The organism is Marinomonas polaris DSM 16579 (assembly GCF_900129155.1).
GTDB classification, from domain to species: Bacteria; Pseudomonadota; Gammaproteobacteria; order Pseudomonadales; family Marinomonadaceae; genus Marinomonas; species Marinomonas polaris.
In genome coordinates this window covers 1-84,014 of record NZ_FQVF01000024.1, presented here as the reverse complement: position 1 = coordinate 84,014, position 84,014 = coordinate 1, and the positions used below count along the sequence as shown (strand labels likewise).

71 protein-coding genes, 2 tRNA genes, 1 rRNA gene and 3 pseudogenes are annotated in these 84,014 nt (G+C 41.5%); 45 read left to right on the top strand and 32 right to left on the bottom strand.

All coding sequences use genetic code 11. The annotated features are described in order from the left end of the window. Positions 1-103: ribosomal RNA gene (gene rrf / locus BUA59_RS20760) — 5S ribosomal RNA — on the top strand; the annotation flags it as partial. A gap of 263 nt (positions 104-366) precedes the next feature. Here the strand turns inward: rrf and BUA59_RS20755 are convergent. From BUA59_RS20755 to BUA59_RS20740, 4 genes are read right to left on the bottom strand one after another with little or no spacing between them, the layout of a single operon-like run. Continuing rightward, on the bottom strand, positions 367-1,326 hold the full coding sequence (locus BUA59_RS20755; protein ID WP_084122603.1) for an FAD:protein FMN transferase: 960 nt from the start codon (positions 1,324-1,326) through the stop codon (positions 367-369). A 53-nt stretch (positions 1,327-1,379) separates the two neighbouring features. Next, positions 1,380-2,687 (bottom strand): DUF3570 domain-containing protein, encoded by a 1,308-nt coding sequence (locus BUA59_RS20750; protein WP_245813214.1) that lies wholly within the window; start codon positions 2,685-2,687, stop codon positions 1,380-1,382. Then, a complete protein-coding gene (locus BUA59_RS20745; protein ID WP_072841769.1) occupies positions 2,674-2,898 on the bottom strand; it encodes a DUF4266 domain-containing protein in 225 nt (74 codons plus the stop codon). Before BUA59_RS20745 ends, BUA59_RS20750 begins: the two co-directional genes overlap by 14 nt. A gap of 3 nt (positions 2,899-2,901) precedes the next feature. Then, positions 2,902-3,450: a TlpA disulfide reductase family protein gene (locus tag BUA59_RS20740; protein ID WP_072841767.1), complete on the bottom strand. Its 549-nt coding sequence runs from the start codon at positions 3,448-3,450 to the stop codon at positions 2,902-2,904. A gap of 142 nt (positions 3,451-3,592) precedes the next feature. On the opposite strand from BUA59_RS20740, the gene dsbD reads away from it, so the two are divergent. The 10 genes from dsbD (at position 3,593) to BUA59_RS20690 (ending at position 13,474) form a co-directional block, all read left to right on the top strand. After that, positions 3,593-5,422 (top strand): protein-disulfide reductase DsbD, encoded by a 1,830-nt coding sequence (dsbD, locus tag BUA59_RS20735; protein ID WP_084122599.1) that lies wholly within the window; start codon positions 3,593-3,595, stop codon positions 5,420-5,422. Between the two features lie 14 nt (positions 5,423-5,436). Next, positions 5,437-6,102 (top strand): response regulator, encoded by a 666-nt coding sequence (locus BUA59_RS20730; RefSeq protein ID WP_072841776.1) that lies wholly within the window; start codon positions 5,437-5,439, stop codon positions 6,100-6,102. Continuing rightward, positions 6,077-7,480: an ATP-binding protein gene (locus BUA59_RS20725; RefSeq protein ID WP_072841763.1), complete on the top strand. Its 1,404-nt coding sequence runs from the start codon at positions 6,077-6,079 to the stop codon at positions 7,478-7,480. Before BUA59_RS20730 ends, BUA59_RS20725 begins: the two co-directional genes overlap by 26 nt. A gap of 303 nt (positions 7,481-7,783) precedes the next feature. Continuing rightward, the gene (gene ehuB, locus BUA59_RS20720; RefSeq protein ID WP_072841761.1) at positions 7,784-8,632 is read left to right on the top strand and encodes an ectoine/hydroxyectoine ABC transporter substrate-binding protein EhuB; all 849 of its coding nucleotides are present in this window, start codon (positions 7,784-7,786) and stop codon (positions 8,630-8,632) included. A gap of 18 nt (positions 8,633-8,650) precedes the next feature. After that, a complete protein-coding gene (ehuC, locus tag BUA59_RS20715) occupies positions 8,651-9,313 on the top strand; it encodes an ectoine/hydroxyectoine ABC transporter permease subunit EhuC (RefSeq protein ID WP_072841760.1) in 663 nt (220 codons plus the stop codon). Next, positions 9,310-9,987, top strand: coding sequence for an ectoine/hydroxyectoine ABC transporter permease subunit EhuD (ehuD, locus tag BUA59_RS20710; protein ID WP_072841758.1), 678 nt, complete (start codon positions 9,310-9,312; stop codon positions 9,985-9,987). Before ehuC ends, ehuD begins: the two co-directional genes overlap by 4 nt. Then, a complete protein-coding gene (gene ehuA, locus BUA59_RS20705; protein ID WP_072841756.1) occupies positions 9,984-10,757 on the top strand; it encodes an ectoine/hydroxyectoine ABC transporter ATP-binding protein EhuA in 774 nt (257 codons plus the stop codon). Before ehuD ends, ehuA begins: the two co-directional genes overlap by 4 nt. A 121-nt stretch (positions 10,758-10,878) precedes the next feature. Then, a complete protein-coding gene (locus tag BUA59_RS20700) occupies positions 10,879-11,592 on the top strand; it encodes a ZIP family metal transporter (protein ID WP_072841754.1) in 714 nt (237 codons plus the stop codon). A 73-nt stretch (positions 11,593-11,665) separates the two neighbouring features. Continuing rightward, a complete protein-coding gene (locus BUA59_RS20695) occupies positions 11,666-12,838 on the top strand; it encodes a benzoate/H(+) symporter BenE family transporter (RefSeq protein ID WP_072841752.1) in 1,173 nt (390 codons plus the stop codon). 12 nt (positions 12,839-12,850) lie between these two features. After that, complete coding sequence (locus tag BUA59_RS20690) at positions 12,851-13,474, top strand: GntR family transcriptional regulator (RefSeq protein ID WP_072841750.1); 624 nt, start codon at positions 12,851-12,853, stop codon at positions 13,472-13,474. 16 nt (positions 13,475-13,490) lie between these two features. Here the strand turns inward: BUA59_RS20690 and BUA59_RS20685 are convergent, their stop codons facing one another. From BUA59_RS20685 to nadC, 12 genes are all read right to left on the bottom strand, one after another. Next, positions 13,491-14,174: a sensor histidine kinase gene (locus BUA59_RS20685; protein ID WP_072841748.1), complete on the bottom strand. Its 684-nt coding sequence runs from the start codon at positions 14,172-14,174 to the stop codon at positions 13,491-13,493. Between the two features lie 2 nt (positions 14,175-14,176). After that, positions 14,177-15,388, bottom strand: a complete 1,212-nt coding sequence (locus BUA59_RS20680; protein ID WP_072841746.1) for a tetratricopeptide repeat-containing response regulator — start codon at positions 15,386-15,388, stop codon at positions 14,177-14,179. Positions 15,389-15,414: 26 nt separating this feature from the next. Then, positions 15,415-15,639, bottom strand: a complete 225-nt coding sequence (locus BUA59_RS20675; protein WP_072841744.1) for a DNA gyrase inhibitor YacG — start codon at positions 15,637-15,639, stop codon at positions 15,415-15,417. Next, positions 15,633-16,244, bottom strand: coding sequence for a dephospho-CoA kinase (gene coaE, locus BUA59_RS20670; protein ID WP_072841742.1), 612 nt, complete (start codon positions 16,242-16,244; stop codon positions 15,633-15,635). Before coaE ends, BUA59_RS20675 begins: the two co-directional genes overlap by 7 nt. A gap of 3 nt (positions 16,245-16,247) precedes the next feature. Then, positions 16,248-17,033: a prepilin peptidase gene (locus BUA59_RS20665; protein ID WP_072841740.1), complete on the bottom strand. Its 786-nt coding sequence runs from the start codon at positions 17,031-17,033 to the stop codon at positions 16,248-16,250. Beyond that, a complete protein-coding gene (locus tag BUA59_RS20660) occupies positions 17,034-18,098 on the bottom strand; it encodes a type II secretion system F family protein (protein WP_072841738.1) in 1,065 nt (354 codons plus the stop codon). Continuing rightward, positions 18,085-19,035, bottom strand: a complete 951-nt coding sequence (locus tag BUA59_RS20655) for a GspE/PulE family protein (RefSeq protein WP_072841736.1) — start codon at positions 19,033-19,035, stop codon at positions 18,085-18,087. Before BUA59_RS20655 ends, BUA59_RS20660 begins: the two co-directional genes overlap by 14 nt. After that, positions 19,032-19,484, bottom strand: a complete 453-nt coding sequence (locus BUA59_RS20650) for a pilin (RefSeq protein ID WP_072841734.1) — start codon at positions 19,482-19,484, stop codon at positions 19,032-19,034. The genes BUA59_RS20655 and BUA59_RS20650 overlap by 4 nt, the downstream gene beginning before the upstream one ends. 71 nt (positions 19,485-19,555) lie before the next feature. Further along, positions 19,556-19,930, bottom strand: coding sequence for a hypothetical protein (locus BUA59_RS20645; protein ID WP_072841732.1), 375 nt, complete (start codon positions 19,928-19,930; stop codon positions 19,556-19,558). Between the two features lie 162 nt (positions 19,931-20,092). Further along, positions 20,093-22,192, bottom strand: a complete 2,100-nt coding sequence (gene pta, locus BUA59_RS20640) for a phosphate acetyltransferase (protein WP_072841731.1) — start codon at positions 22,190-22,192, stop codon at positions 20,093-20,095. A 46-nt stretch (positions 22,193-22,238) separates the two neighbouring features. Then, positions 22,239-23,429, bottom strand: coding sequence for an acetate/propionate family kinase (locus tag BUA59_RS20635; protein WP_072841729.1), 1,191 nt, complete (start codon positions 23,427-23,429; stop codon positions 22,239-22,241). Positions 23,430-23,431: 2 nt separating this feature from the next. Continuing rightward, positions 23,432-24,280, bottom strand: a complete 849-nt coding sequence (gene nadC, locus BUA59_RS20630) for a carboxylating nicotinate-nucleotide diphosphorylase (RefSeq protein ID WP_072841727.1) — start codon at positions 24,278-24,280, stop codon at positions 23,432-23,434. Between the two features lie 979 nt (positions 24,281-25,259). On the opposite strand from nadC, the gene aceE reads away from it, so the two are divergent. Together aceE and aceF are read left to right on the top strand one after the other, a co-directional pair. Then, positions 25,260-27,926: a pyruvate dehydrogenase (acetyl-transferring), homodimeric type gene (gene aceE, locus BUA59_RS20625; protein ID WP_072841725.1), complete on the top strand. Its 2,667-nt coding sequence runs from the start codon at positions 25,260-25,262 to the stop codon at positions 27,924-27,926. A gap of 96 nt (positions 27,927-28,022) precedes the next feature. Next, on the top strand, positions 28,023-29,942 hold the full coding sequence (gene aceF / locus BUA59_RS20620) for a dihydrolipoyllysine-residue acetyltransferase (protein ID WP_072841724.1): 1,920 nt from the start codon (positions 28,023-28,025) through the stop codon (positions 29,940-29,942). A gap of 128 nt (positions 29,943-30,070) precedes the next feature. Here aceF and BUA59_RS20615 read toward each other — a convergent pair whose 3' ends face one another. The 3 genes from BUA59_RS20615 to rne form a co-directional block, all read right to left on the bottom strand. Next, a complete protein-coding gene (locus tag BUA59_RS20615; RefSeq protein WP_072841775.1) occupies positions 30,071-31,723 on the bottom strand; it encodes a SulP family inorganic anion transporter in 1,653 nt (550 codons plus the stop codon). A 126-nt stretch (positions 31,724-31,849) separates the two neighbouring features. Beyond that, a complete protein-coding gene (locus BUA59_RS23705; RefSeq protein WP_139248940.1) occupies positions 31,850-32,458 on the bottom strand; it encodes a hypothetical protein in 609 nt (202 codons plus the stop codon). Between the two features lie 74 nt (positions 32,459-32,532). Beyond that, entirely contained in the window at positions 32,533-35,022 is a 2,490-nt protein-coding gene (gene rne / locus BUA59_RS20610; RefSeq protein WP_139248938.1) for a ribonuclease E, read from the bottom strand. Positions 35,023-35,495: 473 nt separating this feature from the next. Between rne and rluC the strand changes: the two genes are divergently transcribed. Continuing rightward, entirely contained in the window at positions 35,496-36,467 is a 972-nt protein-coding gene (rluC, locus tag BUA59_RS20605) for a 23S rRNA pseudouridine(955/2504/2580) synthase RluC (protein WP_072841722.1), read from the top strand. Positions 36,468-36,661: 194 nt separating this feature from the next. After that, entirely contained in the window at positions 36,662-38,128 is a 1,467-nt protein-coding gene (locus tag BUA59_RS20600; protein ID WP_072841720.1) for an anion permease, read from the top strand. A gap of 90 nt (positions 38,129-38,218) precedes the next feature. Here the strand turns inward: BUA59_RS20600 and BUA59_RS20595 are convergent, their stop codons facing one another. Further along, positions 38,219-40,117 (bottom strand): HAMP domain-containing methyl-accepting chemotaxis protein, encoded by a 1,899-nt coding sequence (locus BUA59_RS20595; protein ID WP_072841719.1) that lies wholly within the window; start codon positions 40,115-40,117, stop codon positions 38,219-38,221. A gap of 203 nt (positions 40,118-40,320) precedes the next feature. Further along, positions 40,321-41,145 carry an AraC family transcriptional regulator gene (locus BUA59_RS20590; RefSeq protein WP_072841717.1) on the bottom strand — a complete coding sequence of 275 codons (825 nt, stop codon included), beginning with the start codon at positions 41,143-41,145 and terminating at the stop codon, positions 40,321-40,323. A 103-nt stretch (positions 41,146-41,248) separates the two neighbouring features. Between BUA59_RS20590 and BUA59_RS20585 the strand changes: the two genes are divergently transcribed. Then, positions 41,249-41,869, top strand: a complete 621-nt coding sequence (locus BUA59_RS20585; RefSeq protein WP_072841715.1) for a LysE family translocator — start codon at positions 41,249-41,251, stop codon at positions 41,867-41,869. Between the two features lie 59 nt (positions 41,870-41,928). After that, on the top strand, positions 41,929-42,567 hold the full coding sequence (locus BUA59_RS20580; RefSeq protein ID WP_072841713.1) for an alanine--tRNA ligase-related protein: 639 nt from the start codon (positions 41,929-41,931) through the stop codon (positions 42,565-42,567). A 104-nt stretch (positions 42,568-42,671) separates the two neighbouring features. On the opposite strand, the gene BUA59_RS20575 is transcribed toward BUA59_RS20580, so the two are convergent. After that, positions 42,672-44,567, bottom strand: coding sequence for a PhoX family protein (locus tag BUA59_RS20575; RefSeq protein ID WP_072841711.1), 1,896 nt, complete (start codon positions 44,565-44,567; stop codon positions 42,672-42,674). 366 nt (positions 44,568-44,933) lie between these two features. Between BUA59_RS20575 and BUA59_RS20570 the strand changes: the two genes are divergently transcribed. The 7 genes and pseudogenes from BUA59_RS20570 (at position 44,934) to BUA59_RS20540 (ending at position 52,649) form a co-directional block, all read left to right on the top strand. Beyond that, positions 44,934-45,530, top strand: a complete 597-nt coding sequence (locus tag BUA59_RS20570; RefSeq protein WP_072841709.1) for a DJ-1/PfpI family protein — start codon at positions 44,934-44,936, stop codon at positions 45,528-45,530. Between the two features lie 186 nt (positions 45,531-45,716). Continuing rightward, positions 45,717-46,181 (top strand): hypothetical protein, encoded by a 465-nt coding sequence (locus BUA59_RS20565; protein ID WP_072841707.1) that lies wholly within the window; start codon positions 45,717-45,719, stop codon positions 46,179-46,181. 44 nt (positions 46,182-46,225) lie between these two features. Further along, positions 46,226-46,534: pseudogene (locus tag BUA59_RS20560) on the top strand (CLCA_X family protein); the annotation flags it as partial. Positions 46,535-46,610: 76 nt separating this feature from the next. Next, positions 46,611-48,062, top strand: a complete 1,452-nt coding sequence (locus tag BUA59_RS20555) for a tyrosine-type recombinase/integrase (RefSeq protein ID WP_072841705.1) — start codon at positions 46,611-46,613, stop codon at positions 48,060-48,062. Beyond that, entirely contained in the window at positions 48,062-50,167 is a 2,106-nt protein-coding gene (locus tag BUA59_RS20550) for a hypothetical protein (protein WP_072841703.1), read from the top strand. The genes BUA59_RS20555 and BUA59_RS20550 overlap by 1 nt, the downstream gene beginning before the upstream one ends. Further along, the gene (locus BUA59_RS20545) at positions 50,164-52,230 is read left to right on the top strand and encodes a hypothetical protein (RefSeq protein ID WP_072841702.1); all 2,067 of its coding nucleotides are present in this window, start codon (positions 50,164-50,166) and stop codon (positions 52,228-52,230) included. Before BUA59_RS20550 ends, BUA59_RS20545 begins: the two co-directional genes overlap by 4 nt. Beyond that, a complete protein-coding gene (locus BUA59_RS20540) occupies positions 52,227-52,649 on the top strand; it encodes a hypothetical protein (RefSeq protein WP_072841700.1) in 423 nt (140 codons plus the stop codon). Before BUA59_RS20545 ends, BUA59_RS20540 begins: the two co-directional genes overlap by 4 nt. Positions 52,650-53,185: 536 nt before the next feature. On the opposite strand, the gene BUA59_RS24220 is transcribed toward BUA59_RS20540, so the two are convergent. Next, positions 53,186-53,692 (bottom strand): hypothetical protein, encoded by a 507-nt coding sequence (locus BUA59_RS24220; RefSeq protein ID WP_245813212.1) that lies wholly within the window; start codon positions 53,690-53,692, stop codon positions 53,186-53,188. 205 nt (positions 53,693-53,897) lie between these two features. Between BUA59_RS24220 and BUA59_RS20530 the strand changes: the two genes are divergently transcribed. The 7 genes and pseudogenes from BUA59_RS20530 (at position 53,898) to BUA59_RS20500 (ending at position 59,515) form a co-directional block, all read left to right on the top strand. Next, positions 53,898-54,245: an ArsR/SmtB family transcription factor gene (locus BUA59_RS20530; RefSeq protein WP_072841698.1), complete on the top strand. Its 348-nt coding sequence runs from the start codon at positions 53,898-53,900 to the stop codon at positions 54,243-54,245. A 16-nt stretch (positions 54,246-54,261) separates the two neighbouring features. Next, on the top strand, positions 54,262-54,726 hold the full coding sequence (locus tag BUA59_RS20525; RefSeq protein ID WP_072841696.1) for an arsenate reductase ArsC: 465 nt from the start codon (positions 54,262-54,264) through the stop codon (positions 54,724-54,726). A gap of 1 nt (position 54,727) precedes the next feature. Then, complete coding sequence (gene arsB, locus BUA59_RS20520; protein WP_072841694.1) at positions 54,728-55,744, top strand: ACR3 family arsenite efflux transporter; 1,017 nt, start codon at positions 54,728-54,730, stop codon at positions 55,742-55,744. Between the two features lie 37 nt (positions 55,745-55,781). Beyond that, positions 55,782-56,276, top strand: coding sequence for a phosphatase domain-containing protein (locus BUA59_RS20515; protein ID WP_072841692.1), 495 nt, complete (start codon positions 55,782-55,784; stop codon positions 56,274-56,276). A 7-nt stretch (positions 56,277-56,283) separates the two neighbouring features. Next, entirely contained in the window at positions 56,284-57,294 is a 1,011-nt protein-coding gene (locus tag BUA59_RS20510; RefSeq protein WP_072841690.1) for an ArsJ-associated glyceraldehyde-3-phosphate dehydrogenase, read from the top strand. Between the two features lie 6 nt (positions 57,295-57,300). Next, positions 57,301-58,521 carry an organoarsenical effux MFS transporter ArsJ gene (arsJ, locus tag BUA59_RS20505; RefSeq protein ID WP_072841688.1) on the top strand — a complete coding sequence of 407 codons (1,221 nt, stop codon included), beginning with the start codon at positions 57,301-57,303 and terminating at the stop codon, positions 58,519-58,521. 120 nt (positions 58,522-58,641) lie between these two features. Beyond that, positions 58,642-59,515 (top strand): annotated as a pseudogene (locus BUA59_RS20500) (IS30 family transposase). A gap of 34 nt (positions 59,516-59,549) precedes the next feature. On the opposite strand, the pseudogene BUA59_RS20495 reads toward BUA59_RS20500, so the two are convergent. Next, positions 59,550-59,918 (bottom strand): annotated as a pseudogene (locus tag BUA59_RS20495) (IS1595 family transposase); the annotation flags it as partial. A gap of 292 nt (positions 59,919-60,210) precedes the next feature. Here BUA59_RS20495 and BUA59_RS20490 point away from each other — a divergent pair. The 7 genes from BUA59_RS20490 (at position 60,211) to BUA59_RS20455 (ending at position 68,275) form a co-directional block, all read left to right on the top strand. Beyond that, positions 60,211-60,633: an LPD1 domain-containing protein gene (locus BUA59_RS20490; protein WP_245813210.1), complete on the top strand. Its 423-nt coding sequence runs from the start codon at positions 60,211-60,213 to the stop codon at positions 60,631-60,633. A 213-nt stretch (positions 60,634-60,846) separates the two neighbouring features. Then, entirely contained in the window at positions 60,847-61,803 is a 957-nt protein-coding gene (locus BUA59_RS20485; RefSeq protein WP_072841686.1) for a LysR family transcriptional regulator, read from the top strand. 603 nt (positions 61,804-62,406) lie between these two features. Continuing rightward, entirely contained in the window at positions 62,407-63,423 is a 1,017-nt protein-coding gene (locus BUA59_RS20475) for a TRAP transporter substrate-binding protein (RefSeq protein ID WP_072841682.1), read from the top strand. 184 nt (positions 63,424-63,607) lie between these two features. Further along, the gene (locus BUA59_RS20470; RefSeq protein WP_072841680.1) at positions 63,608-64,162 is read left to right on the top strand and encodes a TRAP transporter small permease; all 555 of its coding nucleotides are present in this window, start codon (positions 63,608-63,610) and stop codon (positions 64,160-64,162) included. Continuing rightward, complete coding sequence (locus BUA59_RS20465; protein ID WP_072841678.1) at positions 64,159-65,424, top strand: TRAP transporter large permease; 1,266 nt, start codon at positions 64,159-64,161, stop codon at positions 65,422-65,424. Before BUA59_RS20470 ends, BUA59_RS20465 begins: the two co-directional genes overlap by 4 nt. Positions 65,425-65,489: 65 nt before the next feature. Beyond that, positions 65,490-66,656, top strand: a complete 1,167-nt coding sequence (locus BUA59_RS20460; protein ID WP_072841677.1) for an iron-containing alcohol dehydrogenase — start codon at positions 65,490-65,492, stop codon at positions 66,654-66,656. 41 nt (positions 66,657-66,697) lie between these two features. Beyond that, positions 66,698-68,275 carry an aldehyde dehydrogenase (NADP(+)) gene (locus tag BUA59_RS20455; protein WP_072841675.1) on the top strand — a complete coding sequence of 526 codons (1,578 nt, stop codon included), beginning with the start codon at positions 66,698-66,700 and terminating at the stop codon, positions 68,273-68,275. A 90-nt stretch (positions 68,276-68,365) separates the two neighbouring features. On the opposite strand, the gene BUA59_RS20450 is transcribed toward BUA59_RS20455, so the two are convergent. Together BUA59_RS20450 and BUA59_RS20445 are read right to left on the bottom strand one after the other, a co-directional pair. Next, positions 68,366-69,427 (bottom strand): GGDEF domain-containing protein, encoded by a 1,062-nt coding sequence (locus tag BUA59_RS20450; RefSeq protein ID WP_175550801.1) that lies wholly within the window; start codon positions 69,425-69,427, stop codon positions 68,366-68,368. A gap of 154 nt (positions 69,428-69,581) precedes the next feature. Further along, positions 69,582-70,745 (bottom strand): MFS transporter, encoded by a 1,164-nt coding sequence (locus tag BUA59_RS20445; protein WP_072841671.1) that lies wholly within the window; start codon positions 70,743-70,745, stop codon positions 69,582-69,584. Between the two features lie 93 nt (positions 70,746-70,838). Between BUA59_RS20445 and BUA59_RS20440 the strand changes: the two genes are divergently transcribed. Beyond that, entirely contained in the window at positions 70,839-71,744 is a 906-nt protein-coding gene (locus BUA59_RS20440) for a LysR family transcriptional regulator (RefSeq protein WP_245813209.1), read from the top strand. Between the two features lie 167 nt (positions 71,745-71,911). Here the strand turns inward: BUA59_RS20440 and gcvP are convergent, their stop codons facing one another. The 3 genes from gcvP to glyA all read right to left on the bottom strand — a co-directional run bounded on the left by gcvP (position 71,912) and on the right by glyA (position 76,572). Further along, entirely contained in the window at positions 71,912-74,776 is a 2,865-nt protein-coding gene (gene gcvP / locus BUA59_RS20435) for an aminomethyl-transferring glycine dehydrogenase (RefSeq protein ID WP_072841667.1), read from the bottom strand. 77 nt (positions 74,777-74,853) lie between these two features. Next, positions 74,854-75,237 carry a glycine cleavage system protein GcvH gene (gene gcvH / locus BUA59_RS20430; RefSeq protein WP_072841665.1) on the bottom strand — a complete coding sequence of 128 codons (384 nt, stop codon included), beginning with the start codon at positions 75,235-75,237 and terminating at the stop codon, positions 74,854-74,856. Positions 75,238-75,294: 57 nt separating this feature from the next. Beyond that, the gene (gene glyA / locus BUA59_RS20425) at positions 75,295-76,572 is read right to left on the bottom strand and encodes a serine hydroxymethyltransferase (RefSeq protein ID WP_072841663.1); all 1,278 of its coding nucleotides are present in this window, start codon (positions 76,570-76,572) and stop codon (positions 75,295-75,297) included. 371 nt (positions 76,573-76,943) lie between these two features. Here glyA and gcvT point away from each other — a divergent pair, with 371 nt between their 5' ends. The 4 genes from gcvT (at position 76,944) to BUA59_RS20405 (ending at position 80,601) form a co-directional block, all read left to right on the top strand. Further along, positions 76,944-78,044 (top strand): glycine cleavage system aminomethyltransferase GcvT, encoded by a 1,101-nt coding sequence (gene gcvT / locus BUA59_RS20420; protein WP_072841662.1) that lies wholly within the window; start codon positions 76,944-76,946, stop codon positions 78,042-78,044. A gap of 140 nt (positions 78,045-78,184) precedes the next feature. Then, positions 78,185-78,724: an elongation factor P hydroxylase gene (locus BUA59_RS20415; protein WP_072841660.1), complete on the top strand. Its 540-nt coding sequence runs from the start codon at positions 78,185-78,187 to the stop codon at positions 78,722-78,724. Further along, positions 78,705-79,865 (top strand): 4-phosphoerythronate dehydrogenase, encoded by a 1,161-nt coding sequence (locus tag BUA59_RS20410; protein WP_072841658.1) that lies wholly within the window; start codon positions 78,705-78,707, stop codon positions 79,863-79,865. The genes BUA59_RS20415 and BUA59_RS20410 overlap by 20 nt, the downstream gene beginning before the upstream one ends. 13 nt (positions 79,866-79,878) lie before the next feature. After that, positions 79,879-80,601, top strand: a complete 723-nt coding sequence (locus BUA59_RS20405; RefSeq protein WP_072841656.1) for a flagellar brake protein — start codon at positions 79,879-79,881, stop codon at positions 80,599-80,601. 79 nt (positions 80,602-80,680) lie between these two features. Here the strand turns inward: BUA59_RS20405 and htpX are convergent, their stop codons facing one another. The 3 genes from htpX to BUA59_RS20390 form a co-directional block, all read right to left on the bottom strand. After that, positions 80,681-81,562 (bottom strand): protease HtpX, encoded by an 882-nt coding sequence (htpX, locus tag BUA59_RS20400; RefSeq protein ID WP_072841654.1) that lies wholly within the window; start codon positions 81,560-81,562, stop codon positions 80,681-80,683. A 63-nt stretch (positions 81,563-81,625) separates the two neighbouring features. Then, positions 81,626-82,843, bottom strand: coding sequence for a pyridoxal phosphate-dependent aminotransferase (locus tag BUA59_RS20395; RefSeq protein ID WP_084122593.1), 1,218 nt, complete (start codon positions 82,841-82,843; stop codon positions 81,626-81,628). 240 nt (positions 82,844-83,083) lie between these two features. Beyond that, a complete protein-coding gene (locus tag BUA59_RS20390) occupies positions 83,084-83,653 on the bottom strand; it encodes a YajG family lipoprotein (RefSeq protein WP_012069971.1) in 570 nt (189 codons plus the stop codon). A gap of 131 nt (positions 83,654-83,784) precedes the next feature. Here BUA59_RS20390 and BUA59_RS20385 point away from each other — a divergent pair. Next, positions 83,785-83,860, top strand: a tRNA-Glu gene (locus BUA59_RS20385). A gap of 60 nt (positions 83,861-83,920) precedes the next feature. Beyond that, positions 83,921-83,995: transfer RNA gene (locus BUA59_RS20380), tRNA-Gly, on the top strand. Positions 83,996-84,014 lie beyond the last annotated feature (19 nt).

The window sequence follows — 84,014 nt, the reverse complement described above, 5'->3', positions numbered from 1 at the left end:
AGAGGCGTTGAACCACCTGATCCCATCCCGAACTCAGAAGTGAAAAGCGCCATCGCCGATGGTAGTGTGGGAGATCCCATGTGAGAGTAGGTCGTTATCAAGATTTAATTAAGAAAGCCCTGATTACGTAAGTAGTCAGGGCTTTTTTTCGTTCAAATAAAATACATTTATATTATTGATAATAAGAAGACGGTCGTCCAAAAAAGGGATGAGCGTGTGGGGCTTTTTATAAAAGATAAGCATGTGCGAGTGTATAAGTCGTTATCAAGATTTAATTAAGAAAGCCCTGATTATGTAAGTAGTCAGGGCTTTATTACTCTCAAGGAAAAAGAATATAGTTTCATAATGGGTTATGAGACCTTTATGTCAATTAGATAGCCAATAGGGCATATCTAACGATGCTAGAAAGCTTTCTGCGTCTGACCCCTGTAACAAGGCTAGTGTAGATATTATTCCTGCATTGATACAGGTAGGGGCTGCTACCGTCACACTTCTAGGTGCGTCTATCATAGCCAATCCGGTGATCGGGTTTAAAACGTGAGAATAGCGAATACCGTCTTTGAACAGAAAGCGTCGGCTATCACCTGATGTGGCAAGGGCTCCTGATGAGAGGGCTACAATGTGTTTTGATTTTTCTTGATCGTTAATCGATTCGATACCTACCTTCCAGCTTTCGCCGTTTAATCTTCTACCATTGCAGGCAAGATCGCCGCCACAATTGATTAGAAAGGCTGCGGATGTTTTTGATAAAATTATTCGACAGATACTAAGCATTTTATCAACAGCATATTCTTTCCCAATACCTCCAAAATCTAGCTCCATGCCTGAAGGGAGCTTTAATTCTGTTGGGTTATTTGGGCTCCAACCTAACTTTGTCCAACCAACGTTGGTTAATAGTTCATTTATTACGCTTTGTTGAGGTAGGTTGTCGCTACCATCAAATTTCCAAGCTTTTCTTAGAATACCGGATGTTATGTCAAATAGCCCTTCTGACGCGTGGTAAGCGTGATTAGCGAAAACCATTAATTGAGCGGTTTCTTGGTCCAATATTTGAGTTATGTCTGTTTTTGAATGTATTTCGGAAAATGTATTGTTTGCTTGATAACGGCTAAATTTGTGTTCAATTCGCCATGCTTCGATAATGGCTTTTTTCGCTGCGTTCTTAGCGAGCTGTGTTTGTTCACATTCAATCAGTATTGAACAGTTGCTTGCCATGCATTCGAATTGGATTTTATAGCTGTGTTTATTTTCTTGCCACAAGCTAGGATTCGGGTGGTTCGATGGGTTAAACGATGAATCTATAATTAATGCTTCAATAAACTTCATGGCGCCCCTGTAGATGAAAATCCTCTACTGCTGAGAGTAGAGGATTTATGATTCTAAAACTTATATCCTACGATCAACATAGCTGCGTCTAAACCTGGATAAAGTTCCTGAGATGTCAACTTTCCATAGCCTTTATCACCAGAGCTTTCTTGATGATAAACAGAGAATCGAGTGTAGAACTCGGTTTCATCAGCAAATTTATAACCGTATTTTAATCCAAGGGTATAGGTATCTAGATCCCCTAAACGGTAATCAGCACTGGCAAAATCAGCATTTGTATAATCACTAGAGTTTAAATATCGATGATAAAAGTCTGCTTTGCTTTGAGTGTACCAACGAAGTTGTGGTTCTAAGTACTGGTTATCAAAATGAATGCGATATTTTGCGTCGATAGTATGTGAGTTAATGCCCCAATCATCAAACATATAACGATAACTTACATCGAGTATATCGTCGTTATCAAATTGATATTTTGTTTGCCAATAAATACTCTGTTTTAGGCGTGAATCAGGACGCTTTTCATAAAGGTATAAGTCTCGGCTACCACTTTGAAAATTGCCACCGAAATTAGTGCCGGCATTATCATCTATGACAGAAATAATCTTATACGGGTCTGTTAAGTAACCAGAGCTGGTACTCAACGAATAGTTGAACTGCATGATGGTTTTGCGGTTGATGATTTGTGTGATGCCAAAAACTGCATCTACAAGGCTTTTATTATCTGAATCTGTGCGTTGAGTAAACTCACTATCAGAGTTATTGAGCGGCACTTGAACTAAACCTGTGGGCACGCCACCTTCTGGATTAACTGTGTCACTAGATAGGTTTAAGCCCAAAGTAAGGGTTGTGTTCTTTTGGTTTAAATAACGTGATAGGCTGCCATTTACGCCAAGAGACTGGTAATCATGCTCTTTAGAAAGGTAACCACCAACACCATATGCCCAATCACGGTCTATTGGTGCAGACCAGTTGGTTGATAATGCAATGCGGGTATCTTTAAACGTATCGTCTAGAGGTTGTTCACCAGCTGCGGCGTCATAGGAACCTTTACCTGAAGGACTGGTAAATGTCTGAACATGGTCACTTGGCGTTGCGCCATTTGGAGATGCACCGGTTAAAGTGTCGGCTGCAATTTTAAAAGTGAGTTTCGTTTCCTCGTCATAATTCTTGGTAGCACTAATGACTGGCTCAGCGGCAGAAACTCGTCCGTCGCTTTCTGAGTAGAGTAAGAAAGCAGAGTCTACATCCCAGCTATCAGCGGCATTAACACTCGGAGAGATACCACCAATAAGCGCGCAGCTTGCAGCCGTTAATAATTGAGCCAAGTCACGATTTTTATGAGTGTTCTTAGTTACAGCCACAGCCACCACCTCCAAATCCTTGTCCGCCACTGCTGGCTTCTTTGCTGAAATAAATGTGATCATTTAAACTGTTTTCAATAGGGTCACTAATTAGGTTCATTTCCTGCTGGGCGAGAATATCTCGCTCCCAAGGTTTAACCCCTACATCACTGCATCCTGAAAGAATTATTGGCACGGCGAGCAAGCCAATAACACTGATTATTTTTTGCATAGGTTATTCCCCTTTTTCGGCTAATAGCTTGGCAATAGCAGATTCATATTCATTTATATTTTTCTGATGAAAACCAACATGCGTTGCTCTTATTTTTCCCTGACGATCAATTAAAAAACTCGTTGGCATGCCAATAACACCAAAGTCTTCGGGTAATTGCGCTTCAGTATCAAATAACACAGTAAAACCAGGTTTGAATTCTTTTAAGAAGTCTAATGCTTGTTCATTTTCTTGATCTAAATTTATCGCGATAACTTTAAGGCCCTGCTCTTTGTATTTTGCTTGAATGCTTGTCATCCAAGGAAACGACTCACGGCAAGGTCCACACCAGGAAGCCCAAAAATCCACGAGTACGACTTGTCCCTTTTCCATGTCTAGTGAAATTTTTTGGTTTGTTTGATATTCAGGTAGCATCACTGTTTGGTGTGGTGCTGCTTTTGCTGTGGCTTGTTGTGTTAAATTGGTTGCCCATAATGCTGAAGAAAAAAATGCGCAGCTAACAAATAGGCTAGATAGCGCTGTTAGAGAAAATCCCAGATGTACTTTGATCATGTATGCCACCTAATAAGAAATATGCCTTAATAATACGATGACATTCTTAAGGGAAAATTAAGCTTCAAAATCAGGAAGCGTAAGTTTTACTTAAGGTTTCTTATTTATAGTGGGTAAACCTCTGTAAATTAAGGAACATCAAGTGACGACTTCTTTCAGGCCTTTTAGGCAAATAAAATGGCTGGTAGCGTCGATGCTTGCTTTTTTGTTGGTATCGCAAGTGCTTGCTGCTGATGACTTCTTGAAGCCCTCGGAAGCATTTCAAGTAGAAATTGATAGCGCTAAGAAAGAGGTAACTTGGACTATTGCTGATGGTTACTACTTGTACGAGTCGCGCGTAAAAGTATTGTTGGCAGAAGATAAAACAGCATCGGTACCTTTTCATTTTTTAACCAAAGCTGAAGAAAAGGATGATCCTAATTTTGGTTTGGTTAATGTCTTTCATAACAGAATGGCGATTGCTATTGATGCTAATAATCAAAAGTTGGGTGATCTAAAAGTTACATATCAAGGCTGTGCGGCGGCGGGCTTGTGTTATCCACCACAAACTAAGATTGTGGCTTTTGGCGGCAGTGATAAAGCCGATGATACTAAGCAATTATCTGTTTCTGAGCCTTCCAAATCCGCCGGTGATACGGTGCAAGCTCTTCCTAAAGCATCTATTGAAGGTGAAGAAGGTCAGTTAGCTAAGTTGTTATTAAATGGTGATCGCTTCTGGGTGTTGATTACCTTTTTTGTTTTAGGTTTAGGTTTGACTTTTACGCCTTGTGTATTGCCGATGATTCCAATATTAGCTGGTATTATTGCTGGTCAAGCTGGAAACATTACAGCTAAAAAAGGCTTTTTCTTATCACTTTCGTATGTCTTGGGTATGTCTTTTTCTTATAGTATGGCGGGAGTTTTAGTTGGTATTTTTGGTGCACAACTTAATCTTCAAGCTTTGTTTCAAGCTCCCGGTGTATTAATTAGTTTTAGCGTGCTGTTTGTTCTTTTGTCTTTGGCGATGTTTGGCTTCTATGAATTACAGTTGCCTATGTTTCTGCGTGACAGGTTAGATAGGTTAAGCCAGAAAAGTGTCGGTGGACCATATCTTGGTGTTGGAATTATGGGAGCTATCTCTGCACTAATTGTTTCGCCTTGCGTCTCTGCGCCGTTAGCTGGTGCCCTAATTTATATCAGTACAACTGGTGATGCTGTACTTGGTGGCTGTGTGTTGTTTGTTATGAGTTTAGGGATGGGGGTTCCTTTGTTGTTAGTCGGCTTAGGTGGAGGTAAATATCTTCCAAAAGCGGGCATATGGATGATGCAGGTAAAGGCCGCATTCGGAGTAATTTTGTTGGGTGTTGCTGTTGCTTTGGTGTCTCGTATTGTATCTGACACTGTGAGTATTTATTTGTGGTCATTGCTTTGTATTATTTATGCTGTGCATCTATCTCCTTTTCAATCGGGTGGTAACGGGTGGGGAAAGACTCGACAAGGTTTTTCAATAATTCTCTTGATCTATGGGACCGCATTATTTACCTCTGGATTAGCGGGCAAACCTAGTTTAGACAAACCGTTAGGGTATTTTTCTGCAGTATCGAATGACGTGAGCTCTGCTGAGGTAAAGCCTTTGTTTGATCGCATGCAAGATGTTTTTCTTGTTGAAAATGCGATGCAACAGGCCAAAACTAATGGAAAGGCAGTGGTTTTAGATATGTACGCTGATTGGTGTACAGCTTGCTTGGAAATGGAAAAAAATGTCTTTAGTAGCAGTAATCTAAAAATATATTCAAATAACATTTCATTTCTGCAGCTTGATCTCACTGAAAATATGCCCGCTCAACAAGCATTTTTATCAAAATATGGCGTATTTGGTCCGCCAACTCTGTTATTCTTTTCTTCTCATGGTGATTTGATCAACGTTCGCCAAGGTGAAATGGATTTAGCGCAATTTAATAGCATGCTGCAATCAACCTTGGCGAACTTATGAAAGAAGGAATAGGTTTGCGAGTACTAGTTGTAGAGGATGATCTTTCGTTAGCGGATGGTCTTGTAACTGCCTTAAAACGTGAAGGTTACACAGTTGATTTACTTCATGATGGGATACATGCTTTGGAAGCATTGGCTAATGAAGTGTTTGATTTGGTTGTATTGGATTTAGGTTTGCCAAGATTAGACGGTTTGGCAGTGCTTAAGCAATTAAGAGCCAATGAAAATGCTGTGCCGGTTCTTATTCTTACCGCCAGAGATGCTTTGGAAGACAGGGTAGCTGGTTTAGATTTAGGTGCCGATGATTATTTGGTTAAACCTTTTGATGTAACCGAATTGAAAGCGAGAGCTCGGGCTTTATTGCGTCGCAGTTACGGTCGAGCAATCAGTGAGATTCACTATAAAGGCCTTGTGCTATTTCCAGCGAGCCACAAAGTGACCTATCAAGACAAAGACGTTAATCTTACTCGAAGGGAATACTCTTTGCTGCATGAGCTGGTGAGCCAACCTGGCCATGTTTTTACTCGAGATGTTTTACAGCAACTTATGTATGGGTGGGGCGATGATGTGGAAAGTAATGCGCTTGAAGTGCATATACATCATCTGCGAAAAAAACTGTTTCCAGAGTTAATTCGCACCATACGAGGTATTGGCTATGTGGTCGATCAAGAAGTGGGCTAATGAAAAACTATTAAGTTCAATTAGGCGAAGAACCCTGTTTTTTGTCATGTGTATTTTTACCATGACAAGCATCCTTATCATGGTAATTGGTTTGCTGTTTGCTAATCATGAGGTCGAAGAGTTATTTGATGCTCGTTTAGCTCAACAAGCTAGATTACTACTAACCTTATCCGAGAATATTGAAAAGCTTGGTTCGAGTAAAAATCCTTCATTCCCTTTATTAGTTGATGCAGCAAATACTGATGCATCCGTTGGACATAAATACGAAAGTAAAATTTTTTATCAGATTTGGAGTGGTGATGAATTAAAAATTGCGTCTGATTCAATGACGCTATCTCATCAGAGAGAAGATTCGTTTGGTTATGGCGATGCAACAGCTGATCATTACCAATGGCGAACTTTTACCTTAATCCAAACTGCTGGAAATATTAAAGTTATCGTTGCGGAGCGTGCTGATGTAAGAGGTGAAATTTCAGATCAAATAGTCTTTCAAACTCTTTTTCCTGAAATATTAGCCTGGCCTATTTTAGCTGTTCTCGTTTGGGCGGCTGTTGGTTTTGGTCTTGAGCCACTTCAGCAGCTTGCTCAGCGTATTCAAAAGATTACTCCGACCAAATTAGAACCTATTGAAATGTCTTATGTTCCAGAAGAATTGGTGCCCGTGAAAACGGCCTTGAACGGATTGCTTATGGAAATTGATGTATTGATGGAAAGGGAAAAGCGTTGGATAGCAGATGCAGCTCATGAATTAAGAACTCCTTTAAGTATTCTCCGAGTTCATGCTGAAAATGCAGCATCCGCTGAAAATGATCAAGAGAGAAATCAATCCTTAACTCAGCTAACATCAGGGGTTGATCGGTCAACTCGAATTGTGTCTCAGTTGCTTGCGCTTGCTCGTCTTGAACACCAGAAAAAAGTCACTAAAGAAGACGTTGATGTGCTGGTAATTAGTCGCTCAATGATTGCAGATATCCTTCCTTTAGCTTGGAAGAGAAATGTTGAAATTAGCCTGGATGTTGATGATAGTTTGCCTTGGAGTTGTTATGTCGAACCTAATCATGTTGAGATATTGCTGCAAAATCTAATTAGCAATGCGATTAAGTTTTCTCCTCAGGGTTCTATTATACAAGTGGTTTGGTCCCAGTTTGCAAATCAAGTTGAATTAAAAGTAATCGATGCAGGCAGAGGCGTTAGCAAAGAAGAAAAGCAAAGACTCAGCGAGCGATTTTTTCGTTCTGGTGAAGTCGAAGGGGCAGGCCTTGGACTTTCTATTGTTAAGAATATTGTCGATAAATATCAAGGAGTGCTTTCCTTTGAGGATTCACTTCCTCACGGTTTGACAGTGCGGGTTGCATTGCCCATTCTAGCGATAAAATAAGTTTCTCTTCCTAAAAAGAACGTTTAGATAAGCTATTACGTTTTGAGTATATACCAGACATTGTCTGGTATTTTTTTGCCTACGTTTTGGCTTTAAGTTTTAGTCTTGCTCATTTTTTCGGCATTTATTTTTTACTTAAGCATTCCTTTGTGACTTAGATTAGTTAGCTAAATATAATGTTTATCATAAGTGATCTAATGGTTACACATCTAAATAGTTCTTGATCATTTGGTTCGTTTTATTTAGTGTAAAGAGACTTATTGCTATTTTTTATCCATTTTTCTAAGGAACATGAGGTTTATTATGAAAAAATCACTAGGTAAATATCTTATATCTCTAATGAGTTTTACTATTGCTCTTTTCTCTGTATCAGTGGCAGCAACCACATTAGATAAGATAAAAGATGAGGGCACAGTGACTATAGGTGTCGCTAATGAAGTACCGTATGGCTATACCACACCAGATGGAGAGCCTGCTGGTGAAGCGCCTAGTATTGCTGTCAAAGTTTTGAACGATTTGGGCGTAGACAATGTAAAAGTTGTCGTGACGGAATTTGGCTCTTTGATTCCTGGTTTGCGTGCAGGGCGTTTTGATGTGATTGCAGCTGGTATGTACATTACCCCAAAACGTTGTAAACAAATTCTATTCTCTAATCCTACCTACAGTATCGGTGAGGGCTTTTTGGTTCAGAATGGGAATCCGAAAGAGTTAAATGGTTACGATAGTATTGATAGTAAAGCTGTTAAATTAGGCGTGATGTCTGGTTCTGTAGAATACGGTTATGCTCGTGATTACGGTATCGATTTAAGTAAAGTCGTCACTCTTCCAGATTATCCATCTGGTGTTGCCGCTCTTAAATCTGGTCGTATTGATGCTCTAGCTGGTACTAGCTTGACGATGGCATCTTTGGCTCAGAAAGATGATCGTGTTGAGTTAGCTCAACCTTTTACACCTCTTATGATTAAGGGTAAATCAGTTAAAGGTTACGGTGGCTTCGGTTTCCGTCCAGCGGATACGGCTTTGCGTGACGCCTTTAACACAGAATTAAAAGGCTTCATCGATACGAAAGAACACATTGCAATGGTAGAGCCTTACGGTTTTGGTAAGCATACTTCTCCTGGTGGCATGACTGCTGCGAAACTGTGTAAATAACACTGGGGAATTAGACTCATGGAATTTGGAGAAATTGTCTCCGTATTACTCCAGGGGGCCGTTGTCACAATACAAATTGTGGCAATGGCATTGCCTCTCGCCGTGTTAATGGCCTTCAGCTTTGGATTGATTCGCCTTTACGCTCCAGCCCCCTTCAAACAAATTGCAATTGTTTATATTGAGTTCTTTCGAGGAACGTCAGCACTTATACAGTTGTATTGGATCTATTTCGTACTGCCATTTTTCGGAATTACCATTGATGCCATGACGGCGGCAGTTGTTGCTTTGGGACTAAATATCGGTTCGTACGGAACGGAAGTGGTACGTGGCGCTATTCAATCGGTACCGAAAGGGCAATACGAAGCGTCAATTGCATTGAACTTTACTTCCTCACAACGATTGTGGCGAATTATCATGCCGCAAGCATTAGTTAATATGATCCCACCTTTTGGTAATTTGGCCATTGAGTTAGTCAAAGCAACGTCATTAGTTTCTTTGATAACGATTGGTGATTTGACCTTTAAAGCCAAAATGCTAGCCGATACCACCTTACAAGTTGGTGAGATCTTTGGTGTTGTGTTGTTGTTTTATTTTGTTATGGCTCAATTCTTGGTCTTTTTTATTAGACGTTTAGAAACACACCTTAGTAAAGGTTTAGGTCGTGGAGGGCTTCATTCATGAATGGATTTCATTGGGACTGGGCGTTTACATGGGAAGTGTTTCCTATGATTCTAACCGCGGCAAAAGTGACTTTATTGGCAACTTTGCTCGGCAGCATTTTTGCGATTGTGATGGGGCTAGTTTTTGCTTTGTTGCGTCGTAGCAATAGTCGCACACTACGTATCTCGATTTACTGGGTGGTTGAGTTTATTCGGAGTACACCTTTGCTCGTACAGATCTTCTTCTTGTATTACGTGATGCCGGAATTTGGTATCAGTATGTCACCGCTAGCAACGGGTGTGTTTGCTTTAGGTCTTCATTATGGCGCGTATTTATCGGAAGTGTTTCGTAGTGGTATCGATGGTATTGAAAAAGGCCAGTGGGAAGCTGCTAGAGCGCTGAATTTAACGATTGTTGATACCTACAAAGATATCGTGCTCCCTCAAGCAATTCGCCCAATGATCCCTGCGACAGGTAATTACATCATTGCCATGTTTAAGGAAACGCCTCAGCTTTCTGCGATTACGTTATTGGAAATGTTGCAAATGGCGAAGATTATTGGCTCTGAAAACTTCCGTTATCTTGAACCCTTTACCTTAGTTGGGATTTTGTATCTCGTGTTTAGTCTTTTAGCTGCCTACGGTATTCATCAGGTTGAAAGACGCTTTCCAAAAGAAGGATTTAGTTTGAAATGAGTGCACCCATTATTGAATTCAAAAATGTGAAAAAGTGCTTTGGTGAAACTGTCATTTTTAGTGATTTTAACTTCAAAGTAGAAGAAAACGAGATAGTCTCAATCATCGGACCAAGTGGCTCAGGTAAAAGTACCTTGTTACGTATCTTAATGACATTAGAAGGCATCGATGGTGGTTATATAAATGTAGCCGGTGAATCGCTTTGGCATATGCCTTGGCAGGGACAATATGTTCCTGCGAACAGCAAGCACTTGCATAAGATGCGAAATCATCTTGGTATGGTTTTTCAGCATTTTAATTTGTTTCCTCATATGACCGTGAAGCGCAACATTACAGAAGCGCCAATGCGCGTAAAAGGTGTTTCAAGAGCCGAAGCTGAGGAGTTCGCAGACAAATTGCTGCAATTAGTTGGTTTGGCCGATAAAGCGGATAGTTACCCAAATGATTTATCTGGTGGTCAGAAACAGCGAGTAGGTATTGCGCGAGCGCTTGCGATGAAACCATCTATTTTATTGCTGGATGAGATTACTTCGGCTTTGGATCCAGAATTAGTTGATGAAGTATTGGACGTTATTCGTAATCTAGTAAAAGAAGAAAGTTTTACTATGTTGCTGGTGACTCATGAAATGTATTTTGCTCGTGAGATTAGTGATCGAGTGTGCTTTTTTGATAAAGGCGCCATAGTGGAAGAGGGTGAGCCAGAGGCCATTTTTACTCAGCCAAAGGAAGAGCGCACAAAGGCTTTCCTAAACGCTTATATTGGGCAGTGATTTTTACAATTGCTTTAAGTCAATATTTATAAGGCGCCATTTTGGCGCCTTATTTTTTAATCGTGACAAGTCACCTAGTCTCCGAGGATAATGAAAATATATTTTATGGAGTATTGTGCAAATGGCACCTTTGTATAGCGTTATTTTTTTGACCTTAGCTGCTGGCTTGGCAATGCCACTGGGCGCCTTGATTGCCAATTTTGAACGTATAAAACCAGAATGGCTAGAAACTGAGCTGATGCATGGTATTACTGCATTTGGTGGTGGTGCTTTATTATCCGCTATTGCTTTGGTTCTTGTCCCTGAAGGTGTTCAGCATTTTGTGCCATGGTCTGCTGCGTTATTGTTCTTATTAGGTGGCGTGGCTTTTATGTGGCTTGATATTTGGTTATCCAAACAAGAAACTTCAATGAGTCAGCTGGTAGCTATGCTGGCCGATTTTATTCCTGAATCTTTAGCTTTGGGTGCTGCATTCGCTTTAGGTACTATTAATGGTGTATTGCTTGCTGCACTTATTGCTATGCAAAATCTTCCTGAAGGTTTTAATGCTTTTCGAGAGCTAAAATCTTCATCCCATTACAGTGCATTCACAATTATTTCGTGCTTTGCTTTACTTGCATTATCAGGTCCAGTAGCGGGTGTTATAGCTCATATTTGGCTCGCAGAATGGCCTGCCGTGGTATCAGGGATAATGCTGTTTGCGTCAGGTGGTATCTTATATGCCGTGTTTCAAGATATTGCTCCTCAGGTTGCCTTGGACAAACACTGGCTGCCGCCGATGGGGGCAGTCATGGGGTTTGCACTTGGTCTGATTGGCTATATGTTGGTTCATTAATAAAAATGTATACAAAAATAGTTTTTATGAAATATAGTGAGTACTCTTTTTAAGCCATACAGGTAGTAGGGTTGTGCTCAGAATATTAAATGATGTTAGTTTGAGTGCACTTGTCGCAGGTTTTGTGGCAGTGCTAATTGGTTTTGCGAGCTCCGTTGCAATTGTCTTTCAGGCGGCTCAAGCCGCTGGTGCGGACTCTAATACCATTGTGTCTTGGATTATGGCTCTGGGATTTGGTATGGGAGCTACCTGCTTTTTCCTTTCTTTATGGTATCGATCTCCTGTTATTACGGCATGGTCAACGCCTGGTGCGGCATTGTTAGCAACCAGCTTAGGAACAATAAGTTATGCCGAAGCGATTGGTGTGTTCGTTTTTGCGGGCATACTAACTCTGCTAACGGGTGTCTCTGGGTTATTTGATAAGGTCATGCGTTTGGTGCCTTTGCCTCTAGCTTGTGCCATGTTAGCTGGTGTACTTTTCAAGTTTGGACTTTCTATATTTGACTCCATGATGAGTGATGTTTTTCTTGTAGGGATTATGCTGATTACTTATTTGGTGAGTAAACGTCTTGTACCTCGCTATGCTGTGTTGTTTGTATTGGTCTCAGGTGTTGCGTTTGTGCTTGCGAAATCAGACGCTCAACTTATGTCTACTATCCCTTTTGCTCTTGGCTCTCTGGTATGGGTTTGGCCAGAATGGAATATCGGCGCACTGATCGGTATTGGTATTCCTCTATATATTGTGACAATGACGTCTCAGAATATTCCTGGCGTTGCCGTGATGCGTAGCAGTGGTTATCAAACACCTGTTTCTCCTTTAATTAGCTGGACAGGGCTTACCTCTATTATGCTGGCACCATTAGGCGGTTTTGCTTTTAATTTGGCGGCGATCACTGCTGCAATTTGTTCAGGTGATGAATGTCACAAAGATCCTAAGCGACGTTATATTGCGGGCCTGTCTGCTGGTGTGTTTTATGGGCTTGCTGGTTTAGCGGGTACCTCTGTGGTTGCTCTGTTTTCGATTTTTCCTGCAACCATGATTGCAGCGTTAGCTGGTATTGCCTTGTTAGGAACCATCGGTATGAATTTGAAAAATGCGATGGCTGATGACTCTAATCGAGAGGCTGCATTAGTGACCTTTTTAGTAACCGTCTCAGGTGTCTCGTTTGGTGGTATCGCGTCAGCCTTTTGGGGGATTTTATTTGGTGTGATTTGTTTGCTGATATCTAATATTAGGCTCAAATAAAAGGTTCTTTTAATGGATGTTAGTCAAAGTATCAAAGAAGATATCTTGAAAAATCAGCTGCCGAGGGGTGTCCCTCTTCGGCAAGCGATCCTTTCGACTCGATATGGTGTCAGTAGAATTCCTATTAGGGATGCGTTGCTATCATTAAAGTCTGAAGGTTGGCTAGTTCCAAATGGGAAAGCAGGTGTGATGATTCCTGATTTGAATTGGACGGAAGCGGAAGATCTTTATTTGATGCGAGCTGAACTGGAATGTTTGTTGTTCAGTATGGCATTTGATTATATCAGTGAGGAAGACCTAATAAAGGCGAGGTATTTCTTAACAGAATTAAATAAAGAAAATTTAACTCTGGTCTATAAAGGAGAGCTTAATTGGTTATTCCACCACACTCTGTATAGAGCTGCTGAGCGACCGACATTACAGCGCATGGTTGAAGGTCTTAATAAACAAGCTGTGCGTTATCTTGGCTTTCAGTATGGTCCATTGGGATATAAGGTAAGAAGTCAGAATCAGCATGAAGAACTACTTTTACTTATTGAATCAAATGATAAAAATGCTGCGCTCATTTTTCTGAGGCAGCACATAGAAAATGCAGGAATCTTGTTAACTGAGTTTCTGAAAAAACTTAACACATGACTGGGTCAATAGGGTGTTAAAACTCTTCATCAGCAGGCTGAGGTAAATACACAGTTAAACTAGCACCACCCAAGTTTAGAGATGATTCTTTTTTTATGAAGCCTCGAACATCATTCACAACATGAGCTGTGGCTGATAATTCGGCGAAATATAAGCCTAAGCCAGTGTTACCTTCAAGAAACTCTTCAGGCTGTTCATCAGTATCAGCCTGTTTGAAGCCTTCACCATCATCTTCAATTGCTATGATGAGAAAATCATTTTCCTTTTTTGCACTAATTAGAATTTTTGATTTTGCAAACCGCAGAGCGTTGTAAACTGCAGTACTGACCACTGCAGTCATTAGACGTTCGTCAAAAATACTAGTTAGATTTGCATCGCAGCTATACTCTAGCTCTAAACTTTTTGCAATGGCGGATGGCTGTAGAGCAAAAACTTGGTCATCCAAAAACTCATCAAGTAAAAAAGTATCTACATGTAGGTCATAGCCGTCAGATGCTAGTCTATACAAGTATAAATACTCAACCCATTCATCATTAAGTTTTTTAAGGGACTCTTCAATTAGGATAATTTTTTTTTGATTCGAATCCTTGCTCCCCATTGCGTCTTTAAGGCTTTGCAATTGGTATAGTAAAGTTCCTACCTGATTTTTACTTTCATGAATAGCACTGGCTAAGATAGTGCTGATATCGATTTTTTTCATCTCTAGCTTCCAAAAGATTTTGCGTAGGCGGAACTTTGCTGTTGGGTTGGAGCGATTGCGCTTCCGGATTTTACTTCACTAAGCCAAGCTTCAAAAATTTGTTTGGCAGTTGATATATCATTATCTGCTAAATAAATATCTATTTCGTAGCTATAGGCTTTTGCTTTATTGTTTGGGTCATCAAAAAAAGATTCGTGTACTTTTTTAAGCGTGCTATTGAAGTTATCTTTTTGACGCGGTAACAGAGGGCCACTGTCCGATATTCTAGCAAGAGACTCTAAATGTTTTAAATAAACATCGGCTGTGTTGTAGCAGGAGTATTTAGCTAAAAATACAGCTCTTCTAAATGACATTTCTGCAGTCGTACTGTCGCTTAGAGATAGGCTTATATTTCCTAGCTCCATTTGACGCAAGATATTCTTAGGCGATCGACCGATAGCTTCAATTAATGTCGCTTGTGCTTCTTCATGCTTTCCTTGAATGACTTGGATTTTAGCAAGCCAATCGTAGGCACTAACAAAAAAGCGATTATCAAGCATCAGTTGTCTAAAGTTTTGTTCTGCTTTGTCTAGCTCTCCCATCAAAAAATAGGACTTTGCTTTGCCAAATAATGCCCAAGGCATTTTTCTACTTTTTAGGGTTTTATTGAATAGTGATAGCGCTTTTTTGTATTCTTTAATTTCTAATAGGCTCTCGCCTATTATTCTTTCACATTTACCTATTAGAGACGGGTATTTTGTCATCACTTGTTTAGCTGCAGTAATGGCTTCTTCAAAATTGTTTGCGTCAAGCGCGACGTTTACCTTATATAGCCTTTCTTTTGTTTCTAATAGTTTGCTGAGCCGTCTTTGCAAAACAGCCTGAGAAAAGGGCTTTGTAATGTAGCCATCTGGTTGATATTCAATAGCACCCATTACCATTTCAATGGATGTTTCCGCTGTTACCATCAAATAAGTAGCGGTATTTGGAATGAGTTTAGAATGTCTTACTTCTTCTAATAATTGCTGTCCATCCTTGCCATTTCCGAGATTGTAATCGGACAAAATGACATCAAAGGATTTGTTTCTTAGGAGTTCAATGGCAGTTTCAGCTTTCATAGCAATGTCGATAGACGTAAAACCAAAATCAGTCAGCATTTTTCGCTGCATAATTCTGGCTTCGGCCATATCCTCTATGAGAAGCGCTTTTTTCTTTGAAAAGTCTTGTTGTGCCATAAATAATTACATTCCGTGTCTAGCAATTATAAAAAGGATTTATTTGGATCAATCACGAGATCTTCTGAAAAAATTTCGTCCTCTTCAGAGGTTTGCTGTGGAATAGCGTAGGATTCACTTGCCCATGCTCCCAAGTCAATCAGCTTGCATCTAGGGCTGCAAAAAGGTCGGTCTGGATTTTCTTTGGACCAAGGCGATTTCTTTTGGCAGGTAGGGCAGGCAACCAAGGCTGCAGTATTACTATTTAACATGATTGTGACTCTAAAATTTTTTTGTGTAATTTTAAGACTTTAGCATTCATTTCAGCAATATTACCAGAGTTTTCCAAGACGAGATCAGCTCTCTCAATACGTTCGCTATTGCTTAATTGCGCTGCCATGATTTTTTCTGCGCTTTCTCTACTTATATTGTCTCTGCTCATGACCCGTTGAAGTTGTACATTTTCAGGTACATCGATTGCTATGACTAATTTACATACTGCATCTTGTTTTGTTTCAAATAGAAGTGGGTGAACAAGCAAGGCGTACGATGAGGTAATTGCATGAAGCCGCGTTGATATCTCTTCTCGAATTGCTGGGTGTGTTAGTGCTTCAAGCCAGATTCTTTCTTCGGGGTTATCAAAAATAATATCACGCAGGGATTTACGATTTAAAGTGCCGTCGTTTAATAATATGTTGTCACCGTAGCGCTGATGGATATTATTTAAACAATTTGAACCCGGTTCAACAACAATTCTTGCGACGTCATCAGCATCAACGCTTTGAATGCCTATCTCATTGAAATATTTTGTTATTGTGCTTTTACCGGAGCCTATGCCGCCAGCAAGACCGATTATAGTAGGGGTATGGGTTGTCATAGGCTAAAAATAAAACACCAACATGGCTGAAAATATTAAAAATGGACAAAATGCCATGTATTTAGCTCCATTTCTATTGGTCAATACAGTGTATAGGATTCCGCTTAAACTTGCACAAAGTAACAAGGGTGTTAAGCCTGAAAGTCCTAACCATGCACCGAGCGCTGCAATAATTTTAGCATCACCTAATCCTATACCTTCTTGACCTCTGAATGTTAAATAAAACCAGCGCAGTGTATAGACAATTCCATAGCCAATTATCATACCTAAGACGCTGGTTTCTAAGGTGTTGTTCGATAGATTAAATAGCAGCGCACAAGCTAGGGCAATGGTACTGCATTCATCCGGTATTAATTGATATTCTAGGTCAATTACTGCGGCTGTTATTAAAGCGCTAATCAAAAGTGCATGTAGTACAAGTTGATATGCATCGCTAAATATCCAGGGCAAGGGGAGGCAGAAAACAAGATGAAGAAATTCAACTGAGGGATAGCGATATGAAATGGCGGCTTTGCAATAACGGCATTTTCCTTTGAGCAGTAAGTAACTAAATAGAGGAATAAGATCTTGCCACATTAGTGGATGATGACATTGAAAACAATGAGAGCGCTTATCACTTATTTTATCTGGCGGCAGTTTGTTAAACGGGAGTAAAAGTAATGAATGTGCTTCTTTTTCCCATAAATAAATATTATTAATCGGCCACCTAGCTGTAAATGCTGCAGCATAACTGCCCATGCTCAAGACAACTAATACATATAAAAACCAGTTTATTGCTATCAGATTCATTTATGACATCTCAATAAGCGGTGCGTATAAAGCGATCAGTGCCGAGGCGACAAACCCTCCAGCGATCAAGAGGCAAACTGCGGGAATCAATTTTTCAAGCAGGGATATGTTTTTTTGCCAACGTTTTTCGTGCTCTTTTGCAGCAAGAATAAGTGCTCTCTCTATGTCACCATCTTGTTCTGCTGAATGAAGCGCAATAGACGATTCATTAGGAAACCAATGAGTAGGAAAGCTGGTTGCATAATTTTTACCGAGACGAAGAGTGTAATAGACTTGGTAAATCTCTTCTTTTATGAGCGTATATTGGAAGTACTCGGGCATGCTCCTCAAGGCCTGTTGCAAGGTTAAACCGGTTTTTCTTGTTGTGCTTAATAACGAAAAGAGTTTAGTTAGCCGAAAGTTGCCACTGTATTTTTCAAGCCAGTAACAAGCGTGACCTTGATATAGGCTCCGTATGATGATGAATTGAATGGCACTACAGACGAGATAAATGCTCACATTATTGGCTAACTCAAAAAAATAACTTTCTCCCATTTTTTGCTGCATTGCTCTATTCGCGATAAGAATAATCAGAGCAATCTGAATAATACTAAAGGGATAAATAATGGATTTTAATAAGCGTTGAGACCAATCGAGTAAGGATTTAAGCTGGATAATCGACACGGCGATGCTTTTTTCACAGTCTTCTCTTGAGCCTTGTGAATTAAGGAGTTGGCAGTATGGTATAGCGGACGTTTGCGTCAGTTTGCTTAATGCTTCGTTGAAAATCGTACCGTTTTCTAGCTCGCTTAATATAGCTTTACTGATATTTGCGCTTTTTGGGTGAGTAGCCGAAAGAGCAAAATGGGAAATTGCTTGATTTAATTGAAGCCCAGAGTGTAGAGCGCTCTGTATCTCTTCATAAAAAATTTGCAGTGACTTGTAATCTAGCTTTTTAGGGGTCCACTCTGAGATTGATATTTGCCAGCATCCTCGGTTTATATAATTAAAGACAACATTGCTTTCGGATAATTCGTGTCGGTAATCAATCTTTCCATTTAGGTGCTGAATTTTATACCAAGGCATTTTGCACCTCACTGTTCTGAAAGGGAAAAGCTTCCCATAGGGATGGGGATGAAATAAGTGTGTCGTAATCTTTCGGTAGCAATTCATTCCATAGTGGTCGTAAAGCGTTGAACATTGGTTGTTGTGAAGACGCTTTGTAGAGCATGGATTGATGGATGATAAGTTTTAATGAACTCACCAAAGAGAAAAAATCTACTTGCCAACCATGGCAGCGGTGCATGGCGTCGAGTGCAGAGTTTGTATGCAATGTAGCTAGCACGAGGTGTCCGGTCAATGCCGCATTTACTGCAAGATTGGCAGTAACGGCATCGCGCACTTCTCCGACCATAATTACATCTGGATCTTGTCTTAAGAAGGATTTCAAAAGAGCTGCAGAGTCCAAGCCAATGGCTGGATTGGGCTCACATTGAAACAAGCCTGGAATTTCGTATTCGACAGGGTCTTCTATCGTGAAAATAGTCTTCTTTCCTGTGTTTAAAGTATCAAGGCACGAATAGAGGGTCGTGCTTTTGCCTGCACCTGTTGCGCCACAGACCAAAATTAAACCACTAGAGCTATTTAAGATTGTGCTCAGGGCAGTAAGCAAAGATCGCTGTATGCCGATATTTTCAAGCTCTAAACGGTTTTTTTCAGGGAGTAGGCGCAAAGCTACTTTTTCGCCTTTAACCGTGGCAATAATACTGACCCGAATAAAAGTGCTTCGACTTCTTTCCTCAAAGAGAAATTGACCTTCTTGTGTTCGCCTTGTTTCTGACAAGTCTAAATTAGCGCGCATTTTTATGCGGTTAATTAAGCTTGTTCCTTGAGCTAAATTGGCTACTTTATGAAGTGATCCATAACAGCGTTGATAAATTTGAATGCCAATATTTGAGTGTTCTATGTGAATATCGGTTGCATGATTACTCACAGCGTTAGATATTATTTCTTCTAAAGTCATTCGTCTGCTCCAGCCGAACTGTCACATTGAAGCGGAAGAATGTTACTTTCTAAGTCTGAGAGGCATTTCCAATTCCTATCGGCATCGCGAGAGTATCTTAGATATTGGTTTTCAGTAATGCCGGTGCTGTCATTTAGTGTGAGAACAATATTCCCCATACCTTTGTTTTGGCTGTCTACAGAAATAGATTTGGTAATTGAGCCTTCTGCTAGGGATTGTTTTATGAGATTAAACTCTGCTTCGCTAGGAAAGGACCCATGTAAAAGAATGAATTCTTCAACCAGAGATTGATGTTGGGTAGCGAGGTTTTGTACTTCTATTAGTTTTGCTTTAGCAATTTGACGGGTAAATGTGGGGGCTGAAAGGCTTGCTATTATAGAAATAATGGCAATAACAACCATTAATTCTAATAACGTAAAACCACGTGTGGATAGACGAGAAAGTAACATTCTTCACTCCTTGAAGATTCTGTAATCATTGGCATCCTGCCGAAAAACTTAACTCATTAAGTTTTTATAGACTAAACAATTTGATCGAGAAAGTCTCCCGTTGGTGTTTTTTCTTGATAGCTATTGGTTTTACTCTCTTTAGTTGATGCGTGAATGGTTGGTTCAATATCATCTTCGATGAACTCTTCTTCTAGTTCCAACAAGATATCATTGTTTTTTCTAGCTTCGATTTCTTCGAGTTTTTTTCTATTTCGCTGGGATAATGCTTGGCCTTGCTCTGAAATAGTGACAACAAGATCACTCGAAGCCTTGGCGTTTCGAGCGTTAAGCGCTGCCATATTAGTGTCTTCATCAGAGCGTAAGTCAAATGTTGTGTAGCCAGGAGTGGTCATACTTGTGAAGGTATGATTTGAAAGCGCTATAGAATGAGGAAGGCTACCAGACATGTTGATCACCCACGTAATGTTTATCTACAAATACTAATTGGCAATATGAAATATGTCCACTTTCTAATCAAATTCAGTTGGGAAACTTCTTATCTTTATTAATTAACTCGTCTTCACTCATTAGAAAGCAAAGACGAGTTAAGGGATAAATTAGCTGGTAGATTATTCGCCTTTAAGCTTGCCCGCCTGAATAGCGGTAATAGCAATGGTGTAGACGATATCGTCGACCAACGCACCACGAGACAAGTCGTTAACAGGTTTACGAATGCCTTGCAGCATAGGTCCGATGCTAACTACATCGGCACTTCGTTGAACGGCTTTATAGGTGGTGTTGCCAGTATTTAAATCTGGGAAAATAAATACAGTGGCTTTACCAGCTACTTTGCTGTTTGGCGCTTTTTGCTTGGCTACTTTTTCCATGATTGCAGCGTCGTATTGTAGTGGTCCATCAATTAACAGATCAGGCCGAAGTCTTTGCGCAATCGCGGTAGCTTCTCTGACTTTATCAACATCGTTACCTGTACCAGAACCACCAGTGCTGTAGCTAATCATGGCGACTTTTGGGGTAATGCCAAATGCTGCAGCAGAATCAGCACTTTGAATGGCAATTTCTGCGAGTTGCTCAGCCGTTGGGTCTGGGTTTATAGCGCAGTCACCATAGACCAATACTTGATCCGGCAAACACATGAAGAAAATCGACGAGACAAGATTTGAATTAGGTGATGTCTTTATTAATTGCAGGGCAGGGCGAATGGTGTTGGCAGTAGTGTGCACAGCACCTGAAACCAAACCATCAACATCGCCAACTTGCAGCATCATGGTACCCAATACAACATTATCTTCAAGCTGTTCACGAGCAACAATATCAGTAAGTCCTCGACTTTTTCTCAACTCAACCATCGGTGCTACGTAGCGTTCACGAATGCTGTTCGGATCGAGTATTTCAACACCATGACTTAATTCAATACCGTTGTTTTGAGCAATACGGAGAATCTCGGTTTCGTTACCTAATAATGTACAGCGAGCAATGCCACGCTCCGCACATATAGACGCCGCTTGAATGGTGCGAATCTCTTCACCCTCTGGAAGAATGATGCGTTTATTCAAGGAGCGAGCGAGCTCAATCAAACGGAATCGAAACGCTGGAGGAGATAGTTTTCTTTCTTCTTGGTTCAAGGCAAAAGAGTTGATCCAATCGTGATCTATACAACGAGCAATATGCTCTTTAACCATTAAGACTCGCTCTTTATCATCAAGTGGAATCTCTTGGTTAAAAGATTGCATATTAATAACGGTTTCCCAGCTGTTAGATTCAACAGAGAGGATTGGCAATCCTTTTGCCATGGCTTTACCACAAAGCGCCATCAGTGCTTCACTTGGCTGATAACCACCAGTAACCACTAGTGCTGCAATTTTAATATCATTAAGCGCTGCAATAGCTGTCGCCATGATGATGTCAGTACGATCACCGGGAGTGAATACTAAAACACCTGGTCGTAATGCTTCTAGCATATTTTCCACACCGCGAGCACATAGTGTGTAAGATTGTACTCGCCGAGATTCGATTTCACCCGCATTGATAATACGAGCACCAAGAAAGTCAGCTACATCTTTAACACGAGGATAGGTCAGTTCGTCCGCTTTCGGTATTTGACCTAGCAGACTAAAGTTGCGTTTGAAAATTCCTCTTTGGGCAAACAAATCGCCGTAGGATTTAACGCCCAATGACCCTGGTGTGGTTTTATTTAAAATACAACCAATAACATCGTTGGCCTTTATGCCACCGTAAGAGCCTGCGGCAATCTCAACATGATGTTCAAGTTCGTTAACTCTCATGTTGTTTGGCGCAGTGACTAAAACTAAGCCAGCGTCCAGTGTTCTAGCAATGGCTTTATTTAGCCTTGTTGCATATGGGTGTCCGGCGATCTGCGCAAGACCTTCTACAATAACCGTTGAATCTGGTTCAACACTTGCTTGAAAACGGCCAACAATTTCTTCCATGAGTTCGTCGATATTATCGTTGTACAAATAACGTTCAGCTTCATGAAGCGGAATTGGCTCAGCAGGTGTTAGTGTTGAACCTTGCGCAACCATAGCCGTTGATTTGTCTGGTCCTTTATCTCCTGGTTGAGGCTGGGCGATAGGCTTGAAGAAACTGGCTTTTAATCCCTGCTGTTCAAGTGCGCGGACAAGACCTACAGAGACGGATGTTAGGCCGACACCTGGGCCCGTAGGAACGGTCATGAGTACATTTATTGACATATCTGATGAATCCTAAATTAGTCCATTATGGTTAGCATAGTTTCGATCAATGCTGAATTAAGCTTATAGTATCTAGTGCGATCATTAGCTCTTCGTTAGTAGGTATAATCCATACATTCGTATTGCTGCTATCAGAGCTAATATTTATCGTTTCGCCACGAGGTGCATTTTCATTTAATGTTGAGTTTATACCGATATTCAGTGCTTTCAAATGATTGCAAATGACTTGGCGTAAATAGCTTGAATTCTCACCGATACCACCAGTAAAGACCAAATGATCAATACTTTCTAAAGTTGTTGCCACACTTGCTAAATGTTTGGCAGTGCGGGCTGCGAACATGTCTAAAGCCAGTTTAGCTCTAGGGTCACCAGATTCCATTGCTTCTTCTAATGTTCGACAGTCATTAGAAATTTCTGATACACCAAGTAGACCACTTTTTTTGTTCAGAATATCAAGCGCTGCGTCAGCCGATATATTTTCAGCTTGGCTAATAAAAGACAGCAGACTTGGGTCGAGGCTTCCCGAGCGAGTGCCCATCATTAAGCCTTCTAATGGCGTGATGCCCATGCTGGTATCAGATGATAGACCTTTGTTTATTGCGCAAGTACTGGCCCCATTGCCCAGGTGAGCAACAAGTACGCCTTGTTGATCACTGCCTTTCGCAATTTGCGCTAACCGCTGACTAATATAGCGATAGCTGGTGCCATGGAAGCCATACTTGCGAAAATGATTTTCTCGATAAAAATGCATTGGAATAGGGTATAGGTATTGTTCTGGTGCCAGAGTTTGATGAAATGCAGTATCAAAAACAGCTACTTGAGGCAGTCCTGGGAAAAGCTCAAAAGCCACTTCCATCCCTTTTGCGTGAGCAGGGTTATGTAGTGGCGCAAATTGGGCGCACTCTTTAATACTATCTATGACATTTTGATTGATTAGTGCAGATTCACTAAAATTTTCACCGCCGTGTACAACACGATGACCTATGCCTGCCAATGAGCTTTCAATGATAGGGTGACTGCTAAGCCAATTTTTTATGTGAGCTACAGCATTTTTGTGGCTGCCATCTTCTAGTTGAATAATATTTTTCTGCCCTTCAAACTTAAAGGTGATGCTACTCTCGTCCGAACCTAATCTTTCTGCGATACCTTCGACTAGAGTTTCTTGTCCAGCATTGGCAAGAATGGCAAATTTTAAAGAAGAGCTGCCGCAGTTGATGACTAAAATACTATCTTTCATAGTTATTCCTGAGATACGCGCAAAGACAGGTCTATTGCTTGGATGTGTTTTGTTAGGGCTCCAATGGATACAAAATCAACGCCTGTTTCAGCTACCTTTAATAGACGATCTTTGTCCATGTTTCCTGATGCTTCAAATTTAACTTGACCTTTGAAGTCTGAAACCGCTTTGCTCATATCTTCATACGAAAAATTATCTAGCATAATGATATCTGCGCCAGCAGCGACTGCCATGGCAACTTCTTCTAAATTTTCTGTTTCTACTTCAATTGTTTTACCCGGCGCGATTTTTTGTGCCATGCTGACAGCGTTGGCAATTGATCCTGCAGCCATGATGTGATTTTCTTTTATCAAAAATGCATCATATAACCCCATTCGGTGATTTTTCCCACCGCCAACAGTTACCGCATACTTCTGAGCTCGGCGCATGCCTGGTAGTGTTTTTCGTGTATCCAAAATGGTTAATTGTGTGCTTGATACGATTTCACTGTATTGGCGAGTCACCGTAGCAGTATAAGAAAGTGTTTGTAAAAAATTTAGAGCGGTGCGTTCACCCGTTAGGATTGTTCTTGCATGGCCTTTAATAGTCAAAAAAGGTTTGTTGCTTTCCAGCGTATCGCCTTCATTATTATGCCAAGTGAGAGTAGTTCTGTTTCCTAATTGAGCAAATACTTCGTTTACCCAAGCTTGACCGCATAGGATAGCAGGTTCTCGACTGATAACCGTTGCTGTAATTTCTTGATCGTCAGGGATAAGTTGAGCTGTTATGTCCCCAGAGCCTATGTCTTCTTTTAATGCAAACGTAACTTGCGATTGGATGTGCTCGGATAATAGAGCGTTCAGAAGGGTCATGTACTATCCTAATTTTGCCAAGTAAATAAAGAGCATTGTAGCGTTATATTGGTAATGCGTCAGTGTTGATTTTTTTATATTCATTGATTTGCATGGTCTTTCTAGACAGAAAAGAGCATAAATTTAGAATTTGTAAGTATAGACCTAGCTTTTTAAATGGAACTTCTTGCTTAACTGGACACTATTTTTGTGTTTCTACCTGAGGCGGACTTAAGAGCGGATTAGTCTCTATAGAGCTAATAATGTGATACAGATTATCATTTTTTGAATAGTATATTAGCTTTGATACTGTGTATTCTTCGCTGTCTGAAGCGAAACATAAGATTCATGCAGTTTATACATCTCATATTTCTGGTGAATTTTGGTGGGGCGCCTTAAGCTTTAAGCCATTTATTGTGGAGTTTTTACCTATTTTTATCTGTTTTTAGATGAATTCTAGGAGATTTAAAAGCTTCAAAAGTGCTTTGAGTACTTCAATCTTTATTTGGGTGGCTAGGCGATCTCTTGATTAGGTGTTAATCTAACGCCCGAATTAGATGCTTCTGATATGTAAAAAAGCCTTGTTTAACGTAAGGTTTTAGTAAAATATCTAGAATGCAAAATCTTAGAAGTGCTTTATCTATGCGCATTCTAAGTAAATGACTTTGATTTTTTACATGCGTTTAGTAAGGCTATTTGCATGTGGAAATTTAATGTTGGGTTTGATGAACCAAACCCAAATTGGAAGCGAACTGACTAGATTTTTAGTGGTCGATGCAATGGAAATAAAATTAAAACAATAATAATTGCCATTGGAACGGATAAAAACGACGCGTTTTAAAACGTAATATACAGTGCGTCGTTTTATCCTAGGTCGGCTGGAACTTAATGGCTATTCATATGAGTTCCGACGGTTCGTTTAAGTAGCCTCCAAGGCTTAAATACACATAATGTCCTTGGTAGGTTAGTATCTGTTCTAATAGCGGGAGTTATTAACACGATGACTGAGCAGCATATTCTCGAAGACATCGATCCAATTGAAACTAAAGAGTGGGTCGATGCGCTTGAGTCTGTCCTTCGCGAAGAAGGTCCTGATCGCGCGCAATACATTTTAAATCGTTTGACGAATGAAGCTTCAAAAGCTGGTACGTCAATGCCGTCGTCTATTACGACTGCATACCGGAATACAATCGCTCCTGAAAATGAGAAGCCATTGCCGGGTGATGTATTTATGGAACGTCGTATACGCTCTATAATTCGTTGGAATGCATTGGCTATGGTAATGAAGGCAAACCGTGTTGATTCAACACTTGGTGGCCACATTACAAGCTTCTCTTCTGCAGCAACGCTTTATGATATCGGTTTTAACCACTTTTTCCGTGGTAATGACGGTAAACAACAAGCGGATATGGTCTTTTTCCAAGGTCATATTTCCCCAGGGATTTACGCGCGTTCATACATTGAAGGGCGTTTGACAGACGAACAGCTTGATAACTTCCGTCGTGAAGTGGATGGCAAAGGTATCTCTTCTTACCCGCATCCTTGGTTGATGCCGGATTACTGGCAATTTCCTACAGTGTCTATGGGTCTTGGGCCATTGCAAGCGATTTACCAAGCGCATGTGATGAAGTACCAACATAGTCGTGGTCTTATTGATCAAGGCGACCGTAAAGTATGGGCGTTCCTTGGTGATGGTGAATGTGATGAGCCAGAATCTTTAGGTGCAATCGCTCTTGCGGGACGTGAAAATCTAGACAACCTTATTTTTGTGATCAACTGTAATCTACAGCGTCTTGATGGCCCTGTACGTGGTAACAGTAAAATTGTTCAGGAACTTGAAGGTGTGTTCCGTGGTGCTGGCTGGAATGTCATTAAGTGTCTATGGGGTCGTCATTGGGATCCTCTTTTCGCGAAAGATCACAACGGTTTGCTTGTTAAACGTATGAATGAAGTTTGTGATGGTGAGCTTCAGAACTACAAAGCAAATGGTGGTGCTTATACTCGTGAACATTTCTTCGGCAAATATCCAGAATTGCTAGAAATGGTTAAAGACATGACTGACGATGAGATTATGAATCTTAATCGCGGCGGGCATGATCCTTACAAAGTTTACGCAGCGTATTCCGAAGCGACTTCTCATAAAGGTCAACCGACTGTTATCTTGGCGCAAACCGTTAAAGGTTACGGCATGTTTAAAGCGGCTGAAGCGCAAAACACTGCGCACCAAACGAAGAAGTTGGATGAGGAATCTCTTGCTCAGTTCCGCGATAAATTCGGTATCCCTATTAGCGATGAAGAGCTAAAAGACTTACCTTATTACAAGCCAGCTGAAGACAGTCCTGAAATGCAATATATGCGCTCTCGTCGTAAAGAGTTGCATGGCGCTTTCCCTATTCGTAACCATGATTGTGAAGCGCTTGAAGTGCCTTCTTTGGAAGCATTCAAATCTCAGATCGCGGGAACAAATGGGCGTGAAATTTCTACAACTATGGCGTTTGTGCGTGCACTGAATGTTATGGTTAAAGATAAAAACATTGGTGAGCGCGTTGTTCCAATCGTTGCCGATGAAGCCCGTACGTTTGGTATGGAAGGTATGTTCCGCCAGCTAGGTATTTATTCATCTGAAGGTCAGCGTTATACGCCTCATGACCATACTCAGATTATGTACTACAAAGAATCTTCTGACGGTCAGATTTTGCAAGAAGGTATCAATGAGCCAGGTGCATTCTCTGCATGGTTGGCATTGGCTACGTCTTATGCAAACAGTGCTCTTCCAATGATTCCTGTTTATATCTATTACTCAATGTTCGGTTTCCAGCGTATTGGTGACTTGGCTTGGGCGGCAGGTGATTCACAGGCACGCGGTTTCTTGATTGGTGCAACAGCAGGTCGTACTACGCTAAATGGCGAAGGCTTGCAGCATGAAGATGGTCATTCCCATATTCAGGCTGGTCTTATTCCAAATTGTGTGTCTTATGATCCAACTTATTCATACGAAGTCGCTGTTATCGTGCAAGATGGCTTGCGTCGTATGTATAAAGAAAAAGAGAGTGTTTTCTATTACCTAACAGTAATGAATGAAAACTACACACACGAAGATATGCCTGAAGGTGTTGAAGAAGGCATTATCAAGGGGATGTACAAGCTTAAATCTCATGCTAAGAAAGCCAATAAGAAACAAGTTCAATTGCTTGGTTCTGGCGTTATTCTTCGTGAAGTTGAAGCTGCTGCAGAGATCCTGTTTAATGATTTCGGTGTTAACTCTGATATATGGAGTGTAACGTCTTTCAATGAGCTGCGTCGCGAAGGTCTTGATGTAAGCCGTTGGAATATGCTTCACCCTGAGTCAGAAACTCGCAAATCTTATGTTGAATCTTGCTTGAATGGCAATGGCCCTGTGATTGCATCTACCGACCATATTAAATTGTTCGCAGATCAAATTCGTCCATTTATAACAGGTACTTACAACGTACTTGGTACTGATGGTTTTGGCCGCAGTGATACTCGTGCTCAATTGCGTCACTTCTTCGAAGTTAACCGCTATTGGGTAGTAGTTTCTGCCTTGAATGCATTGTCAAAAGACGGTGTGATTGATGCATCTGTAGTTAGTGGAGCAATTGCTAAGTTTGGTTTAGATCCTGAAAAGCCAAACCCTGTAACGTGCTAATTACCTGACAAGCTAGGTATCTGGCTTAGTGTATGTTTGTAGCTAAGCTAGATAAGTTTTTAAGTTTGATGCGTCTATAAGACAAAGGAGATTTCTGTGAGTACTGAAATCATTCGAGTACCGGATATTGGTGGTGCGACTGATGTCGAAATTATCGAGATCAGTATTAAGGTTGGTGACATTATTGAAGTGGACCAATCTATTATTGTTTTAGAAACAGATAAGGCTTCCATGGATGTTCCATCTTCCATGGCTGGTAAAGTAAAAAGCATTTCTGTGAAAGAAGGCGATAAAGTTTCTGAAGGTGATGAGCTTCTTGTTATTGAGGTTGAAGGTGCAGAAAAATCCGCTCCTGAAACGCCAGTAGAAGCTTCTACGCCAGCAAAATCTGCCGAGAAGACTGCTCCAGCTTCATCATCTTCTAGTGAAGAAAAAGTTTCTGTGCCTGATATTGGTGGTGCGACTGACGTAGAAGTTATTGAAGTCTGTGTTGCTGAAGGTGATATGGTTGAAGAGGGTGACTCTTTGATCGTTTTGGAAACTGATAAAGCATCTATGGATATACCTTCGCCGTTTACAGGCAAGATCGGTAAAATTTCGATCAAAGTAGGTGATACTGTTTCTGAGGGTGCTGACATCCTTATGTTAATAACTGAATCATCTACGCCTGCAGCTTCAGAAGAAAAAGCGGAAGCACCAAAATCTTCAGCGCCTGCGGCTGCAGCGCCTGTATCTGGTGGTGTTGAGACTGTTAAAGTTCCTGATATTGGTGGTGCGGAAGGTGTAGAAGTTATCGAAGTTGCTGTAGCGGCTGGTGATAAGGTTAAAGAGGGCGATTCTATTATCGTTCTTGAAACTGATAAAGCTTCCATGGAAATCCCTGCGCCGAAATCAGGAACAGTTAAATCTGTTTCTATTAAAGTTGGTGATAAGGTTTCTGAAGGTCATCTTGTTCTCGAGCTTGAAGTGGAAGGTGGTTCTGAAGTTACGGCGTCTGCGCCGGTTGCTGAAAAAGCGGCTCCTGCTTCTGCTGAAGCGCCTAAAGCTAGTACTGCAAAAGCAGCTCCTGCGGCGGATCAATCTGCTGTATTGTCTGAACCTTCTAAGAAAGTTCACGCAGGTCCCGCGGTGCGTATGCTTGCTCGTGAGCTAGGTGTTGATCTATCTCTTGTTCGTCCTACTGGCCCTCGTGGTCGTATTACGAAAGAAGATTTGCATGCCTATGTGAAAGCTGCTGTACAAAAGGCTGCATCAGCTCCAGCGGGTGTTGCAACAGGTTCTGGTCTACCGACTGTGCCTGATCAAGACTTTAGCAAGTTCGGTGATGTCGAAGTTGTTAAGATGAGTAAGATTCAACGTCTAACTGCTCAAAACATGGTTCGCAACGCACTTGTTGTGCCTCAAGTTACTCAGTTTGATAAAGCTGACATCTCTGATCTTGAAGACTTCCGCAAAGGCTTGAAAGGTGAAATGGAGAAACAAGGTGTTAAATTGACGCCACTTCCATTCCTGATTAAAGCGGTAGCGCAAGCTATGGTTGCGAATCCAAGCTTCAATGTGTCGCTAATGGCTGATGGTGAAAGCTATGTTCAGAAGCATTATGTACACATTGGTATCGCTGTAGATTCTCCTGCTGGCTTGGTTGTTCCTGTTTTGCGTGATGCTGATAAGAAGTCAGTGATTCAAATAGCAAAAGAAGCGAGCGAACTGATTAAGAAAGCGCTTGATAAGCAACTTAAACCTGCCGATATGCAAGGTGGTTGTTTTACTATTTCTAGTTTGGGTGCAATTGGCGGTACTGGATTTACTCCTATCGTTAACTGTCCTGAAGTAGGTATTCTTGGTGTTTCTAAAGCAGACATCGAGCCACGTTGGAATGGTAAAGAATTTGAGCCTCGTACAATGTTGCCATTGTGCTTGTCTTATGACCACAGAGCTGTGAATGGTGGTGATGCTGGTCGTTTCATGACCTTCTTGAACTCATTGCTAAGTGATGTGCGTCGCTTGTCTCTTTAATGAGCCACTTTGGTGAATAGCTAAATAAATAAAAAGCCGCTTACAAAGCGGCTTTTTTTTGGTCTATAACTTTTTGATTTTAGTGTTTTTTTTTCGGTTTAGTATTTTTGGTTCACTAAGTAATTTTCTTATGTACTGGGTAGGTTGTTAACAGCCTGCATCAAGGCAGATTTTCGTGAGTCGCAGAACGCATTGTGTGGCAATCGGTTTAATACACCCAATTTTTCAAGTCGTTCTGTGGTTTGTCCGTTGGGACTAAATATATAAACGGCACAATCTGCTTCTATAGCGTCTTTGATGGCGTTTTCTAATGCAAGACCAATAGTTAGGTCCATCATAGGGACTGCGCTCAGATCTAATACTACAGCCTTATAGTTATGTATCCGATTGTGGTGTTTTGCGATGGCCTTACTTGCGCCAAAAATCATTGGTCCGGACAAATAGAAAAGTAATACTTTTCCGTCTGCTTGATCTAGTAATGATTTTTCTTCCTCAGATAGTGGGATGTCATCATCAGCATCACTGATTGCTTTTACATTTCCTGATTGTAGTCGGCTGAGTTTTTCTATTGTCATTATGTTGGCTATAAAGACGCCGATTCCTACCGCGACCATAAGGTCAACAAACACGGTTAGTGCCATTACGCCATACATGATTATGGTTGGCGAGAGGGCAACTTTGTGTGCGCGCTTCAAGAAGCTCCAATCGAGAATATTAATCCCTACATATAAGGCTATGCCAGCAAGCACGGCCATTGGGATCGGGCTGATTAGCTCTGATGCTCCAAGTACAACCAGTAAAAGAATTAAGGCTCTTGTGATGCCTGCAAGTGGTGATTTGCCGCCGGACTGTATGTTCACCACGGTTCCCATAGTGGCACCAGCGCCAGGAAGGCCGCCAAGCAGGCCCGAGAAGAAGTTGGCTGTGCCTTGACCGATAAGCTCTCGATTCGAATCGTGCTCTTTGCGGGTTAGGCTATCAGCAATGACGGCTGTTAACAGAGTATCAATACAACCTAAAGTGCCAAGCACCAATCCATTGATGATCATTTCAATAAATACTGAACGTTCAAAATGAGGCCAGTGGATAGATGGTAAGCCAGATGGAATAACACCGATACGACGTACATCCGAGTCACTAAATAGCACAACAGAAACAAGAGTTATTGCGACTAAAGCGACAAGCTGGGGAGGGATGTAGCGACGCCAGTGCTTAGGAAGATAAAATAATACGCCTAATGTTAATAGGCCTAGAAATAATTCGGAAAACTTCAAGTTAACAATAAGGGTTGGTAATGCAGTCAAGGTTCCCATTACGCCGCCAGATGGCGATGCGTGTCCTAAGAAAGGGGCAATTTGTAAGATGATTAAGATAATGCCGATGCCAGACATGAATCCTGAGATTACGCTATATGGCATGAGTGTTATGTATTTACCTAACTTCAGATAACCTAATGTGATTTGGAATAAGCCGGCGATCATAACTACGGTAAAAGCCATCGCTACACCGCCTTCTGGACTGCTAGCCATCATACTGGTCAATACCGCAGTCATGATGACGGTCATTGGTCCAGTTGGCTCTGAGATTAGGCTGGTAGACCCACCAAAAATCGCAGCAAATAGGCCGACGAGTATAGCGCCCCAGAGTCCTGCTTCTGCACCGGCTCCTGACGCAACGCCAAACGCTAATGCGAGAGGTAGCGATACAATAGCGGTTGTTGCGCCGCCGAATAAATCGCCCACAAGAGTCCAATCTTTAAAGCGAGAAAAATCAATGATCATTGTTTTTTTTACCTGTCCGTTATTTATGTTCAAATCAATCCGTTGAAATAATCCATAGTGCTCTTTTTGCAAAAGAGCCCGCATAATGCGGGCTCTTTGTTATTTCCTAGAGAGAAGCTGTAGGTTTTATTCTACATTGGCTTCTGAAATTGATTCAGAGCCTTTTTCTTCTTCTCGAGCAATCCTAGGGTCGTTTTTCACACGACCTGCTGATGCACGTCGACGTGAAGTCGCAGCATTGCGTTTTTCTTCTTGCTCTAAACGAAGCTTCTCTTGCTGAGCCAAAATAGCGGCTGGTAATTCTACCGGTGCTTTGGCTTCTGTGTTTGCTTGTTTAGTGGCTGGTTTGCCACGTCCACGGCGAGGAGTTCGAGTTGAGCTACCTGCAGTGTTTTGTACTTTCTCTTCTTCCACTTTGGTTTCGGAGGTATTCACGGCTGCAGTTTCTGAGGTGACTGGATCAGTCGTAGCTTCAGTAGCTTCTTGTGTAAGCTCTATTGCTGCAGTCTCGGCTTCTACTGTTGCTGGTTTTTCTGGTGCTTCGGTTTTTATCTCTTCCGTTACACTTGCTTCTTCCACTAGTTCTTCAGTCGAGGTTGCTACTTGAATCTCTGTTGTAGAAGTTGCTGTTTTTGGTTCCGCTTCAGCTTGTTCTGCTTTGGTTTCTTCTGTTGTAATTGTTTCAACTTCCGGTGTCTCTTGCTCAATTTTACGCATTTGAGCTTTTACTGACATCTTAGGTTTTGCAGGTTTAGCTTCAGGAGATTTTTCTTTAGTTTCTTCTGTTGCTTGCTCGGCATCAGTAGATTCTACTTTCTCAGCTTCAACAGCTTCAACAGCTTCAAAGGCTCCAACTGCTTTTTTGTAGAAGATTCTGATGTTGTGTCTGCTGATTTTGCTTCGACTTCAGTTTTTGCATGCTTAACGTCTGAAGTGATTGATGCTTCTTCTGTTTGCGACGCAGTAACTTCAGTAGATTGTGCTTCATCGTTTTCAGATTCAACATTTTCTTGCTGTACGTTGTTTTCTTCTTTTTGTGGGCGACGTGAACGACGTGATCGACGTGAACGGCGTTGAGGTTCATCACCGTTTTCGTTGTTTTCCACTTCAGCATTTTGAGCAGCTTCTACCAAAGCAGCATCTTCTTGCTCTTGTAGTTTAGTAGCTTCTAGAGCTTCGTCTTTTAGTTTGCCGTTGCGACGACGATTATCATTGCGATCGCGTTTGCGTTCTTTAACTTCAGGAACTTCTTTCTGTGGTTGGCGCGGAGTTGCTTTTACAGCAGCTTCTTGCTTCTCAACTCTTGGTTCTTGAGTTTCTTGTTTATTGCCACGGTTGTTGCGACGGTTGTTATTACTTCCCTTAGTGCTAGCTTCGGCTTGTTCTCGGCGAGATTGACGAGTAGAGCGATTTTTTTCAGCTGCATTGTTGTCATCACGGTCCGCATTTTGATGCTTAACATTGCGTTTGTTTCGGTTTACACGATTGCCGTTAGGCTTGCTTGACGTATCACGATCATTTTGTGAAGGCGCTACAGGAGGCGTTTTGCTAACGGTTTTTTGTTTTGGCTTGCTTTGAGTTTCGCCAAACAATGCCGTCATGAAGCGTTTAAACAAACTTGGCTTGTTTTGCGCATTTTTGATTGCCTTTGGCGCGACGGCTGCTGCTTGTGCTGGTGCCGTGTGCTCAGGAGCTGGTGCTTTAGGTGCAATGCTGGTTACGGCCGCTTGTGGGCGAACATTTTCATTTGCTTTGCGAGGCTCATATGGCGGCTGCTCTGGTGTCTCTACCAATGTGTAGCTGTTCTCATTTTGCATAACAACTGTACTGTCATCACGAATACGCTCTACTTCAAAGTGTGGCGTTTCCATATGAGGATTTGGTACAAGAATAATATGAACATTGTTACGTTTTTCAATTTTAGCAATGTTAGTGCGTTTCTCGTTTAATAAGAAAGTTGCAACAGATACTGGTAAAACGGCACGAATTTGAGCTGTGCGCTCTTTAGAGCATTCTTCTTCGATTAGGCGAAGTACAGAAAGCGCTAGAGATTCCACGTCACGGATGAATCCTTGGCCATTACAGCGAGGACAAACGATACCACTTGTTTCACCAAGGGAAGGGCGTAGGCGCTGACGTGACATTTCCAGCAAACCGAAGCGAGAAATGCGACCAAGTTGAACGCGAGCACGATCCGCCTCTAGAGCGTTCTTCATGCGGGTTTCAACTTCTTTCTGGTTGCGTACTGGTGTCATATCGATGAAGTCGATAACAACCAAGCCGCCAATGTCACGAAGGCGTAATTGGCGAGCAATTTCGTCTGCGGCTTCTAAGTTGGTTTGTAATGCTGTTTCTTCTATGTCTCCGCCTTTTGTAGCGCGAGCCGAGTTAATGTCGATAGAAACTAAGGCTTCTGTCGGATCGATAACAATAGAGCCACCAGAAGGTAGGCGGACTTCACGCTGGAAAGCCGTTTCGATCTGAGTTTCGATCTGGAAGCGGTTAAACAGAGGAGTTGAGTCGGTATACATTTTAATGCGCGACTTAAAGTGCGGCATTACTTGCATGACGAAGTTGATCGCGTCTTGGTAGGCGCTTTTCTCATCAATCAGTACTTCGCCAATGTCTTCACGTAAGTAATCGCGAATGGCGCGGATAACGATGTTGCTTTCTTGATAGATTAAGAAAGGAGCAGGTTTTTCAGATGCGGCTTTAGTAATGGAAGACCATAGAGTATCAAGGTAATCCAAATCCCACTGCAATTCTTCAGTTGAGCGACCAACGCCAGCAGTACGAACAATAAGGCCACCATTTTCTGGCGTGTTCAAACCTGACATAGCTTCTTTAAGGTGTGATCTGTCATCACCGTCGATACGACGAGATATGCCACCAGCGCGAGGATTGTTTGGCATCAAAACCAAATAACGACCTGCTAAGCTAACGAAAGTGGTTAAAGCAGCACCTTTATTGCCGCGTTCTTCTTTATCCACTTGAACAATCACTTCTTGACCTTCGCTTAACACATCTTTGATGTTAATTCGGCCTTCATGGTTCGATTTTTTGGAAAAGTAGGTCTTGGAAATTTCTTTTAAAGGTAAGAAACCATGGCGATCTGCGCCGAAGTCAACAAAAGCAGCTTCTAGACTCGGCTCAATGCGAGTGATGCGGCCTTTATATATATTTGACTTCTTTTGTTCGCGTGAACCGGATTCGATGTCTAGATCATATAGACGTTGTCCGTCTACTAGGGCGACGCGCAACTCTTCTTGTTGAGTTGCATTAATAAGCATTCTAATCATTATATGTGTGAACTCTGTTAGCTGATTACGAAAGAGTCACAACAGTGATAGGGTAACCATTAATAAATCTGACTCAGAATTAGAGCAAGTCATTCAGTGTTCTCTGGCGAGAGGAGTACGCGATTCGTTTATTTTATTTTAAACGCTTTTATGCGGTCGCTGCCGTGATCAATACTAAATAGTCTCTTTAACCGGTCTCGTTTCTTTGCTTTTACGAAACAACGCGAACGCGCGGCCTAGCAATTTTAATGAGAGTTCCTTCCACTGAAGCGGATTTTTCCGAATCATGCGGTTTATTATTTAAGATTAACTGTTACAGAGGTAAGATAGGGGGCCAAAGTGTCGCTTCGGCAATTGTCATTCAATTCTTGCATCTTATCTTCGAGGTGTTTTGTTGCCTCTTACCCTTTGCGAATGTGAATATAACAGTAAAAACTAAGTGCTTCAATTATAAAGGAAACCAATCTTAGCTTATGTCGGACTCAGAACTAAAATCAGCAGAGCGTCCCGCGGTTCGTTACGTCACAATTGACGACAATAATACGGGTCAGCGAATCGATAATTTTTTGGTTACCTTTTTAAAGGGTGTTCCGAAAGGCAAGATTTACAACTTACTTAGGAAAGGGGAAATACGCGTCAATAAGAAGCGGACCAAGCCTGACTATCGCCTTCAAAATGAAGATGTTGTACGTATTGCGCCAATTGTTATTGCGCCAGAATCCGACAAGCCTGTCTTGTCAGATCGCCTTAAAAGCGAGATAGAATCACGCATTGTCTATGAAGACAAAGGCTTGATCGTCATTAATAAACCTTCTGGCTTAGCTGTTCATGGTGGCAGTGGTTTGAGTTTCGGTCTGGTTGAAGTTATTCGCCAAATGCGACCGCTAGAGAAGTTTATTGAGCTTGTTCATCGACTTGATCGTGATACTTCTGGTCTGATCATGGTCGCTAAGAAGCGCGCAGTCCTCAAAGAATTACATACAGCATTACGCGAAAAAGAAGGCGTGCAAAAAACTTACCTTGCATTGGTTTATGGCAGCTGGCCTAAAAGAAAATTGCAAGTTAACGCCCCTTTATTAAAAAATGAACTGCAATCTGGCGAGCGCGTTGTAAGAGTACACACTGACGGAAAAGAGAGTTTGACTCGGTTTAAGTTAGTTCGACAGTTTGAAGGCTATAGTTTGGTTGAGTGTGAGCCGGTAACAGGGCGCACACACCAAATTCGGGTTCATACTCAATATGCTGGCTATCCGATTGTTGGCGATGAAAAATATTCTCCAGCAGAGTCTTTAAAAGAAACAAAGGCCCTTGGTTTTAAACGCTTGTGTTTGCATGCGACTCGCCTGGATATAATGTTGAACGGCGAACGTATGTTGTTTGAAGCCCCACTCGATAAAGAATGGCAAACCTTGATGAATGAAAACTTAACAGGAATTTTTTCCTAATCTTTTTTCATTATTGATTTCAATTATTAATCTAAAAAAGACTTGCTGATGCAGGTCTTTTTTTTACCTTACTGTTAGTGAATCTTGCTTCTGTGATGTGTATCACCTTTTTTTAGTACTGAATGCTTTAACATAGAGGAATGATTCCCTTGTCTTCAATAGGGAAACTTTTTTCTAAGATGAAAGGATTTTTCATGAAAACCCCAGATATTCGGATCATTCCGGGACTCATTTCTGTTTTTATCACGCTGTTAATCTGGTTTATTGCGCCTGTGCCCGATGGTGTATCTGCTAATGCTTGGCATTTGCTAGCTTTATTTGTTGGTACTGTGGTTGCCATTATAGGGAAGGCGATGCCAATTGGGGCTCTCGCGATTTTGGCGATTACTCTAGTGGCGCTAACTGGTGTTACTAGTGATACGCCTGCTGGCGCGATTAAAGACGCATTGAGTGGCTTTTCGAATTCTCTAATTTGGTTGATCGGTATAGCGATTGTTATTTCACGAGGCTTAGCAAAAACAGGGCTTGGAAACCGTATTGGTTACTACTTTATTTCTTTGTTTGGTAAAAAGACCATTGGTATTGGCTACGCTTTGGCTATTTCAGAATTGGTTATCGCACCGGTAACACCGAGTAATACCGCACGGGGTGGTGGTATAATTCATCCAATTATGAAATCCATTGCTACTAGTTTTGGCTCTTCGCCAGAGGAGGGAACCTCTCGTAAGATTGGTCATTATCTTGCTTTGGTTAATTACCATATTAACCCCATTACCTCGGCTATGTTCATTACAGCAACCGCACCCAATCCCCTAATTGTTAAATTAATCTCTGACGCCACTGGCGCTAATATTAGCATTACTTGGGGAACATGGGCGCTAGCGGCACTTTTGCCAGGCTTGGTGTGTATTGCACTTGTGCCTTTGGTTGTTTATGCCATTTATCCTCCCGAGATTAAAAGTACACCAGATGCAAAAACTTACGCAAAATCTCGACTCGCCGAAATGGGGCCTATGTCTTATGGAGAAAAAGTCATGGTGGCGGTGTTTGCTCTTTTACTTATTCTTTGGGCTGGTATTCCTGCGATGTTGTTCGGTGCAGACTATGCGGTGAATACAACGGCGGTAGCATTTTTAGGCTTGTCTGTTTTATTAGTAACAGGTGTTTTGAGCTGGGATGACGTGCTCAAAGAAAAATCCGCTTGGGATACGGTTGTATGGTTCTCCGCCTTGGTGATGATGGCCACTTTTTTGAATAAGCTTGGTTTGGTGCAATGGTTTTCGACTGTTGTTGAAAGTAATATTGAACACTTCGGATTTGATTGGGCTATTTCTGTCGTCATCTTAGTCGCAATTTATTTTTATGTGCATTATTTCTTTGCAAGTACGACCGCGCATATTACCGCCATGTTTGCGGCTTTTTATGCCGCAGGTTTGGCGTTAGGTGCACCACCTTTGTATCTTGGTCTGTTACTGGCTGGCGCGTCTTCCTTGATGATGTCATTGACTCATTACGCGACAGGCACATCGCCGATTATCTTTGGGTCTGGTTATGTATCCATGGAAGATTGGTGGATCATGGGCTTTATTATGAGTGTCGTTAATTTAGCCGTATGGGGTGTTGTCGGCGGCTTATGGTGGAAGGTATTGGGTTACTGGTAATGAAAGCTTCAAATAAAAACAGTCACCTATTCGGAATGAATTAGGTGACTGTTGGTGATCGTTTTTCCTCCAGAATTGACTGGATGGTGATTAGATTTTAAAGCGATCTGTTAGTGATTTAAGTTGATGACTTAATGCTCTCAAGTTGCTAACGGCAGCAACAGATTCGATAGAGCCTTCAGTAGTTCGATCTGCTAACTGACGGACATTTTCAACACTGCGATTGATCTCATCAGACACTTGAGATTGCTCTTCCGCTGCGGTAGCTATTTGATTGTTCATATCTTGGACATAGCCGACTTGTTCGCTAATGTTTGCGAAAAGTTCCAATACTTCTTTTGCTTGTTCAGCGTTTCTCGAAGATAAATCACGGCTTCTTAGCATTTTATCCAGGGATTCTTGGGCGCCATTTTGCAGTTCGACAATTAAGTCCTCAATCTCTTTAGCTGAACTTTGAGTTCTGCTAGCTAGTCCACGCACTTCGTCTGCTACTACCGCAAAGCCTCGTCCTGCTTCACCAGCTCGTGCCGCTTCTATTGCCGCATTTAGTGCTAGTAAATTGGTCTGCTCTGCAACGGCTTTAATAACCTCTAATACATTGCCGACATTATCAGTGCGTATTTTTAGTTGTTCCATTGCTTTACTAGTTACAGTCAAGTCGCTAGCTAACGATTCGATTGATTTCGCTGTGTCTGATACCTTCAAATTGCCTTGGTTTACTATGTTGTCGGTTTTAGTTGTTGCTTCTGCCGCAGTTTCTGCATTACGAGCAACTTCAGATACCGTTGATGACATTTCATTTATCGCTGTGGCAACTTGATCCGTCTCGTCTTTTTGAGACTGCATCATGGTTTGGCCTTGCTTTGAAATCGCTTCTAATTGCTCACTGGTTGAGCTCAGGTTTAGGACACCAGTAATCACTTCAGAAATGAGCTTGTTTAGAGTCCGGCTCATGACTCCAATGTTGTTATAAAGTTGACCTAATTCGTCTTTGCGGTCAGTGTTTAATATCTGAGTTAAGTCACCATCAGAGATTTTCTCAACCGCAGTCATAACCTCATTCATTGGTTTTATAATCATATGACGGATCAGCATAGCAAAGAAAATACCCATCAGAATAGCGATGGCGGTTACTGTGATTAGGAGTGTTGAAACTTGATCGCCATCCTCTTTACTTTTTTGTTCCTGAAGTAGTGTTATTGAATCAATTTTATCGTTCATATCTGCTGACAAAGCCATCAGATTTTTTTGCGCTCTTATAAGTTCAGCATTAACGGTTGGGTTGCTTTTTCCAAGTTCTTCGTATCCGTTTAAAAGAGACAGTATTGTTTGTTTTTTGTCCTGAAGATCGTTTGATAGCTGTAGGCTTTTTGTTTGGTTAATAATGGCTTGGAACCTTGTGGTGACAAGCTCAGTAGGTATATTTTCTTTCTTGATAACATAATCATTTATCTCAGATGTCAGTGCATACCAGCTGTTTGCAACATCCAATGCAGTGTTCATGTTCTCTATATCATTTTGCTGGCGAAGCTGTTGAATTGTTTGATCATATTGATTAAATATATTGCGGCGTAACTTAGTCGCATTATCGTCAATTGCTTCCCAGTTTTTTCGGGCATCAGTAAGATTGGTTAGTGCTTTTTTATACTCTAAGAGATTTTGCTCTGTTAGTTTTACTAGTTCTCTAACATCTGAACCGTTGTATAAATTTTTACCTTCCTTTAAAAAGTCAGCGAGCACTTCTGTACGGCGAAGTAACTCATCTTTGTCCTTTGCTGAGCCTGACGTTACATAAAGTTCTCTGGCTCTTTGCATTTCAACAACCGTATCGTCTAAATCGTTCGATAAACGAACCTTATCCGCTCTACTTAGTAGAGTGTTTACACCTGAAATACCGACTATTCCAACAATAAGAGCAAGTATTAATACTGACCCAAAGCCTAAACCAAGTTTAGTGCCGATGAGTCTGTTTTCTAGAAATTTTTTCATGAGAATGCTTCCTTAGCTATTTTTAGTGTATAGGGGAGGGTATAGCTTATGGATATAATAGTTATTCTTATATTTTATATAGCCGTTTACTGGGTCCATCATAACGGGTATTTATAGTTTCAATAAATAGTAAAAAAGTGCATGAAATAAGATGTTTCAAGGTTTTGGTTATGATTGTAATGCAATACTTTGATGTGTGTCGTTTATGCATTAATTCTTTTTTGATAAAGGTAGGGTGTCGTTCCTAGTGCTTTTTTAAAATGACTGTTCATATGGCTTTGATCGAAGAAACCACATTCTGAGGCGACGTTACTTGCTTGATCACCATTTTTGAGTAAAGTTTTTGCCTTTTGTAGTCGAGATTGAATCTGATATTGGTGAGGAGTGATGCCAAACGATGCTTGGAATTGGCGAATGAGATGATATTTACTCATACCAACGATTCTTGATAAGTTTTCTAGGCTAATTTCCTGACTGGCATAAGCATGAATGTACTCTTTCGCAATTAGTAATGATTTATTTGCCTTTTTCGTAGGAATGACTGAACTGTTGATTTTGCTATTGATAGATAATTGTACAAAAAAATTATAAACCGTTGTTTCTAGGGTTAGCCTTGATGGTTTATCAGCGAGAGAGCTGAATATTTGGTTAAATTGTTTTATAAGCTTTTCGTCGTCAATAATCGGACGATGGAAATAGGGTGCGTTTTTTGATTTGAATGTTAAGTCACTCAAAAGATCATCAAAAAGCTCTGGGGTTGGGTACATGGCTCGATACCCCCAGCCATTTTCTGAGGCGGGGCCACCAGTATGGGCGGTATCTGCATTCACAATAACTAAACTACCCGCGCCGGAAGTATGGTTTTCTCCTTGGCTGAAAAAACTTTGTGCCCCATGTTCAATGACGCCAATAGCGTAACCTTCGTGTATATGTTTTGAGAAGTGCTGATTTTTGAAGTTTGCTCGAACACATTCAATCCCATCGTAACAATCCAGATTAAAGAAATGTGAACCGATTTCCGTTTCCATAAAATGTCCTTTGGGTTGTTGAGGTGTCATAAAAACGCAATTTTATCCTATAAGCAAATATCTCTATATAGATAATAAATTCTTGCTTTATATAGGAGGGTTTATGTTTGATCTTGGTGGCGCTACTGTTTTGTATTACATAGCAATTTGTTTGGTTGCGGCAGGGACGCCAGGTCCAGGTACGCTTGCTGTATTGAATTCTGCTTTGTACTTTGGGGTAAGGCGAACACTGCCTTTAATGTTAGGCATTGTATTTGGTTTGGGGGTTGTTGCGGTGGCAACTGTAACGGGCCTGAGCGAGTTAGTTTTGCACTCGAAGTTGGCTTTTGCTGTAATCAAGTATGTTGGCGGTTTGTATATCGGCTATTTGGGAATTCGTATCTTATGGCCTTTATTTAACAGTAAACAAGAAGATGTGAAGTCACAAAAGCCCGGGAAGAAAATGACATTCGTAACGGGGGTTATTCTGTCTATTTTTAACCCGAAAACCTTAGTTGTTTTCACCGCTCTGCTTCCTGCTTTTATTCATCAAGAGAGCAGCGTGATTTCACAGACAGTTACCCTTACTCTGATTTTGTTGCTTTGTACTTTTCTTGTGCATTTAACCTACAGTACGTTGTGTGGTTATGTGTCTGATTTCTTTGTACGACATATGATGTGGGTAGATGCCATTACAGGGTCGATGTTTGTCTGTTTTTCAATCGCTGTTTTGTTGTTGTCTTAACATGTGTTTATTATGATGAATAACTAGATGAATGCATCAATTAAGTAAGGAGTAATACTGTGACGGTAAAGCAATTTTGGATCGATCCTTATCAGACTGAATTGACGACAACTATTACTCATATTGATGGCAATCAGATTCAGCTCGCAGAAACCATTTTTTATGCTGAATCTGGAGGTCAAGAAAGTGATGCTGGAAGCATTGGTGGTTATGAAGTCATTAAGGCGGAAAAAACAGGTAAATCTATTTTTTATACTCTTGCTGCGGACCCTGATTTTAACGTAGGTAAATCTGTATTGGTGAAAATTGATTGGCCTCGACGTTATAGTTTGATGCGTTTGCACTTCGCCGCGGAAGTGGTTTTGGAATTATTTTACAAAGCACTACCAAATTTAGAAAAAATGGGCGCGCATATTTCAGAGACTAAAAGTCGGATCGATTTTGAATGGCCAGAAAGCATTTCTTCCATGCTGCCAGATATTCAAGCTCAAGCTCAGTTGTTAATTGATGCAGATTTGCCGGTCGAAAAAGGTTTTTCGGATGAGCAAGCAGAGCGTCGATATTGGAAGCTTGATGGCTTCGCACAAGTTCCTTGTGGTGGAACGCATGTTAAAAGCACGATAGAACTTGGAAGTATCAAATTAAAAAGAAAGAACGTCGGTAAAGGCAAAGAGCGAGTAGAAATTTATTTGGTTTGAGTGCAGGTAATAGATAAAGAAAAGGGCAGCCAGATGGTTGCCCTTTTCGTTTTTATAGCTTTAAGGTATTAGCTTTTAAATCTTAGTCCTTAAAACTTGAACTCTTATACCTTAGGGATACCTGTGATGTAACCAACAGCAGCACCGTAACGGTCTTTGTAGTTAGCGCGGATGTATGGATCTAAAGTATCTTTTACTTTTGCGTGTAGTTTGTCATCCCAATCGCCAGCGTGTTGGATGTTACTCATGATGTAAGTCCAGCCGTTGATTTCATCTACTGCGTGTAAGCCAGTTGATTCTGCACCAGCAGGACAAGACATGATGCGAGATAATTCGCCGCTGTCTACGTTGTAAGCCCAAAGGAAGTTGTTTACGTGGTTACCACTGTCTTCACCAATGAACAAAGTGCGAAGTTTTTCAGAGAACTTGATGTTATCTGGGTTTGCAATGCGATCAGCGTGAGCTGTGTTCCCAAGTGCATCAGGCGTTGCTAAGTCTTCGCCAATCAGGTTTGCAGGAGCATGCATGTGAACAGATACCCATTCACTGTCGATTGCTTGGCCGTTATTGTCTTTTTGACCGCCGGTTAATTTATGTTCATAAACCGCACCCGCTTTAGGGCCTTCAACATGAATGTCGTTGCTGCCATCTGTCATGGTTTTGTAGATATAAGACATAGCAGAATAGGCTTTTTTGTCTTTAATGTTGACAGTGGTGCCTTCCATTTTAGTAAAGCCCAAAGATCCGCCAACTAATGCTGCGTAACGGTGAGTCTCTAGAAAGGCTGCTTCTTTTTCCATACCTGGTTTTAGTTTCACCCAGTTAGATTTTCCGCCGTAGCCAATTTTGGTGAAGCTAGGATCTTTAGGGTCTTTAGTATGAATTTCCATGATGTCAGTCGATTTAATATCGGCATCGACCAAACGTTGAATTTCATCGCTTGTTGCTTCGCCTAATTTGATCCAAGAAATGTTCCCAGCACCAGGCCCTTTGTTGGATGTTTGATGCCATTTGGCAACGTAAAGTTTACCAGATGAAAGGTCTCGAGCTTTATCAGCAATAAACATGAATAAACCGCTGTTTGTCGCATCATCACCCATGATAACAGTGCGCTCATCAGGCATAACTTGTACAAGCTCGTGAGAAAGACGACCCATGCAGTAATGTTTCTTAATAGAGCCCGTTCCGTCTTTGTTGACCGTTACTTCAGGCAAATGACCATAGTTGTATGGTTTGCCTTTGTTTTCATCACCAAATAGGTTTTTAGAATACGCTTTGAATTGTTTGTCATCCGTTTTAGACGCGTCTGGCTCGTATTCTTCACTGGAAAGGTGAGTGCCCCAAGGTGATAGACTCGCACCACAAGTAATCCATAAACCACCGACATTCGATGTATCAACGTTGTGGTATTTAACCAGTTTCAATTCACCGGTTTCTGGATTTTGGTCTAAGGTCAGAATAGCAATAGGAGAAGGTAGCTTGCCGTACATGTCTTCGCCAGCACCATCGCGAGTTGCATATTCAAATTGAACGACTGCAAAGACGTGATTACCGTAAACACCAGCGACTTTCGCGTCTTTAACGGTTAATAAGCTAGAGCCATCTGGACAGTCTGAGAAAAATTGGCGATTTCCTGCACTTGGATCAAGGATAGGCTTGTTGTTGATGTCGTAATAACCACCAGCAATCACTGTATTGCCATTACCGTCTGCAACTTTGTCGCCCGTCATGAAGAATGGTTGGTAATCCAGTTTAACCATGCGGCTTGTGCCATCTTCGAACTTCAATTGCATCGCTGAGTTAATAAGATTGGTTGACATGGCTGCAGGATTGCTTAGTGATGGTGCGGCCATAGGAACAAAGCTAACAGAAGAAAGAGGGGCATCAGTCATTCCAGCAAAAGCAGTAGAGCTAAATACACCACCTGCAAGTGGTAGTAATGGTGCACCAGCCATAAAGCCGAGCATACGACGGCGATTTGAGTCGACAGAATTAGTCATGATTTTTTTCCTTGATTCCTACAGGTCGCAACCTGAACTACGTGTGTAAAAAGAAAGTGAGAGAGCCACTGAGATATGGTTCTTGAAAAGCATTAAATCAGGGTTTGATGAAGTTTCTGTGACAGGTTTAAATTATTTGGTTGCAAAGAGAAAAAACAATTCATGAATGAGAATGCTTTTTATTTCAATTGGTTAAACTCAGACTAAATGCCCAGCTTGGCTTTTAAATCGAGCTTTTTTACTGTTGAGCATTCTAATAAGGGTATTCGTAACAAGGGCATTAATTTTATGCATTTCATGAATTTAATTGTCATGAATTGATGGAATAGGATATGTTCATGATCAAACGTGGGAGTAAATTAAATCATGAATATATCCATTTTAACTTTCGATGGCTTCAATGAGCTGGACTCATTTATAGCGCTTGGTATTTTGAACAGAGTGAAAAATAAAGGCTGGAAAGTATCTATTGCTAGCCCAACTAAACAAGTTAAGTCGATGAATGGTGTTGTGATTGAAAGGCAGGCTTCCCTTGAAAGCTTATCTTCTGCTGATGCTGTAATCATAGGGAGTGGGATAAAAACAAGAGAAGTGGTAGCTGATGCATCTATTATGGCGCAAATACAACTTGATCCAAGTCGTCAGGTTATTGGGGCTCAATGTTCTGGCGCTTTAGTTTTAGCTAAACTGGGATTATTGGATGATGTTCCTGCTTGTACAGATATAACAACATTGCCATGGGTAAAAGAGGCTGGTGTTGAAGTACTTAATCAAGCTTTTTTTGCAAAAGGAAATGTAGCTACTGCTGGTGGCTGCTTGGCTTCTCATTATCTTGCTGCTTGGGTTATTGCTCGGTTAGACAGCATTGAAGAAGCGAAAAACGCTATCGACTATGTTGCCCCAGTTGGTGAAAATGAAGAGTATGTGAATCGTGTTGTGCATAATATAGCGCCATATTTATAGTGTGCTATAAAGACTAGTGTCAGGTAATTGATCTAAAAAGCACAAAGATAAGGTTAAAATGTGCATCTGTGCTTTGGGTGTTGTTCTTATCTTTGAGCCTCAATAGAATCAAAACTTGCTTCATAATTAACCTCACTGTTAATTATGAAGCAAGTTTTACCTGATAACTGATTGAGAATGACCATCATGAAGAAAGTTTTTCTAAAAAAGCTGCAGTCTCTTACCGCAATTCTCGTTTTAAATACTGTGCCAGTCAGCTTTGCACAAACTGGCATGGGCTATGATGCAGAAATCTCCTCTGCAAGAATCGTATCGGATGAAAGAAGAAGCGCCTCTAAGAATTCCGTTACGGCAAAGGATTCTTTGAAGCAGCTGTATTTTGATAATTCACTGGCCTACATTCAAAAGCATACGGAACAAGCGGCTAGCTATCAGCATCAAGTAGCTTTGGCGCTGGTGGAGGAAGCGTATCAAGATGACTATGATACTTTATTAGATCAGTATGAGCGCGAATTAGAAAATGCTGTTGCCACTGCTGATTCAGATACAATAGAGATTGTAAAAAGTAAGGTGGAGAGTCAGTTGCAGGATCTAAAAGATATGCGACGTTCAAAAATTGCTGAATTTAACCAGCAATTTGGTATTACTTAATACCTAATGCTGCTTTGAGTCTAACCGTTAGTTAGTGAGTCTGAATGCCTTATAACCAATCCCCAATTAGTTTTGTCTCGATACGGCGGCAATTTGATTTTCGTGGCATTGAGATGGGACGTTGGGTCACGCCAGAAGAAAGGGACCGCGCGGCGGTTAATTTCTATCGAGCGCTAGAAGATCTAATGTCTGTATTACAAGGGCCAGAACTGCTGATATCTTTACGAGGAACTCTTGGTCTTCAATATGGGAAGGGTGGGCGTCCCGGCGTGGCGGCTCATTACGTTCCGGCAACCCGACAATTATCCCTAGCGAAAAACGCAGGCGCAGGTAGTCTCGCACACGAGTGGTTTACACCGAAGCCTATGGATTGACAAAAAACACCGAAACGACTAATGTTGTTGACGTTACGTATATTTTGGGATTCAAATGATGGGAAGCGATTTCAGAATAGGTGATCAATTTCAATCAACAGCCAAGCTTATTGAGATACCTCGATTTTACTTTGGCGAATTTGAATTCCCAGATCTCCAAGGCGTTGACCCAATTGAGAACTGCCAGTTTAAGCCTGCAAAAGGATGGTGGCCGAAGGTTCCAGTTTTGATTCAGAGTGATGGACTTCCCTGGGAAATTGGGAACGCATATCTCCTAACCGTTCTTAAGAGTAAGCAGCCCTGGGATATGGAAACTCTCAGAAGTCGGGCTAACTATCTCCTTGCCTATCTTCGTTTTCTTGAAGACACAGGTACCCATTTCATGCACTTTCCTTTTAACAAATCCGAAAGAGTTACTTACCTATTTAGAGATATGCTCCAGTCGTTCATTGTGAAAGGTTTGAACCCGCAATATGCCTCAAACATTATTAATGCAGTCGTCCATTTTTATAGAACGATTGCGGAAGAAAATTTCATTTCCGAAGAAGACTTCAAAAACCTTCCGTTCAAAACTATAAATCGATTCATTAAATTTCTCGATGCAAAAGGTTTTGGGCGTTTTAAAACGGTTACCACATCTGATATCGCGATCAAGCATTCAAAGCCTCATAAACGGCTTGATCGAATCAGTGACGGGGGGGAACTACGCCCTCTCAGGGTTGAGGAGCAACGAAGCATTCTTAGTGCTTTTGACAGACAACTTTGCCCTTACCATCTTGAGTTAATGATGCGAATAGCTTTGTCTACGGGGGCTCGAATTCAAACCGTATGTACGATAAGAGTTCATCATATTAGATCAGCATACCGAAAAATTATATCTGATAATTTATCTTGCATTGAAATACAGGCTGGTAACGGTGCTGAAAATGAAGGCTATCTTATAAATACAAAACGAGGAAAGCTTCACAGACTTCTATTTCCTCGAAAATTGATTGAAGACCTTTATATCTATGCAACTGCTGATTATCATCAGTCACTCATGGGTCGATCTTATTACGGAAAGGGTGATCTAAATTATTTATTCTTAACCGAAACAGCTTCTCCTTTTTATATATCAAAGCAAGAAATTCAAGATCGACAGAACACCGACTCGTATTATTCAGTGAATTCAGCAGATTTCGTTCAAAATAAGGGTGATACGGTACGAATGAATCTAAATACATTTAGAAAGAAACTCAAATCAGAATTTCCAGATGTCGGTTATTTCAAGTTTCATGATTTGCGGGCGACTTTTGGCATGAACTTAGTCAGGAGGCTTGAGAGTAAAGGCTACAAATCTGGACGGATACTTTCTGAGGTTAAATCAAGAATGGGGCATTCCAGCATTGCTACTACTCAAGAATATCTTGATTTTGAGCAGTTAGGAGGGATGTTCGAAGAAGTCTCTGTAGAGTTTGAGAGTGAGCTTTTGAGCGATTATGTGCTAGTAGGGAGTGATGTTCAGTAATGAGGATGCAATTTAGGCCTGCTAGTTATCTACCTATCAAAGCGAACTCACTGAAAGAGGCGGAGACCTTATCTGGATTGCATCCTGAGAACATTATTCTTATAGAAGATAAAAAATTAGGAAAACAATCCGTAAGATCTTTTGACTTTGGGCGTTTTTGCTATACAAGAAAGGATCTTTCCAAGCATCAATTCAACGAACAAACTGGCTTGAAGCAATTTCGAGTTGATTCATCAAGCTTTAGACCAGAACGACGAAATTTCATTGCAAAAGCCATCGAATTTATTCGAGAACAAAGGGGTACAGAAAGTACGTCCATAGATATTGCAGGTAATCTTACACACTTTTTCTTTTTTTTGGAAAAGAGTACCGATGAAGATGAATGGCCTTCCACCATGGAGAAGGCGCTTACCTGTTATCAAAAATATGTTGAAAATATTTCGCACCGGATGCGGCTTCCACGCACGGCAAAGCAGGCACTGAAGGGAAGCAGTGGCTACGCTTTTACAAACACAGCTAGAGAACTAGTGTGCAATGTGTACGGCCTCAGTAAGCAGGATATCGAGCGCATCATCCCAAGCTTAGTGGTTTCGAGATCAGACCCAAAAGAACAAGATCAAACTGCTTCTAGATCGGATAGACAAAAATTCGTTCATTTTTGTCTATCCATTTTTGAGCAACTTCATGATTCGATATTGAATCAAAGACCCTTCCCCTGGCGAATCGACCTGAGTAACGCTGGCATCGATAAAACGTTTATTATGAGCGGAAAACCATCATCAACCCAGAAGGCATCGATCTACAGTGATCTCTTCTATGGTGAATCAGGAGCCATAATCAGCGAGGAAAAACATGAGCAAATTCTCGGCTCTCTTGGCTTCACCAGCAGTAAAGATTTGATCAAGATTAACGGCTCAGGAAATTCTAATCGAAGTAGTGTTAACTATTGGTTCAGGAAAAAGCGAGCGGACTTTAACAAACTCAATGCAAATGACGATCTTTATGAGTCATGCTTGCGCACATCATACGAGCTTGCCACCTATTGCTTCTGGTATTCTTTTTTAGCCGCCACCTCGCTTAATTATTCTGTTGCCTCGAAACTTAGAGTGGGCTCCGAGGAATACACCCCTGAAAGGGGTTATGTTTTCTCAGGTCTAAAGGTAAGAGCCGGAAACAAAACGGTTCATGCCGAATTCAAAAAGCAATTCCAGCGTTTTTTTACAAAATTCCAAGAACTTCGCTCTTGGGCTGTTAGCCAGCTTGATAAAGAGCCGCCTATTTGGTTTTTCCTTTTTGAAAGGTCGAAAGCTACTAGAATCGCTTCAAAAGGAACGACCAACCTACACAAGAAAAGTGACTTCGACAGGAGTTCCTACAGACTAATTCCTAGTGGCATTGCACGAACATTGAAGTCCATTGTCCGAATTTGGGAAATTGACGTCGAACTGTTTTCTCCAAGAATGATTCGACAAGGCGTCTCTTTCGACTTTTACAAGCTTTCTGGAAGCGACTCAGGCATAGTTGCCCAAAAGCTTGGAAACTCCATTTCAACCGTTCAGCAAGCTTATTCAGGGGTTAACGAGGAGGACTCACACCCTGAGCTGGCCGACTACTACAACAGTGTTATAACCAGCGTAAAAGCTGTCGGAAGGTCGGACTCAAATTATATACCTGTAAGGGTTATCGAGGATGACATCACAGACAATTTACCGGTTGGCAACTGCGACAACTCTGACTTCGTTAAGCCCAAAAAAGCTGAGCAATTTACAGAAGGCGCTCCCGACCCAGACTGCGCCCGAAGCGAAACCTGTTTGTTCTGTGAGTTTTTCGCGATTCACGCTGACGAGACTGGCTTGAGGAAACTTCTGTCCTTTCGCGAGCTTTTTCCTCTCTTGAAGGAAAGAGCAGGATCAATTGATCGCTATATCACTGTCTTTGCTCCAATCGAGGGGAGAATTGAGGAAATACTGGAGCACATCAAAAAAAGTTATCTAGATAAAGCCGCTTTGATTGAGGAAATTTCCGAGGAAGTTTCGGAAGGCGATCTAGATGAATTTTGGTCTCATCATTTTAATTTCCTGATCGAACTAGGATATGCAGAATGAATATATTACCTCTTTTTGTAGAAAGTGCAGATGACTTGTTCAATCCCGATCCAGTTACTACAACGAATTTTGTTCCTGCTATCGATCACGTAATGAGTCGGGGTTTTGATGGACACATTAAAAGCGTCTATGGAGATCCTATGTGGGACTATTCTATGTATGTTGGCGCTTCCACCCGCTTCCATATTGAAAGATTCATTCAAGAAGTCTGCACGGAGGAGAATGCCGACTCATATAGATATGAATTTAAAATCATATTATTTCTGTTGATTTATAGATCGACCGCTAGAGCTATAAACACTATTGCTGAACTTTTCAATATTCTAAAGCGTCATACTCGCCTTGCGATAAAACAGCGTCTGACGATAAGAGAGTCTCTGCAAGATAACTCTACCCTTGACTTCATTGTTCATGACCCTAAATTAGACAAAAAACAAATTGCAAGACGCCTCCTAGACGCAAACAACTTATTTTCTGCGCTGCACCGTATATCAGTTCAGATAGAAGGCTTCGATATTTTTCCTTCGAATGATGCCTTTAAATATCTAGGTGAACTAATTAAGGAATACCCTTTAATTTCACAGCAGACTCCTGTCATACCCACAAGAATACTTTCACACAGAATCAAAACCTGCCTGGATTACATCGACAGATTTATTGCGCTTAAAGACTGCTATGAATGCTTGATGGAATTTCGGCACAGATTTGTTCGAGATTATATAGCCGAAGGCGGATCACCTAGGGTCGCGCGAGACAACGCTGCAAAGGCGTTTGCAGAGGAACTTAAGAAAGACAAATATTCAGAGTTTGTCGAGTATTTTGAAATTGAAGAATTTCAAAATCTTAAGGGGGTTCCCCAAAAGGTCAGAATACCTATCAGGGAAATGATTCACGCTTTTAGCGGCATGAGAAAAGAAGAATGCAACTCAGTTGCGATGGATGGATTCCGGTTCAAAACAATTGGACGAAACAGGATAGCAGTGATTCGGACCTACACGACGAAAATGGCGAAAGAATCTGGTTACTTTGCGGATTGGGTGACTTCGCCAGAGATCGAAAAAGCTTTTGAAGCGGCCAACATAATTAACCGTGTAACACTGAAGTATGAATACGGCTTAGACCCCGTAATGGTTGATGAATCATCTGTTCCATTGTTTCTTTCAGTTAATACACGCAAACGAGCCAATAAGGGAGCTCTCTTTGACCTTCCCATACAGAAGGCAAGTTTCAAGGGCTGGTTATGGAAGCAACATCGCCTCAATAGAGATCCTGAAATTATCGTCTCCCACGTGGACATGGCCGAGATCTTGTTAATTGACCCAAACGCTAGTGCGGAGTCTCTAAAACCGGGCATTGAAGTAGGCAAGCATTTTGAATTTCAATCACATATGTATCGCCGATCTCTCGCCGTTTATGCCGCCAGAAGCGGGCTTGTCTCTTTGCCTACTCTTAAAGCTCAATTCAAGCATATAGCAATCCAAACCAGCGCATTCTATGGAAACGATGCTGCATTCGCTAAGAATTTCATCCTTCCAAAATCGAGCGATATATCGTTTGATGCCTCAGTAATATCTCAGAGAGGCTTCATCAAAGAGTTTCAGGATGAATTAGCGGAAGGGCAAGTGGAGCGCTTGTATAGCGAGGTAATTACAGCAGACGAAATCGTGTTCGGAGGGATGGGTTCGCTGATACAGAAACAAAAAATCTCTGGCAAGCTTCCTACTCTGTTTACAGATCGTGAAAAAACTAAGAAGCAAGTAAAGCAAGGCAGGCTTAGATGCACAGAGACACCACTCGGTAACTGCATGGCGGTTGAGGTATGTGACCGAATTGCCTTCAGCTCAATCACAACCTGTGTTGGCTGCGGCTATAGCGTTTTTAACAATCGGAGTGTTCCGCTTCTAGTAAAAACAAAAGTAGATTATCAGGGACGACTTGAGCGCTTCGGTACAGGAACCCCTTATGGGAAGCAGCTTGAGAAAGATATCCGAGATATCGAAACAACCCTTGAGATGAGAAATAAGCTAATCAATACAGTAGACATAACGGATGGTAGAGCATGAGTAATTTAAGGGGCGAAAAGTTGTACAGGGCCGCTTTAGAGCGCCTTAAGAACGGAGAGACGGAGGTGGTAGATACTACTGACCCTAATTTCCGCTTTTCTACCACCATTGTTGCCGTAGAAGCTGGAAAAAAGAAGGGCTTCATACGCTCTGAGAGATACCCTCAGTTGTGTAAGGAAATTGCAGCGCAGGAGATTATTCGGCAAAGCCAGCTCGCTGAAAGCCCGAAAAAAGTTAAGAAGACCTCTGATGCTAGGGTCGAAGAACTTTCAAATAAGTATGTGTTACTCAAGAGAGAGCACGAGACCTGCTTAGAAAAAATGCTTAACTTAATAAAAACTAATTACGAGCTTCAAAGCGAGAATAAACACCTGAAAGCTCTTACCAACAATGTATCTTCGCTTAATTCTCGGCAATGAAAAGTTACATAATGAAAGAGATTGAAATCGAAGTGTTGGGGAACTTACGAATAAGTCGAGCTGCACGCCTTAATATTCTGAAAAGCCCAATGTCAGTCAATAATGTGGCTGCTTTATCACTTTTCTACCACTAAACAAGATAATTAAACCTTGTTTAGTGGTTTTTTAACGGATTGCCCCCCTTGCGGCTCGGATCATCTGATCAACTCGAAACACGTTTGCAAGAGCAAACAGCATGGCGAGCTTACTGGACTTCCCAGCATTTGCTAGACAGTAGGAACTTCTAAAAAATATGCTTTAAATCGTTATTGAGCGTCGTCACACTGATCGCAACATGGATTAGCTTTTTTGCTGCCATTTGTATGAGTAAATCTATATCTCTGAGTATCAAGGTGCTTTTGATTATTCGCGAAATGGGCTGATGATGCGCCAGTTCTTCTTCAAACAAAAATGCCCCAACAAAACTATCTTGTTCTGTTGGGGCTTATTAACCTTTGTACGCCAAGCAATCTTCCAAGAAGTAGCTATGCCTGTACTTAATTTTTATAAGCAGAAAGATACTTATCTAGGGTTTCTTGGCTAGCGGCTTTTACTGTCATGCCATTTGGACCTGTACCAATACTGGTAAACTGTTTAGCGGGTTCACCGTGCTTTTCAAAGAAAGCTAAATCTTCAGAACCTTCTTCAAATACCCATAGACGACCATCTTCGATTTTCGTTTTGAAGCCTTTGATTTCAAATTCAGAACCTCCAGAGATGGCTGCTAGGTATTTGTCTAAAGACTCTTGGCTTGCCGCCTTGACTGTCATGCCCTCTGGGCCTGCACCTATGTTAGTAAACTGCTTTGCTGGCTCGCCGTGTTCTTTGAAGAAGGCCAATTCTTCAGAACCGTCCTCAAACACCCAAAGGCGACCGTCTTCAATTTGTGTTTTAAATCCCTCGATATCGTATTTGGCAGCCATAGACGTTTCTGTCGCTGTAGAAGCACAAGCGGCTAAAGAAGCACCTAAAATCATGGCAATAAGAAGTTTGCTTTTATTCATAAGTAGTACCCTCACAAGTGGATTGTTTAAAACTGAATAAGTCCATAATGAAAGATGTACATGACAAAAAGATGACAAAAACACGCACCTTATCTTATTTTTCATATATATTAATTTTCATATATTTTAAAATCCATATGTATTAACATTGCCAATATCATAAGGCTTAAACCGTCTTATGGCCCAGTAGTATCAGGAGCATCCTTTGAACCCTATAACATTTTACAAATGCCTCGCTGACGAAACACGTTTACGATGCATCCTACTGATTCACCAAGAAAAAGAATTATGTGTCTGTGAACTTATGCAGGCACTCGGTGAAAGCCAGCCCAAAATTTCTCGCCACTTGGCTCAGTTACGAAATTGCGAACTACTGACAGACAGACGTCAAGGCCAATGGGTGTTTTATAGTATCAATCAGGCGCTTTTCCAGTGGGTACACACTGTTTTGTCTGAGACACTCCAAAACAACCCAGATTTTCTAGCGGATAACATTGCCGCACTTGAGGATATGGGAGATCGCCCACAACGAGCCCAATCATGCTGTGCCTAATCATGAGAAATACACTATGAAAATACTCTTTCTTTGTACGCATAATGCCTGCCGCAGCATTTTAGCCCAAAGTATCACGACCTCTATAGGCACTGGCAATTTGGAAGCATTCAGTGCAGGCAGTCATCCCAGTGGACAGGTTCATCCTGATACACTTAAACAATTAACAAAACGTGGTTATGCCATTAATGGCTTAAATAGCAAAAGCTGGGATGAACTGCATGATTTAAATCCAGACATTGTTATTACTGTGTGTGATCAAGCCGCTGGCGAAACTTGCCCTATTTGGTTTGGTAAAGCCATTAAAGGACATTGGGGATTACCCGATCCGACCAAATGCCCTGCGGCGGAAAAAGACGTTATTTTTGACAAGGTGTTTTCAATCTTAGAAACACGAATTCGGATGCTAGTAAATGCCATCGATCATAGTTCACATCAGGAATTGTCCGAGCTAATCGAGCAGTTAGGGAAGGATGAATAAAATGGGAGTATTCGAACGTTATCTTAGCATTTGGGTCGGCTTGGCAATCATGCTTGGCGTTTTTCTGGGCAACATTATCCCAAGCTTTTTTTCCGCTATTGCAGAATTTGAATTTGCTCACGTCAATTTAATTATTGCCGTATTAATTTGGTTAATGATTTATCCAATGATGATACAAATAGATTTTTCATCATTGAAAAATGTAGGCACTAAGCCCAAGGGGCTCATCCTTACATTAGTCGTTAATTGGTTAATCAAGCCTTTTACCATGGCATTTTTAGGCTGGTTGTTTTTTAAAGGAATCTTTGCAGATTGGGTAGATCCACAAACAGCGACTGAATACATTGCAGGTATGATATTACTGGGGGTTGCCCCATGCACGGCAATGGTATTTGTGTGGAGTCAATTAACAAAAGGGGACCCCAATTACACGTTGATTCAGGTATCAGTAAACGACATCATTATGATATTCGCATTTGCTCCGATTGCGGGTTTCTTGCTCGGCATTACTGATATAACGGTTCCTTGGGATACTCTGCTTTTATCTGTTTTGTTATATGTCGTGCTTCCTCTTGTAGCAGGCGCAGCCACTCGAAAGATTGTCGATAAAAAAGAAGACCATCAGGCACTCGCACGTTTGCTTTCGACACTGAAGCCATGGTCGATTATTGGCTTACTGACCACCGTAATCCTATTGTTTGGCTTTCAAGCGCAAACAATTATAACCAACCCACAAGCCATTGTGCTCATTGCCATTCCGTTGTTAATCCAAACCTACGGGATTTTCGCAGCGACCTACTTTATCGCGCATCGAATGAGACTTCCCCACAATGTAGCAGCACCAGCCTGCATGATTAGTACATCGAACTTCTTTGAATTGGCTGTTGCCGTCGCGATTTCTTTATTCGGGCTGCATTCTGGTGCCGCACTAGCAACGGTCGTAGGCGTTTTGGTTGAAGTGCCCGTTATGTTGAGCTTAGTGTGGTTTGCTAACCGCACTCGACATTGGTTTAACTAGGCCAATAAGATAAACAATTAATAATGAGAGACGAATTATGAATCATCCTTTCGATGTCCTTAAACTGGAAAACGGCGCAGCGTTTATTTTTACTCCTTGTCCTGGAACAAAAGAGGCGAATTTAGCAACATCCGTAGCCTGTCTGAAGTCAGCTGGCGCTACCGCGGTTATAAGTTTGCTCCCCGATCAAGAAATAGAGACATTAGGTGTAACTGAACTTGGTAAACAGGTTACCCAGCAAAATATGACTTGGTATCAACTACCTATCGAAGATGATCAAGCACCGAAACAGCCATTCTTTGCGGAGTTTGAAAAAATTAAAAATGAGCTACTGGAGCGCCTTCGCGCCCAGGAAAAGTTCGCAATTCACTGTCGTGGTGGATCCGGACGTACAGGCTTAATGGCTGCTATTTTATTGTTAGAATTAGGACAGCCTTGGCAGCAAGTGCAAGAATTAATTCAAGGTACTCGACCTAAAGCCTTAACCTTGGCCCCTCACATCCATTTTTTAAAAGCACATTATTCAATTTGAGGTATTTATGACCATTAAAGTCGGTATTAATGGCTTTGGCCGTATGGGACGTTTGTCTTTTCGAGCGGCATTCGATTGGGACGACGTGGAGTTTGTACTAATTAATGATCCCGCTGGCGATGCAGCTACACTGGCACATTTAATCACCTTCGACTCTGTTCATGGACGCTGGCATCATCAGGCTCAAGTGGAAGATAATGTGATGATAGTCAATGGCCAACGCATTCCCTGCACACAAAATAAAACCATCACAGAAACCAACTGGTCTGGCTGTGATGTGGTTATCGAAGCCAGCGGCAAAATGAAAAGCAAAGCCCTACTTCAAGCTTACCTTGACCAAGGTGTGAAACGTGTCGTGGTTACCGCACCAGTAAAAGAAGACGGTGTGCTGAATGTAGTCATGGGTGTTAACCAGCATTTGTACGATAAAGCCCAACATACCATTGTGACGGCAGCCTCTTGCACCACGAACTGTTTGGCGCCTGTGGTAAAAGTCATCCATGAAAAACTGGGCATTAAACATGGCTCCATGACCACCATCCACGATATTACCAATACGCAAACTATTCTTGATGCGCCCCACAAAGATTTGCGCCGTGCCCGAGCCTGTGGCACGAGCTTAATTCCAACCACGACGGGATCAGCAACGGCCATTACGCATATTTTTCCTGAGCTAAAAGGCAAGTTAAATGGTCATGCGGTGCGTATTCCTTTAGCCAATGCATCGTTAACCGATTGTGTGTTTGAAGTGGAACGTGAAACCACGGTGGAAGAAGTCAACCAGCTATTGAAAACCGCGTCTGAGAGCGAGTTAAAAGACATTTTGGGGTACGAAGAACGCCCACTGGTGTCTGTGGATTATAAAACCGATCCACGCTCTAGCATTATCGACGCCTTGTCCACTATGGTAATCAATGGTACTCAGGTAAAGCTCTATGCCTGGTACGACAATGAATGGGGCTACGCCAATCGTACAGCAGAGCTAATGCGTTTAGTCGGTCGTTCAGATAAGGAATAAACAATTATGCAGTGGCTAGCACAACTAACCCCACAAATTCGTCAATACATGATAGTTACGGGTAATTATTGGGCATTCACCTTAACCGATGGCGCATTAAGAATGTTGGTTGTGCTGTATTTCTACGGACTAGGTTACAGCCCACTAAGCATTGCCATGCTGTTCATTTTTTATGAGATTTTTGGTGTCATAACTAATCTTATTGGTGGTTGGCTGGGGGCCAAACTTGGCTTAAATAAGACCATGAATATTGGTCTGTTCATGCAAATTATTGCTCTCGGTATGCTACTGGTTCCTTCTGACATGTTGCTCGTACCATGGGTTATGGCGGCACAAGCGATGTCGGGCATCGCCAAAGATCTCAATAAAATGAGTGCGAAAAGTGCCATTAAACTGCTCGTACCCGATAATGCGCAAGGCCAATTATACAAATGGGTCGCTATTCTTACTGGCTCGAAGAATGCTTTAAAAGGAGTGGGTTTCTTCTTAGGTGGAATTTTACTTAGTTTACTCGGCTTTCAAGGCGCCATCCTCGTTATGACTGGCGCACTTACCTTAGTGTGGCTCCTTAGTCTAGTAACACTTAATAAGGAATTAGGAAAAGCCAAAAATAAACCCAAATTCACTGATCTTTTGTCCAAAAGCAAAGCCGTCAATACCTTATCTGCTGCAAGAATGTTTTTATTTGGCGCAAGAGATGTATGGTTTGTTGTGGCCTTACCCGTATATCTCGCCACCGTATTTAATTGGGATCACTGGTATGTAGGTGGCTTTATGGCTATTTGGGTAATTGGTTATGGCATAGTGCAAGGTTTTGCCCCAAAACTTACTGGTAATAGCAAAGACACTCCCCCTGATGGTCGTCATGCCATGCGGTGGGCAACTGCACTCGCTATAACACCTGCGACTATTGCACTGTCACTTTATTATCAGTGGAATGTCCCATTTATTTTAATTACTGGTTTACTAATATTCGGCGCCTTATTTGCTGTGAATTCCTCATTGCATAGCTACCTTATTGTCAGCTATGCGGGAAAAGAGGGTGTTTCTCTCGACGTTGGTTTCTATTATATGGCCAATGCAATGGGCCGGCTTATCGGTACCGTTTTATCTGGCTGGATATATCAAGAATACGGACTTGGGATGTGCCTTGGAATATCAACTCTATTTATCGCAATAACCGCAGTTATATCAGTAAAATTACCACGAGGGCAGGAAAGCTCATAAAGTCATAGCTAGTATTTTAAAAAACGCACTCATGGTTGAGTAGGTGGCGAGAGAACAATTGTCCATAGGTGGTATTCTAACGTCGCCAAACAATTAGAGTATAACCATGAACTATAAGAGTTGATCGAAGGACAACGATACCAGATTCAAGCCTATCTGAGCCAACATTTAAGTTACAGAGAGATTGGCAGACGACTCAATGTCAGCCATTCCAGCATTAGTCGAGAGTTAAAGCGCCATACCATCAATGGCACTTATGAACCAAGTGTTGCACAGCAGCGAGCCCAGCATAGACGACATGAGGCTGCGAAAAGCCAGGTCTCACAGAAAACTATCAGCTATGTTGAGTTTGGCCTATCGCTCAAGTTGAGTCCTGAACAAATATCAGGCGTTAGCCGCCTATTAGGATTACCTGTCAGCCATGAATAGATTTATGGCCATGTGCAAAGAGACAGGCGTCACGGCGGCAAGTTATATAAGCAATTACGACATAGCGGTAGACGATATCGAAAAGGAAATCGTTCCAAGCGAGTCATTATTCCTAATCGAATTGGCATCGAAGAACGCCCTAAGATAGTGGATACCAAACAGCGTCTTGGTTGAACGAAAGAGTAAAATGTACTTAATCCGCAAGGAGTCCTCAAAAAACACCGAAGAAGTCTGTTGAGCTGCAGGTGCTATGCTGTGGCGTTATCGTCGTCACGTGCATACGATTACTGCAGAGAATGGAACGGAGTTCTGTGCTCACGAAAGTATCGCCCTGAAGCTTAAGGCCGAGGTGTATTTTGCTAATCCCTACGCCTCTTGGGAGTGTGGTTTAAATGAAAACTTTAACGGCCTGCTGAGGCAATATATCCCTAAGGGAACGGACCTCAGAACGGTGACCGATGAGGAGATTGCGAAGGTGCAAAGGTCGCTAAACCTTAGGTCAAGAAAATGCCTTGGTTATAGACAACCTGCGGTGGTGTTTGATGAACTACGAAGCGCAGCATAATTTGGAGGGTGGTGCACTTCGGAGTTGAATTCGCGCTATTGGGTTTTACCTTCTCACGAATAATTGGAATTAGTGTCTCTGTTTGAGCATCCGGTATGACAACGGTATAAACCTTGCCATTGCACTTCAAAAGGCCAAATACAGGGACTTTAACTGCTGCACCTCGACCACGCTTACCTTTACGCCTTCCATCAAGGTAAATTTCATCCGCTTCGACTTCACCTTTCAGTAATTCGTGGTGTTCGCTATTGTTGTAAATAAGTTGCCTTAATCGTTGAAAATAAAAACTTGCAGTCGTTTTGTTGACACCAACAAGTGATGCCGCTGTTCGTGCTGTTGTACCTGCAACAAACAGTTCTATTAGCTTGCTTTGTGTATGCCAGCTCAGTTTACTTTTTCTCATCGTGCCATCTTAGATAATGTAAGTTATCTAGGACAGCCCCTAGAAAATTAGTACTTGGGTACTTCTCCACTCGCAGATATTGAATCCCACGCATGAATTCGTGGTATAAGTGTACAAAATCGGGAATCTTCACGTTGACATTTTGAGGCTTTTTTACCTGATTATGTACACCACCTCTATGTCAACTGGTGACAATCTAAAAAACCACTTAAAGCCTTATGAACAGTGGAATCTGAGCAAAATGTACATCAGAGTGCTTTATGTGTAGGTCATTCATGCTTTTGACCATTACATGGGCGAAAAGATGTTTCAATATGCTTCATCCTCACAATTCGCTTCCGAAAGATGGTTAAATAATTCTCCTATAAAGCTTTCTCATAATAAAATTCCTCATCCACTGAGCTTATTATTGGCTGAGTGCTTCAAGACCATCATGCTAAATGAGCAAGGAGATGAGCCCAGCGACCTGTTTAAAGCGTCCCGTACTGCAGACCAAAAATTAAAAATTCTCTATTACGCCAAACCAGAAGAGATGTCAGCAAGAGCCTTCGAAGCCTTCGTTGAAGACACAAAACCTACCAGTACCTTTTTAGTAAAAGGAAGCCGCTATTCTGAAGAAGCTAAAATGGGCCTTTATCCTCAAGGTGAACAGCGACACCGAGTCAACAAAGCCTTTCATAATTATTTCAGTCTGCTTGGTCATGCCTTAAAGTAAGAGTATTTTTCCGCTATTTTTGTCCATTATTCTTTATTGGTTTTCATTTGCGAGCTAACTTAATTAGTTAGAAAATGAGAAATAACCCATAAGCACAGTGTTTAAAATAATACTTCTCATGCGGTAGGGGGAAATTATCACGGACTTAGATGTTAAAAACTTGGTAGGCTTGGTATCACAAAATAGGTTCTATGAATAATAAAAGGTGCGGTTATGGTCCCAGTGCTAAAATCAATAATATCTCGTTTGCGTTTTAAACATTTGCAACTGATTGTTGCCATTGAAGATTATGGATCCTTACACAAAGCGGCAATTTCCATCTCAATTTCTCAACCAGGTGCGACTAAGCTGCTTAACGAGGTTGAGAAATCCATCGGTTTTAAGCTATTTGAGCGTACTGCAAAAGGCATGGTGCCAAATGAAGTGGGGAGCTGTGTGACCAGATATGCCCGAGTGATCTTTAATGATTTATCTCATATGAGAGAAGAAATTGTTGGTATTGCAGAGGGCTCGGGAGGGCATATCTCTGTCGGATGCATCATGGGTGCTGTTCCAATACTCACTAGGGCTATTTATGAGTTACGATGTGACCAGCCGGAATTAACCGTCGAAATATTTGAGAACAATAGTGCGAATTTACTGCATAAAATAGATCAAGGCCGTATTGATTTTGCCGTATGTCGAGTCAGTAGAGGGCAAAATATTTTGCCATACGACAATATTGCTCTAAGTGAGGAACCTCTTGCTATCGTTGCGAACATAGCCCACCCACTTTTACAAAATAATTCCGTTAGTTTGGAAGACTTAGCGGATCATCCTTGGGTGCTATACACGTCAAATACCCCTATGCGTCAATCTATTGAGTATGAGATGCAGAAGCTAGGTCTTGATATTGTTAAACACCCTGTAGAGTCGTCATCGGCATTTTCGACGATAATGCTTCTTCAGTACGATGTTAATCTTTTAGCAGTTCTTCCGTTAGATGTAGCTGAGTTCTTTGTCAGTAAAAACCTTATATCTTTGCTAGATATAAAAATAACCTCGTTGATGAGTAAAATTGGAATTGTAAAGCGTAAAGATTCGAATCTTACTTCAACCGCCCACCTCCTAATATCAAAGCTATATGATGATGTAGGTTTGGTTTACGATCAAAATGAATGGCATCGATAAAGCCTACCTGATTTTCGAAAATAATTTTTTGGGGTGAAGAGGCAGTGCATTCAAAAGGGCCGATATGGAAGTCGGTCTACCATCTTGATCAAAGGATTCTTCAATTATTTCTTTATACTTAAGGCGAGAGTTCATTCCTCCCAAATTTTGGTCGATTAGCAGATTAAAACGAGGTCGACGTCCTTTCGCGTCATTACCTATCAGTTGGTTATACAACAAGTATTTTGCCTTATTTTCACCTGAACATCCTCTGTTTGTAGTGCCTTTCGTGAGTATTTTGATGAATCACTTGTCACCTTGAGTCGGCTTAGTAATGGACGTCATGCTTGCTTTTGAAGGGGGAGGAGGTTCGTTTTGGTGGATTCTTGAACCTGACAAAGCTATGTCGTCAGGTGATAACTATTGGTTATATTGGAATCATGAATCTTCATTATAAAAAATAATCCTATAGTGCAACAATGCTAACTAAAGGAGAAAAGCCTCGTTATTTATCTTTTTATTCATAGTTTTGATGGGCTGCTAGCGCTTTAAAACAGATCAATTTAATAGGGCTTCCTTTATCAGAATTAATTAATTTCTATCAATAAGACAAAAGAGGTTCTTATGTCTAAAATAAATATAATAAATAAATTATGTGCGGTTACTTTTGCTGGTCTTCTACTTTCTTCAAGTGCTATTGCTGCAGATTTTAATATTAAAATATCGCATTCTTCTCCTGCGACTAACGATAGATTAGAAAAATCTTTGGCTATATTTAAAAAGAATGTAGAGGAGAGAACCGATGGGCATATCTCTATTTCTACTTATCCTGCCAGTCAACTAGGTGGCGAACGCGAGCAGCTTGAAGGTGTTCAGTTTGGTTCTATTGAAATGGCGGTATTGGCGGGGCCAATTCCTAACATTTATCCTGATGCTATGGTTTTTGATTTGCCATATCTGTTTAAGAACAGAGAAGTGGCATACAAGGTCATGGATGGTGAATTTGGAGAAAAAATATTAAATGGTATGTTAGAAAAAACTGGGATCCGCGCATTAGCATGGGGTGAAAATGGTTTTCGAAATTTTGTAAACAATGTTCGCCCTATTAAGACACCAGCAGATTTATCGGGGCTAAAAATCAGAACGATGGAAAATCAAGCACACATTGCAATGGTCGACTCCTTTGGTGCAACTGCAACTCCGATGGCCTTTAGTGAGCTGTATTCATCTCTTCAACAAGGTGTGATTGATGGTATGGAAAATCCGATTTCCCTCATCGAAAGTATGCGCTTTTATGAAGTTCAGAAATATCTTACTCTAGATGGTCATGTCTATAACCCTTTCACTTTTATAGTAAATAACAATTTTTTTGAGCGCCTTCCTGTTAAATATCAAACAATTATTCAGGAAGAAGCTAAGAACTGGAGTACTGTTGAACGAGAGCTGAATACCGAGCAAGAAAACAGTGGTATTGAAGAGCTTAAGAAACAAGGCATGCAAGTTGTTTATTTAAGTGATGAAGTCAAAGGCGAATTTCGCGAAACTACAAAACCTGTCTACGATACTTACCGAAAAAAATTGGGTGATAAGCTAATTAATGAATTGATGGACGCGGTTTCTAAGGCTGAAGCTAGCCAATAATAACTATTTTTATAAAATAGTTATTTCAAGTAATAGTTCTATTTCTTAAATCTAAAGATTTAAAGGTCTTGCTGTATCGTATTTGATGCAGTGAGACTCGATTAAATGAAATTTTGGTTTATAGGATTTACTATTATTAGAAATGTTAAATTGGTTTATGTTGGTAAGTAAAAGGCTGGTTAGTATGTCATTTTATAAAACGTTGAAGTCGTTTGATTCTATTTTAAGTAATATTGAAGAATGGATTGTATACATTCTTCTTGCAGGGATGCTAACCGTTGTTTTTTTAGGGGTTATTAATCGTTCCTTTATCCATATGTCTATTCCATGGTCTGAAGAGCTAGCACGTTATTTTATGATATGGGGCGTATTTATCGGTGCTAGTCTTGGGCTCAAACGTTCTGTACATATATCAGTCGATGCTCTAATTCTTATTATTCCAAAATCTTGGCAGCAGATAGTGACACTATTTGGAAATATGGTTGGCTTTATATTTTGTGCTTGGTTTTTCTATATAGGTGCAGAATTTATTGATCGAATGATGAATATGGGCCCACTTTCACCAGCACTTAGAATGCCTATGTATATTGCTTACGCTGCGGTTCCATGTGGTTTTGCCTTGATGTCTATACGCTATCTTATGAGCTGTCTCTATTTTATCTATGAGCATAAAAGAAAAAATATAGAAGAAGCCACAGAGAATAATAAAGCCGTCTTTAATGGGAGTGAATCTAAATGACTTCTGCTATGTTTCTAAGCATGCTTGTTTTAGTGGCCTTCAATATACCGCTTGCACTTAGTATTGCTTTTGCTTGTATTGTTGCGTTTGTATTTTTTGCTGATATGCCTACATTCGTAACGGTTCAGCGTATGTTTACAGGCATTGACTCTTTTCCTTTGATGTCGATCCCATTTTTTCTTTTAGCCGGAAAAATTATGGAGAAGGGCGGTGTATCCATTCGATTGGTTAATTTAGGGGCGAGCATTGTCGGCTCCACACCGGGTGGGTTGGCTATTATAGCACTGCTAGCAAGCATGTTTTTCGCTTCTATCTCAGGTTCTGCCCCAGCAACTGTTGTAGCTATTGGTAGTATAATGGTTCCTGCGATGATAAAGGCAGGTTATGACAAAGGTTTCTCCGTTGCGCTTATGGCTGTTGGCGGCACAATCGGGATTATTATCCCACCCAGCATACCATTTGTTGTTTACGGTATATCTGCCAATGTCAGTATAGGTGATCTTTTTATCGCTGGTATTGTGCCTGGATTGATTGTTGGTTTTTCACTGATAATTTATTCGTACTATTACTCTAAATCCCGTGGCTTTAGAGGAAGTGAGCCGACTAGTTTTGCTAACTTTATATCTTGCCTAAAAAAATCACTGTTTGGCCTGGCTATGCCTGTGATTATTCTTGGAGGAATCTACAGTGGCTTTTTTACTCCTACAGAGTCTGGTGCTATAGCCTGTGTATACGGTTTAGTTATATCTGTTTTTATCTACAAAGAACTTAGCTTTTCAGATTTAAAAGAAGTATTTGTTTCTTCGGGTCTAACGTCTTCAATGGTATTACTCATTATTGGCGCTGCTAATATAATGGGATGGATATTAACAACTGAACAATTTCCACAGCAGGTATCTAATTGGATATCTAGTGTAGGGGCAGACAAAATATGGCTTCTACTTGCAATTAATGCGGTACTTCTTTTAATTGGCACTTTCTTGGAGCTAAACGCTGCAATTATTCTACTCGTACCTATATTTTTACCAATTCTTATCAACGAAGATGTAAACCTAATTCATTTTGGCATCATTATGATTACTAACCTTGCAATTGGGCTTCTTACCCCTCCGCTTGGTGTAAATCTATTTGTTGCTAAAAGTCTGAGTGATACATCATTTTCGCTTGTTGTAAGAAAAGTATTTCCATTGCTTTTAGTAATGATTGTTGACCTGCTCTTATTCACTTTCCTTCCAGACATATCACTGTTTTTTATTAGTTAATAAATAACCTATTTAATTTCATAATTTTTTACTAGGGGGTATTTTTGCCCCCTCAAGGGGATGCTATGCAAAATTTTAACTTCTTTTTTCCTACTACACTTAAATCTGGCTATGGATTAGCCAAACAGGCGGGTGAATTACTAAAGCCGTATGTTGAAAAAAAACTCCTAGTTGTTACAGATAAAGGCCTCGTGGATTCAGGTGCTTTAACTGGCTTTTTCACTTCTTTAGATCAAGCTGGTCTGAAGTACGATATCTATCAGGATGTTCAACCAAATCCATCCAGTACTGTGATTGATGATGCTGTTGCGTTCCTCAAAAATTCTGAGTGCGATGCGATTATAGGTATTGGCGGTGGTAGTAGTATTGATGCTGCCAAAGCGGTTGCGGCTATGGCAACTAATCCTGGAAGTATCTTGGATTATGAAGGATACGATCGATTAATTAATGATCCGATGCCGCTATTCGCAATCCCTACTACGTCTGGAACAGGTAGCGAATGTACTGCTTCAACTGTAGTGACGAACCCTAAAAATAGCTTTAAAACTGCTATTATTAGTCCACGCTTATTTCCAAAATTAGCTATTTTAGACGCTGAGCTGACTATGAAGTTACCGCCAGCTATTACTGCGTCAACAGGGATGGATGCACTAACTCATGCAATTGAGTCATATGTTTCTAAGCTAGCTAATCCAATTAGCCGAGCATTAGCAATTGAAGCGATCAAGATGATCACTCAGAACATTAAGAAAGCCTACTTTGTGGGTTCTGATGTTACAGCGCGTGAAAATATGCTGGTTGCCTCTTTCTTGGCTGGGGTGGCATTTTCTCTCTCTAAGCTCGGTAATGTTCATGCTATATCGCATACTTTTGGTGGTATTTTTAATGTGCCACATGGTGTAGCTAACGCAGCATTGTTGCCGTATGTCCTTAAATTCAATATGGATGCTTGCCCTGATCTTTTTAAAGAGATTGCCGTTGCCATGGGTGAAAATGTAGATGGGTTGGATGATTATAGTGCTGGTAGCAAAGCAATTGAGGCTGTCGTAAAGCTTAACGCTGCTATAAATATACCTGCCAATGTTCAAGAGTTAGGAGTGACACTTGATAAGCTTCCACAAATGGTTGAAGACTCTATGAGAAGTGGCAACGTATTAGTTAACCCTCGCTTAACTAAGGCTTCCGATATTAAACAAATCATTACAGATGCCTACCATGGACATCTTGCTTAATACCCTTGGCTGCTATTTGTGACTATTTATAAGGAGGCTATATGTCTTTAACCGGTGAAATGTTAATTGGTCAGCAGCGTGTTAGTGGCTCTGGTGATCCTATTTATGCTGTCAATCCTGCTACTGGTGAACAGCTTGATCCTGTATATCTAGGCGGGAGCTCACTAGAAGTTGAACGTTCAGCGCAGCTAGCTTGGGATGCGTTCGACCAATATCGTGAAACTACGCTAGAGGAGCGAGCCAGCTTTCTAGACATCATTGCTAATGAAATAGAAAGTATTGGCGAAGAGCTAGTTAAACGTGTGATGGATGAAACTGGGCTGCCTCAAACTCGAGTTGAAGGTGAGCGAGCACGAACCTGTATGCAACTTCGTTTGTTTGCAAAAGTTGTGCGCAGTGGTGACTGGCTTGATGTGCGTATTGAGCCAGCATTACCGGATCGTCAGCCTTTGCCGCGTGTGGATATGCGTTTACGTCAAATACCATTGGGGCCAGTGGTTGTTTTCGGTGCTAGTAATTTTCCGTTAGCATTCTCTGTTGCTGGTGGTGACACTGCTTCGGCATTAGCTGCTGGTTGCCCTGTAATAGTTAAGGCTCATTCAGCTCATCCTGGGACTTCTGAACTTGTTGGTCGCGCTGTTCAAAAAGCAGTAGCAAAATGCGGTATGCCTGAAGGTGTGTTTTCTGTACTTTTCGGGTCAGGTCGTGAAGTTGGTGCAAAACTTGTCGCTGATCGTCGTATTAAAGCAATTGGCTTTACAGGGTCTTTCAGTGGTGGAACGGCTCTTATGCATATCGCTCAGCACCGTAAGGAGCCGATACCTGTATTTGCCGAGATGAGTTCAAGCAACCCGGTCTTTTTACTTCAAGGAGCATTGAAGCGTCGTGGGGAGGATCTAGCCGAAGCATTTGTGAATACTCTCAATACTTGTGCTGGTCAGTATTGTACTAGTCCTGGATTGTTGATTGCTGAAAAAGGTTTGGCTCTGGATGCTTTTGTTGCATCTGCATCTGCGGCTGTCAATCGGGCTACAACTAATACTATGCTTACTCCTGGTATCTACGAGGCCTATGAGCATGGAGTGTCGGCGCTTTGTAACAATCCAAGCGTGCGGATGAACGCCCAAGCTGAGGCGTCAGATAAGCCTAATCAATGCAGGGCTGCGTTATTCTCGGTGGCTGCTGAAGACTTCATTAATGACGAGTCATTGCATGAGGAGGTTTTTGGATCGGCTGCATTGATAGTTGAATGCAACGATTTGGCTGAAATGGCTCAGGTGGCGGAACGTTTAGAGGGGCAGCTGACAGCGACACTTCAACTTGATGACATAGATTTCGAAACGGCTCGAAGTCTGATACCTATACTAGAGCGCAAAGCTGGTAGGTTACTGATTAATGGTTGGCCTCCAGGTCTTGAGGTCGGTCATGCGACAGTACACGGTGGTCCTTTTCCTTCGACCTCAGATAGTCGGACAACGTCTGTTGGTAGTGCTGCTATCGCCCGTTTTTTGAGACCTGTATGCTATCAAGCCGTTCCAGATAGCTTGCTGCCACAGGCATTAAAAGAGGCTAATCCGCTAGATCTTAAACGACTTTACGATGGTAAATGGGGTTGTTAATCTGAATTTGACAGGGGTGGATATTCCACCCCTTGTTTTGTTTGGAGGTGAACTGGCGTCCTTTTTAACCTGCCACCTGTAAGCAATTATTTATTTGCAAATACAGTTACGACCTTTGTTCTTAGCCTGATACATTAAATTATCAGCACGTTTTAATAGCTCGCTTTGGTTGTCATTGGGCGTGCTTTGAGCTACGCCGGCACTAAATGTAACCGGCCCATGTAGTAAGGGAGTTTTGCTGAATGTATCTGCAGCTTGACGGATTATTTGGTAGGAGCCATCAGCTGACAAGGGAAGCAGAAGGACAAATTCTTCCCCGCCAAGTCTTATAGCGAAACCTTTATTGTTTATAGCAACATCCTTTAATAGAGATGAAAACGTTCGCAAGATATCATCCCCATAGTTGTGTCCCCATTGATCATTTTGTTTTTTAAAATGATCTAAATCCAATAAAGCAAAGCTGAAAATTCGGTCTTGTGTTTTCCATAATGAATATTGCTTATCTAATATTCTGCGATTATATAGGCCAGTAAGTGAGTCTTTTTCTGATAAGTTGCGCAGTTTCTTAGATAGCTGTTCTGCTTTATTTCTTTCTAATTTGAATCTGGTGGATAAGCTTTCCATCATAACGATCAAAAAAAGACCAATAATGATAAAGGTAATTGTTAGATCAATCTGCTTCTGTGTTTCTGTAGCATATTGAAAAATAATATCGGGGTATTCCTTTTCAAATAAAATTAATGGGATAGGAATGATGATGCAAAAAAATTGCCCGAGGCGACGATAAATCCCTAGGTCTTTGAATGAGACAGAGATGTAAATAAGTAAACCAAGATCGACAAAATAGGTAGGGCCATTTGATCCTCCGTTGCCAATCCAATTTGCAGGTATTGATACCAATATAATGATAGTAATAAATGCAATTCTCATTTTTTTGAATTGGTTTCGCCAGCGAGATAGATACCAAATGACAAAAATTAAAAGGGCTAAAACAAGCTGGAAGTAGATGCTGTATATGCCTGCTAGTTCAAGGTAGTAGTTCGCTATAGCTGCGTAGATGTATAGAACCGTGCCTACTAGCAATATAGCGTGATGTGTGTACTCAAATGGATTGTCTTTATTCCCAAGTAACCATTCTAATACTTTCTTCAAATAGCATTTGTACATTTTACTTTCTCAAAACATAGTATGTTTATTGTAAATAAAATATAGGTGGCGTTCGATAGAAGAATTGAAACGAAAGGTGTCTGTTCGTGACTTTTGTACTAAAACGGTTACATGAGCGTTTAATAGTTTGACGTTTTAACTATTTAGAAAGTGTATGTGTGTTTATAGGGCTAAATGTCAAAATCAATAAACCGAAAAAAGCAATAGCAGCACCTACCCAAATGGTTATTGTTAGCTGGTAGCCGAACGATAACGCTATTCCAGCAGTAAAGCTGCCAAACATGATACCTAAAGTTATCATTGACGCATGTAGCGTGTTGATAAATGCACGACCGCCTTGAGGCAATTCCATTAATCGACTGACCATGGCAGGGTTTAGGCTTACGCCACATAACCCGAGCAGTAAAGTACAGGTTATTGCTAGCCAATGATAATCATTAAAAAGGGCAAATATACACAGATTGACAATTAGAAAACTGATGCCTATTACGAGCGTTCTTTTTGTATTTTTCGCTGCCATTTTAGCAACCAAATTGTTTCCGATGAGCATAATGCCACCGTATGCAAAGAGAATTAATGTGATGCTGTTTTGAGATATTCCAGATGTTTCATTGAGAATAGGGACTATATAGCTAAACGGAGCGTATACGGCACCAATGATACAGAAACTGGTACAAAACACCCACCAAAGCCGAGTATCAAAAATAGCGCCTAATTCTTTTCTAAGAGGTTGTGGTGGTTCGGGCGAAAGATCGGGTAGGGTCAAGTGTGTCAATAAAGCACTGATACTTGCCAGACCTACAACAAGGAAAAAACTGGTTTGCCAGTTGCTGTATTCAGACACTACTTTAGCCAGCGGCAAGCCTATGATGGTGCCAAGCATAATACCTGCTAATACCGTTGATATGGCTTTAAGTTTGCTATCTGAATTGACAAGTCGAGCTGATAAGCCAATAGAAACACCAAAAAATGCACCTGAAACCATGCCTGTTATAGATCGAGCGATGACTAGTTGGCTAAAAGTATTCGAAAAACCGCCAAGTAGTTCACCTAAAATAAAGATGATGTAGAGCATCATCAAGGTTTTTTTAACGGCTAGTCTAGAAACTAATATCGCCAATATGGGGCCACCAATGGCCATACTAGCAGCAAAAATAGAAACTAAATATCCTGCCTGAGCGATGCTGATCGTCAACGCTGCTGCTAATTGTTCCATCATGCCTAATACTTGTAGTTCGCAACTGATCATAATGAAAATGCCAAAACTCAGCATATAAACACTAATGGGTAGTGGTGTTCGCATTTCTCTCTCCAACATAGTTTTAAGTTGTGAGATTATCTTTAATGATTTAAGTTTGATAAATGCAATTAAATCATTTGAGTAATGAATAAAATCATGGAATACGATCTTAATGCTGTAAGGCAATTTATTAAAGTGGCTGAAAATCTGAGTTTTACTGTTGCCGCTCAACAATTAGATGTGACTCAATCTGGTATCTCTAGAGCAGTCAATCGATTGGAATCCCAGTTAGGTCTTCGCCTATTGCACCGTAATACGCGTAATTTAAAGTTAACAGTAGATGGCGAGTTATTTTTAAAACGTGTTAAGCCGTTAGTTGGCGGCCTTGAAGAGGCGCATCAAGAGTTACTGGAATATGGGCTTGAACCTAAAGGCAGTTTGAAGATTAGCGCACCATCAGCATTTGGCCGGGTTGTTGTTATGCCTATTGTCGCTAAATTATTGGATGAGTACCCACAGCTCACCATAGAGTTGGTATTAACTGATCGAGTGGTTGATCTGGTAGGCGAAGGGTTTGATGCTGTCATTCGTAGCGGAAATATTCAGGATAGCCGAGTGATTGCGCGGCCTCTTAAGGCAGCTGATTGGGTGACGGTTGCATCACCAAAATATCTTGAATCTTATGGCTCCCCAAAGGAGTTAGAGGAATTGGCTACACATAATTGCATGCAAGTTAGAAATCCAGCTACTGGGCAATTATTTCCTTGGACATTTCGGAATAATGAGAAAGATGCTGACTTTCCCATTAGAGGAAGCTTAGTTGTTGATCATGGAGATCCTTTAGTAGAAGCCGCGTTATTGAGTATTGGTATGGCACAATTGATGACTTTTTTCGTAGAGGATTATTTGAAAGACGGGTTGTTGACGCCCGTTTTAAATGAATATGCTCGATCATCGACGCCTTTAACACTTCTCTATCCATCCGCTCGACATCGATCAGCCAAGTTAATGATGTTTCGTGATGCGCTGCTTGAGCACTGGGGTGGTCGTGAGTGTGAGTAAATAAAAATGAATTTATATGATAAATATGATCATAAAAATGAGATATTTATCTTTTAGTTTGAAGTTCCCCTTATTTGTTTTTGATGCTGTTTTATGCGGAACTAAAAAAGGCGAATCATCGCTGATTCGCCTTTTTCGTTTCTAGTGCTTTTTATGGGCTTCGAAGATTAGCCTTCGTAGCTGTCTATTGGTGGGCATTCGCAGAATAGGTTTCGGTCACCGTAGACGTTGTCGATACGGCCAACTGGTGGCCAGTATTTGCGTGCTTTGATCCAAGTAAGTGGATAAGCGGCTTCTTTGCGTGAGTACGCATGCGTCCATTCCATATCTAGAAGACTGTCTGCTGTGTGTGGCGCATTAACTAGCGGGTTATCTTCTAGTGGCCATTCGCCAGCTTGTACCTTGCTGATCTCTTTACGAATCTGAATCATGGAGTCGCAGAAGCGATCTAGTTCTTCAAGGTTTTCAGATTCTGTTGGTTCGATCATTAACGTACCAGCAACAGGGAAGGACATGGTTGGTGCGTGGAAACCAAAGTCCATCAAGCGTTTAGCGATGTCTTCTTCACTGATGCCTGACTCTGCTTTTAGTGGACGAATGTCGATAATACACTCGTGTGCCACAGTACCGTTTTTGCCAGTGTAAAGAACAGGGTAATGCTCGCCTAAGCGTTTAGCGATGTAGTTAGCATTCAAAATGGCGTTGAAGGTTGCATCACGCAAGCCTTTGTCCCCCATCATTTTAATGTACATCCAAGTGATCACAAGGATGCTTGCACTGCCGTACGGTGCTGCAGATACTGCGCCGTGTTGCTCAAGCATACCCATAACTGGCGCAACAGCGTGACCCGGTAGGAAAGGTGCAAGGTGAGATTTAACACCAATTGGACCCATGCCAGGACCGCCACCACCATGTGGGATGCAGAATGTTTTGTGTAGGTTAAGGTGAGAAACATCACCACCGAATGTGCCCGGAGGCGCGACGCCCACAAGTGCGTTTAAGTTCGCGCCATCAATGTACACTTGGCCGCCGAATTTATGAACGATGTCACAGACTTCACGAATGTGTTCTTCGAATACACCGTGAGTAGATGGATAAGTCGCCATGATGCAGCTAAGTTGTGCTGCATGCTTCTCTGCTTTTTCAGCAAGATCTACCAAATCAATGTTGCCGTTTTCGTCACATTTAACAATCACAACTTTCATGCCGGCAAGAGCAGCAGAAGCTGGGTTTGTTCCATGTGCAGAGCTTGGAATCAAACATACATCGCGGTCATGATCGCCACGAGATTTGTGGTATTTATCGATAGCGATAAGGCCAGCGTATTCACCTTGTGCACCAGAGTTTGGTTGCAAAGACACTGTGTCGTAGCCTGTTGCTTTAGATAGCATCTCGACAAGCTCTTGCAATAATGCGTGATAGCCAGCAACTTGATTGCTTGGTGCAAACGGATGAATACGACCGAATTCAGCCCAAGTAACAGGAATCATTTCAGAGGCAGCGTTTAGCTTCATTGTACAAGAGCCAAGAGGAATCATGCTTTGGTTTAGTGCGATATCTTTCACTTCCAATTGGTGCATGTAGCGCATCAATTCGGTTTCGCTGTGATGGCTGTTAAATACTGGGTGAGTCAGGATGGCATCTTGACGTAGCATCGAAGCATCAAAACCGTATGCTGTTTCAGTGTTAGCAATGTCTTCTAACGATAGTTCTGCACCGAAACATTCAGCCAAATCGATAAGATCATTTGGCGTGATGGTTTCGTTTAGTGCGACAGATATTTGGCCTTCAGACACTTTGTAGAAGTTCATTAACTTCGCAGCGCCTTTTGCCATGATACTGTCTGTTTGATCGCCAGTGTTGACGATAACGGTATCAAAGTAGCTTGTGTTCGTTGTGAAGCCTTGCTTTTTAATAGCGTTAGCAAAGCAGCTTGTCAACGCAGCAATGCGATTAGCGATTTTCTTAAGGCCAGCAGGGCCGTGATAAACTGCATAAAAGCCAGCCATCATGGCAAGCAATGCTTGAGCGGTACAAATGTTTGAAGTCGCTTTTTCACGGCGAATGTGTTGCTCGCGGGTCTGCATTGCCATGCGAAGTGCTGGTTTTCCATGACTGTCTTTAGATACGCCGATAACGCGACCTGGCATAGAACGTTTAAATGCGTCTTTCGTTGCCAGGAAAGCAGCGTGAGGTCCACCAAAGCCCATCGGCACACCAAAGCGTTGTGCAGAACCGAATACAATGTCAGCGCCCATTTCACCAGGAGATTTCAATAGAACAAGAGAAAGTAGATCTACAGCGATACTGACAAGAGCATCTTGTTCATGTGCATGTGCAATAACAGAACTCAAATCAGTAACAGTGCCGTCAATTCCTGGGTATTGGAAGATGGCGCCAAAGACATCGTGTTGTGCAAAGTTAGCGATATCATCAACGATGACTTCTATGTCTAGTAGCTCGGCACGGGTTTTAACAACGTCAATTGTTTGTGGCAAGCAGTGACTCGCAACGAATAGCTTGTCACTTTTCTTGCGGTTTGAGCGTTTCATTAGTGTCATGGCTTCGGCAGCAGCCGTTGCTTCATCTAACAAAGAAGCGTTAGATATTTCCATGCCAGTTAGGTCGATGATGACTTGTTGAAAGTTTAATAGCGCTTCCAAACGACCTTGAGAAATCTCTGGTTGGTAAGGTGTGTACGCGGTATACCAACCTGGATTTTCGAGTAAGTTACGCAAAATAGGGGATGGCACATGTGTGTCGTGATAACCCATGCCGATAAAAGAACGCGCCACTTTGTTTTGATTGGCGATGGCTTTTAACTGCACAAGTGCTTCGCTTTCGCTAACAGGTTTAGCTGAAAGGTCTAGATTTGCTTGACGAATGGCTTCTGGAACCGTTTTTTCGATTAGTTCTGGAAGGCTATTTATGCCGATTGTTGCTAGCATTTTGGCTTGTTCTGTTTCATCAGGGCCAATGTGGCGAGCAATAAATTCATCGTTATTTAACAAATCGCGGATGCACGAGGTCATGGTTTAATCACCTATTAAGATAAAATCTGGGAGATTAGGCTCTCAATACAGAATAGAGGGAGAGCCTATAGTTGAGACTATTCGATAGTGGCTGAATAGCCTGCAGCATCAAGTAGTTTATCAAGATCAGCTGTGTTGCTTAGCTTGATTTTAGCAATCCAAGCGCCTTCATATGGTGCTTCGTTGATTAGCTCTGGCGCATCGTTAAGTGCATCATTCACTTCAATCACTTCGCCATTAACAGGTGCATAAATGTCAGAAGCGGCTTTTACAGACTCTACAAGAGAGAACTGTTCTGTAGCGGTTACTTCTGCGCCTACTTCTGGTAGCTCAACGTAAACAACGTCGCCTAGTAGATCTTGTGCATGATCGGTAATACCAACAGTTACTGTACCGTCACCGTTGTCTAAAACCCACTCATGAGAGTCTGCGTATTTTAGGTTATCTGGAATAGTGCTCATAGTATTTATGCCTCTTTAAAAAAATACCCAAGGAGGTTAAGCCTTGGGTATGTGATTTTAGCGGTAAAGTGGGAAGCGTTTACAAAGCTCTTTTACTTCTGCAAGCACTCGAGCTTCAACTTCAGGGTTGCCTTCTGGCATATCAACTAAACCGTCAAGTACGTCACTGATAAGATGACCCACTTTTTCGAACTCTTCAATACCAAAGCCGCGAGATGTTGCCGCTGGCGTTCCTACACGGATACCAGAGGTGATCATTGGTTTTTCAGTATCAAACGGGATACCGTTTTTATTGCAAGTAATGCCGGCGCGCTCTAGTGCTTTATCGACTATGTTACCTTTTAAGCCTTTAGGGCGAAGGTCAACTAGCATAAGATGAGTATCTGTTCCACCGGTAACAATATCACAACCGCGTTCGATCAAAACAGCAGCCAAGGCTTTAGCGTTAGCAACTACTTGGTCGATGTAAACTTTGAATTCTGGTTTAAGTGCTTCACCGAATGCAACTGCTTTACCAGCAATAACGTGCATTAGTGGACCACCTTGGTAGCCTGGGAATACTGCAGAGTTGATTTTTTTACCAAGTTCAAGATCGTTGGAAAGAATCATACCGCCACGTGGTCCACGCAGTGTTTTGTGCGTTGTTGTTGTAACAACATGGGCATGTGGTAGTGGAGACGGGTGAGCGCCTGTTGCAACAAGACCTGCGATGTGAGCCATGTCTACGAATAGGTAAGCGCCAACTTTGTCAGCAATTTCACGGAAACGTTTGAAATCAATAACGCGAGGAATAGCTGAACCACCCGCGATAATCATTTTAGGCTTGCATTCTATTGCTTGTGCTTCGATTGCATCGTAATCGATCAATAGTGTGTCAGGATTTACTTGGTATTGAATGGCATTGAACCATTTGCCAGACTGAGCTGGTGGCGCGCCGTGAGTCAAGTGACCGCCAGCATCCAAAGACATACCTAGGATTGTGTCGCCTGGTTGAAGTAGAGCAAGCATCACCGCGCCATTAGCTTGGGCGCCAGAGTGAGGCTGTACGTTTGCGAATTCACAGCTAAACAATTGCTTAGCACGATCTATAGCAAGTTGTTCAGTAACATCAACCGCTTCACAGCCACCGTAGTAACGACGATTCGGATAACCTTCTGCGTATTTGTTAGTTAGAACAGAACCTTGAGCTTCTAGAACTGCTTTTGAAGTGATGTTTTCAGATGCAATCAATTCAATACCAGTTTCTTGGCGTTCTTGCTCTTCAACGATTGTTGCAAAAAGCTCTGGATCTCGTTCAGCTAGAGTTTGGCTGAAAAAGGCTTCGGTGTTGGCCATGGGGTAATTCCTCTTAAATAAACATGTATGCCCAAAAGACAATGAGTCGTGCGTATAATAACACTAAGGCAGTCTAAGATGATGAAAAAAGATCATCTTTCTAAGAGCGTCAGTCATTGTTCGGTTTACGTCAATTTTGCTTATCATAATCAAAAAGTTTCCAATTGGAAACAGCAAAGGTGAGTCAATTATAAAGTTTGTTTGCCATTAAAGTTGACCGATCATTTAGATTTTTTATTGATATCTATTGGTTTTGATTGTAGATATTACCGAATAAATGTCGCTTAGTGCTTGTCAAAACAAGTTGCTTTTAGATACTCTGTTTCCAATTGGAAACAGACACTATCACAATTTTAATTAAGGTTTTCGTTATGAAACGTACTGCTCTATGTGATCTACATATCGCTTCTGGCGCTAGAATGGTTGAATTTGCTGGCTATGAAATGCCGGTTCAATATCCGTTGGGTGTAATGAAAGAGCATTTGTGGGCTCGTGAAAACGTGGGCTTGTTTGATGTATCGCACATGGGGCAGGTGATGCTGCGAGGCGAAAATGTAAAAACTGCACTTGAGGGTATTTTGCCTGTTGATGTACTTGGTTTGACAGAAGGTACGCAGCGCTACGGCATGTTTACTAACGAAAAAGGCGGTATTACAGATGATTTAATGTTTGCCAACTGGGGTGATGACGTTTTCATGGTAGTAAATGCGGGCTGTAAAGAGCAAGATTTTGCTTATTTGAAAGCGTCTTTGGTTGATTGTGACGTTGATGTTATTGACGATCGATCTTTGCTTGCCATTCAGGGTCCAAAAGCACGTGAAGTGTTTGCTCGTATAGTTCCTGATGCTTCCACGATGACGTTTATGCAAAGTCTAAAACTTGAGTGGCAAGGAATTGAGCTTTGGATTAGCTGCTCTGGTTACACTGGCGAAGATGGTTATGAGGTTTCCGTTCCAAATGATCATGCTGAAGCTTTCGCTAATGCTTTGTTGGCCTTTGATGAAGTTGAATGGATTGGCCTTGGTGCTCGTGACTCTTTACGTCTTGAAGCTGGCTTATGCTTGTATGGCCATGACATTGATACGACGACGACGCCAGTAGAAGCTTCTCTTAATTGGGCAATACAAAAAGTCCGTCGTTTAGAGGGTGATCGTGCTGGTGGTTTCCCAGGTGCAGATATTATATTGCCACAGTTTACGAATAAGCCAGCAAGAAAGCGTGTTGGTTTCTTGGTTGATGGGCGTGCGCCAGTCCGTGAAGGAGTTGAGATCACTGATGCTTCTGGAGAGGTAAAAGGTACAGTAACGAGTGGTGGTTTCTCGCCAACTCTTGCTCAGCCTATTGTCATGGCTTATGTATCGACTCAAGCTCTAGATGTTGACGAACCGTTGTTCGCTAATGTGAGAGGAAAAAGTATTCCACTGAAGCTAGCTGCGATGCCTTTTGTACCTTCTCGCTATTATCGCGGATAATTAGGTTAAGGTATTATTGAGCTTAGGGCTAAATTAAGCTCAATTTGAATTTCAAATAAAATGCGTTACGCGAAGCCTAGTTCTTTGCGTGGCGCGTTTTTGTTTCTTATGTGATAATTCTTTACTTTTGGAGTCTACAGTTGGCAAGTGCGACGCAGCTTGTGGAAGCCTTCAGTGCATGTTTCCTTTCAAGTTTTAATACCCGCCTTATTGGTGGAGCAGATGAACCTCTTTATTTGCCTGCTGAATTAAATGATTCGGCTGCTATATATTTTCGTTTTGATTATCCTTCAAGCGCGCTGCACGAAGTGAGTCATTGGTGTATTGCTGGTCACGAAAGACGATTGCTAGAGGATTATGGTTATTGGTACGAGTCAGATTCACGTAACCTTCAAACGCAAAAAGAGTTTGAGAAAGTGGAGGTGAAGCCTCAGGCAGTCGAATGTATTTTACATTGGTCGGCGGGGCTGCCTTTTCGCGTCAGCGTTGATAACTTGTCTATGCCCGAATATGACTCGAAAGGTTTTGAGCAGGCAGTTATGTCTCAGGTTGGCAAGTATATCGTTTCTGGTTTACCTGAAAGGGCTAAGACCTTTTCCAAGTATTTATTGGCGCAACGCCTTCCTGATCAAATATTTAATGAGTTTTTAAAGCGACAGTATGAAAATTATTGCAGATGAGAATATGCCAAACGCGAAAGCCTTGTTTTCGCATTTAGGTAATGTTGAGTTGGTAAATGGTCGAACATTAACGCACGAACAAGTAAAAGATGTGGATGTTCTTTTAGTGCGTTCGGTGACAAAAGTGACACAGGAGCTGCTTGAGGGGAGTTCAGTTCGTTTTGTCGGTAGTGCCACAATAGGTGTAGATCATATTGACTTGGATTATCTTGTTAAAGCAAATATTGCCTTTAGCAGTGCACCGGGATGCAATGCAGAAGCTGTGGCTGATTATGTCTTTAGTGGCTTAAGTCATCTTTATATGACGAAGCAATTCAGCTGGTTAAGTAAAAAAATTGGCGTCATTGGTTATGGTAATGTTGGAAAAACAGTTTATGACCGTTTTTCTCGTATGGGCTGCCAGGTGTGCGTTTATGATCCGCTTAAAGAAGAAGGTGATAGCTCGGCTAATTTTGTTTCTTTAGATGAAATTCTGTTATGTAATGTAATTTCTTTGCATGCTCCTTTAACTAGTTTGGGTGTATATCCGACAAAAGGAATGATTGGCAGTAAAGAGCTTGCCCAATTATCTGCTGGGACTGCTATTATTTCTGCTGGTCGAGGCGGTGTTATTGATGAGGTGGCGCTACTTAAACGACATAGTCAGCTGAATGGAGATCTTCATCTAATATTGGATGTATGGGATGGTGAGCCTTCTATTAATCAAAAGCTGGTTTCTATTGCTGATATCGCAACTCCCCATATTGCCGGTTATAGCAAGCAAGGTCGTGAAAAAGGCACATGGATGGTATATCAGGAATTGTGCCGTCATTTGGAGTTAAGCTCCGATGTTATTAGTAAAGATGTTATTAGTAAAAATGATGCTATCAGTACTGGGTGGTTTTCGTCTATTGATGTTGATTCGGCAGTATTGCTAGAAGAAATGCTCGCTCGAAGTATTCAAGCAATCTATGATGTTGCTAGAGATGATGTTAGATTGCGATATAAGTATCGAGAAAATAAAGAAAAAAATGTCTTTGACTGGTTGCGAAAGCATTACGTAGAAAGAGATGAATTAAATACTTGTTTGATTCGTGCTAATAATAATGATGCGTGCAATCTTATGGGTGCCGCTGGTTTTTCAGTAGACAATAAATCATGACTAAGGTAGTTGCATGGCTGGAGTAATGCAGGTCGATCTAGGAGATCTTGATGTACCAATAGGGACGAATGTGCAAATTGAGTTTATTTCTCCCCCAGGGCGTTACATGGTGAAGGTTCTTGGTAACATCCCAAAAAGCTCATTGATTGTGTCTTGCCCAAAATTAAATGGAAAAAATATATTGGTGAGAGATAGTCAGGTGGTTAATGTTCGCTTGATGTTGAGCACTCATGTTTGTGCGTTTTCAAGCAAGATTGCCAAAAGTTATATGGAGCCCGCAGCTCACCTCCATATTGCTTATCCAAGTTATGTAGAAACGTCCGAAGTCAGACAGGCCGCTCGTGTTGAGGCTCGTCTTATATCTAACATAGAGCCAAATACTTTATCAACGTCAATTAGCGAATCTTCTTCTGCTATTATCATTGATTTGAGTTTGGGGGGGGCTAAGTTAATATCTAAAGAAGATTTTGGTTCGGTTAACCAGACAATGCGTCTGGCCTGTAATGTTAAGATAGGATCTTATAACCACATTCTTAAATTGGATTGTGAGATTAGATCGCAAGAAATTCAGATGCTTGAGCAAGTTCAGGCTACACTAGTTGATAATGATTTCTTGAGTCGTATGGGGGTGGAGTACTTCTATGTCTATGGCGTTCGTTTTGTGGATGTCTCAAAAGATGTAGGTATTCCGCTAATCGCTTTTATTCTAGAGTCCTTACGTAACAAAACAAAATAACCCCCTGCTTTCTTTATCTTTATTTAACCAACAAAAACGCCAGCATGCGCTGGCGTTTTTGTATTGTAGTGCTTTGATATTAAAGTGCTTGAAGCGCTTTAATGCGATCTTCAATCGGTGGGTGGCTTGAAAACAATTCCCCCATCGTAGGTTTTTTTCCACGACGAATGCCGAAGGCAAGCATAGAATCTGGCATACGGCTTTCTTCGTGCTCTTGTTGTAATCTCGCAAGGGCTGCAATCATTGCGCCTTTGCCTGCCAATCTAGCACCTGCTTCGTCCGCTCTGAATTCGCGAAAGCGAGAAAACCACATAACTATCATAGAGGCTAGGATGCCGAAGATGATTTCAAATACAAATGTCGCGATGTAGTAGCCCCAGCCAACGGAACCTTCATTGTCGTCTTTGCGTAGAAATTGATCGACAGCATAAGCTGCAATACGAGCAAAAAACATAACGAACGTATTAACGACGCCTTGGATAAGAGAGAGTGTAATCATATCGCCATTTGCCACATGACCAATTTCATGACCAAGAACCGCTTTGATTTCATCGGGAGAGAAGCGATCTAGCATTCCACTTGAAACCGCAACTAGTGCATCATTTTTGTTCCAGCCTGTCGCGAACGCATTAGCTTCGTGTGCAGGGAAGATTGCCACTTCTGGCATTTTAATCCCTGCTTTTTGTGAAAGCTCTTTGACAGTATCGAGTAGCCATACTTCTTTATGATTACGAGGCTGTTCAATAACCACTGCGCCTGATCCACGCTTTGCCATCCACTTTGAAAGAAGAAGTGAGATCAAGCTACCCGTAAAGCCAAATACACCGCAGAAAATAAGCAGTGATGTGAAGTTTAGGCCATTGCTGGTCATGTAACCGTTGACGCCTAAAAGACTTAAGACAATACCCGCTACCACCATGACAGCTAAGTTTGTCAGTAAAAACAGAATAATACGCATCACTATGCTCCTTAAAAGACTGTTAAGGAGCATAGTAGGGCTTTATTGGATTATTTCAAGAGAGGATTAGCGCTTTCTCAATCGACCAAGAAACGCAGCAAACCTATCCATGGCGGGTGTTAGCTCTTCAATATGAGGAAGGAAGACAAAGCGGACATGGTCTGGTGTTGGCCAGTTGAATCCCGTGCCTTGAACTATAAGTACTTTCTCTTCTCGCAAGAATTGTAAAACAAGATCCATGTCATTTTTGATTTTGTACATTTTGGAATCGAGTCTTGGGAATAAGTACAGGGCGCCTTCAGGTTTATGGCAGTGAACGCCCGGGATAGAGTCTAGTGCTTCCCATGCCACCTTGCGTTGTTCATAGAAGCGACCTCCAGGGACAATTAACTCATTTATGCTCTGGTATCCGCCTAATGCAGTTTGTACGGCGTGTTGGGCTGGTACGTTGGCGCACAAGCGCATAGAGCTAAGTATGTCTAGTCCTTCTATATAGTCACTTATTCCACTACGATCTCCGGTTATCACCATCCAGCCTGAACGGAAGCCCGCTGTACGATACACTTTCGATAACCCGCCGAAGGTAATGCAGGGGGCTCTTCCTTCTGTCAGTGTGGCAGTAGGTATGTGCTGAGCTTCGTCATAGAGGATTTTGTCGTATATTTCATCTGAAAAGATCAGTAGGTTGTGTTCTTCTGCAAGGTTAACAATAGACTCAAGGATGTCTTTTTCATAAACAGCACCCGTTGGGTTGTTTGGGTTAATAATGACAATGGCTTTTGTTTTGTTGGAGATTTTTGAGCGGATATCGTTAATATCTGGTTGCCAACCTGAACCCTCGTCACACAAGTAGTGTTTCACGTAGCCGCCAGCTAATGTCGCGGCTGCAGTCCAAAGAGGGTAGTCGGGCGCTGGTATTAATATTTCGTCGCCATCGTTTAATAGGCCTTGCATAGCCATAACGATAAGTTCACTGACGCCGTTCCCCATCCATACGTAATTTACGTCAGCAGTTTTGATGCCCATGGCTTGGTACTTTTGCATTACCGCTTTTCGGGCTGAAAAAAGACCTTTTGATTCACAGTAGCCTTGAGAAGTTGGTAAGTTACGAATCACATCAACAAGGATTTCATCAGGCGCTTCAAATCCAAATGGGGCAGGGTTGCCTATATTTAATTTGAGTATACGTTGACCTTCTTCTTCCATTCGTACAGCTTCTTTTAAGACTGGACCACGGATTTCATAACATATATTGGCTAGTTTGTTTGATTTACGAATTTGCACCACTTTATCCTTACTGCAGCTGGGCGGAGAAAATACTAACTTTACTCTTTACTTGAGCGCATTCAAGGTGAGTGCTTGATATATAGCTAAAAAAATAGTCTAGATGTGCTTATGTTCTAGATGGGCTGAGTGAGGTGTGGATATTCATAGCAATTAAAAGGCCAAACTGATGCGTCATCAGTTTGGCCTTTTGGTTTTATTTATCTTAGCCTGAAATAGTGCCCCGTGATGGAGTGGGTTTTATTTAAGTAGGGCAATAATATTTGGATCACTTAAGAGGCGATTAACTGTTTGGCTGGCAAGTGCGTTCATATCGTCTTGGATTGCTTGTTGGTAAGGCATAGTGCCGTACTCTCTAACTTTTTGAGATCCATAGTTGGCTTTATAGGTTTGACCTTTGGCTGCTAATGTTGCCTTTAACTCAAACTCTAAAGTGGCGACTGTCTTTAATGTTTCTACTTTAGTTGTATAACTCATCTTAGTAATTTCAATTTGCAGATCTGCAGCTGGCATTAGTCCTTGGTCTGGAGTGAAGCCCATTTTACGCAAGCCACTTAGTACACTGTCCTTAACGCTTTGTTTTACATCATTTGTTGTGAAAATGTCAGCTCGTTCATTAATGCCTGTTTTAATAGAGCCAACGGCATTGGTCAGTTTTGTGCTGGTGGTCACATCTATAACTCTTTCATTAGAGAGGGTTGCAGTTTTAACGTTTTCTTGTGGAGTGATGCTTATATAGTGCGTTGTAGAGCAGCCAGCTAATAAAAGCGTTGAAAGGGATAGTGTTAAAAATAGTTGTTTGTTTAGCATAATAGCTCCGATCAGATTGATTTCTAAAGCGACTTTTTTTCTAAGTAGCTTAAATTAATGAAAAAAACTGTTGATTTTCAGATTGGTAACAGTAATATACGCACCCGCTCACACAGCAAGATTAAAACGTTGTCCCATTCGTCTAGAGGCCTAGGACACCGCCCTTTCACGGCGGTAACAGGGGTTCGAACCCCCTATGGGACGCCATCCTTTCACACGGTTGGCTGTATAGTCTACATAAAATTAGTGCTGGATGAGAAGTTTTTTGCGGGAATAGCTCAGTGGTAGAGCACAACCTTGCCAAGGTTGGGGTCGCGAGTTCGAGCCTCGTTTCCCGCTCCACTTTCTTTAAGTAGAAAGT

Excerpts from the sequence above, each read along its gene's own strand:
- BUA59_RS20755 (WP_084122603.1), bottom strand. The coding sequence starts at position 1,326 with ATGAAGTTTATTGAAGCATTAATTATAGATTCATCGTTTAACCCATCG.
- BUA59_RS20745 (WP_072841769.1), bottom strand. The coding sequence starts at position 2,898 with ATGCAAAAAATAATCAGTGTTATTGGCTTGCTCGCCGTGCCAATAATT.
- BUA59_RS20740 (WP_072841767.1), bottom strand. The coding sequence starts at position 3,450 with ATGATCAAAGTACATCTGGGATTTTCTCTAACAGCGCTATCTAGCCTA.
- BUA59_RS20725 (WP_072841763.1), top strand. The coding sequence starts at position 6,077 with ATGTGGTCGATCAAGAAGTGGGCTAATGAAAAACTATTAAGTTCAATT.
- ehuB (WP_072841761.1), top strand. The coding sequence starts at position 7,784 with ATGAAAAAATCACTAGGTAAATATCTTATATCTCTAATGAGTTTTACT.
- ehuC (WP_072841760.1), top strand. The coding sequence starts at position 8,651 with ATGGAATTTGGAGAAATTGTCTCCGTATTACTCCAGGGGGCCGTTGTC.
- ehuD (WP_072841758.1), top strand. The coding sequence starts at position 9,310 with ATGAATGGATTTCATTGGGACTGGGCGTTTACATGGGAAGTGTTTCCT.
- ehuA (WP_072841756.1), top strand. The coding sequence starts at position 9,984 with ATGAGTGCACCCATTATTGAATTCAAAAATGTGAAAAAGTGCTTTGGT.
- BUA59_RS20700 (WP_072841754.1), top strand. The coding sequence starts at position 10,879 with ATGGCACCTTTGTATAGCGTTATTTTTTTGACCTTAGCTGCTGGCTTG.
- BUA59_RS20690 (WP_072841750.1), top strand. The coding sequence starts at position 12,851 with ATGGATGTTAGTCAAAGTATCAAAGAAGATATCTTGAAAAATCAGCTG.
- BUA59_RS20685 (WP_072841748.1), bottom strand. The coding sequence starts at position 14,174 with ATGAAAAAAATCGATATCAGCACTATCTTAGCCAGTGCTATTCATGAA.
- BUA59_RS20680 (WP_072841746.1), bottom strand. The coding sequence starts at position 15,388 with ATGGCACAACAAGACTTTTCAAAGAAAAAAGCGCTTCTCATAGAGGAT.
- BUA59_RS20675 (WP_072841744.1), bottom strand. The coding sequence starts at position 15,639 with ATGTTAAATAGTAATACTGCAGCCTTGGTTGCCTGCCCTACCTGCCAA.
- coaE (WP_072841742.1), bottom strand. The coding sequence starts at position 16,244 with ATGACAACCCATACCCCTACTATAATCGGTCTTGCTGGCGGCATAGGC.
- BUA59_RS20665 (WP_072841740.1), bottom strand. The coding sequence starts at position 17,033 with ATGAATCTGATAGCAATAAACTGGTTTTTATATGTATTAGTTGTCTTG.
- BUA59_RS20660 (WP_072841738.1), bottom strand. The coding sequence starts at position 18,098 with ATGCCTTGGTATAAAATTCAGCACCTAAATGGAAAGATTGATTACCGA.
- BUA59_RS20655 (WP_072841736.1), bottom strand. The coding sequence starts at position 19,035 with ATGACTTTAGAAGAAATAATATCTAACGCTGTGAGTAATCATGCAACC.
- BUA59_RS20650 (WP_072841734.1), bottom strand. The coding sequence starts at position 19,484 with ATGTTACTTTCTCGTCTATCCACACGTGGTTTTACGTTATTAGAATTA.
- BUA59_RS20645 (WP_072841732.1), bottom strand. The coding sequence starts at position 19,930 with ATGTCTGGTAGCCTTCCTCATTCTATAGCGCTTTCAAATCATACCTTC.
- pta (WP_072841731.1), bottom strand. The coding sequence starts at position 22,192 with ATGTCAATAAATGTACTCATGACCGTTCCTACGGGCCCAGGTGTCGGC.
- BUA59_RS20635 (WP_072841729.1), bottom strand. The coding sequence starts at position 23,429 with ATGAAAGATAGTATTTTAGTCATCAACTGCGGCAGCTCTTCTTTAAAA.
- nadC (WP_072841727.1), bottom strand. The coding sequence starts at position 24,280 with ATGACCCTTCTGAACGCTCTATTATCCGAGCACATCCAATCGCAAGTT.
- aceE (WP_072841725.1), top strand. The coding sequence starts at position 25,260 with ATGACTGAGCAGCATATTCTCGAAGACATCGATCCAATTGAAACTAAA.
- BUA59_RS20615 (WP_072841775.1), bottom strand. The coding sequence starts at position 31,723 with ATGATCATTGATTTTTCTCGCTTTAAAGATTGGACTCTTGTGGGCGAT.
- BUA59_RS23705 (WP_139248940.1), bottom strand. The coding sequence starts at position 32,458 with ATGTCAGTAAAAGCTCAAATGCGTAAAATTGAGCAAGAGACACCGGAA.
- rne (WP_139248938.1), bottom strand. The coding sequence starts at position 35,022 with ATGATTAGAATGCTTATTAATGCAACTCAACAAGAAGAGTTGCGCGTC.
- rluC (WP_072841722.1), top strand. The coding sequence starts at position 35,496 with ATGTCGGACTCAGAACTAAAATCAGCAGAGCGTCCCGCGGTTCGTTAC.
- BUA59_RS20600 (WP_072841720.1), top strand. The coding sequence starts at position 36,662 with ATGAAAACCCCAGATATTCGGATCATTCCGGGACTCATTTCTGTTTTT.
- BUA59_RS20595 (WP_072841719.1), bottom strand. The coding sequence starts at position 40,117 with ATGAAAAAATTTCTAGAAAACAGACTCATCGGCACTAAACTTGGTTTA.
- BUA59_RS20590 (WP_072841717.1), bottom strand. The coding sequence starts at position 41,145 with ATGGAAACGGAAATCGGTTCACATTTCTTTAATCTGGATTGTTACGAT.
- BUA59_RS20585 (WP_072841715.1), top strand. The coding sequence starts at position 41,249 with ATGTTTGATCTTGGTGGCGCTACTGTTTTGTATTACATAGCAATTTGT.
- BUA59_RS20575 (WP_072841711.1), bottom strand. The coding sequence starts at position 44,567 with ATGACTAATTCTGTCGACTCAAATCGCCGTCGTATGCTCGGCTTTATG.
- BUA59_RS20570 (WP_072841709.1), top strand. The coding sequence starts at position 44,934 with ATGAATATATCCATTTTAACTTTCGATGGCTTCAATGAGCTGGACTCA.
- BUA59_RS20565 (WP_072841707.1), top strand. The coding sequence starts at position 45,717 with ATGAAGAAAGTTTTTCTAAAAAAGCTGCAGTCTCTTACCGCAATTCTC.
- BUA59_RS20555 (WP_072841705.1), top strand. The coding sequence starts at position 46,611 with ATGATGGGAAGCGATTTCAGAATAGGTGATCAATTTCAATCAACAGCC.
- BUA59_RS20550 (WP_072841703.1), top strand. The coding sequence starts at position 48,062 with ATGAGGATGCAATTTAGGCCTGCTAGTTATCTACCTATCAAAGCGAAC.
- BUA59_RS20545 (WP_072841702.1), top strand. The coding sequence starts at position 50,164 with ATGAATATATTACCTCTTTTTGTAGAAAGTGCAGATGACTTGTTCAAT.
- BUA59_RS20540 (WP_072841700.1), top strand. The coding sequence starts at position 52,227 with ATGAGTAATTTAAGGGGCGAAAAGTTGTACAGGGCCGCTTTAGAGCGC.
- BUA59_RS24220 (WP_245813212.1), bottom strand. The coding sequence starts at position 53,692 with ATGAATAAAAGCAAACTTCTTATTGCCATGATTTTAGGTGCTTCTTTA.
- BUA59_RS20525 (WP_072841696.1), top strand. The coding sequence starts at position 54,262 with ATGAAAATACTCTTTCTTTGTACGCATAATGCCTGCCGCAGCATTTTA.
- arsB (WP_072841694.1), top strand. The coding sequence starts at position 54,728 with ATGGGAGTATTCGAACGTTATCTTAGCATTTGGGTCGGCTTGGCAATC.
- BUA59_RS20515 (WP_072841692.1), top strand. The coding sequence starts at position 55,782 with ATGAATCATCCTTTCGATGTCCTTAAACTGGAAAACGGCGCAGCGTTT.
- BUA59_RS20510 (WP_072841690.1), top strand. The coding sequence starts at position 56,284 with ATGACCATTAAAGTCGGTATTAATGGCTTTGGCCGTATGGGACGTTTG.
- arsJ (WP_072841688.1), top strand. The coding sequence starts at position 57,301 with ATGCAGTGGCTAGCACAACTAACCCCACAAATTCGTCAATACATGATA.
- BUA59_RS20490 (WP_245813210.1), top strand. The coding sequence starts at position 60,211 with ATGGGCGAAAAGATGTTTCAATATGCTTCATCCTCACAATTCGCTTCC.
- BUA59_RS20485 (WP_072841686.1), top strand. The coding sequence starts at position 60,847 with ATGGTCCCAGTGCTAAAATCAATAATATCTCGTTTGCGTTTTAAACAT.
- BUA59_RS20475 (WP_072841682.1), top strand. The coding sequence starts at position 62,407 with ATGTCTAAAATAAATATAATAAATAAATTATGTGCGGTTACTTTTGCT.
- BUA59_RS20470 (WP_072841680.1), top strand. The coding sequence starts at position 63,608 with ATGTCATTTTATAAAACGTTGAAGTCGTTTGATTCTATTTTAAGTAAT.
- BUA59_RS20465 (WP_072841678.1), top strand. The coding sequence starts at position 64,159 with ATGACTTCTGCTATGTTTCTAAGCATGCTTGTTTTAGTGGCCTTCAAT.
- BUA59_RS20460 (WP_072841677.1), top strand. The coding sequence starts at position 65,490 with ATGCAAAATTTTAACTTCTTTTTTCCTACTACACTTAAATCTGGCTAT.
- BUA59_RS20455 (WP_072841675.1), top strand. The coding sequence starts at position 66,698 with ATGTCTTTAACCGGTGAAATGTTAATTGGTCAGCAGCGTGTTAGTGGC.
- BUA59_RS20445 (WP_072841671.1), bottom strand. The coding sequence starts at position 70,745 with ATGCGAACACCACTACCCATTAGTGTTTATATGCTGAGTTTTGGCATT.
- BUA59_RS20440 (WP_245813209.1), top strand. The coding sequence starts at position 70,839 with ATGGAATACGATCTTAATGCTGTAAGGCAATTTATTAAAGTGGCTGAA.
- gcvP (WP_072841667.1), bottom strand. The coding sequence starts at position 74,776 with ATGACCTCGTGCATCCGCGATTTGTTAAATAACGATGAATTTATTGCT.
- gcvH (WP_072841665.1), bottom strand. The coding sequence starts at position 75,237 with ATGAGCACTATTCCAGATAACCTAAAATACGCAGACTCTCATGAGTGG.
- glyA (WP_072841663.1), bottom strand. The coding sequence starts at position 76,572 with ATGGCCAACACCGAAGCCTTTTTCAGCCAAACTCTAGCTGAACGAGAT.
- gcvT (WP_072841662.1), top strand. The coding sequence starts at position 76,944 with ATGAAACGTACTGCTCTATGTGATCTACATATCGCTTCTGGCGCTAGA.
- BUA59_RS20410 (WP_072841658.1), top strand. The coding sequence starts at position 78,705 with ATGAAAATTATTGCAGATGAGAATATGCCAAACGCGAAAGCCTTGTTT.
- BUA59_RS20405 (WP_072841656.1), top strand. The coding sequence starts at position 79,879 with ATGGCTGGAGTAATGCAGGTCGATCTAGGAGATCTTGATGTACCAATA.
- BUA59_RS20390 (WP_012069971.1), bottom strand. The coding sequence starts at position 83,653 with ATGCTAAACAAACAACTATTTTTAACACTATCCCTTTCAACGCTTTTA.